The sequence below is a fragment of the Streptomyces sp. DSM 41931 genome, from assembly GCF_050271085.1.
Lineage (GTDB): Bacteria > Actinomycetota > Actinomycetes > Streptomycetales > Streptomycetaceae > Streptomyces > Streptomyces albogriseolus.
On record NZ_CP189903.1, the window covers coordinates 115,343 to 230,685 of the forward strand.

Below are 115,343 nucleotides of genomic sequence, written 5' to 3' on the forward strand. Positions count from 1 at the left end.
TCCCATCGTCCCGGTTTCTACCTTCCGCGGCCACGCTGACGCCCTCCGATCGAGCCGCACCCGCGTGCCGCTGGAGCCGGGCCCTCCGCGCCGCCGCGGTTCCGCGGAGGGCCGGCTCGAGATGCCGTGCGGCCGGGCTCGAGCAGGTCTCGACGGGGTTTCGAGCGTGCGTGCGGAGCGTGAGGACCGTCCGCCGGTCCCGACGGAGGGGACGGCCGGTTCCGAGGAGGAGGACGCCGTGCCGGGCTTCACGTATCCGGAACTGCCCCTGGACGGGCTGCTGCGCGCCGCCGCGGCCCGCGACCCCGACGGCCGCGCCGTCACCACCGCCGCCGGCGCCGTCACCTTCGCGGAGCTCGACGCCGGCGCCGACCGGATCGCGCACGCCCTGCGGCGCACCGTGCGCCGCGGCGCCACCGTCGCGGTGGCCGGCGCCCTGGACGCCGTCTTCCCGGCCGCCTACTACGGCACCGCCCGGGCCGGCTGCACGGTCGCCCTGGTCAACCCCCTGCTGTCCGAGGCCGCGCTGCGGCATGTGTTCACCGCCGCCCGCGTCGAGGCGGCCCTCGTGCCCACCGCGCTCGCCGAACGCCTGACGAAACTGAGCGACCGGCTGCCCGCCCTGCGCACCGTCGTCGTCACCGACGCCGACGACGGCGTGGTCCCCGCCGACGCCGTGCCGCTCGCCGCCGTGCTGCGGCCGGCGCCCGAGGAGCCCTTCGGCCTCGGCGAAGGGAGCGCCGACACCACGGCCGTGGTCTGCCTGCAGTTCACCACCGGCACCACCGGCCGGCCCAAGGGCGTCCGGCTCACCCACCGCAACCTGGTCGCCAACGCCGCCCAGATCGCCCACGCGCACCGGCTCGGCCCCCACGCCGTCACCCTCAACCACCTGCCCCTGTTCCACACCATGCACCTCAACTCGGCGGTGTACGCCGGGGCCCACCAGGTGCTGTGCCAGGACCCCGACCCGGTGGCCTCCCTGGACCTGGCCGCCCGAGCCGGCGCCACCCACCACTACGGGCTGCCCGCCCGGCTGCACCGCCTCGCCGCCGACCCGCGGCTCGACGGCGCCGCCGGACGCCTGCGCGGCGGACCGCTCACCGTCGTGATGTCCGGGGGCAGCGCCCTCGCGCCGAGCGCCGCCCACCGGCTGCGCGACGCCCTCGGCGTCCCCGTGATCCAGGGCTACGGCATGACCGAGCTGTCCCCGCTCGCCCACAACCAGCGGCCCGGCGACCCGGTCGGCCGGGGCGCCGTCGGCAGGGCGCTGCCCGGCACCGAGAGCCGGATCGTCGGCCTGGACGACCGCGAGCCGCTCCCCGCCGGCGCCGTCGGCGAGGTGCAGGTGCGCGGCCCCCAGGTGATGGCCGGGTACCTGCACGACGAGGAGCCCTCACGGATCGACGCCGAGGGCTGGTTCTCCACCGGCGACGTGGGCCGGCTCGACGACGACGGCGTCCTCCACCTCGTGGACCGCCTGGACGACGTCTTCAAGCACGACAACGAACTGGTCTCGCCCGCCGCCGTCGAACGGGTCCTCGCCGATGACCCCCGGGTCGCCGAGTGCGTCGTCGCCGACTGGCCCGACCCCGTGCACGGCGGCGTCGTCTGGGCCGGCGTCGTGCTGCGCCCGTCGGCCGTCCCGCCCGACGGGCCCCCGCACGCCGTGCTCGACGTCCTGGACTCCGTCGCCGAGCGCGCCAACGAACACCTCGCGCCCTTCGAGCGGATCCGGCGCCTGGAGGCCGTCGACGCCGTCCCCCGCACACCCACCGGCAAACCCGCCCGGCGCGAGGTCCGGCGGCGGCTGCACCGCAGCGCCGCCGCCGAGAACGCCGCCTGACCGGTCCCGACACACCGAGGAGACAACCATGGTGACCTTCGTCAACAAGCTGACCGTGCACGGCGACCCGGACGAGTTCGCCGCCGTGCGCGCCCGTCTCACCGCGTACATGGCGGCCCAGCCCGGCTACGCCGGCCACCGCACGCTGCGCCACGCCGGCGACCCCGCCGTCCACCTGGAGATCGCCGAGTGGGAGAGCGCCGCGGCGCACCGCGCCGCCGTCACCAGCGAGGAGTTCCAGCGCCTGGTCGCCGGGCTCAGGCCGCTCGTCACCGCCGAGCCCGGCCTGTACGAGGACGAGGACGCCCGGGCCCCGGAGGCCCTCGGTGCCCGCTGAAGCCGCAGACGTGCTGGTCGTGGGCGCCGGCCCGGTCGGTCTGACCGCCGCCCACGAACTGGCCCGCCGGGGCATGCGGGTGCGCCTGGTCGACGCCGCGCCCGCCCCCGCCCGCACCAGCCGCGCCGTCGCCGTCCACCCGCGCACCCTGGAGACCCTGGACCAGATGGGCACGCTCGGCCCGCTGCTGCGCGAGGGCCGCCCCAACCGGGCCTTCACGATGCACGCCGGCGGCAGGCGGCTGGTCCGCCTCGAGGCCGACTACGCCACCATGCCCACCCGTCACCCCTACTCCCTGATCGTCGAGCAGACCCGCACCGAGGCCGTGCTGCGCGCGGCCGTCGCCCGGCTCGGCGTGGACGTCGAACAGGGCGTGGCCCTCACCGGTTTCGAGCAGGATCCCACCGGCGTACGGGCCGTTCTCCGGCACGGCGACGGCCGCGAGGAGGAGTGCACCGTCCCGTGGCTGATCGGCTGCGACGGCGGCCACAGCACCGTCCGCAAACGGCTCGGCCTGCCCCTGGTGGGCGACAGCCGCGACACGTGGATGCTCGCCGACGCGCAGGTCGACACCGACCTGCCGCAGGACAGCATCCACTGGGTCCACACCGGCGGCCAGGCCCTGATGATGGTGCCCTACGCACGCGAGGGCCACTGGCGGCTGCTGGACACCGCGCCCGGTCCGGACGGCGCGGACGGCGCGGCCGAGCGGCTGTCCGCCCTGCTGTCGGCCGGCCTCGGGCGTCCGGTGCGGGTCGGCGAACCCGAGTGGACCTCGGTGTTCACCTTCCAGCAGCGCATGGTGCCGCGGATGCGCGAGGGGCGGGTGTTCGTCGCGGGCGACGCCGCCCACGTGCACAGCCCCGCCTCCGGGCAGGGGATGAACACCGGCGTCCAGGAGGCGTACAACCTGGCCTGGAAGCTCGCGCTGGTGCACCACGGGCACGCCGCCCCCGCCCTGCTCGACACCTACGGCGAGGAGCGCGTGCCCGTCGGCCGGGCCCTGCTCGGCTCCACCCGCACCGCGACGTTCCTGGTGCAGCTGAAGAACGCGCTGGCCTCCGTCGCGCTGCCGGCCGTGTTCGGCGTCGTCCGCAACGTGCCGCCGCTGCGCCGCGCCGTCCAGCGCAAGGTGCTCGGCGGCATCTCCGGGCTCAGACTGCACTACGCCCGCAGCTCGCTGACCGTGGACGGCGGCCCGCAGCCGGTACCGGTCGCGGCGCCCGTCGACGCCCCCGTCATGGTGCCGCGCCGGCCGGGCGTGCCCGCCCCGGGCGAACGCGCCGCCATGGCGGCCGTCGCGGCGCCCGCCCTCGCCGCCGAACTGCGGGACGTACGCTGCACGCTGCTGTTCGTCCCCGGCGGCCACGGTCCCGGCGCCGGCTGTGTGCGCACGGCCCGGGAGGCCGCCGCCCGGCACGGTGACTGGCTGTCCGTGCGCACCGTCGGCCCCGGCCCGGGCCCCGCCCCGCTCGCCGACCCCGACGGCGCGCTGCCGGCCGCGCTCGGACTGGGCGCGGGAGGCTGGGCGCTGATCCGCCCCGACGGCTATCTCGCCGCCCGGGGGGACCTGCTCTCGCCCGCCTCCCTCGAGGAGGCCCTGCGCGCCCTGCACGTGTCCCCGGCCCGCCCTGCGGCGCTCCTCGAGCGGGACTCGTCCGCACGTCGAGCGGAGCGCGACACCGTCGGAGCAACCGCCGGCGTTCCCGCCGCCACGACCCACCGGAAATCACCGACCTCGGAAATGAGGATGCAGAGAGATGTCCGCTGAGCGAGTGCACCGCACGACGCACGACGTGACCGTTGCCGCGCCCGCGGGCGTGGTCTACGGCCTGATCTCCGATGCCGTCCAGTGGCCGCTGTACTTCCCGCCCAACGTGCACGTCGAGCAGCTCGAGTGCGACGGCGAGCGCGAGCGGCTGCGGATGTGGGCCACCGCCAACGGCGAGGTCAAGTCCTGGACCTCCCGCCGGGTCCTCGACGCCGTGGCACGCCGCGTCGAGTTCCGCCAGGAGCTGCCGGCCCGGCCCGTGCGGTCCATGGGCGGCACCTGGATCGTCGAACCCCTCGGCGCCGACCGGTGCAAGCTGACCCTGCTGCACGACTTCACCGTCGACGGCGACGACCCCGGGGCCGTCGCCTGGGTCGAGCGCGCCACGGACACCAACAGCACCGCCGAGCTGGCCAACATCAAGGCGCTGGCCGAGCGCTGGGCGAACCTCGACGAGCTGGTCCTCACCTTCGAGGACTCCGTCCGCGTCAACGGCCCGGCCGAGCTGGTCTACGACTTCCTCCACCGGGTCGCCGACTGGCCCGAACTGGTCCCGCACGTCTCCCGCCTGGACGTCGTCGAGGACGAGCCGGGCGTGCAGGTCATGTCCATGGACACGCTGACCGCCGACGGCTCCTCGCACACCACCGAGTCCGTGCGGGTGTGCTTCCCCGACGCCGGACGCATCGTCTACAAGCAGACGGCGACGCCGCTGCTGATGTCGGCGCACACCGGCGAGTGGACCGTCGAGCAGGACGAGACCGGTGCGACCGTCGTCTCCCGGCACAGCGTGGTCCTGCGCGAGGAGAACATCGAGCGGGTCCTCGGCGAGGGCGCCACCGTGGCCGCCGCGCGCCGCTACGTCCGGGAGGCGCTGGGCCGCAACAGCACGGCCACCATGAACCTCGCCAAGAGCCACGCGGAGAACGCGGTCACGGTCCTGTGACCACGGGCACGCTTCCCGCGTCCGCCCGCGGGACGCCGGCCGGACCGGGCCCCGCCCCGCCGGGCGGGGCCGAGCGGGCCGACCACTACGAGCGGCTCCTCGGCGACCCGGACGACGCCCGCAACCCGCACGGCCGCGCCGCCCTGCTGGCCGCCGACGACCGCCGCGAGACCCCGGCCGCCACCGAGGCCCTGCTCGCCCGGGCGGGTCTGGCCGCCGAGTTCGTCCCGCGCGAACTGGGCGGCAGGCTCACCCGCCCGGACGTGCTGGCGCGCGTGCTGCGCCCGCTGTTCCGGCGGGACGTGGCGCTCGGGTTCGGCTTCGGGATCACCGCGCTGTTCGGCGCCTCGGCCGTGTGGGCCGCCGGCGACGACGGGCAGCGGGCCGAGGTCGCCGGGCGCCTGCTGCGCGGCGGCGCCGGCCGGGTGACGATCCTGCACCACGAACTCGCCCACGCCAACGCCATCCTGCGCGACGAGTTCAGCGCCCGCTCCGCCCCCGGCGGCGGGTTCGTGGTGGACGGCCGCAAGGACGTGGTGATCAACGCCGGCCGGGCGGACACCTTCGTCATGTACGCCCGCACCGCGACCGCCGCCGGACCGCGCAGCCACTCCGTCCTGCTGCTCGACGCGGCGGAACTCCCCGCCGGCGCGCTGCGCCGGCTGCCCCGCGCCGCCACCACCGGCATGCGCGGCAGCAGCTTCTCCGGCCTGGCCTTCGACGGCTGTCCCGTGCCCGCACGGGCGCTGGTGGGGGAGACCGGTGACGGCGTGTCACTCGCCCTGCGCACCTATCAGGTCAACCGCTGTCTCATCCCGGGCACCGTGGTGGCCGGCGTCGACAGCGTGCTGCGCCTCGCGGTGCGCGCGGCGACCCGGGGCCGGGACGGCGGACTCCCGGCGCGCCGCTGGCACGCGGTGCTGGCCGGGGTCTTCGCGGACCTGCTGGCCTGCGACAGCATGGCGGTCACCGGGCTGCGAGCGCTGAGCCTGCTGCCCGACGACGCCCATCTGATCGCCGCCGCCGCCAAACTGACCGTGCCGGACCTGCTGCGCGAGAACCTGGAGGAGCTGTCCACGGTGCTCGGCGCCCTCGGCCACGACCGGGGGCCGCTGTACGGGGGGTTCCAGAAGCTCGTCCGGGATCTGCCGGTGGCCGGTCTCGGGCACGCGGGCACGGCGGCCTGCCTCGCCGTGCTCGTCCCCCAGCTGCCGGCGCTCGCCCGGCGGTCGTGGCTGCGCACCGACGAGCCTCCGGGCCGCCTGTTCCTCCCCGAGGCGCCCCTCCCGGCGTTCGACTACCGCCGGCTCAGCGTCCTGGGAGGCGAGGACGTCCTCGTCGCGTCCCTGGTGGGCAGCGCCGAACGGATCGGCGCCCTGCGCCCTGCCGGGCCCGCCTGGGCCGCGCTCGCCGACCTCGCGGAGTCCTTCGTCACCGAGGTCCGGGCACTGCGCGCGCAGTGCGCGGCGCTGCCGGAGGCGGCCCGTTCGGCGCTCGTCGACCCGCGCGCCTGCATGCTCGCCGAGCGTCACGGCCTCGTCCTCGCGGCGGCGGCCTGCCTCGGCGTGTGGCTGGGCCAGGACGGCACCGGCTCCTTCCTGGACGACCCGGCCTGGGCGGTGCTCGCCCTGAGCCGGATCGGCCGCCGGCTGGGCGTCCCGGTCCCCGAACTGCCCGACGGCGTCACCGCGACGGTGCTGGGCGAACTGCTCGCCCGCCACCGCGAGGGCCGCAGCTTCGACCTGTACGACGCGCCTCTCGCCGGATGACACGGCAGGCCGGACGGCGGGGGACGGAAGAAGGGAGAGGGACCGTGGACCTGGAGCTCACGGACGGACCGGGCGTCGCCGTCCCGGTGCACGTGCCGCGCGCCACCGGACCGTGGCAGCGCGTGCACGACGACCTCGCGGGCCGGGGACACGCCGTCGTCCACACCACGTGGGGCGAGTGGCTGCCCGCGGCCCTGGCCCAGCCCCGGCTGCGGCGGCTGCTGGGCCGGGACTGGACGCGCTACCGGCGCACCCCCGACCCGACGGTCCGCTACCGCTTCCTCGCCTCGCGGCTGCTGATCAAGTACACGGCGGCGGCGGCGCTGCGCGTCCCGCCCGAGGCCCTGGACCTCGCCTACCGCCTGGGCGGACGGCCGTACCTGCCCGGCTTCGACCAGGTCGACGTCAGCCTCACCCACACCGGGGACCTGCTCGCCGTGGGCCTCAGCCGCCTCGGCCGCATCGGCGTCGACGCCGAACCCGCCGACCGGCGCATGCGGTTCGACCTGCTCAGGGCGCAGATGTGCACCCCGACGGAGGCCGCCGAGCTGGCCCCGCTCCCCGAGGGACGGCAGACCGCGGAAACGCTTCGCCTGTGGACGCTGAAGGAGGCGTACACCAAGGCGCTCGGCCAGGGGATGCGGCTGGGCTTCACCGAGTTCGGCTTCTCCCTGCGCACCGGGCGGCTCCAGGCGCCCGACGGCTCGCCCGCCTCCCGGGGCGAGTGGTCCTTCGCCACCCACCCGGTGCAGGGCCGCTACCTGCTGAGCGTGGCCCGTCACGACGCCGGCCTGGACCCCGCCCACGACACGTCGGCGCGCACGATGCTGGACCCTGGCTTCCTGTCCCTGATGGCCTCGCGCCCGCGATGACCGCCGTCCCCGGCGCGCCCACGGAGCCGCTCCGGTTCCGCTCGCCCCCGCCTCGAGGCCCGCTGGACGCGGCGCTCCGGGCCGGTGCGGCCCGGCTACCTTCGGGAGCGTCCACGAGTGCTGAGGGGGCGTCTGATGACGGAACGGACCACCGGGTTCGCGCGGACCTCCGTGCTGCGGGCGCTGCCGGGCGCGGCGGCAGCCACATGCGGGGTGCGGCTGTTCCTCGTCGGCCCCGACGCCCTCGCACGGGCGGGGATCAGGTCCCTGCTCGACGGGCACGGCGACATCACCGTCGTCGGCGAGGACGAGCCCGGTCCCCGGGCCCTCGCCGCGGTCCGGGCGCACGAGCCCGACGTGCTGCTCGCGCACGGACTGCGCGACGAGGAGGAGACCGGAGCGCTGCTGCGGGCGGTCGGTCCGGACGGCGCCGTGCTCACCGTCGGAGGCGCCGGCCCGCTCTCCCGGCCCGAGCCCGCCCTGCGCGGCCACCTTCCCGTGACGACCAGCGCCGTACAGCTCGCCGCCGCCGTCTCGCTGGCCGCCGCGGGCTACTCCGTGGCCCGCGGCGCGCCCGCCCCGGCCGACCGGCCGGCCCGTGTCCGCACCCCGGGTCCCTCCTCCGTCTCCCCCGTGCCGCCGGACCGGCTCACCGCCCGCGAGTGCCAGATCCTCGACCTCGTCTCGCGCGGTCTGTCCAACACCGAGATAGCCCGTGCGCTGACGCTGTCCGAGCACACCGTCAAGACGCATGTGCAGAACCTGCTGCAGAAGCTGCGCCTGCGCAACCGGGTGCACGTGGCCATCTACGCCTTCGAGTCCGGCCTGCGCTGACGGCGCCGCCGTCGCGCATCAGGCGTCGGTCAGCGGGCTGTCAACCGCGGCGGAGAGGCTGGGCCGGTATCGCGCCGCCTGTGTCGCGGATGGCCCGGACCTTGGGGGAAGTGTGCCCGTTCCCGTTCCCGACGACATGCGTCTGCCGCTGACGGCGGCACAGCTCGGCATCTGGTTCGCGCAGGCGAGGGACCCGCTCAGTCCCGTGTTCAACACCGGCGAGTACGTGGAACTCGCCGGCGACCTCGACCGGGACCGCTTCGAGGAAGCCCTGCGGACCGTGGCCGAGGCGACCGACGCCCTGCGCCTGCGCTTCGGCACGGACCCCGACGGCACGGTCCACCAGCACGTGGGCCCGGCCGAGTTCACGCTGCACCGCGTGGACGTCAGCGCCGCCGAGGACCCCGGCGCCGCGGCCGACGCCTGGATGGACGGCGTCCTCGCCACCCCGCTCGACGTCACCTCCGGCAGGCCCCTGTACACCCAGGCCCTGATCACCCTCGCCCCGGACCGTCACCGCTGGTTCCAGCACGCCCACCACCTGCTGCTGGACGGGTATGCCTTCCGCCTCGTGGCCGGGCAGGTCGCCCGCGCCTACCGGGGGGAACCGCTCGAGGACCTCCCCGGCGTCCGCGCCCTCGTCGACGCCGAACGCGCGTGGCGCGCGTCCGACGCCTACGCGGCCGACCGCGCCCACTGGCTGGCCGCGCCGCCCCCCGCCCCGGTCGCCCTCGCCGGCCGTGGCGCCCCGGCGGGGCCGGCCCCCGTACGCCGCACCGTCCTGCTGCCCGCCGCCGTGCGCGAGGGGCTCACCCGGCTGGCCGCCGCCGCGGACACCGGCTGGCAGGCCGCCTTCCCGGCCGCCGTCGCGGCGTACGCGCAGTGGCTGACCGGACAGCCGGAGGTCACGCTGCGGCTCCCGGTGACGGCCCGCCGCACCGCCGCCGCCCGTCGCGCCGTCGGATGCGTCGCCGGTGTCCTGCCGCTGCACCTCGCCCCGCGTCCCGCCGGCTCGCTCACCGGCCTGGTGGCCGCCGGGCGCGACGCGCTGACGCCCCTGCTGCGCCACCAGCGCTTCCCCTACGAGGAGGTCCGCCGCGCGCTCGGGCGGGTCGGGGAGGACGCCTCCGGCCCCGTGGTGAACGTGGCGGGGCACGACCACACCGCCGACTTCGGCCCGCTGCGGGCCACCGTGCACCCGGTGTCCACCGGCCCCGTCGACGACCTGAAGTTCTCGGTGTACGAGGAGGGCGCCGGGCTGCGCCTGCGTCTCGAGGCCAACCGGGCGCTTTACGACGAGGCCGCCACCGAGGGCCACCTGCGCCGCTTCACCCGCTTCCTGCACCGCCTCGCCTCCGCCGACCCCGCCGCCCCGCTGGCCCGGGTGCACGCCGCCGACGGACCGCCGCCCGCCCGTCCGGCCGCCGCCGGCGCCCCGGCCGGCACCCTGCACGGCCTGATCGCCCGGCGGGCCGCCGCCGCCCCCGACGCCGTGGCCGTCACCCACGGCGCCGAGCGGCTCACGTACGCCGAACTCGACACCCGCGCCAACCGGCTGGCGCACCGGCTCCTCGCGCAGGGCGCCGGTCCGGAACGGACCGTCGCCCTCGCCCTGCCGCGCTCCGCCGACCTGGTCGTGGCCCTCCTCGCGGTGCTGAAGACCGGCGCCGCCTACCTGCCACTCGACCCCGACTACCCCGAGGACCGCCTCGCCTGGATGATCGAGGACGCCCGGCCGGTGGCCGTCGTCGACGCGGCCGCGATGCGCGCGGACGACGGCGGCCCGGCCACCGACCCGGGCGTCGCCGTGGACCCGGCGAGCCCGGCCTACGTCATCTACACCTCCGGCTCCACCGGCCGTCCCAAGGGCGTGGTCGTCCCGCACGCCAACGTGGTGCGGCTGTTCACGGCCACCCGGCCCCTGTTCGGCTTCGGCCCCGACGACGTGTGGACCCTGTTCCACAGCTACGCCTTCGACTTCTCCGTCTGGGAGATCTTCGGCGCGCTGCTGCACGGCGGCCGGCTCGTCGTCGTGCCCTACACGGTCAGCCGCTCGCCCGACGGCCTCCTCGCCCTGCTGGCCCGCGAACGGGTCACCGTGCTCAGCCAGACGCCGAGCGCGTTCTTCCAGCTGGACGCCGCGGACCGGGACGCCGGCGGCCCGCCGCTCGCGCTGAAGCACGTCGTGTTCGGCGGCGAGGCGCTGGAACCCGCCCGGCTCGACGGCTGGTACGCCCGGCGCGGCGAAAGCGTCTCGCTGGTCAACATGTACGGCATCACCGAGACCACGGTGCACGTCACGCACGCCGCTCTCGGCCCCGGCGACACCGCCCCCGGCACCCGCTCCCCGGTCGGCGGCCCCCTGCCGCACCTCGCCGCCCGCGTCCTGGACCCCGCGCTGCGCCCGGTGCCGCCCGGCTTCGCCGGCGAGCTGTACGTCGCCGGCGACGGCCTCGCCCGCGGCTACCTCGGCCGCCCCGACCTGACCGCCGACCGGTTCGTCGCCGACCCCTACGGCCCGCCGGGCTCCCGCATGTACCGCACCGGCGACCTGGTGCGGCTGCTCGACGACGGCACCTTCGCCTACCTCGGGCGCGGCGACCACCAGGTGAAGATCCGGGGCTTCCGGATCGAACTCGGCGAGATCGAGAGCGTGCTGGCCTCCCACCCGGGCGTCGCCCAGGCCGCCGTCACCGTCCGCGAGGACCGGCCGGGCGACCGGCGGCTCGCCGCGTACGCCGTGCCCGCGGCCGGCGCCGCACCCGACCCGGCCGACTGGCGCGCGCTGTGCGCCCGCACCCTGCCCGCCCACAGCGTGCCCGCGTCGGTCACCGTGCTCGACGCGCTGCCGCTGACCGCCAACGGCAAGCTCGACCGCGCCGCGCTGCCCGCCCCTGACGCTCCCGGCGCCCCTGCCGCGGACCGGACCCCGCCCGCCGGCCCGGCCGAGGCGGCCGTGCGCGACGCCTTCGCCTCCGTGCTCGGCGTCGACGAGGTCGGCGGCGACGCCGACTTCTTCGCCCTCGGCGGGCACTCCCTGCTCGCCGGACGGCTCATCGCAGCCGTCCGCGACGCGCTGGGCGCCGAGATCACCGTCCAGGACCTGTTCGAGGCGCCCACCCCGGCCGCCCTGGCCGCCCGGGTCCGCGCCGCCGGCCCGCCCGGCCGGCCCCCGCTCGTGGCCCGCTCCGACGACGGCCCCGCCCCCATGTCGTACGCCCAGCACCGCATGTGGGTGCTGCGCGAGGTGGAGGACGCCGCCCCCACCTACAACATGCCGCTCGCGCTGCGCCTGTCCGGCCCGGTGAACCGCATGGCGCTGCGCGACGCCCTGTACGACGTCGTGGTCCGGCACGAGAGCCTGCGCACCGTGTACCCGCGCGGCGAGCACGGCGTCTCGCCCCGGGTGCTGCCGCCCGAGCAGGCCCGGCCCTGGCTGGTGGAGGCCCGCGTCCGGCCCGGCGACCTGCCCGCCGCGCTCACCCGGGCCGCCCGCACCCCCTTCGACCTCGACTGGCAACTGCCGGTCGTGGCACACCTGTTCACCCTGCCGGACGGGGACAACGTCCTGCTCCTGGTGCTGCACCACGTGGCCTGCGACGGCTGGTCGATGCGTCCGCTGCTCACGGACCTGTCCACCGCGTACGCCGCCCGGGTCACGGGCGAGGAGCCCTGCTTCCCGCCGCTGCCCGTCCGCTACGCCGACTTCGCACGGTGGCAGCGTGACCTCCTCGGCGACGAGGACGACCCGGCGAGCCTGGCCGGACGCCAGCTCGCCCACTGGGAACGCGCCCTGGCCGGCCTCCCCGACCAGCTGGAGCTGCCCGCCGACCGGCCCCGGCCGCCGGTCGCCGAGCACCGCGGCGGCTCCGTGCCGCTGCGCATCGGCCCCGAAGTGCACGCCGCCCTGGACGCGTTCGCCCGGGAGAACGGCGCCACCTGCCACATGGTGCTGCAGGCCGCGCTGGCCGCCCTGCTCACCCGGCTCGGCGCGGGCGCCGACATCCCCCTCGGCTGCCCCACCGCCTCCCGCCCCGACAGCGCCCTGGACGACGTCGTCGGCTTCTTCGTCAACCCGGTCGTGGTGCGCGCCGACACCTCCGGCGATCCCGCCTTCACCGAGCTGCTCGCCCGGGTGCGGGCCACCGCGCTGGAGGCCTACGCCCACCAGGACGTGCCCTTCGACCGGGTCGTCGAACGGCTCCAGCCGGAGCGGTCGGCCGCCCGCCACCCGCTGTTCCAGGTCGTGCTGTCCTACCAGGACTTCGAGGCCCGCCCCGTGCTCAAGGGCCTCGACGTGCGCCGGGAACCGGTCGAACTCGGCGTCGCCAAGTTCGACCTGACGTTCAACCTGGTCGAGCACCGCGACGGCCGGGACGGATGCGCCGGCATCGACGGCGACCTGGAGTACGACGTCGCGCTGTACGACCGGTCCACCGCCGAGTCCCTGGTGCGGCGCCTGCTGACGCTGCTCCGGGCGGCCGTCGCCGCCCCCGCGCTGCCGATCGGCGCCCACGACCTGCTGGACGACACCGAGCGCGCCCGCCTGGCCGCCTGGAACGACACCGCCCGGCCGGTGCCCGGCAGCGGGCTCGCCGAGCAGTTCGCGGCCCAGGCCCGGCGTACCCCCGACGCGGTCGCCGTGACCGGCGCCGACGGCGCCCACCTCACCTACGCCGAACTCGACGCGCGCTCCGGGCGGCTCGCCCGCCGGCTCGCCGACGCCGGCGTCGGACCCGAGAGCGCCGTCGTCGTGCTCCAGGAACGCTCCGCCGACCTGGTCGTCTCCCTGCTGGCGGTCCTGCGGGCCGGCGGCTACTACGTGCCGCTCAACACCCGCTACCCGGCCTCCCGGATGGCCCTGATCACCGAGGACGTCGGCGCCCGCGTCGTCCTCACCGACCGCGCCACCGACGCCGCGCACGCCTGCGCCTCCTGGGCGCCGCACGCCGAGGTCGTCGTCGTGGACGACGGCGGCGACGCGGAGCGCCGGCCGCTGCCCGCCGTGCCCGCCCACCCGCACCAGCTGGCGTACGTGATGTACACCTCCGGCTCCACCGGCCGGCCCAAGGGCGTGGCCATCACCCACGGCGACGTCTCCGCGCTGGCCGCCGACCGGTGCTGGCGCACCGGCAACCAGGAGCGCGTCCTGCTGCACTCCCCGTACTCCTTCGACACCTCCCAGTACGAGCTGTGGGTGCCGCTGGTGTCCGGCGGGGCCGTCGTCGTCGCCCCGCCCGGGGACCTGGACACCCGGGCCCTGGCCCGCGCGGTCGTCGAGGGCCGGGTCACCGGCATGTGGCTCACCTCCGGCCTGTTCAACCTGCTCGCCGAGGAGTCCCCGGAGTGCTTCACCGGCGTACGGGAGGTGTGGACGGGCGGCGACGTCGTCTCGCCCGCCGCGGTCGCCCGGGTCCTGGCCGCCTCGCCCGGCACCCTGGTCGTCGACGGCTACGGCCCGACCGAGACCACCACCTTCGCCACCCACCACTTCATGCGCGCGCCGTGGGAGCAGGAGACCACCGTCCCCATCGGCACCCCGCTGGACAACACCGCCTGCCATGTGCTGGACGACCGGCTGCGGCCCGTCCCGCCCGGCGTGGCCGGCGAGCTGTACATCGGCGGCGCCGGGCTGGCCCGCGGCTACCTCGGACGGCCCGACGCCACGGCCGAACGGTTCGTCGCCGACCCGTACGGCCCCGCGGGCGCCCGCATGTACCGCACCGGCGACCTGGTGCGCAGGCGCGGCGACGGCGTGCTGGAGTTCCTCGGCCGCGTCGACCACCAGGTCAAGATCCGCGGCTTCCGCATCGAACTGGGGGAGATCGAGTCCGTCCTCGGCTCCCACCCGCAGGTCGCCCAGTGCACCGTCCTGGTCCGGGAGGACCGCCCCGGGGACAAACGGCTCGTCGCCTACGTCGTCGCCGCGCCCGGCGCGGACCCCGGCGCCGCCGCGCTGCGCGCCCACGTCGCGGCCGCGCTGCCCGACTACATGGTGCCCGCGGCCTTCGTCGCGCTGCCCGCGCTGCCGCTCACCCCGAACGGCAAGCTCGACCGCCGGGCCCTGCCCGCGCCGGACTTCGGCGCGGCCACGGGCACGCACCGGGCACCCCGCACCCCCCGCGAGGAACTGCTCGCGGTGCTGTTCGCCGAGGTGCTCGGCGTGGAACGCGTCTCGGTCGACGACAGCTTCTTCGACCGCGGCGGCGACAGCATCATGGTCATCCAGCTGGTCGGCCGGGCCCGCCGCGCCGGACTGGTGCTGAACGCGGCACAGGTCTTCGAGCACAAGTCGGTCGCCGCCCTCGCCCAGGTCGCCGAGGGCGCCGCCGACCGGGCGCCCGCCGCGCCGGACGGCCTGACCGCCGAGCCGGCCGGCCCGGTGCCGCTCACCCCCGTCATGCACTGGCTGCGCGAACGCGGCGGCCCGGTCGAGGCGTTCAGCCAGACCATGGCCGTGCCCGTTCCGCCCCGCCTCGGCGAGGAACGCCTCACGGCCGCCCTCCAGACACTCGTCGACCACCACGACGTGCTGCGCGCGGTCCTCACCCGCGAGCCCCGGACGGCGGACGGCGCCACGGGCGAGGGCGCGACGCACGGCGGGGAGGCGGGCTGGACCCTGCGCATCGACCCGCCCGGCGCCGTCCGCGCGGCCGACTGGGTGCGCCGCGTCGACGCCGCAGGGAAGGACGCGGCGGCGCTGGCCGCGCTGACCGCCCGGGAGGCCGCCGCCGCCCGGGACCGGCTCGACCCGTTCACCGGCCGCACCGGCCAGGCCGTCTGGCTCGACGCCGGGGACGGCCACCCCGGAACGCTGCTGCTCACCCTGCACCACCTCGTCGTGGACGGCGTCTCCTGGCGCATCCTGCTGCCGGACCTGAAGGCCGCCTGGGAAGACCCGCACACGCCGCTGCCCCCGGTCGGCACCCCGTTCCGGGCCTGGGCCCTGCACCTGGCCGAACAGGCGCGCACGGAGCGGCGCGGCGGCGAACTCGCCCTGTGGACCAGGACCCTGGCGCACGGCGCCCGGCCGGTCACCGCCGAGCGGCTGGACCCCGCCCGCGACACCGCGGCCACCGCCCGCAGCGTCAGCCTGGACCTGGACCCCCGTACCAGCGCCGCCCTGCTCACCACCGTGCCCGCCGCGTTCCACGGCCGGGTCGACGACGTCCTGCTGACCGCGTTCGCGCTCGCGGTCGCCGACTGGCGCGGACGCCGCGGACTCGGGGACGACGACGCCGTCCTGGTGGACGTCGAGGGCCACGGCCGCGAACCGGGTGACAGCGCCGCCGAACTCTCCCGCACCGTCGGGTGGTTCACCTCCATCCACCCCGTCCTGCTCCGGCCGGGACCGCTCGACCGGCAGGACGCCCTGGCCGGCGGCGCCGCCGCGGGAACAGCCGTCAAGCGGGTCAAGGAACAGCTCAGGGAGATCCCCGACGGCGGCATCGGCCACGGGGTGCTGCGACACCTCGACGCCCGCGCCGCCCGCAGCCTGACCGCCCTCGCCCCGCACGGCACCCCCGACCTGGGCTTCAACTACCTGGGCCGGTTCCCCGCCCCCGACGGCGGCCTGTGGACCGCCGCCCCGGACGCGGACCTGATCGGGGACGGCGCGGGCGAACGGCTGCCGCTCGCCCACGCCCTCGAACTCAACGCCCTCACCCGCGACGGGAACGACGGCCCCCGGCTGACCGCCGTGTGGACCTGGGCGGGACGGCTCCTGGGCGAGGACGCCGTACGCGACCTCGCCGGCGGCTGGTTCCGGGCCCTGACCGCCCTGGCCGCCCACGCCGAACGACCCGAGGCGGGCGGGATCACCCCGTCCGACCTGTCCCTGGTCCAGCTCAGCCAGGACCAGATCGACCAGCTCGAAGCCGCCTGGAAGGTAGCCCGATGACGCAGTCCGGACTCGCCGACGTCCTGCCCCTGACCCCGCTCCAGGAAGGGCTGCTCTTCCAGGTCGCCTACGCGGCGCAGGCCGGCGGCCCGGACGTCTACACCGTCCAGCTGGTGTTCGACCTGCGCGGCCCGCTGGACGAGGAGTCGCTGAGGACGGCGGCCGGCGCCCTGCTGCGCCGCCACCCCAACCTGCGCGCCGGATTCTGGCAGCAGAACGTGGACCGGCCGGTGCAGTTCGTCCCGCGCGACGTGCCGCTGCCCTGGCGGCGCCTGGACCTCACCGGGCTCGCCGACGACGAACAGCGGCTCAGGGCGGACGACTTCGTCGCCGCGGACCGCGCCGAACGCTTCGACCCGGGCGCCCCGCCGCTGCTGCGCTGCGGTCTGCTCGCCTTCGGTCCCGACCACCACAGGCTGGTGCTGACCACCCACCATCTGCTGTTCGACGGCTGGTCCATGCCGCTGCTGGTGCGCGAGCTGTTCACGCTGTACGCGCACCACGGCGACGACTCGGCCCTGGCGCCCGTCACCCCCTACCGGGCCTATCTGGCCTGGCTCGCCGGGCAGGACCGGGACGCGGCCCGCGCCGCCTGGCGCACCGCGCTGGCCGGACTGGAGGAGCCGAGCCTGGTCGCCGCCGGGCGCGGCCGGGGCGCGGACGGCGGAGCCGCGCTGCCCGGACAGATCTGGCACGAGGTGGACGAGACCACCACCGGACGGCTGACCGCCCTCGCCCGCTCCCTCGGCCTGACCCCCAACACCCTGGTGCAGGGCGTCTGGGCACTGCTGCTCGGCAGCGAACTGGGCCGCGACGACGTGGTGTTCGGCGCCACCGTCTCCCACCGCCCGCCCGAGATACCCGGCATCGAGTCCACCATCGGCATGTTCGTCAACACCCTGCCGGTGCGGGTCCGCGTCCGCCCCTGGGAGACGCTCGGCGAGCTGCTGGCCCGTGTGCAGCGGGAGCAGGCCGCGCTCATCGAGCACCGCCACCTGTCCCTGAGCGAGATCCAGTCGGCCGCCGGCGCCGGTGAACTCTTCGACACGGTCGTCGTGTTCGAGAACTACCCGCTGGACCCCGAGGTGCTCCGCGCCGAGGCCCGCGGGCTGCGCCTGGCCTCCTTCGAGGTCGGCGACGCCACCCACTATCCGCTGAGCCTGCTCGCCATCCCCGGCGAGCGGCTCCGCTTCCGCCTCGACCACCGCGCCGACGTGCTGGACACCGCCGGCGCCGAACGGCTGCTGCGCCGCCTGGACGCCCTGCTCGCCCAGGTCGCCGAACACGGAGCCGGCCTGCCCGTCGGCCGCGCCGCGCTGCTGACGGCCGACGAGCGCGCCCACGCCCTCGCCCTCTCCCGCGGACCCTCCTCCGACGCCCCCGCCGGCCGGACCCTGCCCGAGCTGTTCGAGGCGCAGGTGGCGCGTACGCCGGATGCGGTGGCGTTGGTGGTGGGGGGTGAGTCGTGGACGTATGCGGAGGTGAACGCGCGGGCGAACCGGTTGGCGCGGTGGCTGGTGGGCCGGGGTGCGGGCCCTGAGCGCATCGTGGCGTTGCGGTTGCCGCGGTGTGCGGGGCTGTACGTGGCGCTGTTGGCCGTGTTGAAGGCGGGTGCGGCGTATCTGCCGGTGGATGTGGCGTATCCGGAGGAGCGGATCGCGTTGATGCTCCAGGACGCGTCGCCTGCTCTGGTGCTCACGCCGGAGGAGGTGGAGGCGGATCTGTCGAGGTTCGAGGCGGGGGATCTGACGGACGGTGAGCGGCTCGCGCCGCTGCTGCCGCACCACCCGGCGTACGTGATCTACACGTCGGGTTCCACCGGCCGGCCCAAGGCCGTGGTCATGCCGGGATCCGCCCTGGTCAACCTCCTCACCTGGCACCAGCGGGAGATACCCGGCGGCACCGGCACGGTGGTCGCCCAGTTCACCACCATCGGCTTCGACGTCGCCAGCCAGGAGATCCTCTCCGCGCTGCTGCACGGCAAGACCCTCGCCGTGCCCGCCGAGGACGTGCGCCGCAGCGCCGAGCTGCTGACCGCCTGGCTCGACGAACAGCGCGTCACGGAGCTCTACGCGCCGAACCTCGTCGTGGAGGCGGTCGCGGAGGCCGCCGCCGAGCAGGGCCGCACCCTGCCCGCGCTGCGGCACGTGGTGCAGGCGGGCGAGGCGCTCGGACTCGGCGCCGCCGTGCGCGCCTTCACCGGCGCCGTCCCCGGACGGCGGCTGCACAACCACTACGGGCCCGCCGAGACCCATGTGACGACCGGCACCGCCCTGCCCGCCGGCCCCGCGGGCTGGAGCGACCCGGCGCCGGTCGGCCGTCCCGTCGCCGGCACCCGCGTCCTCGTGCTGGACGGTGCGCTGCGTCCGGTGCCGCCGGGTGTCACGGGTGAGCTGTATCTGGCGGGCGCGGGGGTGGCGCGCGGGTATCTGAACCGTCCGGAGCTGACGGCGGAGCGGTTCGTGGCCGATCCCTACGCTCCGCCGGGGTCCCGTATGTACCGCACGGGTGACCTGGGACGGTGGCGGGCGGACGGGGAGCTGGAGTTCGCCGGGCGCGCGGACCACCAGGTGAAGATCCGCGGCTTCCGGATCGAGCCGGGGGAGGTGGAGGCCGCGCTCGCCGCCCTGCCGGGCGTCGCCCACGCCGCCGTCCTCGCCCGCGAGGACCGCCCCGGCGACAAGCGCCTCGTCGGCTACGTCGTCCCGGCCCACGACGCCACCGACCCCGCCGCGCTGCGCACCGCGCTGGCCCGGACCCTGCCCGACCACATGGTGCCCGCCGCGATCGTCGTCCTCGACGCGCTGCCGCTCACCCCCAACGGCAAACTGGACCGGGCCGCGCTCCCCGCGCCCCGGACCACCGCGGCCGCCCGCCGCACCCCGCGCTCCCCGCGGGAGGAGATCCTCTGCGGCCTGTTCGCCGAGGTGCTCGGACTCACCGGCCCCGTCCACATCGACGACGACTTCTTCGCGCTGGGCGGGCACTCGCTGCTCGCCACCCGGCTGATCAGCCGCGTCCGCAGCGTCCTCGGCGCCGAACTGCCGCTGCGCGAGCTGTTCGAGGCCCCCACGGTCGCCCGGCTCGCCGAACGCCTCGACGGCGCCGAGGGCGCCCGTCCCGCGCTGCGGCCGGTCGCCCCGGAGCGGCGCCCGTCCCGGCTGCCGCTGTCCCACGCCCAGCGCCGGCTGTGGTTCCTCGGCCGCCTCGACGGCCCCAACAACACCTACAACATCCCGCTCGCCCTCCGGCTGCGCGGTGACGTCGACCGCGCCGCGCTGCGCGCCGCCCTCGCCGACCTGACCGCCCGGCACGAGACCCTGCGCACCGTCTACCCCGCGGACGCCGGCGAGCCGTACCAGGAGATCCTGCCGCCCGGCGAGGCGGTACCCGGCCTCGAGACCGCCGTCACCGACGAGGAGCACCTCGCCGGCCGGTTGGCCGAGGCGGCCGGCCGGCCCTTCGACCTCACGCGTGACCTGCCGTTGCGGGCGGTGCTGTTCGAGCTGGGCGAGCGGGAGCATGTGCTGCTGTTGCTGCTGCACCACATCGCGGGCGACGGCTGGTCCCTCGCCCCGCTGACGCGGGACCTGGCCACCGCGTACGCCGCCCGCCGCGAGGGCCGCGCCCCCGCGTTCACGCCGCTGCCCGTCAGCTATGCCGACTACACGCTGTGGCAGCGCGACCTGCTCGGCGACGCCGACGACCCGGCGAGCCCGCACGCCGCCCAGCTCGCCCACTGGCGCGACGCCCTGTCCGGGGCCCCCGCCCAGCTCGACCTGCCCACCGACCACGCCCGGCCGGCCGTCGCCTCGCACCGCGGCGCCACCGTCGCGTTCCGGCTCGACGCCGCTCTGCACGACCGGCTCGCCGCGCTCGCCACCGCCTGCGACAGCAGCCTGTTCATGGTGCTCCAGGCCGCCTTCGCCGCCGTGCTCACCCGGCACGGGGCGGGCACCGACATCCCCATCGGCAGCCCCGTCGCCGGCCGCACCGACGACGCGCTCGACCAGCTGGTCGGGTTCTTCGTCAACACCCTGGTGCTGCGCACCGACACCTCCGGCGACCCCGCCTTCCGCGACCTCGTGCGCCGGGTGCGCGAGGTCGACCTGGCCGCCTACACCCACCAGGACCTGCCGTTCGAGAAGCTCGTCGAGGAGCTCAACCCCGAGCGGACGCTCGCCCGCAACCCGCTCTTCCAGGTGGTCCTCGCCCTGCAGTCGATGCCCGCCCCCGACACGGCCCTGCCGGGCCTGGACGTCGCCGTGGAGCCGGTGCGGGTGGGCTTCGCCAAGTTCGACCTCGGTCTCGCCGTCGTCGAGGAGCACACCGCCGACGGCGAGCGGGCCGGGATCCGCGGCGACTGGGAGTACAGCACCGAGCTGTTCGAGCGCGGCACCGTGGAGGCCCTCGGCGAACGTCTGGAACGCTTCCTGCGCGCCGTCGCCGAGGACCCCGGGCGGACCATCGGATCGGTCGACCTGCTCGGCCCGGCCGAACGCCACCGGCTGCTGGTCGACGTCAACGCCCCCGAGGCGGGGACGGTCCGCCCGGCCACGCTGCCCGCCCTGTTCGAGGAGCAGGCCGCCCGCACCCCCGACGCCGTCGCGGTGGTCATGGGCGCGCGGTCGCTCACGTACGCGGAACTGAACGCGCGGGCCAACCGGCTGGCGCGCCGGCTGGCCGAGCGGGGCGCGGGCCCCGAGCACGTCGTGGCGCTCCAGCTGCCGCGCACGGCGGACCTGGTGACGGCCGTCCTCGCGGTCTGGAAGGCCGGCGCCGCCTACCTGCCCGTCGACCCCGGCTACCCGGACGAGCGGATCGCGTTCATGCGGGCCGACGCCCGGCCGTCCCTGGTCCTCACCCCCGACACTCTCGCCGCCGACCTCGAGGCCGCCGCCGGGTACCCCGCCACCGACCTCCGCGACGCCGACCGGGCGGCCCCGCTGCTGCCGAACCACCCCGCCTACGTCATCTACACCTCCGGCTCCACCGGCACCCCCAAGGGGGTCGTGGTCGCGCACGCCTCCGTCACCGCCACGATCCCGCCCCAGGCCGCGCGGTTCGGTCTCGGTCCGCGCAGCAGGGTGCTCCAGTTCGCCTCGATCAGCTTCGACGCCGCCCTGTGGGAGCTGACGGCCGCCCTGCTCACCGGCGCCGGACTGGTCCTCGCCACCGCCGACGAACTGCTGCCAGGACCCGGCCTCGCCGACCTGGTCCGCGAGCAGGGCGTCACGCTGCTCGCCCTGCCGCCCGGCGCCCTGCCCGCCCTGCCCGACGGCGCCCTGCCTCCCGGCACGGACCTCATCGTCGCCGGCGACGCGACCGCCCCCGACCAGGCCGCCCGGTTCGGCCCCGGCCGGCGCCTGGTCAACGCCTACGGTCTGACCGAGAGCACCGTGTGCGCCACCCTGAGCGCCCCCGTCACCGGCGCGGTCTCCCCGCCCATCGGCCGCCCGGTCGGCGCGGCCCGCGTCTACGTCCTCGACGAGCGGCTGCGGCCCGTGCCGCCCGGCGTCACCGGCGAGATCCACATCGCCGGGCCCGGCGTCGCCCGCGGCTACCTCGGCCGCCCCGGGCTGACCGGCGAACGGTTCGTCGCCGACCCCTTCGCGCCGCTGTTCGGCGAGCGCGGCGCCCGGATGTACCGCACCGGCGACCTGGGCCGGTGGCGGGCCGACGGAGAGCTGGAGTTCGCGGGCCGCGCCGACCAGCAGGTCAAGATCCGCGGCTTCCGCATCGAGCCCGGCGAGATCGAGACCGTCCTCACCGGCCACCCGGACGTCACGGCCGGCGCCGTCGTCGCCCGGGAGGCCGGGCCCGGCGACAAGCACCTCGTCGCCTACGTCGTCCGCGAGACCGCCACCGGCGACCCGACGGCCGCGGACGAGGCCGGCGGCGACGGACAGGTCGAGCGATGGCGCGAGACCTACGACTCCCTGTACGAGGCCGAGCCCGGGCACGCCTTCGGCGCCGACTTCTCCGGCTGGAACAGCAGCTACACCGCCGACGCCATCCCCCTCGAGGAGATGACCGAGTGGCGGGCCGCGTCCGTGGAGCGGATCCTCGCCCTGCGCCCGCGCCGGGTCCTGGAGATCGGCTGCGGTACCGGCCTGATCCTCTCCCAGGTCGCCCCGCACGTCGCCGAGTACTGGGGGACCGACCTGTCCGCACCGGTCGTCGACCAGCTCCGCCGGCACCTCGACGCCCGTCCCGAACTGGCCGACAGGTGCACCCTGCTCACCCGTCCCGCGCACGACACCGACGGCCTGCCCGCAGGACACTTCGACACCGTCGTGCTGAACTCCGTCGTCCAGTACTTCCCCGACGCCGGATACCTGGCCGCGGTGGTGCGCCGCGCGGCCGCGCTCCTCGCCCCCGGCGGCACGATCTTCCTCGGCGACATCCGCAACCTGCGCACCCTGCGCGCCTTCCGCACCGCCGTCGAACTGCGCCGCGCCGGCGCCTACGCGGACCCCGCCGCGATACGCCGCTCCGTCGCCCAGTCGATCGCCGCCGAGAAGGAACTGCTGCTCGACCCCGACTACTTCACCGCCCTCGCCGCCGACGACCCGCACCTGGTCCTCGCCGACGTCACCCTGCGCGCGGGAGCCCACCACAACGAGATGAGCCGGCACCGCTACGACGTCCTGCTGCGCCGGGCCGCGGACGGCCCGGCGCCGGACGGGAAACGGCTGCGCTGGGGCACGGACGTCCGCACCGCCGGCGAGCTGCGCCGCGCCCTGAGCGGGGACGGCGCCGTACGGGTCACCGGCATACCCAACGCCCGGCTGGTCCGCGAGCACCGCGCGCTCGCCGCGCTGGAACGCGGCGACGCCGCCGGGGCCGCCGCCCTCCTGGACGCGCCCGCCCCCGACGACGCCGTCGACCCGCACGACGTGCACCGCTGGGGCGCCCGCTGCGCCTGGGGCGCACCGGACGACACCTTCGAGGCGTACGCGGGCCCCGGCGCCGCCCACCGGCCGCGCCCGGCCGCCGCACGCGCCCTGGCCAACGACCCCTCACGCGCCGAGCGCGACGCGCGGGTCGTCGACGAACTGCGCGCCCTGGTGGCCGAACGGCTGCCCGCGCACATGGCGCCCGCCGCGTACGTCGTCCTGGACGCCCTGCCGCTCACCGCCAACGGCAAGCTCGACCGGGACGCGCTGCCCGCACCCGACCTGGGGTCCGCCGCGGCCGGCCAGGCGCCGCGCACCCGGCGGGAGGAGATCCTCGCCGCCCTCTTCGCGGAGGTCCTCGGGCTGCCCGGGGTCGGCGTCGACCGCAGCTTCTTCGACCTGGGCGGGCACTCGCTGCTGGCCACCCGGCTGCTGAGCCGCATCCGCACCGTGCTGGGCGCGGAACTCGCCGTACGCGACCTGTTCCAGGCGCCCACCGTCGCCGAGCTCGCCGAACGCGTCGACGGCGCGGACGAGGCCCGGCCCGCGCTCACCGCACGGCCGCGCCCCGCGGAGGTGCCGCTGTCGTTCGCCCAGTACCGGCTGTGGTTCCTGCACCGCATGGAGGGACCCGGCGCCACCTACAACATCCCGATGAGCCTGCGGCTGACCGGCAGCCTCGACACCGCCGCGCTGCGGGCCGCGCTCGCCGACGTCGTCGCCCGCCACGAGGCGCTGCGCACCGTCTACCCGGAGCGCGGCGGCGTCCCGCGCCAGCAGGTCCTGGACCCGGTGGCGCCCGCCTTCGAGACCGTGCCGACCACGCCCGGACGGCTCGAGGAGGACCTGACCCGCGCCGCCCGCCGCAGCTTCGACCTGGCCGGCGAACTCCCTCTGCGCGCGGTGCTGTTCGAGCTGGGCGAGCGCGAGCACGTGCTGCTGCTGCTCATGCACCACATCGCCGGCGACGGATGGTCCTGGCCGCCACTGGCCCGCGATCTCGGCGACGCGTACGCCGCCCGACGCGAGGGCCGCGCTCCCGGCTTCGCGCCGCTGCCGGTCCAGTACGCCGACTACACGCTGTGGCAGCGTGAGCTGCTCGGCGACGAGCAGGACCCCGACAGCCGCCTCGCGCGCCAGATCGAGCACTGGACGAGGACGCTGGACGGCGTCCCCGAGGAACTCACGCTGCCCACCGACCACCCCCGTCCCGCCGTCGCCTCGCACCGCGGCGACATGGTGCCCTTCACCGTCGACGCGGACCTGCACCGCCGGCTGAACGCCCTGGCCGGCAGCGCGCGGGCCAGCCTGTTCATGGTGGTCCAGGCCGCCTTCGCCGCGTTGCTGACCCGGCACGGGGCGGGCACCGACATCCCCGTCGGCAGCCCCGTCGCCGGGCGCACCGACGAGGCGCTGGACGACCTGGTCGGGTTCTTCGTCAACACGCTGGTGCTGCGCACCGACACCTCCGGCGATCCCACCTTCCGGGAACTGCTGGAACGGGTCCGGGAGGCGGACCTGGCCGCCTACGCCCACCAGGACGTGCCCTTCGAGAAGCTCGTCGAACGGCTGCGCCCCGAGCGCTCACTCTCCCGCCACCCGCTGTTCCAGGTGATGCTGGCGTTCCAGAACAGCGGCGAGGCCCGCCTCGACCTGCCCGGCCTCACCGCCGAGGCGCTTCCGGTCGGCGTCGGCGTCGCCAAGTTCGACCTGCACCTGAGCATGGTCGAGCTGCGCTCCGGCGACGGCGCACCCGGCGGCATCCGCGCCGCCCTGGAGTTCAGCACCGACCTGTTCGAGCGGGGCACCGCGGAGGCGCTCGCCGAACGGCTGCTGCGCCTGCTGCGGGCCGTCGCCGACGACCCCGACACCACGATCGGCCGCCTGGAACTCCTCAGCCCCGACGAGCGCCGCCGGGTCCTCACCGGCTGGAACACCACCGAAGCGCCGCGTCCCGCGCCCGGCACCCGGGTCCCCGAGCTGTTCGAGGCGCAGGTGGCGCGTACGCCGGATGCGGTGGCGTTGGTGGTGGGGGGTGAGTCGTGGACGTATGCGGAGGTGAACGCGCGGGCGAACCGGTTGGCGCGGTGGCTGGTGGGGCGGGGTGCGGGTCCTGAGCGCATCGTGGCCTTGCGGTTGCCGCGGTGTGCGGGGCTGTACGTGGCGGTGCTGGCGGTGCTGAAGGCGGGTGCGGCGTATCTGCCGGTGGATGTGGCGTATCCGGAGGAGCGGATCGCGTTGATGCTTCAGGACGCGTCGCCTGCTCTGGTGCTCACGCCGGAGGAGGTGGAGGCGGATCTGTCGGGGTTGGATGCGGGGGATCTGACGGACGGTGAGCGGCTCGCGCCGCTGCTGCCGCACCATCCGGCGTACGTGATCTACACGTCGGGTTCCACCGGCCGGCCCAAGGCCGTGGTCATGCCCGGCGCCGGACTGGTCAACCTCCTCACCTGGCACGCCCGCCGCTTCCCCGGCGGCCCCGGAACGCGCACCGCGCAGTTCACCGCGATCGGCTTCGACTTCTCCGTGCAGGAGATCCTCTCCCCGCTCGTCATGGGCAAGACCCTCGTGGCGCCCGACGAGCCGACCCGGCACAGCGCCGAACTGCTGGCCGCCTGGCTGGACGAGCAGCGCGTGAACGAGCTGTTCGCACCGAACCTCGTCGTGGAGGCGGTCGCGGAGGCCGCCGCCGAGCAGGGCCGCACCCTGCCCCACCTGACCGACGTCCTCCAGGGCGGCGAGGCCCTCGTGCCCGGCCCCCGGGTGCGCGACTTCGCGTACGCCGTCCCCGGCCGGCGGCTGCACAACGTCTACGGACCCGCCGAGACCCACGCCGTCACCACCCACACCCTGCCCGCCGATCCGGCCGAGTGGCCCGCCGCCGCCCCCATCGGGCGGCCCGTGGACCACGACCGCGTCCTCGTGCTGGACGGTGCGCTGCGTCCGGTGCCGCCGGGTGTCACGGGTGAGCTGTATCTGGCGGGCGAGGGGGTGGCGCGCGGGTACTTGAACCGTCCGGAGCTGACGGCGGAGCGGTTCGTGGCCGATCCCTACGGTCCGCCGGGGTCCCGTATGTACCGCACGGGTGATCTGGGACGGTGGCGGGCGGACGGGGAGCTGGAGTTCGCCGGGCGCGCGGACCACCAGGTGAAGATCCGCGGTTTCCGGGTCGAGCCGGGGGAGGTGGAGGCCGCGCTCGCCGCCCTGCCGGGCGTCGCCCGCGCCGCCGTCCTCGCCCGCGAGGACCGGCTGGTCGCCTACCTCGTCGGCGACGGCCCGGACACCGACGCCGTACGCGCCGCCCTGGGCCGGGTCCTGCCGGACTTCATGGTGCCGTCCGCGTACGTGGTGCTCGACGCGCTGCCGCTGACCCCCAACGGCAAACTGGACCGGGCCGCGCTGCCCGACCCCGCCCCCGCGCCGGGCGCCGGACGCGGCCCGCGCACCCCCGGCGAGGAGATCCTGTGCGGGCTGTTCGCCGAGATCCTCGCGGTGGACCGACCGGTCCGCGCCGACGACGACTTCTTCGCGCTGGGCGGGCACTCGCTGCTCGCCACCCGGCTGATCAGCCGCATCCGCAGCGTCCTCGGCGCGGAGGTCTCGCTGCGGGACCTGTTCGAGCGCCCCACCCCGGCCGGCCTCGCGTCCCTCGCCGCCTCGGCCGGCGACGGACGCCGTCCCGCCCTGGCGCCCGCCGCCGAACGGCCCGACCCGCTCCCGCTGTCGTACGCCCAGCGCCGGCTGTGGTTCCTCGGCCGCCTCACGGACGACGACCCCGGCTACAACATGCCCGTGGGACTGCGTCTGACCGGCGCCCTGGACGCCGAGGCGCTCGCCGCCGCACTGGCCGACCTGACCGAGCGGCACGAGACGCTGCGCACCGTCTTCCCCGAGGGCGAGGACGGCAGCCCCTGCCAGCTGGTGCTCGGGCCCGAGGCGGCCCGGCCGGCGCTCGAGGTGTGCCGGACCACCGAGGACGAGCTTCCCGGCGCACTGGCCCGGGCGGCCCGGCACCGCTTCGACCTCACGCGTGATCTGCCGTTGCGGGCGGTGCTGTTCGAGCTGGGCGAGCGGGAGCATGTGCTGCTGTTGCTGCTGCACCACATCGCGGGCGACGGCTGGTCCCTGGCCCCGCTGACGCGGGACCTGGCCACCGCGTACGCCGCCCGCCGCGAGGGCCGCGCCCCCGCGTTCACGCCGCTGCCCGTCAGCTATGCCGACTACACGCTGTGGCAGCGCGACCTGCTCGGCGACGCCGACGACCCGTCCGGCACCGCCGCCCGGCAGTTCGCCTACTGGCACGAGGCGCTGGCGCAGCTTCCCGAGGAGATCCAGCTGCCCGCCGACCGGCCACGCCCTGCCACCCCCGGCCATCGCGGCGAGGCGGTGTTCCGCACCCTCGACGCCGGTCTGCACCAGACCCTGCTCGACCTCGCCCGCTCCGGCGGCGCCAGCCTGTTCATGGTGTTGCACGCCGCCCTCGCCGCCGTGCTGACCCGGCACGGGGCGGGCACCGACATCCCCGTGGGCAGCCCCGTCGCCGGGCGCACCGACGAGGCGCTGGACGACCTGGTCGGGTTCTTCGTCAACACGCTGGTGCTGCGCACCGACACCTCAGGCGATCCCACCTTCCGGGAACTGCTGGACCGGGTCCGGGAGGCGGACCTGGCCGCCTACGCCCACCAGGACGTGCCCTTCGACCGGCTGGTGGAGGACCTCGGACCGGGCCGGTCCCTGTCCCGGCACCCGCTGTTCCAGGTGCTGCTCGCCCTGCAGAACACGCCCGAGGCCGACCTCGCCCTGCCCGGCCTCACCGTCCGGCCCGAGGTCGTCGCCCTCGGCGCCGCCAAGTTCGACCTCACCTTCAACCTGGCCGAGCGGCACGGCCCCGACGGCACGGCCGGAGGCATCGACGCCGTCCTCGAATACAACACCGACCTGTTCGAGCGCACCACCGCCGAGGCGCTCACCGACCGTCTCGTGGCCTTCCTGCGGGCGGTCGCCGCCGACCCCGACCTGCCGGTCGCCGAGGTGCCGATCCTCGCGAGCGGCGAACGCCACCTCGTCCTGACCGGGTGGAACGACACCTCCTGGGCGCCCGGCCGCACGGCCGCCGACGCGTCGCTGCCGCGGCGCTTCGCCGAACAGGCCGCCCGCACCCCCGACGCGGTCGCCGTCACCGAACCCGACGGCGTCACCTGGACGTACGCCGAACTCGACGCCCGGGCCAACCGGCTGGCCCGCCGGCTCGTCGCCCGGGGCGTCACCCCGGAGACACCCGTCGCCGTGCTCCAGGAACGCTCCGCGCACCTGGTGGCCGCCACCCTCGCGATCCTCAAGGCGGGCGGCGTCTACGTGCCGCTGCACACGGGCTATCCCGAGGAGCGGATGCGGCACGTCCTCGCCGACACCGGGGCGGAACTGCTGCTCACCGACGCCCGCCACGCCGCCGCCGCGTCCCGGCTGGGCGTGACGGCCCTCGCCGCCGACGAGGACACCTCCACGGACGACGCCACCGCGCCGGACGTCACGGTTCCGCCGGACGCGCTCGCCTACATCATGTACACCTCCGGATCCACCGGCGTCCCCAAGGGAATCGGCATCACGCACCGCGACGCCGTCGCGCTCGCCGTCGACCGCTGCTGGGAGACCGGCGCCGCCTCCCGGGTGCTGATGCACTCGCCGTACGCCTTCGACATCTCCACCTACGAACTGTGGAGCCCGTTGCTGGCCGGCGGCCGCATCGTCGTCGCCCCGCCCGGCGAACTGGACGCCGCCGTGCTGCGCCGCGTCCTCGCCGAGCAGGGCGTCACCTCCCTGCTGCTGACCGCGGGTCTGTTCGGCGTCGTCGCGGACGAGGACCCCGGCGTCTTCACGGGCGTGCGCGACGTGTGGACGGGCGGCGACGTCGTCCCGCCCACCGCCGTGCGCCGCGTCCTCGCCGCCTGCCCGGGCACCGTCGTCAAGGTGCTGTACGGGCCCACCGAGATCACCCTCGGCTGCACCTGGCACCGGTTCACCGACCCCGGCCGGGTCCCCGCGTCCGTGCCCATCGGACGCCCGCTGGACGAGACCCGCGCCTACGTGCTCGACGAGCGGCTGCGGCCCGTGCCGCCCGGTGTGCCGGGCGAGCTGTACATCGCGGGCGCCGGCCTGGCCCGCGGCTACTGGGCCCAGCCCGCGCGCACCGCCGAACGGTTCACGGCCGACCCGTTCGCCGGGCTCTTCGGCGACACCGGCGGCCGCATGTACCGCACCGGCGACATCGCGCGCCGCACCACGGGCGGCGTCCTGGAGTTCCTCGGCCGCGCCGACCAGCAGGTCAAGATACGCGGCTTCCGCGTCGAACCCGGCGAGATCGAGACCGCGCTCGCCGCCCACCCCGACGTCACCCGGGCCGTCGTCACCGCGCGCCCCGGACGGGCCGGCGACACCGTCCTCGTCGCCCACCTGGTCCCCGCGCCCGACGCCGGCCCCGGCGCCCTGGAACCGGCGCGGCTGCGCGCCGAACTGGAGCGGTCCCTGCCCGACTACATGGTGCCCGCCGCGTTCGTCACGCTCGACTCCCTGCCGGTCACCCCCAACGGCAAGCTCGACCGGGACGCCCTGCCCGAGCCGGAGTGGGGCGCGGGCGGCGGGCGGCTGCCCCGCAACCCGCGCGAGGAACTGCTCTGCGACCTGTTCGCCGAGGTGCTCGGCGCCGGCCGCGTCGGCATCGACGACAACTTCTTCGAGCTCGGCGGACACTCCATGCTCGCCACCCGCCTCGCCGGCCGGATCAAGACGGTCCTCGGGGCCGACGTCGGCGTGCGCACCCTCTTCGAGGCGCCCACCGTCGCCGCGCTGCTCGCCCGCGTCGACGGAACCGCGGGCGAGGACGGCCCGGACCCCTTCGGCGTGGTGCTGCCGCTGCGCGCGGGGGGCGGGCGGCCCCCGCTGTTCTGCGTCCACCCGGCCGGCGGTTTCGGCTGGGTCTACTCGGCGCTGCTCCGGCACACCGACCGCGACCAGCCGCTGTACACCCTGCAGGCCCGCGGCCTCAGCCACGACGAACCGCTGCCCGGCGACATCCACGCCATGGCCCGCGACTACGCCGAACAGATCCGCAAGACCGCGCCGCGGGGCCCCTACCAGCTGCTCGGCTGGTCCTTCGGCGGACTCGTCGCCCACGCCGTGGCCACCCGGCTGCAGGCCGAGGGCGCCGAGGTGAGCCTGCTGGCCGTGCTCGACGGCTATCCCGACGCCTACGACGGGACCACCCGGCACGACGTCGGCGAGGAACAGGTCCTCGCCCTCCTGCTCAACGCGGCCGGCGCCGACCGCGCCGCCCTCGGCGACGGGCCGCTGGAGCGGACCGCCGTGCTCGGCGCCCTGCGCGCGAGCGGCAGCGCGCTCGCCCACCTCGACGACGCCGCGATCGGCCGGATGACGCGGGTCTTCCTCAACAACACCCGGCTCATCGAGGACTTCACCCCGCACCGCTTCGACGGCGACCTGGTGTTCTTCGCCGCCACCCGCGACCGCACCCGCCCGGACCTCACCCCCGCCTCGTGGGGCCCCCATGTCACGGGCCGTGTCGAGGAGCACTCCCTGGACACCGACCACGCCGGCCTGGCCCGGCCGGACGTTCTCGGCGTCATCGCCCGCACCCTCGCGGACCGCGACGCGCGCAGCACCCGTACCTGACCGATCGGAGACCCACCGTGCGCACACCCACCCTCGCCGACCGCGCCCCGGCCGGCTCGGCGGCGCCGGCCGCACCCGCCGCCGCACCCCGCCCCGTGACCGAACCGCCCGCCGTCACCGGTGACTTCACCACCGACCGGGCGGCGGTCACCGCCTGCCTCGAGGCGGGCGTCGGCCGCATCGCCGACCTCGGGCCCCGCGCCGAACGCAGCGTCGCCGCCCAGCGGCACGCCGCCTCCGCCCACGAGGAACTCCACGACCTGCGCCGCCGGTTCCTGGCCGCCCACGCCGAACGCGTCTACACCGAACTCACCGACGGCCTCACCCGCTCCCTGCGCGTCGAGGACCTCACCGAGCGGGCCTCCCACGCCTTCCCCGGACTGGTGCCGACCCGCGAACAGCTCGCGGAGGAGTCCCGCCGGCTCCAGCGCAACAAGGAGGGCTGGGAGGTCGCCGTCGGCCTGTTCCTCCAGGCCGTGCTGAGCGTCCCGCGCACCGGCGACCATCTGCTGCGCGCCATGCTCCGCCCCACCGACCGCGCGCTGACCGCGCTCACCGACTTCCGGGTCACCGGCCGCGCCGACCTGGGCGTGGCCACCGTCACCCGGCGGGACGGCGTCGCCACCCTCGAACTGTGCAACGACGAGTTCCTCAACGCCGAGGACGACTGCGCGGTCGAGGCCCTGGAGACCGGCACCGACCTGGTGCTGCTGGACCCCGCCAGCCACGTCGGCGTGCTGCGCGGCGCACCCCAGACCCACCCCGCCTACGCGGGCCGCCGCGTGTTCAGCGCCGGCATCAACCTCACCCACCTCTACCACGGCGACATCTCCCTGCTGGGCTTCATGCTGCGCCGCGAGGCCGGCTACCTCGCCAAGTTCGTGCGCGGCCTGTGCCTGGACGACACCCACGGGGACGGCTGGTGGCCGGACGCCGACAAGCCCTGGGTGGGCGCCGTGGACGCCTTCGCCATCGGCGGCGGCATGCAGATCCTGCCCGTGATGGACCGGGTCGTCGCCGCCGAGGACGCCTGGTTCAGCCTGCCCGCCATGGAAGAAGGCCTGGTGCCGGGCCTGGCCAACCTGCGCCTGCTGCACCTGACCGGCTCCCGGTTCTCCCGCCGTCTGATCCTGTGGGGCCGCAAGCTGCGCGCCACCGACCCCGAGGCGGCCCTGATCGTCGACGAGACGGCGCCCGCCGACGCCATGGACACGGCCGTGGAACGCGCCGCCCAGCACCTCGACCACCCGGCCGTGGGGGCCAACCGGCGCATGCTCGCCCTCGCCGAGGAGCCCGCCGATCTCTTCCGGCGCTACCTGGCCCGCTACGCCTACGAGCAGGCGCGGCTGCTGCACAGCCCGGCGCTGATCGACACCCTGGAGCGCACCTGGATCGACCGGCGGAGGAAGGAGGCCGCATGACCGCGGTGCTCGACGCCCCCATGACAGCGCCGGCGCCGGCCGGCCTCCCGCGCGAGACGGCGCTCGCCCTGTACCGGGCCATGGTCCTCGGGCGTGCCTTCGACACCACCGCCACCACCTTCACCCGGCAGGGACGGCTCGCCGTCTACCCGTCCTCCCGCGGCCAGGAGGCGTGCCAGGTGGCGCCCGTCCTCGCCCTGCGCCCCACCGACTGGGTCTTCCCCACCTACCGCGAGAGCGTCGCCCTGCTCACCCGCGGCATCGCCCCCGTCGAGGTGCTCACCCTGTTCCGCGGCGACCGGCACTGCGGCTACGACCCGCGCGCCCACCGCGCCGCCCCGCAGTGCACCCCGCTGGCCACCCAGTGCCTGCACGCGGCCGGCCTCGCCGACGCCGCCCGCACCGCCGGCGACGACCTGGTCGCCCTCGCCTTCGTCGGCGACGGGGCCACCAGCGAAGGGGACTTCCACGAGGCGGTCAACTACGCCGCAGTGCGCCGGGCGCCCGTGGTGTTCCTCGTGCAGAACAACCAGTACGCCATCAGTGTGCCGCTGGCGAAGCAGACCGCGGCCCGCACGCTCGCCGACAAGGCGGCGGGCTACGGCGCGGCCGGGATGCGGGTGGACGGCAACGACGCCCCCGCCGTGCACCGGGCCGTCGCCGAGGCCGCCGAACGGGCCCGCGCCGGCGGCGGCCCCACCCTGGTGGAGGCCGTCACCTACCGCATGGAGGCCCACACCAACGCCGACGACGACACCCGCTACCGCCCGCGGGAGGAGATCGCCTCCTGGGCCCGGAAGGACCCCGTCGCCCGTCTGGAGCGCCTGCTGCTCGCCGACGGCACGCTGGACGAGGCGGCGGCCGCCGCCGTGGCGGACGAGGCCGACGGTCTCAGCCGCACGCTGCGCCGCGACTTCGAGACGCCGCCGACGTGTGATCCGGCGGAGATGTTCCGGCACGTCTACCGTCACCCGCCGCACCGGCTGCGCGCCCAGGCCGCCGCCCTGGCCGGCGAACTCGCCGGCGCAGCGGACGAGGAACGGGCGGACGGGGAACAGGAGGAGGGGTCATGACCGCGGGCACCGTGTCCGCCGCACCCCGGGGCGCGGCCGTCACCCTGGCCGGGGCGCTGAACTCGGCGCTGCGCGACGCCCTGCGCGCCGACGACGACGTCGTCGTCTTCGGCGAGGACGTCGCCGTCCTCGGCGGGGTGTTCCGCGTCACCGACGGCCTGGCCCGGGAGTTCGGCGACGACCGCTGCTTCGACACCCCGCTCGCCGAGTCCGCCATCGTCGGCACCGCGATCGGCATGGCGATGTACGGCCGGCGCCCCGTGATCGAGATGCAGTTCGACGCGTTCGCCTACCCGGCGTTCGAGCAACTCGTCAGCCACGTCGCGAAGTTCCGGGCCCGCACGCGCGGCGCCCTGCCGCTGCCGCTGACCGTGCGCATCCCCTACGGCGGCGGCATCGGGGGAGTGGAGCACCACAGCGACTCCTCCGAGGTGTACTACATGGCCACCCCCGGCCTGACCGTCGTCGCCCCGGCCACCGTCGCCGACGCCTACTCGATGCTCCGCCGCAGCATCGAGTCCGACGACCCGGTGATCTTCCTCGAACCCAAACGCCTCTACTGGCAGAAGGAGTCCGTCGGGCTGCCGGTGGACACCGGCCCCCTCGGCTGGGCCGCCGTACGCCGGAGCGGCACCGACGCCACCCTGATCGCGCACGGCCCCGCGGTGCCCGTCGCGCTCCAGGCCGCCGAGGCGGCGGCCGCCGACGGACTCAGCCTGGAGGTCGTCGACCTGCGCACGCTGGCCCCGTTCGACGAGGAGACGGTCTGCGCCAGCGTCCGCCGCACCGGCCGCGCCGTCGTCGTGCATGAGGCGCACGGCTTCGCCGGCCCCGGCGCCGAGGTGGCCGCGACGGTCACCGAGCGCTGCTTCTACCACCTGGAGGCGCCCGTCCTGCGGGTCACCGGGTACGACGTGCCCTACCCGCCCCCGCTCGTCGAGAGGCACTACCTGCCCGGCGTCGCGCGGATCCTGGACGCGGTCGGCCGGCTGGAGTGGCCGGCCCGCCGGACGGCCGCGGCATGAACGGCCCCTGGTACCGCTGCTTCGCACCCCGCCCCCGGGCCGCCGTCCGGCTGCTGTGCTTCCCCTACGGCGGCGGCTCCGCGAGCGCCTACCGCGACTGGCCCGCCCTGCTGCCCGGCAGCGTCGAGGTGCACGCCGCGCAGTACCCCGGGCACGCCGACCGCATCGCCGAACCCCTCCACACCGGCCTGCACGCGCTGGCCGACGCCGCGGCGGCCGACGCGGCGCCCCTCACCGGCGGCCCGTTCGCCCTCTACGGCCACAGCCTCGGCGCGCTCGTCGCCTACGAGGTGGCGCTCAGGCTCCAGGCGGCAGGCCGCGCCCCCGTCCGGCTCGTCGTCTCCGGCATGCCGCCGCCGCACCGTGTCCGCCCCGGCTCCGTCCACCGCGCCGACGACGCGGGACTGCTCGCCGAGCTGCGCCGCCTCGGCGGCCTGCCCGACGAGGTCCTGGCCCACCCCGACCTCCTCGACCTGGCCCTGCGCACGGCCCGCGCCGACTACGCCCTCGGGGAGACCTACCGGCAGCGGCACGGCCCCCGCCTGGCCGTGCCGGTGACCGTGCACCGGGCCGTCTCCGACCCCGAACTCACCGCAGGGGAGGCGTCCGCCTGGGCCGCCGTCACCGACGGGCCGGTACGCGAACGCACCTTCCCCGGCGGCCACTTCCACCTCCTGGACGACCCGGCCCCGGTGCTGCTCGACCTCGTCACCGACCTCGCCGCGGACGGCCGTCAGCGGCGCGTCAGCCCTCCGGCAGCACCGGTGGCCACAGTGGACCGGGACCGTTCCGCCCCGTCGCCGAACTCCGGGAGACCGACATGACCAACCCCTTCGAGGACCCCGAAGGCACCTACCTCGTCCTGGTCAACGACGAGGGCCAGCACTCGCTGTGGCCGTCCTTCGCCGAGGTGCCGGCCGGGTGGACCGTGGCGCTGCCGGCCACCGACCGGGACACCGCGCTCGCCCACATCACCGAGCACTGGACCGACATGCGGCCGGCGAGCCTGATCGACGCCATGAAGGGCACGGCGGCATGACCCCGGCCGCGGGCCTGCTGGACACGCCGGGCCGGGCCGCGCCCTCCCTTTCCACGGCCGGCCTGCACGCCAGCCTCAGCGACCCCGCGCTCACCTCGATGACCCTGCTCAACGAGATCACCGGCGCCTACCCGGACGCCGTGTCCTTCGCCGCGGGCAGGCCCTACGAGGAGTACTTCGACAGCGAGGCCCTCCACCGCCACCTGCGCCTGTTCACCCGGTACCTCGAGACCGAGCGGGGCATGGACCGGCGTCAGGTACGGCGCACCCTGTTCCAATACGGGGCGACCAAGGGGATCGTGGGCGACCTGATCGTCCGCCACCTCCTCCTCGACGAGGGCATCACCGCCGACGAGGCCGACGTCCTCGTCACCACCGGCTGCCAGGAGGCCATGGTCCTGGTGCTGCGCGCCCTGCGACGCGACGCACGCGACGTCGTCCTGGCGGCTGCGCCCACCTACGTCGGGTTCACCGGCGCGGCCCGGCTCACCGAGACCCGGGTGCTGCCCGTGCCCGAGGGCCCCGCCGGGCTCGACCCCGCCGCCGTGGGCCGCGCCGCCGACGAGGCACGCGCCGCCGGGCTGCGCCCCCGCGCCCTGTACGTCGTGCCCGACTTCTCCAACCCCGGCGGGGCCCGGATGCCCGAGGCGGCCCGCCGGGAGCTGCTGCGCGTCGCCGACGCGCACGACCTGCTGGTCGTCGAGGACAACCCGTACTCGATGTTCCACGACGGCTCGGGCCGGCCGCCGACCCTGAAGTCCCTGGACCGCTCCGGCCGCGTGGTCTACATCGGCTCCTTCGCCAAGACCGCCTACCCGGGCGCGCGGATCGGTTACGTCGTCGCCGGACAGCAGGTGGCCGAGGGCGGCACGCTCACCGACCAGCTCGCCAAGCTCAAGAGCATGCTCACCCTCAACACCTCGAGCGTCGCGCAGGCCGCGATCGGCGGACTCCTGCTGGAGAACGGGTGCAGCATGGAGCGCGCCTGCGCCCGCGAGGCCGCCGTCTACCGCCGCAACCTGCGCGCCGTGCTCGACGGGCTGGCGGCACGCTTCCCGCGCGGCGGCCCGGTCGGCTGGAACGCACCCGAGGGAGGGCTGTTCGCCGTGGTCACCGTGCCGTTCACCGCGGACGAGGCCGCCCTGGAGGAGTCGGCCGAGCGGTTCGGCGTGCTGTGGACGCCGATGTACCACTTCTACGCCGGCTCCGGCGGCCTGAACCAGATCCGGCTCTCCTTCAGCGTCCTGACGGAGACCGACATCGCCGAGGGACTCGACCGTCTCCGGGCCTTCGTCGCCGCCCGCACCCCGTAGCGGGCGCACGAAACCCCACGTCAGCTCCCCGTCAGCACCGCGCCAGAGCAGCCCGGCACGCTCGCCACCGGATGCGCACACCCGGGCAGAGGCCTCGGATCCGACCCAGGAGACCCCCGATGACCAAGCTCCACCCGCCGGGCGAGCAGCCCTCCGCGACCGCCGGACGCGGGACGGACCGGGCACGGCCGCTGCCGCTGACCGAGGACCAGCTGGGACTGCTGCTCCAGCACCGCGCCGACCCCGGAGCCTCGCCCTACAACGTGCCGCTCGCCGTCGACCTCACCGGCCCGCTCGACGCGACCGCCCTGGAGTCCGCCCTCGCCCGGCTCGTCGCCCGCCACCCCCTGCTGTCCGCGCGGGTCGTCGACGACGCGTACGGCGACGGCCTGCCCGCCCTCGACCTCGATCCCGGACGCGCCCCCCGGCTGGAGCGGCGCACCGCGAGCACCGGCCCGGACGGCGTCTGGCCCGCCGAGGCCGTGACCGCCGAGGCCCGCCGGGAGCTGGACCTGGAGCGCGACGGCGTCCTGCGCGCCGTGCTGGTGGCGCACGGCCCCGGCCACCACACCCTCCTGCTCGTCGTGCACCACCTCGCCGTCGACGGCGAGTCCACCGGCATCCTCCTCGCCGACCTGCTCGCCGCCTACGTCCACGGCGAGGTGCCGGGACCCGCCCCCGAGGCGGGCTTCGACGCCTATGCCGCCGACCGCGCCGCCGAGGCCGCCGCCGCCACCGGGACCGCCGAGGCGTACTGGCGGGAGCGGCTCGACGGGGCCGACCTCACCGTCGACTTCCCCCTCGACGTCCCCGGCGGCGACGGCGGCGACGGCGCCCCGCGCGAGGCGGCCGTCCCCCTGGAACTGGACACCGGCGCCTGGGACCGGATCCGCGCCTTCTCCCGCGCCCACCGCGCCGGCGCCGCCGCCGTCCTGCTCGCCGCCTACCTCAAGGCCCTGACCACCTACGGCCGTCAGGACGCCCCCACCGTCGGCGTGCCGCTCGGCGCCCGCACCGACCCCCGCTTCGACCGCACCGTCGGCTACTTCGTCCGCACCCTGCTGGTCCGCGCCCCGCAGCCCGCCCCCGAGCTGACCGCGGCCGGCTACGTCACCGCCGTGCAGCGGGAACTCGCCCGCGCCGTCGACCACTCCGGGCTGCCGTTCCCGAGGATCGCGGCACTCGCGCCCGACGGAGCCGGCCCGTCGGTGTTCAACTGCACCTTCGTACTGCACAGCTGGGCCGAGGCCGGCGCCGCCGCCACCGACGGCGTCGCCCTGCGCGACGGCCTGCGCGCCCACTGGCGCCAGGACGTGCACACCCCCGGCCTCGGCCTGCTCACCCTGGAGCTGTACGAGGGGGAGGGCCGGCTGCACGGCCGGCTCAAGTACGACGCGACCCGCCTGGAGCCGGCGACGGCCGAGGCGTTCACCGAGCACGTCGCCACGCTCGCCGCCCAGCTCGTCGCCGAACCCGAGCGGCCCGTCGGCGCGCTGGACGGCATCGGCCCGCGCGCCCGCGCCACACTGGACTTCCTCAACGCGACCGACCACCCGGTCCCCGACACCGACATCGACACCCTGCTGCGCGAGCGCGCCGCCGACCGCGGCGACGCCACCGCGGTCGAGGCCGACGGCCTGCGCTGGAGCTACCGCGAACTGGACGCCCGGATCGACGCGTTCGCCGCCGGCCTGGAACAGGCGGGCGTACGGCCCGGCGACCGGGTGGGCGTCCTGCTGCCGCGCAGCGCCGACGCGGTCGCCGCGATGCTCGCGGTGCTGCGCACCGGGGCCGCCTACGTCCCGCTGGACGCCGCCCATCCCGAGGCGCGCCGCCGCCACATCGCCGACAGCAGCGGCATGCGGCTCGCCCTGGTCGACCCCGCCACGGCCGACGCCTGCCCGCCCGGACCCCGCCGGGTCCTCCTCGCCGGCCTCGCGGTGCCCGGCGGCCGCGCCGCACTGCCCGGACCGTCCGGCGCCGACGCCCTGCACGTGCTGTACACCTCCGGTTCCACCGGCCTGCCCAAGGGCGTCCAGCTCAGCCACCGCGCCCTGGTCACCGACGTCCTGGCCGCGATCCGGCACTTCGGCCTCGGACCCGAGGACGCCGTGCTGCTCAAGGCGCCCTTCACCTTCGACGTCAGCGCCCACGAGATGCTCGTCGCCCTGGTGTCCGGCGCCCGCCTGGTCGTCGCCCCGCCGGACGCCGAGCGCGACCCCGACCTGCTCGCCGAGACCCTGGACCGGCACGGGGTGACCCTGCTGCACGCCGTGCCGTCCCAGCTGCGGCTGCTGCTGGAGGCCGACACGTTCGGCGCCAACCGCACCCTGCGCACCGTGGTGTCCACCGGGGAGTCGCTGCCCAACGAGCTGCGCGCCGCCTTCGAGGCCGCGCACCCGGCACGGCTGCACAACGCCTACGGACCGACCGAGACGTCGTACTCGACGGTGTTCTCCTGGAGCCGCGGCGACCAGGCCTTCTGGACCCGGCGGGCCGAGGTGCCGATCGGCGTGCCCTTCGACAACATCCGCTGCTACGTCCTCGACGACGAGCTGCGCCCGCTGCCCCCGGGCGCCCCCGGCGAGCTGTGGATCGGCGGCGGCACGGTCTCCGACGGCTACGTCGGGGACCCGGGGCGCACCGCGGAGCGCTACCGCACGCTCCGGCTCGGCGACCGCACGGACACCGTCTACCGCACCGGCGACCTGGTGCGGCTGCTGCCCGGCGGCACGCTCACCCACCTGGGCCGCCTCGACGACCAGGTGAAGGTCAACGGCAACCGCGTGGAACTCGGCGAGGTCAGGGCCGCCCTCGTGGCGCTGCCCGACGTGCGTGACGCCGCCGTCCAGGCGGTCCGGCACGCGCACGGCAGCCTCCAGATCGTCGCCCATGTGGTGACCGGCGCCCCGGCCGCCGCCCTGCGCGCCGCTCTGGCGTCCCGGCTGCCCTCCCACATGATCCCGGCGCACCTCCACCCGGTGCCGCACATCCCTCTGCTGCCCAACGGCAAGACCGACCGCCGCGCCCTGGCGGCCCTCACCTCCGGCGGACAGCCCGACGCGACCGCCCCGGCGGACACGCCCGCGCACGACCGCGACGACGCCGCACCCGCCCCCGCGGAGGAGCCCCCCGCACCCGCCCCCACCCCGCCCTCCGCCGACGCCCTGCGGGCCGTGCGCACCGTGTGGGCCGACCTCCTGGGCGAGGCGGCCGACGACGCCCAGTTCTTCGAGGCGGGCGGCGACTCCATCCTCGCCATGCAGATGGTGTCGCGGCTGCGCCGCGAGGGGTTCTCCCTCGCCCTGCGCGACGTCTACCGCCACCCCGTCCTCGCCGGCCTCGCCACCCGCCTCGGCGGCGGCACGGAGCAGTCCGGACAGGACGACGCCGGGACCGGCCGCACGGCGCCGCCCCCGCCCGCCGGACGGGCCGCCCCGCTCGCCCCGGTCCAGGCCTGGTTCTTCCGGCACATCAGGACCGACCGGCACCAGTGGAACCAGTCGGTGCTGCTGGAGCTGAACCACGCCGTCGACCCCACGACCCTGCGCCTGGCCCTGCAGGCGGTGGTTGCCGCGCACCCGGCGCTGTCCGCGCGGTTCGCCCCCGACCCCGACGGCGACGCCTCCGACCCCTCCGCCCGCCTGATGACCGCCGCCGAACCCTTCGCCGCGTACCCGCCGCAGGAGGTCCTGTGGGAGCGGGACATCGCCGAGGAGGCCGACTTCGACCGCGCCCTGGAGGACGCCGAGCGCAGCCTCGACCCGCTCGAGGGCGTCCATGTGCGCGCCGTGCTGGTGCGCGACCGGCGTGCGCCGTCCGCGCCCGCCCACCTGCTGATCGCCGTGCACCACCTGGTCGTCGACGGCGTCTCCTGGCGCGTCCTGCTCGAGGACCTGGAGCACGCCCTGACCGCCCTGGCCGGCGGCGTCCTGCCCGCGCTGCCCCCCGAGGCCTGCCGGTACGAGGACTGGGTGGGCTCGCTGCCCGCCGTCGCGGCCCGCGAGGGCGAGGCGGACCACTGGCGCGGTGTCGCCGCCGCCCGGGAGTCGGCGCACACCCTGCTGCTCACCGCGCCCGCACCGGACGAGGAGCACATCCGCCGCGTCGAGTTCTCCCTCGACCCCGAGGCCACCGCCCGCCTGATCGGCCCGCTGCCCGCCCGTCTGGGCCTGGAGGTGCACCAGGTCATGACCGGCGCCTTCGCGCAGGCCCTGGCCCGCTGGCGGGGCACCCGCACGGTGACCTTCGACGTGGAGACCCACGGCCGGCACGGCCGCGACGACCTGTTCCGCACCGTCGGCTGGTTCACCTCCATCCACCCGCTGGTGCTCGGCGCCGACCGTGCGCTGCCGCCCGACCGCTACCTGGCCGCGGTGGGCGGCGACCTGACGGCGGTGCCCGACGGCGGGGTCGGCTTCGGCGCCTGCCGCGAGTTCTCCCCGGACGCCTCCCTGCGCACCCTGCTGCGCGAACTGCCGCCGGCCCTCGTCTGCTTCAACTACTACGGGCAGGCCGACCAGCTGAGCCCGTCCGGCGGCTTCACCATGTCCCCGCGCCCCATCCCGCGCGAACACTCCGCCCGCTGCGAGCGGGTGTACGGCGTCGAGGTGTACGGGATCGTCCACGGCGGCCGGCTGCGCATGGGCCTGACCTGGGTGCCGAGCCCGGCCGACGGCGTGGACGAGGCCGGGGTGGACGCGCTCGTGGCCCAGATGGCCTGGGTGCTGGCCACGCTCGCCGGCGCCGACCCGGCGACCGTCGTCCCCGCCGAGATCGGGGCGCCGGGCACCGGCTCCCGGCCCCGCCCCGCCGCCCTCCCCGCCCCGGCGCGGCCCGGCGCGGAGGACGGGCGGCCGGTCACCGTGCCGGTCACCCCGCAACAGCACGGCCTGCTCCTCGACGCGCTCGCCCACCGCGGCACCGGCCGGTACGTGGAGCAGCTGTTCTGGCGCTGGCACGGGCCCCTGGACACCGACCGGTTCACGGCCGCCTGGCAGTCGGTCTTCGACCGGGAGACCGTGCTGCGCGCGGCCTTCGACTGGGAGGCCGAGCCCTGCCTGGTCCTGCACGAGCACGTCCGCGCCGAGGTGGTGCGGCACCCGGCCGGCTCGGTGGACTTCGAGGAACTGCGGGAACGGGACCGGCTGCGCGGCTTCGACCTGCGCGGCCCCGGCCTGCTGCGGGTCAACGTGCTCGACGAGGCGGACCCCGGGGACGGCGGCCCGGAGCGCGCGCGGATCCTCCTCACCTTCCACCACGTGCTGCTGGACGGCTGGAGCGTGTCCGTGCTGCTCCAGGAGTTCTACCGCGCCTACCTCGCCGGCGGTCTGCTGCCGGGCGGCGAACGGCGCCCCGACGTCCGAGACTACGCGCGCTGGCTGGCCGGGCAGGACACCGCGCCGGCCCGGGAGTTCTGGTCCTCCGCCGTCCCCGACGCCACCCCGCTGGTGCGCCCCGCCGTCCCCGGCCCGCCGACCGGTCTGGCGGGGTCCGGCCGCGCGGAGGTGCGCATCGCCGCCGCACAGGCCGACCGGCTGCGGTCCTGGGCGGCGTCCTCCGCGGCCACCGAGTCCACCGCGCTCCAGGCGGTGTGGGCGCTGCTGCTCTACCGGGCGGGCGTCACCTCCGGGTCCGCCCCGGTCGGCTTCGGCGTCACCGTCTCGGGCCGCGGCATCCCCCTGGACTCCGTGGAGCGGCTGCCCGGGCTGCTGATGAACTCGCTGCCCATGACCGTCCGGGTCGACCCGGACGCGGCCGTGACCCGGCTGCTGACCGAACTGCGCGACCACGCCCTCGACATGGCCGCCTACGAGTGGGTGTCCACCGGGCAGATCCACCAGTGGAGCGGACGCCGCCCCGACGAGAAGCTCGTCGAGAGCCTCATCGTCTTCGAGAACTACCCCCGCGGCTCCGACGACCTGCGCACCGCCCTGGCCGCGCAGGGCATCAAGGTCGAACTGCCCGACGCGGCCGGCTCGCAGACCGCGTTCCCGGTCACACTGCTCGCCTACCGGGACGTCGACGGCAGCCTGGTCCTGGCCGCGGTCCACGACCGCGCCCGCCTCGCCGACGAGGAGGCGGCACGGCTGGTCGGCCAGTGCGCCCGGCTGCTGCGCGAACTGCCCGATCTGGCCGGCGGTGCGGCGACCGTGACCGACGTGCTGGCCGCCCTCGACGACGACCCGCCGGTGCGGATGGCCGACGCGCCCCGGCCGGACGGCGCCGGCGACGACGCCCCCGCCTGGCCCGACGGCCCCGAGGCCGGCCTGGTCAAGGAGGCCTGGCAGACGGTGTTCGGCACCGCCGACGTCGCCCCCGGCACCCACTTCTTCGACGCCGGCGGGCACTCCCTGCTCGCCGTGCGCCTGCTGCGCGAGCTGGCCCGGCGCACCGGGCGGACCCTGCGCCTGGACGACCTGCTCGCCCACCCCCGCGCCGCCCAGCTGGCCGCGCTGCTGGCCGGACCGGCGCCCGAGGACGGCACGGACGGAGCCGCCTCCGTCCTCGTCCCGCTGCGCCCGGCCGGCCACCCCGGCGCCGGCACGCTCTACCTCGTCCACCCGCCCGGCGGCCAGGTCGCCTGCTACGCGCAGCTCGCCCGCGAGTACACCGGCCCGCACGCCCTCGTCGGCATCCGCGACCCCCGGACCGAGGACCCCGAGCCGGAGTACCGGTCCGTGGAGCAGCTCGCCGAACGGTACGTGGAGGCGCTGCGCCCCGCCCTGGAGCGGGGGGAGCGCATCGTGCTGGGCGGCTTCTCGGGCGGCGGCGTCCTCGCCTACGAGATGGCCCGCCTGATCGGCGCCGCCGGCGGCAGACCGCCGCTGGTGGTGATGGTCGACGCGGGCGCCCCCGACGGCGACCTCACCGACGCCGACGCCGAGGGCTCCTTCGCCCGGCAGCTCAGGGAGGTCGCCGAAGGACGGACAGCGGCCTCCGCCGGCCCGGAGCCCTCCAACCCCGCCGCCGAACCCGACGGCGCCGCCGGCTACCTCGCCGAACTCGCGCAGATCGCCGACTGGATGCGCGGCGACGGCGGCGGCGACCCGGTGGAGCTGATGCGCGTCAGCGTCGAGGCCGTCCAGCGCTACCGCCCCCGCCCCGCCCCGGGCCCGGTCGTGGTGCTCCGGGCCGGCGACACCGGCTTCGGCAAGGGCGCCTCCTACGACGAGAGCGACCGCTTCCACCACCGCCCCGGCCTCGGCTGGGAGGACCACGTCGACGACCTCGTCATCCGCGTCGTCCCCGGCAACCACGTGACCATGCTGACCGGCGACAACGTCCGCGGCCTCGCCCGGATCCTGGCGTCCGCGCTCACGAACTGACCCGAGGAGAGCACCCACCATGACCACCCCGCGCCGGCGCCGCATCACCCTGGCCGGCATCATCGACGGGCCGGGCGGCCATGTGGCGGCCTGGCGTCATCCGGCCACCCAGGCGGACGCCCAGCTCGACCTCGCCTTCCACCGTCGCAACGCCCGGACCCTCGAACGCGGGCTGTTCGACGCGGTGTTCATCGCCGACATCGTCGCCGTGTGGGGCACCCGCCTGGACTCCCTGTGCCGCACCTCGCGCACCGAGCACTTCGAGCCGCTGACCCTGCTCGCCGCGTACGCCGCCGCCACCGAGCACATCGGACTGTGCGCCACGGCCACCACCACCTACAACGAACCCGCCCACGTCGCCCGCCGGTTCGCCTCCCTGGACCACCTCAGCGGCGGCCGGGCCGGCTGGAACGTCGTCACCTCGGCCGCACCCTGGGAGTCCGTCAACTTCGGCTTCCCGGAGCACCTGGAGCACGGCCTGCGCTACGCCCGCGCCGAGGAGTTCATCGACGTCGTCCAGCGGCTGTGGGACTCGGGGGAGCGCTTCACCGGCCACCGCGGCGAGCACTTCGACGTCTCCCGCCCGCTGGGGCTGGAACGCCCGCCGCAGGGCCGTCCGGTGATCATCCAGGCCGGCTCCTCCCCGGTGGGGCGCGAGTTCGCGGCCCGCCACGCCGAGGTGATCTTCACGCGGCACAACACCCTGTCCGACGCCCAGGACTTCTACGCCGACCTCAAGAAGCGCGCCGCCGGGCACGGCCGGGACCCGGAGAAGATCCTGGTCTGGCCGACCCTGGCGCCCATCGTCGCGGCCACCGAGACCGAGGCCCGGCAGCGTCTCGCGGAACTGCAGGACCTCACCCACGACCACGTGGCCCTGCGCACCCTGCAGGACTTCCTCGGCGACGTCGACCTGAGCGCGTACCCGATCGACGGGCCCGTCCCCGACATCCCGTACACCAACCAGTCCCAGTCGACGACCGAACGCCTCGTCGGCCTGGCCCGGCGCGAGAACCTGAGCATCCGGCAGCTCGCGCTGCGCCTGATGGGCGACATCGTCGCCGGCACGCCGGAGCAGATCGCCGACCACATGGAGAGCTGGTTCACCGGGCGCGGCGCGGACGGCTTCAACATTGACTTCCCCTATCTGCCGGGATCCGCCGACGACTTCGTCGACCACGTGATCCCCGAGCTGCAGCGCCGGGGCCTGTACCGCACCTCCTACGAGGGCGGCACGCTGCGCGAGAACCTCGGCACCGAACCGTCCACGACGACCACCGAGGCAGGTGCCGCCGCATGACCGCCCCGCTCCTGATCGGCCGGACAGCCGCCCACAGCCGCACCGCCCCGCCCACGCTCGGGGACGTGCTGCGACGCGTACGGGCCGCGGAGACCGCCGGGTTCGACGCCGTCGTCCTCGACGACGGGGCCGCCGCCGACGGCACCCGGGCCCGCTTCGAGGCGACCACCCTGGCCGCCGCGGTCGCCGCCGCCACCGACCGGATCGGCCTGATCGTCGCCCCGCTCCCCGCCGACCAGGCCCCGTACCACGTGGCCCGCATCACCGCCTCCCTTGACCACCTCGCCCGCGGGCGCACCGGCTGGCTGGCGGGACCCGCCGACGCGGACGGCCGCACCGCCGAACTGATCGAGGTCGCCCGCGGGCTGTGGGACAGCTTCGACGACGACGCGTTCGTGCACGACCGTGCCGACGGCCTGTACTGGCGGCCGGACGGCATCCACCGCCTCGACCACAAGGGCCGCCACTTCGACGTGGCGGGCCCGCTGAACGTCGCCCGCCCGCCCCAGGGCCACCCGGTCGTGGCCGTCACCGACCCCGCGCTGGCCGGCCACGCCGACCTGGTGCTGCTGGGCGCAGGACACGACGCCGGCACCGTCCAGGACGTGCGGCGCCGAGCCCCCGGCGTCAAGGCGCTGTGCGCGCTGCCGCCCGGCGCCGACCCGCACGCCCTGCTCGCCGGCAGCGGGGCCGACGGCCTCGTCGTGGACATCACCGCCCCCGACGACCCCTCGCTGGCGCTGCCCCGCGACCTGGGCGTCTCCGGCCGCGCCGCCGCCGAGGGCGCCACCCTGCGCGCCCGGCTCGGCCTGGCCCGCCCGGCGAGCCGCCACGCCCGCACCGCCGCAGCCTGACCGCCCGGCCCCGAGCCCCGGCCCCGAGCCCCCAGCCCCGAGCCCTCAGCCCCTGGAGAGTCATGTCCCGTCGCCTGTTCACCTCGGAGTCCGTCACCGAGGGCCACCCCGACAAGATCGCCGACCGGATCAGCGACACCGTCCTCGACGCGCTGCTGCGCGAGGACCCCGCCTCCCGCGTCGCCGTCGAAACCCTGATCACCACCGGCCAGGTGCACGTGGCCGGCGAGGTCACCACCACGGCGTACGCGGACATCGCGACGCTGGTGCGCGAGACGATCCTGGAGATCGGCTACGACTCCTCCGCCAAGGGCTTCGACGGCGCCTCCTGCGGCGTGTCGGTGTCCATCGGCGCGCAGTCCCCGGACATCGCCCAGGGCGTCGACACGGCCTACGAGACCCGGGTCGAGGGCGACGACGACGAGCTGGACCGGCAGGGCGCCGGCGACCAGGGCATCATGTTCGGCTACGCGACCGACGAGACGCCGACGCTGATGCCGCTGCCGATCGACCTGGCGCACCGCCTGTCGCGGCGTCTCACCGAGGTCCGCAGGGACGGCACCGTGCCGTACCTGCGGCCCGACGGGAAGACCCAGGTCACCGTCGAGTACCTGGGCAGCCGTCCCGTCCGTCTGGACACGGTCGTCGTCTCCACGCAGCACGCGAGCGACATCGACCTCGAGGGTCTCCTGACGCCCGACATCCGCGAGCACGTCGTCGAGCAGGTCCTCGCCCGCCTCGCCGACGACGGCATCAAGCTGGAGACGGACGACTACCGGCTGCTGGTCAACCCCACCGGACGGTTCGAGATCGGCGGCCCCATGGGCGACGCCGGCCTCACCGGCCGGAAGATCATCATCGACACCTACGGCGGCATGGCCCGCCACGGCGGCGGCGCGTTCTCCGGCAAGGACCCCTCCAAGGTGGACCGTTCCGCCGCGTACGCGATGCGCTGGGTCGCCAAGAACGTCGTCGCCGCGGGTCTGGCCTCCCGGTGCGAGGTGCAGGTCGCCTACGCGATCGGCAAGGCCGAGCCGGTGGGCCTGTTCGTGGAGACCTTCGGCACCGCCAAGGTCGCCCAGGAACGCATCGAGCAGGCCATCGACGAGGTCTTCGACCTGCGCCCGGCCGCCATCGTCCGGGATCTCGACCTGCTGCGGCCGGTCTACGCCCAGACCGCCGCCTACGGCCACTTCGGCCGCGAACTGCCGGACTTCACCTGGGAGCGCACCGACCGCGCCGCCCAGCTCAAGGCCGCGGCCGGACTCTGAGCCGGACCGCCGAGCTCGACGGGAGTGCCCACGTGCGCATCGCGGTGACCGGATCCGTCGCCACCGACCATCTGACGGTCTTCCCCGGCCGGTTCACGGATCAGCTGATCCCCGGCCAACTGGCCCACGTCTCGCTGTCCTTCCTCGTGGACCGGCTCGACATACGCAGGGGAGGGGTGGCCGCCAACATCGCCTACGGCCTCGGCCGTCTCGGTCTGCGTCCCCTGCTGGTCGGCGCGGTCGGCGGCGACTTCGCCGAGTACGAGGTGTGGCTCAAGGAGCACGGCGTGGACACCACCGGAGTCCTCGTGTCCGCCGAGCGTCACACCGCTCGCTTCATGTGCACCACGGACGCCGACGGCAACCAGATCGCCGCCTTCCACGCGGGCGCCATGTCCGAGGCCGCCGGCATCGACCTCACCCGGCTGCCCGTCCGCCCGGACGAGCTGGGTCTGGTCGTCGTCGGCGCCAACGACCCGGCGGCGATGGTGCGTCACACCCGCCAGTGCCGTGAGCGGGGCATCCCGTTCGCCGCCGACCCGTCCCAGCAACTGGCCCGCCTCGACGGCGCGGACACCCGCGCACTGGTCGACGGCGCCCGCTGGCTGTTCGGCAACGAGTACGAGGCCGCGCTGCTCCAGGAGCGCACCGGGTGGAGCGACGCCGAGGTGCTGCGCCGGGTCGGAGCCTGGGTCACCACGCTCGGGGCGGGCGGCGTGCGCATCCGCCGGGCCGCCGACGGCCTGGACATGACCGTGCCCGCGGTCCCCGCCGTCCCCGTGACCGACCCCACGGGGGTGGGCGACGCCTTCCGCGCGGGCTTCCTCGCCTCCGCCGAGTGGGGCCTGCCGCTGATCCCGGCCGCCCGCCTGGGCTGCGCGCTCGCCGCGCTGTCCCTGGCGGCGGTCGGCCCGCAGACCTACGGACCCGGCCGGCGGATCCTGCTGGACCATCTCGCCCGCGCCTACGGCGCCGAGGCGGCCCGTGAGCTCGCCCCGTACCTGGAGGATGTCCGATGACCGCCGCCCGGGCCGCCGCCCTGCGGGAGGCCCTGGCCACCCGTGTGGTGGTGGCCGACGGAGCCATGGGCACGATGCTCCAGGCCCAGGACCCGACCCTCGAGGATTTCCAGCAGCTGGAGGGCTGCAACGAGGTCCTGAACGTCACCCGCCCCGACATCGTCCGTTCGGTCCATGCCGAGTACTTCGACGCGGGCGTCGACTGCGTCGAGACGAACACCTTCGGCGCCAACCTCACCGCGTTGGGCGAATACGACATCCCCGAGCGGATCTTCGAACTGTCCGAGGCGGGCGCCCGCATCGCCCGGGAGACGGCGGACGAGTTCACCGGCCGCGACGGCCGGCCGCGCTGGGTGCTGGGCTCCATGGGCCCGGGCACCAAGCTGCCCACCCTCGGCCACATCGGCTACGCCTCTCTGCGGGACGGCTTCGCGCGCAACGCCGAAGGGCTCGTCACGGGCGGCGCGGACGCCCTGCTGGTGGAGACCACGCAGGACCTGCTGCAGACGAAGGCGGCCGTCGTGGGCGCCCGCCGCGCCATGGACGCCCTCGGAGTCCGGCTGCCGCTGATCTGCTCCCTCGCCTTCGAGACGACGGGCACGATGCTGCTCGGCTCGGAGATCGGTGCGGCCCTGACCGCGCTGGAGCCGCTCGGGATCGACATGATCGGCCTCAACTGTTCCACGGGCCCGGGGGAGATGACCGAGCACCTGCGTCATCTCGCCCGCCAGGCGCGTATCCCCCTGATGTGCATGCCGAACGCCGGCCTGCCCGTCCTGACCGCGGACGGCGCGTACTTCCCTCTCTCCCCGCCGGAACTGGCGGATGCGCAGGAGACGTTCGTGCGGGAGTACGGGCTGTCGCTGGTGGGCGGCTGCTGCGGGACTACGCCGGAGCATCTGCGGCGGCTGGTGGAGCGGGTGCGGGACCTGGCGCCGGTGGAGCGTGAGCCGCGTCCGGAGCCGGGTGCGGCGTCCCTTTACCAGAGCGTGCCGTTCCGGCAGGACACCTCGTATCTGGCGATCGGTGAGCGCACGAACGCCAACGGGTCGAAGAAGTTCCGTGAGGCGATGCTGGAGGGCCGCTGGGACGACTGCGTGGAGATGGCGCGGGAGCAGATCCGCGAGGGCGCGCACATGCTGGACCTGTGCGTCGACTACGTGGGCCGTGACGGTGCGGCGGACATGCGGGAGCTGGCGGGCCGGTTCGCGACCGCCTCGACGCTGCCGATCGTGCTGGACTCCACCGAGGTCGACGTGATCCGCGCCGGGCTGGAGAAGCTCGGCGGCCGCGCGGTGATCAACTCGGTGAACTACGAGGACGGCGACGGCCCCGAGTCGCGCTTCGCCCGGGTGACGGAGCTGGCGCGGGAGCACGGTGCGGCGCTGATCGCGCTGACCATCGACGAGGAGGGGCAGGCGCGCACGGCCCAGAAGAAGGTCGAGATCGCCGAGCGCCTGATCGCGGATCTGACCGGGAACTGGGGCATCCGCGAGGAGGACATCCTCGTGGACTGTCTGACGTTCACGATCTGCACCGGCCAGGAGGAGTCCCGCAAGGACGGCCTGGCCACGATCGAGGGCATCCGTGAGCTGAAGCGCCGCCATCCGGACGTGCAGACCACCCTGGGCCTGTCGAACATCTCCTTCGGCCTGAACCCGGCGGCCCGCATCCTGCTGAACAGTGTCTTCCTGGACGAGTGCGTGAAGGCGGGCCTGGACTCGGCGATCGTCCACGCGAGCAAGATCCTTCCGATCGCGCGGTTCAGCGAGGAGGAAGTGACCACCGCCCTGGACCTGATCTACGACCGCCGCTCGGAGGGCTACGACCCGCTGCAGAAGCTCATGCAGCTGTTCGAGGGGGCGACGGCGAAGTCGCTGAAGGCGGGCAAGGCGGAGGAGCTGGCCGCGCTGCCGCTGGAGGAGCGCCTCAAGCGCCGCATCATCGACGGCGAGAAGAACGGCCTGGAGGCCGACCTGGACGAGGCGCTTGAGACGCGCAGGGCGCTGGACATCGTCAACGACACCTTGCTGGACGGGATGAAGGTGGTCGGTGAGCTGTTCGGGTCGGGGCAGATGCAGCTGCCGTTCGTGCTGCAGTCGGCCGAGGTGATGAAGAGCGCGGTGGCTCATCTGGAGCCGCACATGGAGAAGACCGACGAGGCCGGCAAGGGCACGATCGTGCTGGCCACGGTGCGCGGGGACGTGCACGACATCGGCAAGAACCTGGTCGACATCATCCTGTCGAACAACGGCTACAACGTGGTCAACCTCGGCATCAAGCAGCCGGTGTCGGCGATCCTGGAGGCCGCGGACGAGCACAAGGCCGACGTGATCGGCATGTCGGGTCTGCTGGTGAAGTCCACGGTGATCATGAAGGAGAACCTGGAGGAGCTCAACCAGCGCGGCCTGGCCGCCGACTACCCGGTCATCCTCGGCGGCGCCGCCCTCACCCGCGCCTACGTCGAACAGGACCTGCACGAGATCTACCAGGGCGAGGTCCGCTACGCCCGCGACGCGTTCGAGGGCCTGCGCCTGATGGACGCCCTCATCGGCATCAAGCGCGGCGTCCCCGGCGCCACGCTGCCCGAGCTGAAGCAGCGCCGGGTCCGCGCGGCGACCGTGGAGATCGAGGAGCGCCCGCAGGAGGGCAGCGTCCGCTCCGACGTGGCCACCGACAACCCGGTCCCCACCCCGCCCTTCCGGGGCACCCGCGTCGTCAAGGGCATCCAGCTCAAGGAGTACGCCTCCTGGCTCGACGAGACCGCCCTCTTCCGCGGTCAGTGGGGTCTGACCAAGGAACTGATCGAGACCGAGGGCAGACCCAGGCTGCGCGCCCTGCTGGACCGGCTGCGCACGGACAACGTCCTCGAAGCCGGCGTCGTCCACGGCTACTTCCCGTGCGTCTCCAAAGGCGACGACCTGATCATCCTGGACGAGGACGGCAACGAGCGCACCCGCTTCACCTTCCCGCGCCAGCGCCACGGCCGCCGACTGTGCCTGGCCGACTTCTTCCGGCCGGAGGAGTCCAGCGAGACGGACGTCGTCGGGCTTCAGGTCGTCACCGTCGGCTCCCGCATCGGCGAGGAGACCGCCCGGCTCTTCGAGGCCGACGCCTACCGTGAGTACCTCGAACTGCACGGCCTGTCCGTCCAGCTCGCCGAGGCCCTCGCCGAGTACTGGCACGCCCGCGTGCGCTCCGAGCTCGGCATCCACCGCGGCGACCCGGACGGGCTCGACGGCATGCTCCGCACCGAGTACCAGGGCTGCCGCTACTCCCTGGGCTACCCGGCCTGCCCGGACCTGGAGGACCGCGCGAAGATCGCGGACCTGCTCCAGCCGGAACGCATCGGCGTCCGCCTCTCCGAGGAGTTCCAGCTCCACCCCGAGCAGTCGACGGACGCGATCGTCGTCCACCACCCGGAGGCCGGCTACTTCAACACGGGAGTCAGGCGATGACGACCTTCTCCTTCGAGTTCTTCCCGCCCAAGACGGACCAGGGCGAACGCGCCCTGTGGGACGCGATCCGCCGGGTGGAGGCGCTGCGCCCCGACTTCGTGTCCGTCACCTACGGGGCCGGCGGCTCCTCCCGGGACCGTACCGTCGCCGTCACCCGGCGCATCGCCGCCGAGACCACACTGCGCCCCGTCGCCCACCTCACCGCCGTCGGCCACTCCACGGCCGAACTGCGCCGCATCATCGGCCAGTACGCCGACGCCGGCATCCGTGACGTGCTCGCCCTGCGCGGCGACCCGCCCGGCGACCCCAACGGGCCCTGGATCCCCCACCCCGAAGGCTTCACCCACGCCCGGGAACTGGTCGAACTCGTGCGCTCCCTGGGCGACTTCACCATCGGCGTGGCGGCGTTCCCGGAGCGCCATCCGCGCTCGCCCGACTGGGACAGCGACATCCGGCACTTCGTCGCCAAGTGCAAGGCCGGCGCCGACTACGCCATCACGCAGATGTTCTTCCACGTCGAGGACTACCTTCGGCTGCGCGACCGGGTGGCGGCCGCGGGCTGCGACACCCCGGTCATCCCGGAGATCATGCCCGCCACCGACGTCCGCCAGATCCGCCGCTTCGCCGAACTCTCCGGGGCCGCCTTCCCCGAAGACCTCGCCCACCGCCTCGAACGCGCCCGCGACAACCCGGCCGCCGGACACCGCATCGGCGTCGACCACGCCACCGCCATGGCCGAACGGCTGCTGGCCGAAGGGGCCCCCGGGCTGCACTACATCACCCTCAACCGGTCCACCGCCGCCCTCGACATCCACCGCAACGTCCAGACCCTGGGGAGCCTCAGTGCCCACTGACCGCAGCGACTTCACGGACTTCAAGGTCGCCGACCTCTCCCTGGCCGAGTTCGGCCGCAAGGAGATCACCCTCGCCGAGCACGAGATGCCCGGCCTGATGGCGATCCGCGAGGAGTACGCCGGGGCGCAGCCCCTCAAGGGCGCCCGCATCACCGGCTCCCTGCACATGACCGTGCAGACCGCCGTCCTCATCGAGACCCTGGTCGCGCTCGGCGCGCGGGTCCGCTGGGCGTCCTGCAACATCTACTCCACCCAGGACCACGCGGCCGCCGCCATCGCCGCCGCCGGCATCCCGGTGTTCGCCTGGAAGGGCGAGACGCTGGAGGAGTACTGGTGGTGCACCGAACAGGCGCTGACCTGGCCCGGCCACGCGGGTCCGAACATGATCCTCGACGACGGCGGCGACGCCACGCTCCTCGTCCACAAGGGCGTCACCTACCGCAAGACCGGCGAGCTGCCCGAGGCGACGGGCGAGGAACTCGCCGCCGTACGCGCCCTGCTGGAGGCGAGCCCCCTCGACTGGACCGCCCTCGCCTCCGAGATCCGCGGGGTGACGGAGGAGACCACGACGGGTGTGCACCGTCTGTACGAGATGCGGCGTGACGGCACCCTGCTGTTCCCGGCGATCAACGTGAACGACGCCGTGACGAAGTCGAAGTTCGACAACAAGTACGGCTGCCGGCACTCCCTGGTGGACGGCATCAACCGCGCCACGGACACGCTGATCGGCGGCAAGACCGCCGTGGTCTGCGGGTACGGGGATGTGGGCAAGGGCTGTGCGGAGTCGCTGCGCGGCCAGGGCGCCCGGGTGATCGTCACCGAGATCGACCCGATCTGCGCGCTGCAGGCGGCGATGGACGGCTACCAGGTCACCACGCTCGACGAGGTCGTCGAGACGGCCGACATCTTCATCACCACGACCGGCAACAAGGACATCATCATGGCCTCGGACATGGCCAGGATGAAGCACCAGGCGATCGTCGGGAACATCGGCCACTTCGACAACGAGATCGACATGGCCGGCCTCGCCAGGGTCCCGGGCATCGTCAAGGACGAGATCAAGCCGCAGGTCCACACCTGGACCTTCCCCGACGGCAAGAAGATCATCGTGCTGTCGGAGGGCCGCCTGCTGAACCTGGGCAACGCCACCGGCCACCCCTCGTTCGTGATGTCCAACTCCTTCGCGGACCAGACCCTGGCCCAGATCGAGCTGTTCACCAAACCCGACGAGTACCCCACCGGCGTCTACGTGCTGCCCAAGCACCTCGACGAGAAGGTCGCCCGCCTCCACCTGGACGCACTCGGCGTCAAGCTCACCACCCTGCGCCCGGACCAGGCCGACTACATCGGCGTGAAGGCCGAAGGCCCCTACAAGCCCGACCACTACCGCTACTGACCCGACCCGCCGCCCTCCCCGGTCCCCCCGCCCCTGGCCGATTCGAGTCGTGCTCCAGGCACGTCCGCGAGGCTCGGACGCAGCCGATGCGCTCCCACCCACGGCGGCCGAGGAGGTGCGACACACCATGCGGGACGGCACGCCGGTCACGCTCTACTGCTTCGCGCACGCCGGGGCGGGCGTCTCAGGGTTCGCGCACTGGCGCGACCTCACCGGCCCCGGCGTCGTCACGGCGCCCCTGCTGCTGCCCGGCCGCGAGAGCCGGCGCCGCGAACCGCGGGCCACCACCCGCGACGAACTGCTCGCCGCGCTCCTCGGACCGCTGGCCGACGAGGTGGCCGACGGCCGCCCGTACGCGTTCTACGGGCACAGCCTGGGCGGCGTCGTCGCCCACACCCTCGCCCGCGCGCTCGTCGACCGGGGACTGCCGGCCCCCCACCTCCTCGCCGTCGGCGCCAGCCCGGCGCCGCACACCGTGCCGGTCCGCCAGGACGACGACATCACCGACGAACGGCTGCTGCGGTTCGTCGCCGACCTGGGCGCGGCGCCCGGCGGCGCGCTCGCCGACCCCGGCAGCGTCTGGCACCGCTCCGTCCTGCCCGTGCTCCGGGACGACCTCGTACTCGCCGCCGCCCTGCGCACCGCCGCGCTCACCGATCCCGCGCCCGGCCCGCTGCCGGTGCCCGTCCTGGCCGTCGGCGGCCGCGACGACCCCGTCGTCCACGCCGCCGCGCTGGACGGCTGGGCACGCTGGACCACCGGCCGGTTCGTCCGGCGCACCGTCCCCGGCGACCACTTCTTCGTCCGCGGTCCGCACGCACCACGACTGATCGGGCGCGCCTGCCGCGTGGTGCGGCGCACCCGGCTCGTACCTGGGCTCATATCTGGAGGACAACTGTGAGGGACAACCGATGAGACGGGTCGTCATCACCGGCATCGGGGTCGTCGCCCCGGGCGGCGTCGGGACCCGGGCGTTCTGGGACACCCTGACGGCGGGCCGCACCGCCACACGCGGCATCACGCTGTTCGACGCGTCCGCCTTCCGCTCGCGCATCGCCGCCGAGGCCGATTTCGACCCGGCCGCCCACGGCATCGCGCCGCAGCAGGCGGCCCGCCTCGACCGCGCCGCCCAGTTCGCCCTCGTCAGCGCCCGGGAGGCGGTCGAGGACAGCGGACTGGCCGGCGTCCTCGACCCGCTGCGCACCGGCGTCACCCTGGGCAGCGCCGTCGGCTGCACCACCGGCCTGGACACCGAGTACGGCGTGGTCAGCGAGAACGGCAGCACCTGGGAGGTCGACCACACCCGCGCGGTCGCCCACCTCTTCGACTACTTCGTGCCCAGCTCCATGGCCGCCGAAGTGGCCGGCGCCGTCGGCGCCCAGGGCCCGGTGTCACTGGTGTCCACCGGCTGCACCTCCGGCCTGGACTCCGTCGGGCACGCCGTCGACCTGATCCGCGAGGGCAGCGCCGACGTGATGGTGACCGGAGCCACCGAGGCGCCGATCTCCCCGATCACCGTGGCCTGCTTCGACGCCATCAAGGCGACCAGCCCGCGCAACGACGAGCCGGAGACCGCCTCACGGCCCTTCGACCGCTCCCGCAACGGCTTCGTCCTCGGCGAAGGGTCGGCCGTGCTGGTCCTCGAGGAGTTCGGGCACGCCCGCCGGCGCGGCGCCCACATCTACGCCGAGATCGCCGGCTTCGCCGGACGCAGCAACGCCTACCACATGACCGGACTGAAGTCCGACGGCGTGGAGATGGCCGAGGCGATCCGCGCGGCCCTCGACGAGGCCCGCCTCGACCCCACCGCCGTCGACTACGTCAACGCCCACGGCTCGGGCACCAAGCAGAACGACCGGCACGAGACCGCCGCGTTCAAGCGCAGCCTCGGCGACCACGCCTACCGGGTGCCCGTCAGCTCCATCAAGTCCATGATCGGCCACTCGCTCGGCGCGATCGGCTCGCTGGAGGTCGCCGCCAGCGCCCTGGCCATCGAGCACGACACCGTGCCGCCGACCGCCAACCTGCACGAGGCCGACCCGGCCTGCGACCTCGACTACACCCCGCTCACCGCGCGGGAACAGCGCACCGACACCGTGCTCAGCGTCGGCAGCGGCTTCGGCGGCTTCCAGAGCGCCATCGTCCTGACCCGGCCGCGACTCCAGGAGGCGGCATGACCACCGCGACACAGGCCCGCCCCGCCGCCCCCGCGGACACGCCCGCCGTCACCGGGTCCGTCGTCACCGGCATCGGCGTCGCCGCCCCCAACGGGCTCGGCACCGAGGCCTGGTGGGCGGCGACCCTGCGCGGCGAGAGCGGCATCCGCCCGGTGACCCGCTTCGACGCCTCCCGCTATCCGGTGCGCCTGGCCGGCGAGGTCCCCGGCTTCGTGGACGCCGCACACCTGCCCAGCCGGCTGCTGCCCCAGACCGACCGGGTCACCCGGCTGTCGCTGACCGCCGCCAAGGAGGCCCTCGACGACAGCGGCACCGACCCCGACGCACTGCCCGACTACGGCGCCGGCGTGGTCACCGCCTCCTCCGCGGGCGGCTTCGAGTTCGGACAGCGCGAACTGCAGGCCCTGTGGTCCAAGGGCGGCAGCCACGTCAGCGCCTACCAGTCCTTCGCCTGGTTCTACGCGGTGAACACCGGCCAGATCTCCATCCGGCACGGGCTGCGCGGCTCCAGCGGCGTCGTCGTCGCCGAGCAGGCCGGCGGCCTGGACGCCCTCGCCCACGCCCGCCGGCAGATCCGCAAGGGCGCCGCGCTGATGGTCACCGGCGGCGTCGACTCGGCGCTGTGCCCGTGGGGCTGGGCCGCCCACCTCGCCGCGGACGAGCTGAGCCGCGTCACCGACCCCGCCCGCGCCTACCTGCCGTTCGACGCCGCCGCGAGCGGCCACGTCGTCGGCGAGGGCGGCGCCCTCTTCGTCCTGGAGAGCGCCACCGCCGCCCGCGAGCGCGGCGCCCGCGCGTACGGCGCGTTCACCGGCTACGCGGCCACCTTCGACGGCCCCGGCGCACCGCGCCTCGCGGACGCCGCCCGGCTCGCCCTCGCCGACGCCGGGCTGCACCCCGAGGACGTGGACGTGGTCTTCGCCGACGCCGCCGGCGCCCGCGCCGCCGACCGCGCCGAGGCCGAGGCGATCGCCGCCCTGTTCGGCCCCCGGGGCGTGCCGGTCACCGCACCCAAGTCGATGACCGGCCGGCTGCTGGCCGGCGGCGCCTCCCTCGACGTCGCCGCGGCCCTGCTGTCCCTGCGCGACCAGGTGATCCCGCCGACCACCGGCACCGCCGCGCCCGCCGCCGACTGCCCCGTCGACCTCGTCACCGCGCCCCGCCGGACCGCCCTCCGCCACGCCCTCGTCCTGGCCCGCGGCCGGGGCGGATTCAACTCCGCGGCCGTCCTCGGCGCGGTCTGACCCCGCCCGGGCCGGTCCGCCGCGGGCCCGAGCCACCGAGAAAGGTGAACGATGACCGTTCCCAGCCGCCGCCGCTTCGTCGCCGGCTCCCTCACCGCGGGCGCCGCCGCCGGCCTGACCGCCGCCGGCGTCGCGCCCGCCGTCGCCCAGGACACCCCGGCGTCCCTGGGCGACGCCGCCACCGTCACCCCCGGCGACCCGCGCTACGCCGAACTGTCCACCCGCGGCAGCAACAAACGCTTCACCGCCCACCCGGAGGCGTTCCGGCTCGCCGCCACCACCGCCGACGTCGTCGCCGCCGTCGACGACGCCGTACGCGCCGGCAAGCGGATCGCCGTGCGCAGCGGCGGCCACTGCTTCGAGAACGTCGTCGGCGACCCCGCCGTCCGCGTCGTCCTCGACCTCGCCGCGATGGACGCCGTCACCTACGACCCGCGGCGGCGCGCCTTCATGGTGGAGGCCGGGGCCCGCCTGATGGACGTGTACCGCAAGCTCTACTACGGATGGGGCGTCACCCTGCCCGGCGGCGCCAGCGCCACCGTCGGCCTCGGCGGACACGTCACCGGCGGCGGCTACGGCGCGCTCTCCCGCGCCTTCGGCCTCGCCGCCGACCACCTGTACGCCGTCGAGGTCGTGGTCGTCGACGCCCGCGGACACGCCCGCGCCGTCGTCGCCACCCGCGACGACCAGGGCCCCCTGGGCGAGCTGTGGTGGGCCCACACCGGCGGTGGCGGCGGCAACTTCGGCATCGTCACCCGCTACTGGTTCCGCTCGCCCGGCGCCCCGCGCGGCTGTGACGAACCGTCCCGGCTGCTGCCCCGCCCGCCCGGCACCGTCCTGTCCGGCATGGTGTACGTCCCCCGCGAGGGCCTGGACCGGGCCTCCTTCCGCCGGCTGGTGCGCAACCACGGTCTGTGGCACGAGCGCAACAGCGACGCAGGCTCCCCCTACGCCGGGCTCTTCGGCGGCCTGGTGATGTACGGACGGCCCGCGTCCCCCGACGCCGAACCCACCCCGGCCGCCGTCAGCTTCGCGCACATGGACGGCACCCGCCCGGACGCGGAACGACTGCTGCGCGCCTACGCCGAGGCCGTCGCCGACGGTGTGGGCGGCTCTCCGCAGATCTCCGAGATCACCGCACAGCCCTGGCTCACCGCCACACAGGACCTCGCCGCCTCCCAGGACTACGAGGTGGGCCGGCAGAAGATCAAGTCGGCGTATCTGCGCCGCGGCTGGCGCGAGGACCAGGCCGACGTGCTGTACACGTACCTCAACAGCACCGGCCACCGGCACGACGCCGCCTCCGTCTCCCTGCAGTCCTTCGGCGGCCGCGTCAACACCGTGCCGGAACACGCGACCGCCTCCACCCACCGCGACTCCGTCCTCAAGGCCCTGTTCATGAACACCTGGCAGGACCCCGACGCCGACGGCGAGTCCGTCGACTGGCTGCGCCGGCTCTACCGGGACGTGTACGGCGCCACCGGAGGCGTCCCCGTCCCCGGCCGCGACAGCGACGGCTGCTACATCAACTACCCCGACATCGACACCGCCGACGCCCGCTGGAACACCTCCGGCGTGCCCTGGCACCGCCTCTACTACAAGGACGCCTACCCCAGACTCCAGCGCGCCAAGGCCCTCTGGGACCCGCGCGACGTCTTCCGGCACACCCTGTCCGTCCGCCCGCCCCACGGACGGTGAGCGCGATGAAGGTCCTGTTCGTCTCCTTCCCGCACCACACCCACTACTTCTCGATGGTGCCGCTCGCCTCCGCGCTGCGCACCGCCGGGCACGAGGTGCGCGTCGCCTCCCACCCCGACCTCACCGAGCAGATCACCGGCGCCGGACTCACCGCCGTACCCGTCGGCACACCCGACTGGTACTTCAACGACCCGCACGCCCCCGAACTGCTCGGCCAGATCCTCGAGGACGGCTCCGCCCACGTCCAGGGATTCGACTTCACCCGCGACGACCCCGGGCAGTGGACCCACGAGTCCCTGCTCGCCCTGGAGAACATCGCCGTCGCCTCCCTGTACGCGTCGGTCAGCAACGACACGATGCTCGACGACCTCGTCGCCTACGCCCGGCACTGGCGCCCCGACCTGGTGATCTGGGAGCAGCACACCTTCGCGGGCGCCGTCGCCGCCCGCGCCGTCGGAGCCGCGCACGCCCGGCTGCTGCACGGCGTGGACATCACCGTCCGGGCCCGCCAGGAATTCCTCCGCCTGACCGCGGCCCTCCCCGCACCCGCGCAGGACCCCACCGCCGAGTGGCTCGGCCGGGCCGTGCGGCGCTACGCACCCCACCTCGGCTTCACCGAGGACATGGTCACCGGCCAGTGGACGGTCGACATCACCCCGCCCGGCTCCCGCCTCGACCTCGGCCTGCGCACCGTCGGCGTACGCCACGTACCGCACAACGGGCCCTCCGTCGTCCCCGACTGGCTGCGGGAACCGGCGGACCGGCCACGGATCTGCCTGACGCTGGGCCTGTCCGGCGAACTCGACCACGCGCCGTTCTCCTTCGGCGCGCTGCTCGACGGCCTCGCCGGCCTCGACGCGGAGATCGTCGCCACGCTCGGCGCCGACGCCCGCGACCAGCTCGGCCCGATACCGCACAACGTACGGCTGGTGGAGTTCGTCCCGCTGAACGACCTGCTGCCGACCTGCGCGGCCGTCGTCCACCACGGCGGCATCGGCACCCGCGCCACCGCCGAACTGCACGGCGTGCCCCAACTGCTGCTGCCCTACGGCTGGGACACGGTCGCCAAGGCCCGGCGCGTGGCCGAACTCGGCCACGGACTGTACCTGCCGGCCGACGGCCTCACCGTCGACGCCCTGCGCACGGCGGTCGAGCGACTCCTCACCGAGGAGTCCTTCACCAAGGCCGCCGACCGGGTGCGCGCCGAGATCCTCGCCGAGCCGACACCCAACGAGGCGGTGCGCGAACTGGAACGGCTCACCGCCGAACACACCGGTCAGACCACCGACGCACCGCCGTCCACGGTCACCACCGCGCCGTTCGCATAGGCGCCCTCGGGCCGGGCCAGCCGGACGACCCACCACGCGACGTCCTCCGGCCGGCCCACCCGCCCCGACGGCGTGCGCGCGGCGGCCTCCGCCTGGTAACGGGCGATGTCCGCCGCACTCCAGCCCATCCGCTCACCGATCCCCGTGTCCGTCTCGCCGGGCGCCACCCCCACCGCGCGGACACCCCACGGCGCCAGCTCCACCGCCCAGGTGCGCACCAGGAAGTCCAGCGCCGTCTTGGTCGCGCCGTACAGCGACATCCCGGCGAAGGCGCGACGCCCCTGCACCGCCGCCGTGCCCACCGCCACCACCGTGCCCCGCGCCGCGGCGAGCGCGGGCAGCGCGGCACGGGTCAGCAGCACCGGCGCGAGCAGATTGGTCTCCACCTGGAGCCGGGCGTGCTCCCGCGTCACGGCGCCGAACGGCTCGGGCAGCACGACCGCCGCGTTGTGCACCAGCACGTCCAGCCGGCCGAAGGCCTCCAGCGCCGCCGACGTGATCCGCTCCGGAGCGTCCTCGTCCGTCAGATCCGCCACCAGCGTCCGCACGCCCTGCTGACCGGCGGCCGTCCGCTCCAGCGTCGCGGCCGTACGGCCCACCACCAGCACCCGCGCCCCGTCCGCCGCCAGCGCCCTCGCCGTCGCACGCCCGATGCCCGTGCCGCCGCCGGTGACCACGGCCACCCGCCCCTGTCCCGTCTCGTCCTGACGTCGCGTCATACGGCGGACGTTAGCCACCGTGGCTCGAAGACGGCTCTAGCGGCCGTTGGGACCGTGTCCGGGCGCCGTGCACATGCCGTGGACCGTCAGAGCCGGGATCCACGGCCGTCGGGCGCCACCGCAACCGGCACGTCCCGTCCGCCCACGTCCCCTGGAGGCACGGCATGTCCGCGCACGTCACCGAACCACCGGCGCTCGGCACGGCGCCGCCAAAACCGGCCCCCGCGGCCCGCGCCGGACTCGCGCTCGGCCTCCTGGCCACCTGCAACGCGATGATCATGATCGACGAGTCGATGGTGAACATCGCCCTGCCCGGCATGGGACAGGACCTCGGGCTCGGCCCGGTCGGCCTGGGCTGGGTCCTCAACGCCTACCTGCTGACCTTCGGCGGGCTGCTGCTGCTCGGCGGACGCACCGGCGACCTGCTGGGCCGCCGGCGGGTGTTCCTCGCCGGCGTCGCCCTGTTCACCGCCGCCGCCGCGCTGCGCGGCCTCGCGCCCTCCGGGGAGTTCCTCATCGCCGTGCGAGCCGTCCAGGGCATCGGCGCGGCCTTCGCCGCACCCAGCGCGCTCGCCCTCGTGCTGAGCCTGTTCCCCGAGGGCGCGGGACGCAAGAAGGCCATCGCGGTGTGCACCGCCGTGGGCGCGCTCAGCACCGCCGGCGGACTGCTGCTGTCCGGCGCGCTGACCTCCCTCAGCTCCTGGCGCTGGGTGCTCCTGCTCAACGTGCCCATCGGCGTGGCCATCCTGCTCCTCGCCCCGCTCGTCATCGCCGAAACCCCCCGCAGCCGCGGCCGGTTCGACCTCGCCGGCGCGGTGCTGTCCACCGCCGGCGCCGCCGCCCTCGTGTTCGGTCTCGCCCGCGTCGCGGAACACCCGTGGAGCGACCCGCTGGTGGTCGGCACCCTCACCGCCGGCGTCCTGCTGCTCGTGACCTTCTGGTTCGTCGAACGGCGCGCCGAACAGCCCGTCGTGGTGCTGCGCCTCTTCGCCGACCGCGACCGGCTGACCGCCTACACCGGCACCTTCGCCGTGCAGGGCGCCCTCATCGGCACCATGTTCTTCCTCATCCAGTACTTCCAGTACGTCGCCGGCCACGACCCGCTGACCTCGGCGCTGGCGCTGACCCCGGTGGCGGTCGCCATGATCACCATGTCCGGCGCTGCCGTCCGCATCGAGCGGGCCGTCGGCCCCAAGCGGCTGATGCTCACCGGCGCCGCCCTGCTCGTCGTCGCCAACCTGTGGCTGTCACGGCTGGAAGCCGGCTCCGGCTACTGGAACACCGCCCTGCCCGCCCTGCTCGTGTTCGGCACCGGCATGGCCTTTTGCGTCCTGCCCACCACCATCCTGGGCACCTCCGGCCTGCGCCACGACGAGGCAGGCGCCGCCTCCAGCGTGCACAACGCGCTGCAGACCGTCGGCGCCTCACTCGGACTGGCCGTCCTGGTCACCGTCGCCGCCCGCGCGGGCAGCGCCGCCGCCGAGAACCCGCCGGCCGGCCTGCCCGAAGAGGCGGTCCAGGGCCATGTGTTTCTGGAAAGCATGTCCGCCAGCTTCACCGCGGGCGCCTGCTTCGCCGTGGCCGCGTTCGCCGTCGCGCTCTTCATCCGACCGGCCGGTGCCACGCGCACCTCGGGCCGCTGAGACACGGGAGGAAACGCCATGCGTTTCGACTCCGCGGCGCGCTTCGCCGCCGTCGCCCTCATGTGGGGCTCCAGCTACTTCTGGATCAAAATCGTCTTCGGCGGGCTGAACTCCGCCCAGTTCAGCTTCTTCCGCATCCTCGTCGGCGCCGTCGCGATGCTCGGCATCCTCGCGCTCGGCCGCGAGCGACTGCCCCGCGGGGCGGGCGTGTGGGCCCGCCTCGTGCTGATCGCCTTCCTCGCCAACGCCCTGCCGGTGCTGCTGGTCGAACTGGTCGACGACGCCGTCGGCGCCGACGCGGACATGGTGTCGGTCTTCAACGCCAGCGTGCCGCTGTGCGTGGTCCTGCTCTGCCTGGCCGCCCGGCGCGCCGACCGCGTCCCGGCCCGGGTGGCCGCGGGCCTCGTCGTCGGCTTCGCCGGCGTACTCGTGCTGTACGCGCCCTGGGGCGCCGAATGGCTGTCGGCCGGCGCGGCCGTGAACGCCGCCGCCGCCATTGCCTACGGCTGGTCCATGCTGCTCATGGAGAAGCTCATGGGCGCCGAGGAGGGCGGTGGCCGGGCCATGACGCCGCTGGTCCTCGCCACCACCCAGGCCGTCATCGGCGTCGGCTGGGCCGGCATCAACATGCCCAACGGCGGCTTCGACTCCACCCCGCACTTCTCCGCCTCGATCATCGGCGCCCTGCTGGTGCTCGGCGTCCTCAACACCGGCCTGGTCTACATGTGCTTCGCCTGGCTGATCCGCGAGGAGGGCGCAGCCAAGGCGTCCGGCGTGCTGTACGCGGTGCCGGTGGTGCTCACCCTCGGCATGGTGCTGCTGGAGGACCACGTGCTGGGCACCCGCGAGATCCTCGGCATGGCCGTCATCGTGGCCGGCCTGATCCTGACCCGCCTGCCGCAGCGCACGGCCCCCGCCGGCCGCACACGGTCCGCCGACCGGGCGACCCCGGCCGCCAAGTCCCCCGCCGCGGTGCGCTGAGGGCCCCGGGCCTCAGCGCACTGGAAAGGAACCCCCGTGATCGTCTTCGTCAACCGCTTCACCGTCACCGGCCCACAGGCCGACTTCGAATCGGCCTTCGCCGCGACATCGGAGTTCTTCCGCACCCAGCCCGGCTTCCTCCGCCACCGCCTCCTCAAGCACGCGGACGAGCCGGGCGCGTACGTCAACGTGGCGGAGTGGGAGGACCGGGCGTCCTTCGAACGGGCTCTGGCCCAGCCGGAGTTCGCCGCGCACCGCGCGGCGCTGAGGGCGCTGGGCACGGGGGAGCCCAATCTCTATACGGTCGCGCAGGAACGCGCGGCCTGAGTGAGCCTGCCAGAAGTCGGACAAGCGGTGCATGACTGTCCGGGCCCCGTACATGGAAGGCTGGAGCGTCCGCCAGCCCCTCGCGCCCGGCCCTGACACCAGGGCCGGGCGCGCCCGCGCCTCACTCCCGGAGACCCCGTTGCGTCGCACCACACTCACCGCTGCCGCCCTGGCCACACTGTTCCTCGCGGGAGGCTGCTCCGACGAGCCCGAGGCGAAGCGGCCGAGCCCCACCGCTGCGACCGCTTCCGCCGGCAAGCCCGCACAAACACCCGCCACACAGCCGCCCAGCCTCGACCTGCCCAAGGACGCGCGGACCCTGGTGGCCGAGACCACCGGCAACAGGAACCAGGAACTGCCCGAGTTCACCCCGCAGGAAGGCGCGTACACCCTCTACGCGACGTGCGAGGGCAAGGGGAAGGTCTCGATCGTGGACCGGGACAGCGGTAACCCCCACCCGGTCACGTGCAACGGGGTCCACACCGTGGGCGTCGTCCACGACGACGCCAAGCCCCAGCACCTCACCGTCCAGGTGACCGGCGGACCTTCCATCTGGAAGGTCGCGGTGGTCTCCGGAAACCACCAGCCCTGACACGGCCATCACCGGGACTTACGACGGCCCGGGCACGGCCCCAACGGACACTGCCCAGGGGGCGGGTGTCCGCCTCGTAAACCCACGGACCTAAACGTGGGCCCTACAAGCTTGGGCGCGACCGCAGCCGCGCCGAACGCGACGATCTCGCTGATGGGATACCCCTAGCTCTTCAGCCGCCCTCAGGCCTGCTCGACCTTGGTTCGGTGTCTCCCAGCGTGTCATCCTGAATGACATGGCCGAGTACTTCGAGAGCAAGCAGCGCCAGCTCGCGCTCTCGATGAGTGCCTCCAATGTCCGTTCCGGGTCCCCGCAGCCGGCGTTCGAGGGCAAGCGGATCTGCGATTCACCGGAGGGCATCAGCGGGGTCGTGGCAGGGCCGGACAGCGACGGCGACTTCCACCAGGGCGACAAGAACACGCAGCTCTGCTGGTGGCTCACCGGGGAGACCTGCCTGAGCCGTGAGAGCTACCACCCGAACCAGACCGGAACGAGCGCCTACGCACAGGCGTTCATGACAGCCCACCCCCTGTCGGCTGCCACCCGACACGGCCGGTGAACACGGACATGTCCCATAACGGCACCGTGGCGCGGCAGAGCCGTGTCACGGTGCAATCCCCAGGGTGTCTCGCCGCCATCATGGTGCCCATCGTCGCGGTCCTTATCGCGGCCTCGGTTCTCATGGTCATGTTCCACCGCCAGGAACACGCGAACGAGCGGAACGAGACAGAAGCCTTGGACCGGACAGCGGCCCTGGCCCGCTCCTACGCGCGCGAGGTGACGGCAGCCCCGAACGGCTTCCCCGGCCAAGAAGCCGTTCGCGGTGTCGCCGAGCGACACGACGGCAGGCTTCTCTCTTACGCGCGGTCGGAGGACTCGCTGACCACCACCGTCCGCTTCTTCGGAGAGTACGAGGACACGAGCATGTTCGGCGTTTCGCGCTCCCGGGCCTACCAGTGCTACTCCGTCGTGCTCCGGAAGGGGACCGAGGGCGTGCCACAGGTGAGGACGTCTCCGCTTGAAAGGTGCGACGTCATCTGATCCGCGTACTGCCAAGCGCACCGAAGACGCGCACAGTTGAGTACGCTCCACGACGTTCCTCAGGCGGGAATCGGCACACAATGTGTGGTCAGCTGTGCCAGTGCTCGGACCGACCGTGCCTGTGACCCCAGCAGCCGGCCGAGCGGCCGGGTGGTGGTATATCTACCTCTCCGGCTGCCTCACGGTCGTCCGGCGCGGCCACCAGCTCTACCTCGCGCTGGCCGGCACCACCGCGTCCACCACCCGGTACACGGCCCTGCCGTGGGAGTGGCTGGGCGCCGAGCTGCGCCAGCGCCCGCCGGGCCTGACCACCGTGCTGCTGGACGCCGCAGCCGACAAACGCGCTTGGCCCCTGCTGCAGGAGTACGGCTCCCTGCCCGCCCCCGGCTCCGTCGAGGTGTACGGCACGGTCGCCCCGCCCGGTTTCACCGGCAGCGAGAGCAACGTCAGCACCTACACCCGGGTCTGGATCGAGCAGCTGCGCCGCAATCCGCAGCGGCCCACCAACTCCCGGCTGCACGCGCTGACCGTAGGCGCCGCCGCCCTGCCGCCCGGCACGCTCATCGTGCCCACCGTCCCGGAGCTGGCCGCCCCGGAGATCGCCACACGGCACGCCGCCCAGCAGGCCGCGACACGGCCACCCCAGACCGCCGTCCAGCGGATCCTCGCCGGAGACACGGACTTCATCGAGGAGCTGCGCGAGCGCCGCGCACCCGCTCCAGCGCCTGCCCCTCAGCCGCAGGCCCCGGTGCCCCCACCGCGCCGGCCCCGGCCGCGCCGGCGACCGCGTCCCTGCAGTTCCCGCCGCCGACCGCCCCGGCCCCGCAGTCAGCCCCGGTGCCGCAGCAACGGCAGCACGCCGGCCCCGAACCGCAGCCGGTCCGAGCCGGCCACCCCGACACGCAGCAGCCCGCCGTGGCGCCTCACGTACCGGCCCAGGCCCCGCCGCCGGTCCAGCAGGCCCAGGTGCCGGTCCAGCAGGCCCCGGCACCGATCCAGCAGCCGGTCGTCCACCAGCAGCCCGCACCGGCCCAGGACCCGCGCCCGTACGTCTACGCCCTCGCGCAGCAGCGGAAGTTCAACGAGGCCGCGCACCTCGCCCAGGCGTGGGAGACCCACGCGCTGCAGACGTACGGCATCGACTCGCCCCAGGCCACCCAGTGGGCCGAGATCCGGGCCGACCTCGCCAAGCAACACGGCAACTTCGTGCTGGCGACGCAGCTGTGGATCAGCGCGGGACGGACCCGGCTCGCACACCAGTCGCCCGACGCCCCCGAGGTCCTCGCCACCGCCAAGTGCGCCCACTACTGCTGGACGCAGATCCGCGACCCGCGCCAGGCCCGCTTGTGCGGTCCCGAGCTGATCAGCCTGCTGCGCGCCCTGCCGTCGCTCGACCGCCGGCACCTGTCAGTGGCGCAGCAGCGCCTGGAGTTCCTGCACAACGCGCCCAGCGGAAGCTGAGCACCACCACGAGGGGAGGAGCCCATGGACGAGGAGAAGCCGGACAGCGAGCCGCTGTGGGCGGGAGAGTGGGAGGACATGACCGTCCCCGTGCCGCTGGCCGCATCCCTGCTCTGCCTGAGCCCGCACACCGTCGGGCAGCTCATCGATGGCCGGGCACCTGGTCGCCAAGCATCACGGGAACTACCGCTTCGTCACCCTGGTCAGCCTGTTCGCCTACCGCCGCCGCCACTGGACACCCGAGCAGGCCGAGCGCTACAACGCCACGCTCGATGACGCCACGGCGCTGGACCAGGCCGCCGAGCATCTGGCCGGATGACCGACGCTGATCTGCGCCGTTCCTGGCGCTCTTATAGAAACGGGCCCTCAACTGAGGGCCCTTACTCGCCCGCGCTCGCCGGTTGTCCGTACGATCAGCGCTCATGAGCACCGCACGCCGGCCGCTGGGCCACGGCCCGCAGCCCCAGGCCCCCACCGCGTTCCCGCCCGGGGCCGAGGCCACCCGCCGGGTCCGCGCCGCCGAGGCCGACGCCGAGCCCGCCCCGCTCCACCGGCCGGGCGGGCTCAAGCACGTCGCCAAACTGCGCGAGCGTGGCGTGCTCGGTCCTCCAACGCCGCCCACCTGAGCCGGCACGTTCCTGCGGCTGCTGGTCGTCATGGTCGACGGTGGCCTCGACCTGGTCGACGACGTCGCTTAGACCAGTCAGAAGCCCCTTATCTGCTGATAACAAGCCCATAGGCCCGGGACGGCATTTAGGGGGCGCTTCCGACCAGCCGGAGAGCTGGCCGGTCCTCCTCGGCGCCGAGCATCCGACGGACCTGGGGCACGCTCCAGGCCAGTTCACGTGCAAGCTCTGTGATCGTCAGCCCATGATCACAGGCAAGCGCGAACGCCTGCGAGAGCAACGCGGGCTGCTCGCCGGGGTAGCCAGCCAGCGGGTCAGGAGCGAAGCCGGGCTGCCCCTTAAGGCCGTGCAGGCGCTGATAGGCGCGGCTTGCCGCAGAGTCCGACAGGAGACCGAGTTCTCGACAGCGGTACAGCAGGGAGTGCACCGACACCCCCCACACGTCGCGCAGCTGCGACAGCTTGTGCAGGTCGGCTCGGGCGGGCAGTTCGGACAGGATCGACTCGCGGGGGGTGAGGAACTCCGCCGCGAAGGTGTCGGCTTCACGCTCCTGGGCGACGTCGCCAGGGCTGGCGTCGCCGTGCAGGACCAAATGGCCCAGCTCGTGGGCCGCGCTGAAGCGGTGCCGGTAGACGTCGTCGGTCCTGTTCGGAGTCAACACGATCAGCGGCCGGGGAAGTCGCGATGTGGAGAAGGCGTCGACGGACCGCAGATCCTCGTCACGCCGGGGGGTGATCACCACGATTCCGCGTGCTTCCAATCGTCGGATCAGGTGGGTGACCGGGCCGGCACCTAGGCCCCACTCGATACGCAGCGCTCGGGCAGCAGCAGCCGGGTCGCTGGGCAGTTCGGTGCCCGAGAGGACCTCCCCACCGGCGAAGCCGGGCAGGTCGACCAGCGGGAGCCGGACACGCTTCTCCAGTGCGTAAGTCAGCTCCCAGACCTGTTCGGTGAACGCGATGGCTTTGGCGCGCTGGTAGGACCGCGTGCTGCGCAGGCTGCGGAAATGCGCGGCCGAGGGGTCCAGCCGTGCGTGGGGGCGCCCTGACAGGAAGTACGCCAACGGCACCTCCAGAACTTCTGCCAGCCGCGGGAGGAGTTCGGGGCGGGGCCGGTTGGTCCCCATCTCGTACTGACTCACTGCGGCCGGGGTTACTCCCAGTTCGTCGGCCAGACGCCTCTTCGTCATCCCTAGCAGGCAGCGCGCCTGGGCCAGCCGGGCGGGATCGAATACCTCGTGCACTGCGGCAGGGGAGGGCTGTTCCAACCCGGCGCGGCCTTTGCGAGCGCTGCGGTTGCCGGGCGCGGTGAACAGCGAGGGCTGGGTTTCTTTACTCATTGCCGTCTTCGGTCTCGGGGGTTGTCGGTTCCTGTTCGGCGGACGGGTCCTTGACGGGCTCGAAGCGCGGCGCGACATCCAGTGAAGGCACCTCGCCCCCGGCCCAGCCCTGCGTGGGAATGACGGCGCTCGAATCGTGCAGATCGCGGCGAGAGCCACTGGAGTCCTGCGCGGTGGCGATGCTCATGTCGAGCCGCTCGGGCTCCCACAGCATGGTGCCGTCGTCTTCGAGCGAGTGGGGCGTGCCCCACCAGGCGGCCAGAATCTCGTCGCTGTCGGCGTTGGCCACATACGCGACGTAGATCACTGTCAGCTTCTCCGCGTTGGCCGCTGCGGCGGCTTCGGCCACCGTCGGGTCCGTCTCCGCGCCGGCAGTCTCGGGGGTGTCGAACAGGGTCGGAGTGGGGTCGACGCCGTTGTCACGGGACACCTGATGAGGGATCTTCGTGCTCAGCTTGGCCCGGGAGATCGGCTCCGTCAGCGAGGTTGCATGCCGGAAGGGGATCAGTACCCGTCCGTCGACCACCGCCAGGCTGTACGAGGCCCCTTTAGGCTTGTGGGGCTTGTAGCCGGGCAGCGATGCCAAGTCGAACTGCTCGACGACGAGGTGGTAGCGCGTGGCCCACATGCTGCCGTAAGGACGCTTGTCTGTGGCCCCAGCGCCTTCCGCCGCCACCTGAACCAGACGTGCCGCCTTCTGGCCACGGGCCAAACCCGTGACCACATGCCGCATCACTTCTGCGGCATGCTCACCGAATTGCTCGACGGCCCACCGCGACGGCGTGACCTCACCAGCCATGCTTCCCCCAAGGGGCTAGGCGCTTACCGAACGACCGCTAATGTAGCACCCTTGCTTAATTTTTGAGCGTCAAACTCCCGCAGGCGTCAGGGAGAAGCGCTTACGCGGCAGTCCGCTGGCGCTGCGCCTCCACCGCGCGCCGCAGCTGCTCCAGCTTGAGGGGCAGCAGTTGGCGCAGCCCGTCGTACCGCAGGCGGCCGACCCGGTACGAGGTGATCAGACCGTTCTCCTCCAGCGGCATCCCGGGCGGGCGGATCACTGTGTTGCCCTGGTCATCGAGGACGCCGTCGTGGTTCATCCAGAGCGACACCCACAGCTTCGAGGTGCCGTGGGCGCGCTGCACCAGGTCCTTGCGCACGTCCAGCCAGCGCTCCAGCGCGGCCCGGGTCAGTGCCGAGGTCTCGACCCACTCCCCCTCGCCAGCACCGCCGCCCTGGGGACGCCGCTCGACGTACACCGCGCCGTTGCCCTCGCCCAGGTCTGTGGTGCGCAGCTCGACCAACTCGCCACTGCGCGCCGCGGTGTCCAGCTCGACGGCGAGCAGAGCCGTCAGCCGGGTCTGCGCCGGGGACATCGCACCGCCCAGGTACCGGTCGAGCTGACGGGCCAGCGCGGACAGCGTGGCCGCCTCCGGCGCGGGCTGCAGCGGGATCTCCCCGCCGCCCAGGCGCAGCGCAGGCATCCCCAGCGCCTCGCGCAACAGGTCGATGCACTTACGGCGGATCTCGTTGGTCGCCTCCGACGTGGGCGGGAAGCCGCCGTCCACCCGTCGGTGCCGAAGGGCCCCGGACTCCGCGATCCGCACGTACGGGCGCAGCGCCTCTTCTTCCAGCAGCCGCTGCAGGCTGCGCCGGGCCGGGACCGGCAGTGCGCCCCGGTCCAGCGCCCGCTCCAACTCCCCGCGCACCATGTCCAGCTGACGCCGACGAGCCGCGCCGGCGCTCAGGCCGTCGAGGAGCTGGTCGAGCGCGCACACCGAGGGGAACTGCGACGTCTGCACGCCGCGATTGTCGCGCACCAGGCCCGGCCCGGTCGGGGAGACGGCCGGGTTTCCGGACTTTCTAAACCCCCCTTCATTCGCGCACGCGTACGCGCGAGTGCCGCCGGGCCGAGGCGATCGTGGGAGAGACTGGACCGCCCGGCAGTGCGCCCTGCGTCCGGCCGATGCTGCCGCCGCCGCCGGGCACCGGTCAGCGGCCGATCTGCTGCCGCAGGAAGCGCCGCTCCTTGTGCCGGCGCAGCAGCTGCCACCGCTTCGCGGCGTACGACAGTTCCTCTCGGCAGGCGTCGAGGAATGCGCCCTGGGCGGCGACGACCGCCTCAGCCTGCTGCTGGAAGCGCTCGCCGTTCTTCTCGTTCAGCTCCAGGTCGCTGGTCGCGGCGACCAGCTCCTCCGCCGCGGCGATGACCGGCACCGTGCCGCACAGCCGTACTCCGTGCAGCGCGCTCATGAGTTCGCTGGTGATCTCCCACATCTGGGGCAGCTGGCCCAGCAGTACCTTGTTCGCCGCCCGTCCAGCCTCGCGCCGCAGGTGGGCGAACTGGTAGGCGTAGCCGAACGAGCGGGTGGAGGCATCCAGCAGCCGCCGGTACGCCTCCGCCCGGTCTTCCTTGCTGCCCAGCCGGGGAACGCCTGTGGGCCGGTAGCGCCCGATCAGTGCGGAGGTGACGCTGCCCGTGGCCTTGATGCCGGCAGCGGCGACACCCGACGTTATGAAGGTCATGCCCGGTTCTACCACCCGGCGGGCGCGGCGCCGGCCGGGCTGGCGCAGCAGCTGCACCAGGCTGGCCACGGCGGAGACGGTACGGGCCAGGTCGCCCAGCAGGGCCGGGGCGCCGCCGTCGGGCACGGCGCGGACCGCCTGGTCGAGCAGGGCGTGGAGCAGGTCGAGGGACACGGGAGCCTCCGGGGTTCGGCAGGGAGCTTTCGCCCCTTGCCGATCCCGGGGGCCGCTCAGACAGCAGCGGCGCCCGACGTGTTCCGAGTGATGCGGGGGCGTCTTGTCTTTCAGAGTGCACCGCGACCCATCCAGAGTGTTAATGCTGGCCGGTGTGCCGAGCTGCTGTGTGCTACCCGCTCGCATTTCCGGGCGGGTAGTCAGGCACCGTGACCTCCTACATCTCGCGCTCGATGGTCCGGTCAGGGGGGCGTCGGTCCGTTGCCGCCGGAGTCGGAGCCCATCAGCAGATAGAGCAGAGTCACAACCCCGACGGCGACGAGCAGGGCGACGCCGACGGCCGGGTGCGCGTACGCGATGTACCCGACGATGACGCCCGCCAGCAGAAGGACGAGGACGCGCAGATCGAGAGGACCGTTCACCGGGGCACCGCCGAGCTGACGGAGGGGACCACGATGACGCCGGCTGCCGCGAGCTTGCGGGCACGGCCCCGGACCCGGCTCAGACGACGCTCGACCGACTTCCGCGTGGTTCCGAGCTTCTGTGCTATCTCCTCTTGCGTGGCCCCGCTCAGCATCGCCTCGCAGGCTGCCTGCTCCTCCAGAGACGCCTCCGCCAGGATGATGCTGAGGGTCTCCCGCAGCACGGTCTGGTGCTCGGGTCCGGGCACGGGGACTCGCTCCCATACGTCCCCTCCGGGGTACCGGAACGCTTCGGGACCGAGGATCTCGCGCATCCGCTGCCGGTGGCCGCTGGCCCACCGGCGGTAGGCGTCCCGGTAGTGGTACAGGGCGTACTGCAGGAAGAAGCTGGTCAGGTTTCGCCCGCCCTCCGGGTTCCACCCCTCCATCGGGCCACCCTCGGCCATGAAGGCGGGGACAGCCCTGCCCAGGCAGTCGATGGCGAGGTCCTCGCGGACGTCGGCCCGGCGCATCAGCTCCTCGACCTCGGTGTACGGCGCCGGGAAGTAGATCCGCTTCTCCCGGCACCGTTCGATGATCGTCCCCTCCCGCATCCAAGAGCGCAGCACGTTCCACCCGTAGATCCAGAGCCGCTCCTGGAGGAGGCCGAAGCGGGCGCCCTTGAACCCCTCCCGCTGCAGCTGCGCGAACAGCTCCCGGTCGGCAGTCCGCTGCTCGGCGTGCCGGTCCGGAGGGGGGACCGTGGGCGGGGTAGACGCCGGGGTGGCTTCGGTGAGCACAGTCAAGTCTCCATCTCGCACTGGGAAGTCGTAGCCCAGCCTTATGAAGCGAAGCCGAAGTCGTCCCCCGCGAAATCACGAATCAAATTTGTGGACCTACGAATCGGCACGTGAGCGGCGGTGATCGCCTGATGGCAGCTGTCAGCGGCCCCGCCGGGAGGTGTGGGAAAGTCCCAGCTCGCCGTCGAGTACGCGTACCGCTTCCAGCTCGACTACGAGGTGGTGTGTGGGGTCCCCGCTGACGCACCCGGCGCGCGACGTCCATCGGGTCATGGGATCGGGATAACCTCACATATGCTGCACCAGATGCGACAAAGCGCGGTACGGAATAAGCGAACTGACGGACGATCGGAAGAGAACGTTACGGACCTGGACACACCCCGCGTAGTGACGCCCTCGCTGGTCCTCCCGGCCGCCGCCGGCGTCTCGCCCGTGCCCGGCGCCGAGTTCACCCCCGACGTGCTCGCCAAGCTCCAGGAGCTGGAAGAGCGCTCCAAGGAGCACGAGCAGGCCCTGCGCCCGAAGAACACCACCGACGGGTACGCCGCCGACTGGAAGCAGTGGGAGCAGTTCTGTGCACTGCTCGAACTCCCCGTCACCGCCATCACGCCCGGATCGCTGACCGCGTTCGTCGAGTGGCTGTGGTGGCAGCCCGGTTGGAAGAAGGGCACCTACACGGCGCCCTCGACCATCGACCGCCGCCTGTCCGGGGTCGTCGTCACCGGCCGCACTGACCACGGGCTGCAGCTGGACCGCAAGGTCGCCTCCCGCGCCCGGTACGTGCTCAAGGCCAAGGTGAAGGAGATGGAGAAGACCGAGGAAACCCGCGGACGCGGCCCGGCCTCCGCCCTGCTCGTGCCCCAGCTGCGCGCCGCCGTCCAGGCCGTCCCCGAGAACCGGCTGGGCATCCGCAACCGGGCCATCGTGCTGCTGCACTCGCCCTCACCGCCCGCGAGCACGAGGTCGCCTACCTCCGGCTGCGCCACATCACGGAGGTCGAGCACGGCCTGGAGGTCGACATCCGGGTCTCCAAGATCAAGCCCCGCAAGGTCAAGGTGCCCTACGGGTCCAGGCCCTCGACCTGCCCCGTGCGCGCGTGGCGCACCTGGAAGGCTGCCGCCAACCTGACCGACCCCGACGACTTCGCCTTCAAGCCCCTGCACAACCGCTGGCACACCCCGCTGCCCGGCGGACTCGACCCCGAGACCATCGGCACCATCACCACCGAGCTGACCGCCCGCGCCGAGCTGATGCAGCGCTACACCGGACACTCCCCCCGCCGCGGCGCCGCCGAGGAGTCCCGCCGCGCCGGCAACGACCGCAAGGTCATCGCCAAGCAGGGCGGATGGGTGGAGAACTCCGCCGCCATGGAGGGCTACTTCGAGGCCGGCGAGGGCTGGGAGGAGAACGCCATGATCGGCGTGCTGTGAGGCGAGGAGCGCGCAGGACCCCAGGCGGTCGACCACCCTAGGGGCCCTGCGCCGCCCGTCACGCACGCTGGTCGGGGCCCGGAGGCTGGTCGGTGCTCCCGCCGGCGGTGAATCACAGGGTGCGGACCATCTCCGCCGCCGCCCGGCGCCGAGCGGGCTTCTTCCCGTACACCGCGGTGAGCGACAGCAGGACGATCAGCAGCAGGTAGAGCGACAAGACCGCGAGCAGGGCCCAGACCAGCAGGGAACTCGGGCGAGGAACGGCAGAAGCGCCGCCACGGCAACCCCCATCAAGTGCTACAGCTCTCCGCACTGACGGGGCGGCTTACCGCAGCACACGCAACCGACCGTCCAACATTCGACGATCGGCTACGAAACAGAGCCGGACCGCGTCAGCGGTTGGCTCTGGCCTCCCATGAAGCAGTGAAGAGGCATGCTGCGTACTCTCCGGCGGTCGTGAGCCACCAGCCGGGCGGTCCCGGTCGAGAGCGGTCTCCAGAGTGCCACATCGCCAGCACCGCTCCGAACCCGTCCTGCCCGTCACGCGGCAACTCGCGGATTGATCCCTGCGACCCGGCGCCCTCCCGCTACAACAGATAGACACGGACTACGGGAGGGACCGCAGGTGACCAACAGCCTGACGCACGAACCCGGCCAGCCTCATCAGGGATGGGTCTTCAAGGCTGGTAAGTGGATCCGGGCAGAAGACCCGGTCATGAACCGGCCGGAGGGCGAGATCGACGATGCGATCAAGGCCGCCGGGTACCGAAGCTGGACAGGAGCGGGCAAGGGGGCGCGCGAGTTCGACCTGGGCCCGCTAATGCTCACGGTGTATGCGCGGTCTGAGCAGCCCTCGTTCCTGTTCGACCTGGAAGGGCCGGAGCACTCGGAGTGGGTGTACGCCGAGACCCTGCCCGACGCCCTCGCTCTGCTGACTCAGCTGGCCCCGACGCTGCAGGCGCTCACCCTCACCGACCAGATCGCGCGGGCCGAGCCGAAGACCGAGTCCGTCCTCGCCGACATCCTGGACAAGCTGCACGACCGCCACCGCGACCAAGGCGGTCGCATCATCAGCGGCTGACGCACCGCGCAGTGCCGGCAGGGCCCAGACCGGGGCCCTGCCGTGACTCAGCTGGGCACCGCGCTCGACCGGTGCGGCACGGGCATCGCGCCGCCCCTCCCCGGCTCACGGGAGGCAGGGGACGCGCTGCGATGCGCGACCCACAGCGCCTGCTGCGGCCACCAGTACGCCCGCGTCACCATCGCGGCCGAGCCGTCGAGATCCACCAGCACCTGATAGGCGACCCGGCCGTCCGCCCAGTTCTGCCGGGCCCGGACCGTGGCCCACCGCCACCGGCCCCGCGACCTCAGCCACAGCACCGGCGGATCCGCCAGCGGCCAGGTCCACACGATCGGGGCCGGCCCATCCTCCGGGCGCCACGGCCGCGCCTCGACCGGCTCCGGAATTTCATCGTTTACATGTTCTATTTTAGGCCGGTGTCGCGCGGCTTCTTCTTGGGCTGGCTCTGCTGACGCCGCAGCTCACGGATGTGGTCCTGCTCCGCAAACAGCCTGCGGTTCTCCTCCTTGAGCGAGAGCCGCTTCGGGTTGGCCGCCCGCTCCTTCTGCTTGGCTGCCCGGCGCTCCGCTACGAGCGCCTGGGCCTTCTTCTCGCACTCCGGGTGCACCGGCTTGCCCCGGGCAGGTCCCTGCTCCCGGCTCACCCACACCTTGCCCTCGATCGGTCCGCCGCACATCGCGCACACGGCCGTCGGCAAGTCCGACTCCATCGACGCCTACGCCGCTGCCCGCGCCGCCCTGTCCGGACGGGCCTCCAGTGCCCCCAAGGACGCCACCGTTGCCGGCATACGCGCCCTGCACAACGCCGCCCGCTCCGCCATCAAGGCCCGCACCGCGGCCCTGAACCAGATCACCCACCTCCTCTTCACCGCGCCCGAGACCATCCGCGCCAGATACGGGCAGCTCAAAGGGGCGGACCGCACCGACACTCTGGCCCGGCTGCGACCGACCGGGGACGCCGTCCACGTCGCGGTCCTCACCGCACTGAAGAGTCTCGCCCGGCGCGTCAAGGAGCTGACCGCGGAGCACGAAGAGCCGATCAAGACCCTGGATGGCGAGGTCACCGCCCACAATCCCGGCCTGCGAGCCGCCTACGGAGTCGGCCCCGACACTGCCGCCCAGCTCTTGGTCACAGCCGGAGGAAACCCCGACCGCATGCGAACCGAGGCTTCCTTCGCCGCCCTGTGCGGAGCCGCACCGGTCCCCGCCTCCAGCGGCAGAACCAACCGGCACCGCCTCTCACGCGGCGGTGACCGGGCAGCCAACGCCGCCCTCTACCGCATTGCCCTCGTCCGCATGTCCAGCGACCCCCGCACCCGCGACTACGTTGCCCGGCAGACCGCAGCCGGACGAACCAAGAAGGAGATCATCCGGCTGTTGAAGCGGGCCATCGCCCGGGAGATGTTCCGCTGCCTGACCACCACGGTCACCGTCCCCGGCATCGCCGACCTGCGGCCCCTGCGCCAAGCCAAGAACATCACCCTCACCGCCGCGGCCCGCCACTTCGGAGTCTGGCTGGCCACCGTCTCCACCCTCGAACGAGGAATCCGCCGCGACGACACCCTCGCCCACACCTACCGGGACTGGCTCAACGCCGCTTGATCACGCGCCAGGTCATACAACGTCCCGCACATCAGGCCACGGCCGACCGTCGGCGGAGACACCAGAGGGCCGACCGGCGCGAACGAAGTCGCCGTACTCGTCCTGGACAACGTTCTCGTTGACCCACCGGTCCCGCACGGCTCCAGTGCGCTCTTCGGCAACGACCAACGCGGCCAGCGGGTCCTCAGCCATGCCCAGAAGCTGGCCGAACTCGCCGGCCTCATCATCAGGATCGAACGGCGGGAACTCACCCAGGTCCAGGAAGCCCTCGCTGCCGACGTCCTCAACCGCGTGGAGATAGACCTCAAGGTGGCCCTTCGCCGCACGAACCTCGACATAGCGCACGCCAGGCCGCTCTGCCGAGCCGCACGGCCCAAGGAACTGCTCGACCGAACGGCCCCGCCGCAAGGCCCCAAGAATGAACGACTCCGCCAAGTACCGCACCCGGCCAAGATACGGCGCCCACCCCACCCCCAGGGCTTGACGATCAATAGGAGCATCAGCGCGGGACCATGCCCGCGGGTGCGGGGATGGTCCCCAGTCAGTCTACGACTGCCTGCGGAAATGGCTCCGCGGGTGGGAAATCCGCCACCGCATCGCCCGCAAGGGCATCAAGCCCACACAGCGACTGGGTCGACGTCGACGGGTGGTGGAACGAACCGTGTCCTGGCTGGCAGGCTGCCGATGGCTCAACCGACGCTACGAACGCAAAACCGAGCAATTCCTCGCCTTCGTTGGCATTTCAGCAGCCCTGCTCAGCCACCCTCGCCTCATGCAGTGTGACGACGCGTAATACGCCTATGTTCTCTGCATGTTCGAGACGATCCGGTGGCGTTGCCACGTACGCACCAACGACAGTCGCGGGGCCGAGCGCGTAGTCGGCCAGCTCACAGCTCGACTGGACAGGACCATGCAGATCGAGACCTACGAGCGGTACTGGAAGTACCCCGAGCTTGCCGAACTGCACCTGATTTCACCACTTGAGTCGGTCAGCCCGGATGCCGCGCTCCTCGCCGTCCTTCAAAGCGCGTGGCGGATCGCGACGCCCTGGGCTGTTGGAGCCCCAGGGACGGATGGTGAGTTCGACGGAGTCGCCTCGGTGGACATCGGCTCACGCTTCACCGTCCCAGGAGTCGAGTGGATGGAGTTCTACGTCACCGACCGACGGTGATGCGTCACCCATCAGCTCTACTGAGCCGCTCCCCGCACCCGCGGGGATGGCCCCACCGTCTGACAACGGAGCACCGCCCGCCGGGAGTTCAGCGGGCGGCGTTCCACTCTCGGTCGAGGATGGCGTGCACGACGGAGTCACGCCACTTCCCGGCCTTGAACACGTGCTCCCGGATGGTCCCCTCCTCGACCATCCCCGCGGCCTCCATCGTGCGGGCGGAGGCCGTGTTGAGAGGGGACCGTGCACCCCAGACGCGGTGAAGGTCCAGATCGTCGAACGCGACGCCGAGGAGCAGCTTCACCGTCTCCAGCCCGTATCCGACGCCCCAGGAAGCCGGGCGCAGCGCGAAGCCCATGGTGGCGCCGCGCTGCTGGTGCGGGTCGACGGCCAGGCGGCCGAACCCGATCAGCTCCCCCGTCTCCCGCTCGATGACGGCAAGGGCGTACTCGGTGCGGGGTGTCGCCGTGGCCGCGGCGATGGACCGCGTCACGATCTGTTCGACCTGGTCGCGGCTGCGCGGCTCGAAACTCAGGTGCTCCGTCGCCTCGGCGCTGCCGTAGACGGCGAACACGGCGTCCACATCATCAGGAGCGAGTTCCCGCAGCTCAAGGCGCGCACTGAAACGTTCTACCGGGTGCATGTCCGGACTTTACCTGTGCGGCAGAGCGGGTCGGCTGGTGGGGAACGCCTCGATCTCCGCACGCAGATCCCGTGCGACGACGGCCTCGCGGGCGGGGCCGCTCATCACCGCGTGCCGGACACGCATCGCCGACATGACGATGCCGTTGTTGCGGTGCGAGGCGGGCAGGTCGAGCACCGGGCGGATGGCTGCGGCCGCACCGTCCAGGTCCCCTCCGTAGAGGCGGACGAGCGCCAGGTCGCACTGGGAGCCGGCGAGGTCGCCGAAGGCCCAGTTCGGGGCGGTGGGGTCGCTGAACCCCTGTACGGCCTGCTCCGCCTGTTGCGCGAGCCGGGCGCCGCCGTGACCGAGGAGAGTTTCGGCCTCCACGGTGTAGTAGAGCTGCTTCTCCGGGGCGTAGGTGAACAGTCCGCCGAGGGCGTCCAGGTCGTCGTGGACGACGCGCTCCCGCTGGTCGGCGGCCTGCTGGCTGGCGGCGCGCACCGTCTCCTCGTCGCCGAGCACCGCAGCGGCACGCGCCTGCAGACCAAGGAGCCACAAGCCCACGGTGCCGCGCTGGTGCTCGGCCACCGCTGCGCCCCGGCTGGCGTAGTGGTAGGCGTCGGCGGGCTTGTCCGCCCAGTAGGCGATGAGGGACTTGAGGCCTTCGGTGGCGGCGATCAGGCCGGCGTGCTCCGCGTCGCGGGCGCACGCGGCCGCGACGCGGGTCATGGTGAGGGCCTGGTGGGGGACCTCCATGTCGTTGAAGCCCTTGGCGACCATGAACGACAGGACAGCGCCCTTGACGTTCAGGTCACGCAGCTGCGACGGCCGGACCCGTCCGCCTTCCAGCAGGCGGAAGACCTGTTCCTGGGTTTCCAGCAGGTCGTCCCAGATCACCGAAAGCGGTTCACGCGGGTATGCGACGACGAGCCGCTGCACCTCGTCGTCGAGCAGCCCGAGCGTGTCCTCGCCGACCCGCTCGCGGTCGGCTCCCAGGAGGAAGTCCTTCGCTCGTCGCACAGCCATCGCGCCCGTCCTTTTCATGTCGTCCAGGCCCACGCCGGAGCCTGTGGGGGAGGTACTGGGTGACGCGTCCGTGAGCGGAAGGAACTCGGGCGTCGCGGCGTCGGGCGCCTCCGTCCATAACGTCTCGATGCTGTAGCCGAGCATCTCGACGATGACCGGCCGGAACACCCGTTGGGGCTTGCGGCCCTCGTAGATCCAGCCCTCGACGGTCTTGGGCGCCGGTTCGTCCGCGTTCTGCAGCCCAAGCCGTGCGGCGGCTTCCCTGTACTGCGTCAGGAAGTCGTCGGGGTGGCGGATACCGCGGGCTTCGCAGGTGCGCCGGAAGAACAACACGGTCTCTCCCATCCTTCTGCCGAACGCGTCACTGCCCGACGGTAGAACGCTGTCCACGGCAAGTTGCCCTGTTCCGACGCTACTCAGCGGTTCCGGGGTGGAGCCGGGGAACTTCCGAGGAACGGGGTCAACCTCGCGCCAGATCCCGAGGTCGGTTTGGGGGTGGAGCCGTCCGGGGCTGATTGCCACGCTTCTGGAGAAGTCACTCAGAGTGCCCAGGCGTGCACCCACGCGAACCAGGGAGTTGGGTCCTATGGCCCCCAGAATCGCTGAACCCGTCAGCGTGTCAGAGGTGCCCTTAGCTGAGGTCAGGGTGCCCGCTTGCCCCTCCTTCGAGATCGTGGTCCCCTCGGTCCCGTCCAGCGTGCAGGTCGTGCGGCGGGTCGTCCGGGCGTGGACTCGCTGTCACTGCCGGATGCCCAGCGACCAGGCGGACATCGTGCTGGTCGTGATGTCGGAGCTGTGCACGAACGCGGTACTGCACGGGAGCCGCGATGCCTTCGACGTGCGGGGCTGGGTGTCGGCCGCGGGCGAACTGCGGTTCGAGGTTGACGACAGGACGCCGTCGGTGCCTCCGGCCCCGGGCAGCCCGGGCGCCGATGCGGAGAGCGGGCGAGGCCTGCTCCTGGTGGACGCCCTGGTCCGCGAGTTGGGCGGCACGTGGGGGTTCAGCGACGACGGCGCACGCGCCTGGTGCGCGCTGCCTCTGCCCGGGGACCAGCGGTGACCGCCACCGCACAGCGTTGGACGCGCCCTGTGCCGGCGTGGACCCCGCCCCTCGACAGCGGCGCGCTGCATGACCTGTTGGAGCGGGTCCGCAACTGGCAACCGTTCGACGGCGGCGCACTCCTGGACGACGTCGCCGCCGCCCTGGACGACGTCCCCCCAGCCGAAGGGGACACCGCCCCGCTCGCCCAGCGGCTCCGCGGGCACCTCGCCCGGCTGGTCACCATCGCCGTGGCGAGCGAGGCCGACCAGGACACGACGGCCGCGCAGCTCGCCTTACAGGCCCGCACGCTGCAGACCGAACCCTGGCCCCGCGAGCGCCGGGCGGCGACAGCGCACCTGCGCCGACTGGGGTGGACCGCCAACGAACTCCACGACCGGCTCACCGCCCTCCGCTGCCTCAAGGCGGCCGCGTGACCACCGCCCGCACCACGAGAAAGACCACCGTGCGCCCCGACTCGCCCCTGATCCCGTTCGTCATCCAGCGTGAGGGCGAGGAAGCCGCCCCGGACAACCTGCGGCTCACCCCGCTCGGGTCGGGCCGTTACCGACTGAGCTACGCCGACGAGGACCCCCGCGACCGCGACCTGCGGGGCGTGCTGTGGGCCCGCTGCGGACTCGGCCCGATCGATGACCAGGGACGGCCGACGGGACGGCCGCAGTGGCGGATGATGCACCCCCTGCGTCAGCGCGGCTGCATGCAGATGCTGCGCTGCCAGGTGTGCGCCGGGCCGACGCGGACCCCGCTCGGCTGGATTTTCCTCGCGGGCCCGGGCACCGTGGACCCGAGCGACGAGTTGGTGCTCACCAACCAACCACCCGTGTGCCCGAAGCACGCCCGCACCGCCGCCGAGCTGTGCCCGCACCTCACCGCCGAGCCGATGGTGTTCCTCGCCCGCAGCGCCCCGCTGTACGGGGTGAACGGCGTCGGCTATGGCGTCCGCGAGGGGAACGTGCAGGTCGTGGAGCGCCCTGCCGGGCCGATCCCGTACGGCCATCCGCTGATGTCGACCGTGCTGGCCTCGCAGATGGTGCGCAGGCTCGGCGCGTTCCGGCTGCTCACTCTCGGCGAGCTCTTCGCCGCGCTGGAGGACGCCCCGTAGAGCTCCTGCCCGGCGGCCCGAACGTCCCCCCTGGCTGGGCCGCCAGTGCAGGTCCAATTCCCGGCGCGGGGACGACAACCAGTCCGTGTTCCCCCACGGCCACGTCGCCGCCCCGCGCCGGGTCCGCAGGTAAGTCAACCGATCAACGAGGAGACGCACCATGACGATTGCACCCGAGGCGCCCGCCCGTCCGGCTGTGCCGGAGTTCCTGGAGCTGGAGATCACCGGCCGGTGCCAGTTCACCTGCCCGTCCCTGTGCTACGCCAAGGCCGGTCCGACGCAGGACCACGGCAGTATGAGTGGCGCCGACTGGAAGCGGCTCATCGGTGAGGCCGCCGAGATCGGCGTGAAGAAGGTGCAGTTCATCGGTGGGGAGCCGACCATGCACCCTCACTTCGACGCCCTGGTGCACCACGCCTTGGCCGTCGGTCTCGGCGTGCAGGTGTACAGCAACCTGTACCGCGTGAGGCTGGACCACTGGGCACTGTTCGAGCAGCCGAGGGTGTCCCTGGCGACGTCGTACTACAGCGACGTGGCCGAGGAACACGAGCGGGTGACCGGCCGGAAAGGTTCCCACGCGGCGACCCGCGCAAACATCGTGCAGGCCGTCCAGCGCCGGATCCCACTGCAGGTCGGCATCGTGGAGGTGTTCGAGGGACAGCGCATCGCCGAGGCCCGCCAGGAACTCCTCGACCTGGGCGTGCGCATGGTGAACGTCGACCGTGTCCGCAGCGTCGGCCGCGGAGAGGTGCACGTGCCCAGTACGAAAGACCTGTGCGGGCGCTGCGCCGACGGCCGGGCGGCGATCATGACCGACGGCACGGTCACCCCGTGCGTCCTGGGCCGCTTCCTGAACACCGGTAACGCCAAGACCAGCGGCCTCGCCGCTGTGTTCTCCGGGCAGCAGTGGACGGACACCGCGGCGAGCATCCCCCGACGGCCCGTGCCGACGGCCGGCTGCACCCCGGCCGACTCCAACGACTGCGACCCGGCGAACACCGAAGCCTGCTTCCCCGCCTACTAGAACCGGAGGACACTGAACCGATGCGATGGCTACCGCAGGCCCGGCGCCTGGCACACGAGGTGGTACGGCCCGAATCCCGCTGGCACTCGGCCGTGGCCACCGTGCCCCGCCACCACTTCGTCCCCCGCTGGTGGGACTCCGTCGAGGGTGTGTGGGCCCTCCGCGGAGGCGCCGACGACCCCGACGCGTGGCTGGAAGCGGCGTACAGCGACCGGACACTCGTGACCCGGGTCGACGCCTGCCACGCCGACAACGCCAGCCCCGGCGACGTCCGGGACTGCGGTACGCCCACCTCGTCGTCGACATTGCCCAGCCTCGTCGTCCGCATGTACCGGCACGCGATGATCGCCGACGACAGCCACGTGCTGGTCACCACCGGCTCCGGCTACGGCACCGCCCTGGCCTGTGCGCGGCTCGGTGACGCGCAGGTGACGAGCATCGACGTCGACAAACACCTGGTGCAGCTCGCCGAGGAACGCCTCGCCGCGCTCGGCGAACGCCCGTCCATGCAGGTGCGCGACATCACCGGGCCCCTGCCCGGGGAGTACGACCGGATCGTGTCCACGGTGTCCGTACGGCCCGTGCCGGCCACCTGGCTGTCCGCGCTGCGGCCGGGTGGCAGGCTCGTGACGACGATCGCCGGCACGGGGCTGATCCTCAGCGCGGACAAGACTGCGGACGGCGGAGCCGTCGGCCGTATCGAGTGGGACCGTGCGGGGTTCATGCGCACCCGGCACGGTGCCACCTACGACCGGCCCGTCGAGGCCACTTGGGACGGCGCCGCACGGGAGGACGGTGAGGAGGTGTCCACGAGCCGGTATCCGCTGCTGTACCCGCCGGACGCGTGGGACGTCATGTCGATGCTGGAGCTGGAGTTCCCCGGCATTGAGTACCGGAAGAAAGAAGAAGGCGGCACCCGCACGGTGTGGCTGCTGCACCCTGACGGGTCATGGGCCCGCGCCGGCGTGAGCGGGTTCCTCGACTCTCCCACTGTCCACCAGAGCGGCCCGCGCCGTCTGTGGACCGAGCTGGACCGCATCCGCAACCGCCTCAACCGCGAGGGAGGCCTGCCCGTCTACGGCGCCCGCGTCACCATCACCCCGGACGGCACGACCACCCTCACCCGCGGAGCCTGGGAGACCACCCTGTAAACGATGCAGCAGCACGAACGGTGACCCGCCCCAGGGCACCCTTCGCCCCCTTTGGGCCGAACGGCCACGCGACGACCGGGAGCCCGGCCGTCCGCCCGGCCCCCGTCGGCGCGTGCGCGCCCCTACCCCGCCACCCGCGCCGGAATCCGCTCCAGCCCCCACGTCACCGGAGAGCGCCGCAGCCGCACCACCCCGCCCGCCACCGCCGGCACGTCACCCGCCGCCAGCAGACCCCCCGCCCCGGCCACCGCCGCCAGCACCGCCTCCGCCTGCCCGCGCGCGAAGGACCCCACAGCCACCCCGTGCGGCGCGGGCACCAGAGGCTCCGGAACGCCGGCCGTGGCATAGCGGTCCGGGACGAACCGGTCGGGCGCGGTGAACGCCTCCGGGTCGCGGTTGGCGGCCGCCACCAGTACCGCCACCTGCTCACCGGCCGCGACCCGCTCCCCGGCCGCCTCCACGTCCTCCGCGAGGGAGAACGCGTGCAGCTTCACCGGCGGGTCGTGCCGCAGCGTCTCGGTCACCAGCAGCGCCGGGTCCTCCCGCACCGCCGCACCGGCCGGCCCCGGATCGCGGAGCAGCGCGTGCAGCACCCCGGCGATCAGCTCCCGCGCCGCGCGCACGCCCACCACCGCGGCCCGCGCCGCCTCGTCCCCGAGCAGGTCCCTCAGCGCGCCGACCGCGTCGAGCAGCCGCACGGCGTCGTCGTACGCGGGAGGCGCGAGCGCCGCGTCCAGGGCGCCCGCCGCCCCCGCGCAGGCCTCGGCCAGCCGGACGCGGTCGGCCCCGGTCAGCCCGTGCACGTCGGCGAGCACCTCCACCGGCACCCGCGCGGCCACGGAGGCCACCAGGTCCACCTCGCCCCGCAGTCCGGCCAGGGCCTGCCCGGCGGCCCGCGCGGCCGGCTCCCTCACCTGGTCGGCGCCGGGCAGTTCCCCGGCATCCGGCAGTCCTTCGTCCCAGGCGAGCGCCGACTGCGGCTGCGCGACATGCCGATCGGCGGTGCGCGCCGCGAGCAGCCGGCGGGCCGGCGCGTACCCGGTGCACACCCGGACGCCCAGCCTGCTGCGCCACAACGGGCCCGCGGCGCGCGCCCGTTCATAGGCGGGGTGGGGTTCGCTTCCGTACCCCCGCAGCAGGGCCGCGTACGCGTCGCCCTGTGCCCCGTACAGCCAGTGGATCCCCTGGACGAGCTGAAGCCGTCGCCCCAGCTCCCTCTCCGCCGTGACCAACGCCATGGACGGCACCTCTCTGCTCGTGGCCTGCGTGGCAGGCGCAGGCTAGGCCGCGACGGCGGAGCCCCGGTCGAGCCGTCCGTAGGCGCGTCCGGGGCGCCCCCACCCCCGCACCCCGCCGGTCCGCCCACGCTCCACTGCCGCTCCACCCGCCCCCGCGACCATCGGCCCCACAAGCCCCATGCCGTTGACCGGCTGCCCGAGCTGCGGAGGTGACCGAAGGCCGTGCCGACCTCGAACACACCGGAGGAAGCGGTGGCGGATCCGGCCGCCCTGCTCCGGGACATGGTGCGCATCCGCTGCGTCGAGGAGGAACTCGCCGACCTGTACCGCGACGAGCAGGAGATGCGCACCCCCGTGCACTTCTCCGTCGGCCAGGAGGCCGCCGCCGTCGGGGTGTGCGCCGCGCTGCGCGAGGACGACCTCGTCTACACCGGCCACCGCAGCCACGCCGCCTATCTCGCCAAGGGCGGCGACCTGCCCGCGATGGTCGCCGAGCTGTACGGCAAGGAGACCGGCTGCGCCCGCGGACGCGGCGGCTCCGTGCATCTGACCGACCGGGCCGCGGGCTTCGCCGGGTCCGCCGCGATCCTCGGCGAGATGATCTCGGTGGCGACCGGCGCCGCCTGGGCGCTGCGCCGGCAGGGCTCCCGGCAGGTCGTCGTGACGTTCTTCGGGGACGGCGCCGCCGAGGAGGGCGTCTTCCACGAGTCGCTGAACTTCGCCGCCGTGCACCGCGCCCCGGTCGTCTACGTCTGCGAGAACAACGCCTACTCGATCTCCTCGCCGATCGCCGCCCGCCAGCCGGCGGACGGCTCCGTCACCGCCCGCGCCCGCGCGTTCGGCATCACCGCCGAGCGGGTCGACGGCAACGACGTCGCCGCGGTGCACGCCTCCGCCCGCCGGGCCGTCGCGGCCTGCCGCGCCGGACAGGGGCCCGCCTTCCTGGAGCTGGACACCTACCGCTGGCGCGAGCATGTGGGACCCGGCCACGACACCGGCGTCGACCGCCCCCGCGAGGAGGTCGAGAGCTGGCTGGAGCGCTGCCCGGTGCGCCGGGCCGCGGACGCCCTGCGCCCCGGTGCGCCCGACGTCGAGGAGCGGCTCGCGGCCTGGGACGAGGAGTTCCGCGACGAGACGCGCCTCGCGGTCGCCGCGGCCAAGGCCGCGCCCTTCCCCGCCGTCGACCGCCTCACCGACGGCGCCTACGGCAGCCCCGTCCACGCGAGCTGACCACGCGAGAGCTGACAGGAGAACACCCGATGGGACGGACGCTCACGTACTGGCAGGCGATCGCCGAGGCCACCGTGCAGTGCATGGAGGCGGACCCTGCCGTCGTCGTCGTGGGACAGAACGTCGACGACGCCAAGGGCTCCTACGGCACCACCCGCGCGGCCTACGAGCGTTTCGGCGCCGCCCGGGTCGTCGACACCCCCAACAGCGAGAACGCCGTGGCCGGGATCTGCATCGGCGCCGCCGACCAGGGACTGCGGCCGCTGGTGGTGCACACCCGCGCCGACTTCATGTTCCTGGCCATGGACGCGCTGATCAACCTGGGGTCCAAGTGGCGCTACATGTACGGCGACCAGGGCGGGGTGCCCGTCGTCATGCGCGGCGTCGTCGGCCGCGGCTGGGGCCAGGGCGCCACCCACTCGCAGAGCCTGCACTCCGTGTTCGGCCACTTCCCCGGCCTGTACGTGGCCGCGCCCGCCTCGCCCGCGGACGCCAAGGGCCTGCTGATCTCCGCCCTGCGCGCCGACACGCCCGTGGTGCTGATGGAGAACCGGTCGCTGTACGCCACCGAGGGCGAGGTCCCCGAGGAGCCGTACACGGTGCCGTTCGGCAAGGGCCGCGTCGCGCGCCCCGGCGCCGACGTCACCGTGGTGGCCGCCTCGCTCATGGTCCACGAGGCGCTGCGGGCCGCCGAGCTGCTGGCCGGCCAGGGCGTCGACGTGGAGGTGGTCGACGTGCGCAGCGTCCGGCCGCTCGACGAGGACGTCATCTGCTCCTCCGCCGCCCGCACCGGCCGGGTCGTGATCGCCGACACCAGCTGGGCCCGCTACGGCTTCTCCGCCGAGGTCGCCGCCGTCATCGCCGAGCACGTCCCTCATGCGCTGCGCGCCCCGGTCCGCCGGGTGACGCCCCCGGACTGCCCGGCGCCGGTGTCCTGGCCGCTGGAGGAGGCGTTCCACCCCGGCGCGCAGAAGATCGCCGACGCCTGTCTGGAGCTGGTCGGCGGCGACCGGTCCGCCGTGCCCGCCCTGGCCGGTGTGGACGCCGGGTTCATCGGGCCCTACTGAACCGGGCCGCCCGGCGGCCGGTTGTCCCACGACGAAAGGAAGACACGTGGAATCGAGCAAGTCGGCCGTGGTCGCCGAAGGGCTCCGCAAACGCTACGGGAAGGCCACCGTGCTCGACGGACTCGACCTCGTCGTGCCCGAGGGCTCGGTGTGCGGCCTGCTCGGACCCAACGGCGCCGGCAAGACCACCACCGTGGGCATCCTGTCCACCCTGCTGCGCGCCGACGGCGGCCGGGCCGAGGTCGCCGGCTTCGACGTCGCCCGCCAGGCCGCGCAGGTCCGCTACCGGATCGGGCTCGTCGGCCAGCACGCCGCCGTCGACGAGGTCCTCAGCGGGCGGCAGAACCTGGTCATGTTCGGCAGGCTCTACCACCTGTCCCCGGCCGCGGCCCGGCGCCGCGCGGACGAACTGCTGGAGCGGTTCCGGCTGACCGACACCGGCAGCAAGCCGGTCAAGGCGTACTCCGGGGGCATGCGCCGCCGTCTGGACCTCGCGGCCGGCATGGTGCTCGCGCCGCCGGTGCTCTTCCTGGACGAGCCGACCACCGGTCTGGACCCGCGCAGCCGCAACGAGGTCTGGGACGCCGTCCGCGCCCTCGTCGACGGCGGCACCACCGTGCTGCTCACCACGCAGTACCTCGAGGAGGCCGACCAGCTCGCCGACCGGATCTCCGTCATCGACACCGGCCGGGTCATCGCCGAGGGAACCCCCGACGAGCTGAAGCGCCGAATCGGCGGCGACCGGGTGGACGTGGTGGTGCGCCGCGCCGGCGATCTGAGGGCGGCCGGCGGGGTGCTCGCCCCGGTCGCCGCCGGGGAGGTCGTCACCGACGAGGACACCCGGCAGATCTCCGTGCCGGTGCGCGACCGGGCCGCCGCCCTCGCCGACGTGGTCCGCGTCCTGGACACCGCGGGCATCGCGGCCGAGGACATCGCGCTGCGCCGGCCCACCCTCGACGAGGTCTTCCTGCACCTGACCGGTTCCGCCGCGGGAGCCTCGGCGGAACACCCCGAACCGCACACCAGCGACGAGAAGAAGACGGAGGGCGCAGCGGCATGAGCGTCGCGATCCCCGACCTGCCCCGCGGCCCCTTCGGGCGGCTGCGCTGGGCGCTGGCCGACGGCTGGACCGTCACCCTGCGCGGCCTGACGCACTGGTCCCGCGAACCCGGCACGGTCATCGGCGGACTGCTGTTCCCCGTGATGATGGTGCTGATGTTCGGCTACTTCTTCGGCGGCGCCATGGAGGTGCCCGGAGGGGGCAACTACCGGGAGTTCCTCATCCCGGGCATGTTCGTGATGACCATGGTGTTCGGCATGGGCGAGACCGTCACCGCCGTCTCCGCCGACAAGAACCGCGGCGTCACCTCCCGCTTCCGCTCCATGCCGATGGCGCCCTCCGCCGTGCTGGTCGGCCGGTGCGTCACCGACATGCTCAACTCGGTCCTCGCCCTGGCCGTGCTCTTCGCCGTCGGTCTCGCCGTCGGCTGGGAGGCCCACGGCAGCGTCGCCGACACCGTGTTCGCCGTCGGCCTGCTCCTGCTGCTGCGGTTCGCGCTGACCTGGATGGGCATCTACTTCGGCCTGCTGATGAAGGGACCGGAGGGCATCACCCTGGTGCAGACCCTGGAGTTCCCGGTCGGCTTCCTCACCAGCGCCTTCGTCGCCCCGTCCACGATGCCGGGCTGGCTGGGGACCATCGCCGAGTGGAACCCGCTGTCCTCGACCGTCGCCGCGAGCAGGGAACTGTTCGGCAACCCCGGCTGGGGCGGCGACTCCTGGATCGCGCAGCACGCCACCCTCATGGCCGTGGTGTGGCCGGCCGTCATCTTCGCCGTCTTCTTCCCGCTGTCCGTACGCCGGTTCCGCACCCTGACCGGCTGACCCCCCTCCCACCCCCCACCTGCGGAGACGACCCCATGCCTCTGCGCCTTCGAGCCAGGCTGACCACCGTGGCCTCAGCGGCCGCGCTCGCGCTGACCACCCTTCCCGCAGCGGCGGCGGAGGGCCCCCGCGCCCCCGCCCCCGTCCGCTGCGCGCCCTTCTCCGCCCAGATCCCCCTCGGCCCGGACGCCCACGGCACGCAGCGCATCGCGGGCACCCTGTGCGAACCGCTCGGGCGGCGCGCCAGAACCGCCCAGCTCCTGCTGCACGGCGGCACCTACGACCACACGTACTGGACGATCCGGTCGGACGCCCGCAGTCCCTCCTACGCCGAGGCCGCCGCCCGCGCCGGCCACGCCGCCCTGGCCGTGGACCGGCTGGGCACCGGCCGCAGTTCGGCCCCGCACAGCTCCCGCTTCACCGACGACACCCACGAGAAGGTCGTGCTGCACCTGACCCGGGTGCTGCGCGAACGCGGCCACCGCAAGGTGGTCCTGACCGGCAACTCCTTCGGCGCCACCGTGGCCCGGATGGTGGCCGCCCGGTACCCCGGCGCGGTCCAGGGACTGATCCTGACCGGTGAGGGGGCGCCGCCCGACGAGGGCGCCTTCGAGCAGATGGGCGCGCTCTACCGGACCGCCTCCGGGCATCCGCTGCTCGCCCGGCGCGGGCTGGACGACGGCTATGTGGCGCTCGCGCCGGGCGGGAAGGCGGCCTGGTTCTACGACCACAGCACGGCCGACCCTCGCGTGGTGCTGCACGACGAGCTGCATCCCGAGCCGGACGTGTACCCGGCCGACCCCGGCTACGGGGATGTTGCGCTCAACCGGCGCATCACCGTCCCCGTGCTGGTCGTCGTCGGCCAGAACGACCGGCTCATCTGCGGCGGGACGGGCAGCGACTGCTCCAGCTCCGCGGCGCTGCGGGCCTCCGCGGCCCCGCTGTACGGGCCGAAGGCCCGGCTGGAGGCCATCGCCGTGCCGCGCACCGGCCATGTGCTCAACCTGCACCGCACCACCTCCCAGTGGTACGACCGCGCCCAGGAATGGGTCGAGCGCCGCGTGGACGGCGCCGGCTGAGACCACCCGACCCCCCTCCCAGGTGCCGTGGACACATCCCCCCTGTGTCCACGGCACCGCCCTGTCCGGGCCCGGCCCGCCGCCTGCACCGCGGCTCGAACGCCGCTCCAGGGGCCGGCCCGAGCATCGAGGCGGACGACGCCTCCCGCACCGGGCGGGACGAGGCGTGACCCGGCGACGACGACGGCAGGGGGCAGCGCATGAGCGCCACGCTGGTGGACGGCTTCCTGGCACAGGCCCGGCGCCGGCCGGACGCCGTGGCACTGACCGGGGACTGCGAGGAGGTCACCTACGGGACGCTCCTCGCCCGCGCCACCGCCCAGCGCGGGCGCGTCGCGGACCTCGGCCTCGCCCCCGGCGAACCCGTCGGCGTCCTCGCCGTCAAGTCGCCCGCCACCGTCGCCCTGGTGCTCGCCTGCCTGCTGGAACGCCGGCCGGTGCTGCTGCCCTCGCCCACCCTCGGGCAGGACGTCCGCGCCCGGCTCACCGACGCGGCCGGCGTCCCCGTGCTGCTGACCGCGCGGGACGACGACACCGCCACCGCGGAGCCCCGCGCCCCCGCCCGTGACGACCGCCGGGACGGCACCGCCTTCATCCTGACGACGTCCGGTTCCACCGGCGTGCCCAAGGCGGTCCCGCTGCCCGCGGCGGCGGTCGACCGCTTCACCGGCTGGGCGGCGGACGCCTTCGGCATCACCGAGGACACCCCCGTCCTCAACCACGCGCCCCTCAACTTCGACCTGTGCCTGCTGGACGTGTGGACCACGCTCGCCCGCGGCGGCCGGGTGGTGCTCGCCGACCCCGGCCGGGCGGCGCGCGGCGCCCATCTCTTCGACCTGCTCCACCGGCACCGGGTGGAGGTCGTCCAGGCGGTGCCCCTGTTCTACCGGCTGCTCGCGGACGCCGCCGCCGGACGCGCGCTGCCCGCCGTGCGGCACGCCCTCACCACCGGCGACGCCCTTCCCTCGCCCGTGCTGGCCGCGCTGCCCCCGCTGCTGCCCGCGGCCCGCCTGCACAACGTCTACGGCTGCACCGAGACCAACGACAGCTTCCTGCACGAGATCGACCCGGACCGGGACGCCGGCCCCGGCCCGCTGCCCATCGGCCGGCCGCTGCCCGGGGTGCACGCCCTGGTCGTCGCCGAGGACGGCTCCGTCGTCGAGGGTGAGGGCCGCGGCGAGCTGTACGTCTCCACCCCGTTCCAGAGCGAGGGCTACCTCGGCGCCTCCGCCGGCACGGCCTTCGCCCCCCACCCGCGGGGCCTGCCCGGCCGGCGCTACTTCCGCAGCGGCGACCTGGTGCACCGCGCCGCCGACGGCACCTGCACCCTCCGGGGCCGCACCGACTTCCAGGTCAAGGTGCGCGGCGTACGCGTCAACCCGCAGGAGGTCGAGGCGGTCCTGCTCACCCACCCCCTGGTGCGCGAGGCGGCCGTGCTGGCCCTGCCCGACCCGCTGGCCGGGAAGCTGCTGCACGCCGTGGTCCGCGGCGCCGACGGCCTCGACGGGCTGGCGCTGCGCGGCCATCTGGCGCGCGGACTGCCCCGCGCCGCGATCCCCTCCACGGTGCGCGTCACCGGGCACCCCCTGCCCAGGACCAGCACGGGCAAGGTCGACCGCGAACGGGTCGCCCGCACGCTCCTGCCGGGGTGACGGACCGGCACGGAGCCCGGCCACGCCCCCGCCCGACGACCCGTCAGCCCGCCCCCAGCCGCCCACCGTCCGCCAGGAGGAGCCCCATGCCCCACGCCGAGCCCCCGGCGGGCCCTGCCGCCGTCGTGCCCCCGACGCCGGGCTTCTTCCCCCGGCGCGACGACGCACGGCCGGGCCTCGCCCTCTTCCTCAACGCCGGTGACCCGCCCCTGGACCGGCTGGCCGACGTGGCCGCCGCGCTCGACGACAGCGGGGTGGAGTGCCTCGAACTCGCCGTGCCCTTCCCGGACTCGGTCACCGACGGACCGGTCGTGCGCCGCTCGGCCCGCCGCGCCCTGGACGCCGGCGTCACCGCCGCCGCCGTCCTCGACGCGGTCGCGGCCGTGCGGCCGCGCCTGCGCCGGCTGCGCATCGCGCTGCTCGCCGACTTCGGGCACACCGTCAAGGGCCCTGGGCTCGCCGCCTTCACCGCCCGGGCCGCCGACGCCGGCTGCGACGGCCTGCTGCTGCACGGTCTGCCGCCACGGCTGCGCGAGCCCTACCTGGACACCGCCGCGCGGGCCGGCCTGCCGGTCGTGGCCACCTGCTACGCCGTCTCCAGGCCCGAGGCCGTCGCCCGCGCCGCCGCCGACGCCTCCGCCTACCTCTACCTGGTCGCGCACTACGGCCGCAGCGGCACCACCGCACCCCCCGACCAGGACGCGCTGGCCCGGACCCTCGCCGCGCTGCGCCCGGCCGCGCGGGTGCCCGTCGCCGTCGGTTTCGGCGTGCGCACTGCCGCGGACGTCGAGCGGCTGGGACGGCTCGGCGCCGACGCCGCCGTCGTCGGCAGCGCGGCCGTCGCCCGGGTCGAGCAGGCCCTCGAGGCGGGTGACGACCCCGTGGCACGGCTCGCCGCGTTCGCCGGCGGTCTGCGTCCGGACACCCCCACCCCGACGGAAGGATCCTCCGCCGTGACCGCCCCCACCTCCGAGCCGGCGACCGCCGGGACCGGGACGGTGTGACATGCGTTTCAGCGACGACGACGAAGCACTGCGCCAGGGCCTGCGGCCGTGGCTGGACAAGCTGAACGACGGCCACGCCGAACGCGACGCCGACGCCGTCTTCTCCCGGGACGCCTGGGAACTGGTCCGGCGCACCGGCATCCTCGGCCTGCCCTTCGAGGAGCGCTTCGGCGGCCTCGGACGGTCCCTGCCCACCACGATGCACGTGCTGGAAGGACTGGGGGAGGGGTGCCGCGACGCGGGGCTCAGCTTCTCGGTGTGCACCAGCATGGTCAGCACCGGCGTACCGCTGCAGCGGTACGGCTCCGCCGCGCTCAAGGAGCGCTACCTGCCCGGCGTCTGCTCCGGGGAACTGATCGGCGCCCACGCCATCAGCGAACCCGACAGCGGCTCGGACGCCCTGGCGATGCGCACCCGCGCCGAACGCGACGGCGACTCCTTCGTCCTCACCGGGGGCAAGGCGTTCGTCAGCAACGGACCCGTCGCCGACGTGTTCGTGGTGTACGCCAGGACCGATCCGCGCGGCGGCCCGCTGGGCATCACCGCGTTCCTCGTCGACCGGGACACCCCCGGCCTCGGCGTCGGCCGCCCCGTGTCCAAGATGGGCCTGCGGTCCTCGCCGCTGGGCGAGCTGTTCCTCGACGGCTGCCGGATCCCCGCCGACCGGGTCCTCGGCCGCGTCGGCGGCGGCTTCCTGGTCCTGGACCATGTGATGAAGTGGGAGATCCTGTGCTCCTTCGCCGTCACCGCCGGAGAGATGAGCCACCGCCTGGCGCGCTGCGTCGAACACGCCCGCACCCGCAGCCAGTTCGGCCGGACCATCGGCTCCTTCCAGGCCGTCTCCCACCGCATCGTCGACATGCGGATCGGCGTGGAGACCGCCCGCCGCTGGCTGTACGGCACCGCGGAGAAACTCGTGGCAGGGGAGAACGTCACCGAGGACGTGGCGATCGCCAAGCTGGTCACCAGCGAGGCCAACGTCGCCTCCGCGCTCTCCGCGGTCCAGATCTTCGGCGGCAACGGCTACATGACCGAATACGGCATCGAACGACAGCTGCGCGACTCGGTGGCCGGGACCATCTACTCGGGCAGCTCCGAGATCCAGCGCAACCGCATCGCCACCATGCTCGGCCTGTGAGCGGGCACGCGCCCCGAGGCCGCCGAGGACCCGAAGGACACCCGATGACCGAAGCCGCCCTGCGCGCCACCGAGTTCCTCGACCACACCTCCCCGGAGGTGACCGGGTTCGTCCGCACGGCGCTCGCGGACACCGCCCCCGACGCGACTCCCACGGAGCGCGCCGTGGCGCTCTACCACGCCGTGCGCGACGGCATCCGCTACGAGGTCTACGGCGCCGACCTCAGCCGCGAGGGCCTGAGGGCCAGAAACGTGCTGCGCACCGGCTCCGGCATGTGCCTGCACAAGTCCGTCGTCTACGCGGCGGCGCTGCGCTCCGTCGGCGTCCCCGCCCGGCTGGTCCTCACCGACGTGCGCAACCACCTGGCCTCGCCGCGCCTGATCCGGCTGCTCGGCGGCGACGTGTTCCACCAGCACTGCCTGACGTCGGTGTTCCTGAACGGCCGCTGGGTGAAGGCCACGCCCGTGTTCAACCGCACCCTGTGCCGGCTGTACCGCATGGCGCCCCTCGACTTCGACGGGACCGCCGACAGCGTCCACCACCCCTACGACGCCGAGGGCCGCCGCCAGATGGAATTCCTCCGCCACCACGGGGAGTTCGACGACCTGCCCTACGAGTTCGTCCTCGCCGACCTGCGCGCCGCGCACCCCGGTCTCTTCCGCGGGGACGGCACCCGTCTCGCCGCCGGCTCCCTGGCCGGCGAGGCGCGGGACGGGAGCGCCGCGTGACGCTGGTGAAGTTCTGCGGGGCCGTCACCCGGCGCGAGGTGCGGGAACTGGCCGGGGCAGGCGCCGACCTGGTCGGCCTGTGGCACGGCGTGCCCGGCGGCCGGGCGGAGCTGCCGCGGGACCGGCTCGCCGTCCTGGCCGCCACGGCGCGCGACAGCGGCCTGACCCCGGTGCTGGTCACCCTCTCCGCCGACCGCGACGAGCTGACCGCCGTCCTCGGGGCCACCGGGATCCGCTGGGTCCAGCTGCACGGTCACCAGCCACCGGCGCTGGTCCGCGCCCTCAAACGGCACGGACCGCCGGACCTGACGGTCGTCAAGGTGCTGCACCTGCGCGGAGGCGGCTGCCTGGAGTCGGGCCTGCTGAGCGCCTACGAACGCACCGGCGCCGACGTGTTCCTGCTGGACAGCGCCACCGCGGACGGCGCCCTGGGCTCCACCGGGCGGCCCCTCGACCCTGCGGCCGCCGCCGCCCTCGCCGGCCGGCTCACCCGGCCCTTCCTCCTGGCCGGCGGGCTGGACGCGGAGAACGCCCCGGCCTACGCGTCCCTCACCGCCCATCCCCGTTTCCTCGGCGTGGACGTCGACTCCGCAGCCCGCGGCGCCTCGGGACGGCTCGACGGGGCCCGGGCCCGCGCCGTGCGCGAGGCGTGGACCGCGGCGTCCCTCAGCCCCGCGCCCGCACGAACAGAATGACCACCACGGCCGTCCCCGCCACCCCGGACGCCCCGATGACCAGCCCGGGGGCGACCACGGTGCCGGCCGCGCCGGACAGTGCGATCGCCGCGCCCTGCACCGTCATCATCCCGCTGGTCTGCACGGTGAACAGGCGTCCGCGGTAGGCCGGTTCGGTCGCCGCAAGGATCAGCGGGTCGATTCCCTGGTTGCAGGCGAAGCCGGCCCCGGAGAGAGCCAGCAGCGCCACCGCCGCCGGCACGGGCGGCCCCAGGAGGAACGCGGCCAGCGGGGCCTGGGAGCAGACCAGCAGCGGGACGACCAGCCGCCGCCTGCGTGCCGGTGCGAGCCGGGCCACCGCGGTCTCGCCGAGCACCGTCCCGGCGGCGTACCCGGTGAAGAGGGCGCCCGCGGCGGTGGCCGGGGCGCCGGCCTGGGCGGTGTAGGCGACGGCCAGACCGTCGCCCACCGCGGAGAACCCGGGCACGGCCCAGGTCAGCAGGACGAGCCGGCGGACCTTGCGGTCGGCGAACAGGCGCCGCAGGCCGTCGGCGGAGTCCGCGAGGACGCCGGCGGGGGAGCGGCGGCCGTCCGGGGCGAGCGCCGGCGTCGCGGGGGTGCACAGACCGGCCAGGGCGGCGGACACCAGCAGGCTCACGGCGTCGGCGGCGAGCGTCCGGGACGGGCCGACCGCGGCGACCAGGACCCCGCCCAGGGCGAAGCCGGTGACGACGGCGGTCTGGCTGATGGTCCGCAGCAGCGACCGGCCGACCGGGAACAGGCCGTCGTCCAGCAGCTGGGTCAGGATCGCGGCGCGGGCCCCCTGCGCGACGGGCGCGACCAGCCCGGTGCCCAGCAGCAGGAGCAGCAGCGCGGCCACGGGCAGACCGGGCAGGAGCATGGCGGCGACGCAGACGGCGGCCAGCAGGTCGCAGCCGGCCAGGACCCGGCGGGGCGGGTAGCGGTCGGCGAGCGCGGACAGGGCGGTGCCGCCGACGGCGTGCGGCGCGAAGGCGCAGACCAGCACGAGCGACGACAGCAGCGGGGAGCCGGTGCGCTGGTGGACGAGGATCGACAGGGCCACCTCGGCGGCCAGCTTCCCGGCCATCGAGACGGCGTGGGCGGCGAACACGGCCCGCATGCCCGGGGCGCGCAGCACCGCCCGGTAGCCGGGTGCCGGTGCCGCGGGGGCCGGCGCCGGCTCCGTTCCGGTCCGTGCCACAGGCGGTCCCCTCGCTCGTGCGTCGTCCGGTCCTTCGACGCCACGGGCCCGCCGGGTACGGGGCGTCCCGTTGTACCCGGCGGACCACGTGCTCGGCTCAGTCCCACGTGTGGGGGACTCGTCCCGCGTGGCGGGGCATTCAGTGGATGTGACGCATCGCTGTCACCTCCCGGAGGTCTCGGCGGCAGGGGGCTCGTTCCGGCGGCGCCCGCTGGGGCGCGTCAGAACGAAACTCGGAGGGAGTACATCCCGTGTTCGGTCACGTTGGGCCGCGGCACCGGCTCGGCCAGCAGCCGGGCCTGGGGGAACCGGCGGCCGACGGTGCCGAGGACCTGGCGGGCGACCTCCACGGCGACCTGGGCGCCGAGGCAGGCGTGCGGGCCCCGGCCGAAGCCCAGATGGCGGTTGGGTGTGCGGTCCCACACGAGCCGGTCGGGCTCGGGGAAGACGGAGGCGTCCCGGTTGGCGGCGCCGAGGAAGCAGGAGACGATCTGGCCCCTGCGGATGCGCCGCCCGCCCAGCACGGTGTCGCGGACGCAGGCGCGGCTCTCCACATGCACGGGACCGGAGTGGCGGACCAGTTCGTGGACGGCCTTGTCGGTGTCGACCACGACGCGCTCGTCCGGGGGGATGCGCAGCAGGGTCAGCAGTCCGGTGGCGAGGAACCTGCTGGCCGTCTGGAACCCGGCCTGCAGCACCACCCGCAGCGAGTTGAGCACGACCTCGCGGTCCACGCCGGCGTCCGGCGCCGTCGCCAGCACATGCCGGGCGAACCCGTCCGGCAGCGGTTCCCCGGCCCAGCGGCTCACCAGCCGTGACAGCTCGGCGCGCGCCGCCACCCCGGGTTCGTAAGCCTCGGGGCGCAGGCTCGCGTCCATGCCGTCCACGATCGTGTCGGACAGCGGCACGAACCAGTCCCGGTCCGGCTGCGGCACGCCCAGGAGCGCGGTGACGGCCCGCAGGGCGACGGGTTCGGCGACCAGCCGTACGAAGTCGAAGCCGTCGTCCTCCTTCTCCGCCAGCGCCAGTCGTTCGTCGAGCACGGTGCGGACCGCCTCGGCCGGCCGGCCCGGACCGGCCGCCTTGAAGCCGTCGAGCATCAGCTTCCGTATCCGGGTGTGCTCCGGCGGGTCCAGGGTCTGGAGGCTCAGCAGGGCGGGCGGGGTGTCGACGCCGACCCGCCGCCAGTCCTGGCAGAAGGTCTCGGCGTCGCGCAGGGTGGTGAACGCCTCCTCGTACCCCGTGACGAGCCAGGCCTCGATGCCGGAGTCCCAGAGGACGGGGCCCTGTTGCCGCCATTCCCGGTAGAGGGGATGCGGGTCGGCCAGCGCACTCGGTTCGAGCAGACGCAGGATCCCGGTGTCCGTCACGTGCTCTCACACTCCCTCGTGCGTCGCCGTTGTCGCAGAAACAGAGGGGGCGGGGGGAGCCCTGGATACATCCGGCGGGCGGTCAGGGCGTCCGGGCGGCGTCGGCCTCCGCCGCGCTCACTCCTGCCCGACGAGCTCGCCGTGCAGCTTGGCGAGGATGCGGCGCCGGGTGGGGCCTATGGACCCGCGGGCGATGCCCAGGGTCTGCGAGATGTGGTCGTAGCTGAGGGGCGGCTCGGCGAAGAGCAGCCCCAGCAACTCCCGCTGCTGGTCGGGCAGGTCCTCCAGCACCGCCTGGAGCCGCTCCCCGTCGGCGCGGGCGAGCACACGCTCCTCCGGCGCGGGCATCGCATGCTCGGGATCCGCGGCCCGCACCAGGTCGGCGGGTTCCGGGACGCTCACCACCCGCCGGGACTGCCGGGCCCGGGCGAGCGCCTCCCGCTTGGCCACCGTGACCAGCCAGGCCGCTATCCGCCCCGGCTGCTTCAGCGTGTGGATGTGCTCCACCAGCCGCTGCCAGGTCAGCTGATAAGCGTCCTCGCAGTCGGCGTGGCCGAGACCGTGCGAGCGCACCACGGTCCACACGGCCGGACTGTAGAGCCGGATCAGCCTCTCCCACGCCTTGACGTCACCCGCCCGGCACTGCTGGATCAGCTGTTCCAGCCCGACGGCGGGCCCGCGTTCGGGGCGCCGCCTCTCACGGTCGGGCTTGTTTCTTCGGTCGACAGGACGTATCACCACAGGCCGCCATTCCTTTCCGGAAGGGTCGTGCGTGTTCCTGAGCCAGGGCGGCGACATTAGGGTTCGCGCCACACACCCGGCAAAGAAGCGACCTGTCCGAAAAGCGACGAAGGCTTTCCTGCGGCTCGCATTCCCGCGGTGCGCAACTCGGTTGCCTGCGGTTTCCCCCCGCACAAAACGGAACTGACAGAAGACCGTCAGCTTTCGGGACGATCGTCAGCGGATTGTCAGCCGGCCATTTTCGGGCTTCGTTCGGCAGGCCGTTCCGGAAAAGGAATCGGAACCGGTCGGCCGGTTTCCGTCCGGACTCCAGCGGCGCCTGTGACCCTCGGCCCCGTCGACCCCCCCCACCGACACGAAGGGAACGTGAGGTCATCGTGTCCACCCCCGCACTGGACCGGCCGGCGCCCCGGCCGCCACAGCGTCAGGAGCAACCCCGGCCCGAGGAGAGGCCGGACGGCGGGAAGCGGAGACGGCGCGGACGGCGAGAGGAGTTCCGCCTCGGCGCGCGGGGGCGGAAGCTGACGCTCGCCCTGCACATCGCGTCGTCGGTCGGCTGGATGGGCCTGTCGATGTCGATGGCCACCCTCGCCCTGATCGGCTACCTCACCTCCGACCCGGGCGTCGCCGAGGGCGCGTACTACGCGATGTACGTCTTCGACGAGACAACGGTGTCGCTCGTCAGCCTCGTCAGTGGAGTCACCGGCGTCCTGCTGGGCTGCGGCACCCCCTGGGGGCTGCTGCGCCACTGGTGGGTGCTGGTCAAATGGGTGCTCGCCCTGTCCGTCGCGGTGTTCGCCTGGGTCTACACCCACCCCCTGGTGCTGACCGCCGCGGAGCGCGCCGGGGAGACCCGCGGCGACACCTACCGGCCCGGGACCGAGGCGGCCGTGCTGGCCTGGACGGTCCCCCCGGTGTTCGCCCTGCTGGTGTTCCTGTCCCTGCTGTCGGTGTACAAGCCGTGGGGCCGCACCCCGCGCGGCCGGCGCCACGCGGAGGCCAGTGCCCGGCGCAGGGCGTCCACGGCGGGCGCCCCCGCGGACACGCCGGTGACCGTGGCGGCCGTCGACCGCCTCGCCGACGGCGTCGTCGGCCTGCGGCTCGAACCCGCGGCGGGCGGGCCGGTCGCCCCGTGGACGGCCGGCGCGCACATCGACCTGGTGCTGCCCTCCGGACGGATCCGGCAGTACTCCCTCCACGGCGACCCGGACGACCGCTCCTGCTACCGGGTGGCGGTGCTGAAGGAGCCCGAGGGCCGCGGCGGATCGCTGGAGGCGCACCGGCTCGCCGCCGGCGACCGCATCGCCGTGCGCGGACCGCGCAACCACTTCCCGCTGGCCGACGCGGAGCGGTACCTGTTCGTCGCCGGAGGCATCGGCGTGGTGCCGTTCCTGCCGATGATCGAGGAGGCCGAACGGCGCGGCGCCGACTGGCGGCTGGTCTACGTCGGCCGCAGCAGGGCCGGCATGGCGTTCCTGACGGAGCTGGAGCGGTACGGGCCCGACCGGGTGCTCGTCCACGCCCGCGACGAGTCGGAGCGCCCCGACCTCGCGGCCCTGCTCGCCGCCTCCCCGGCCGGCACCGCGGTCCACTGCTGCGGCCCGGACGGCATGATGCGCGCCGTGGAGGAGCTCATGGACCGCGCCTGCCCGCAGGGCACCCTGCACCTGGAACGGTTCACCCCGAGCGCCCGGCCGGCCTCGCCCGAGGGCGACCGGCCCTTCGACATCGAGCTGAGCAGCACCGGCGAGGTCGTCCACGTGCCCGCCGGCCGGTCGGCCCTGGAGGCGCTGCGCGAGTGCGCGCCGCAGCTCGCCGCCTCCTGCGAGGACGGCCTGTGCGGCTCCTGCGAACTGCGCGTCCTCGCGGGGACCCCCGACCACCGCGACGACGTGCTCCCCGCCACGGAGCGCGGGCGCACCGACATCGTCTACCCGTGCGTGTCCCGGGCCCGCGGCGCACGCCTGGTCGTCGACCTGTGACCCGGGCGGCGGTCCACGGGCGCGCCCCGTCGCCCGGCGGACCGCCGCCGTCCCGCCCGCCGGCCCCCGCTCACGCCGTCCAGTCCGCCGACGCCCGCACCCGGACCGGCCAGTGGGAGAACAGCCGGCCCTCCTCGTGCAGTCCGCTCAGGACCCCCGCCACCCGGTCGACCACGGCCGCGTCCGTCACCGTCTCCGTCGGACGGAACTGACGCCACACCCGCTCCAGGCACAGCAGCAGCACCGCCGGATCGGGGAAGCCCTCGCCCAGCGCGCCCTGCGAGCGCACCGCGAGGTGGATCGCCGCCGCGCCCGCGTGCAGGGCGCAGTACTGCTCGGCCAGGCGGAACTGCTCGGCGGTCGCGGCGTACCCGCGTCCCACGTCCTCCTTCAGCCGGGCCGTCTCGCCCAGCAGCCGGTCGAACTCCTTCAGCAGCCGGTCACCCGTCTCCGCCGCACGGTGGAACAACGCCCGGTCCCGCCCGTCGCGCTGACGCTCCGCCAGGTCCCGCAGCCGCTCCAGCGAGTCGGGCAGGGCCAGCAGGACGTCGTCCCGGCCCCGGCTGACCAGCAGCTGCCGCTCCGGACGCCACACCGGCAGCTCGGCGTCCAGGCCGAACATGACGCCGACGCGCTCCACCGCCTCCGCCCGCAGGCCGTCGCCGGCGTCCCGCGCCGTGCCCAGCAGCCCGTCGAGCTGCGCCGCGATGTTCTTCAGGTTCACCACGGTGTTGCCGTCGACGAACGAGACCGCCGCCAGGTCCCGCAGCATCTTCTGGTAGACGCCGAAGTGCGGATGGTCCCGCAGGTACAGCCGCGCCCCGAGCAGCACCGACAGCTGCCCCATGGTGCGCTCCAGCAGCGTCGGCACGAAGTACTTGACCACCGAGGAGCACACGCTGGCCTGCGCCGGGTTGCTCTGCAGCGCGCGCACCGCGCCGCCGCACACCGCGTCCGCCACCATCAGGTCGGCGAAGCACTCGGCCAGCTGGCGCCGGGAGTAGGGGATGTCGGCGACCCGCTGCCCGAAGATCTCCCGCCGCGCGGCGAAGTCCATCGTCAGCCGCAGCGCGGTGTCCACCGCCCCCAGGGCGATGCTGCCGATGACCACCCGGGCCACCTGGGCGCTCTTCAGGGCCAGTTCCAGACCCTGCCCCTCGGCCCCGACCAGGGCGTCCTCCGGCACGAACACGCCGTCGACCCGGATGCCGCTCATGTCCAGCGCCCGCAGCCCGTGCAGGCGCTCGTTGGGCAGGGCCGCGACCGTGCCGGCCGGGCACCGCCGCCGGTCCAGCGCGAACACCGACCAGCCGCCCGGCCCCCCGCGCTCGGCCGTGCGCGCCTGGACGCTCACCACGTCGGCGATCGTGGCGTTGCCGATCAGGTACTTCTCGCCGGTGAGCCGCCAGCCGCCGGGCACCCGCTCGGCCCGCATCTCGTTGGCCAGCACGTCGCTGCCGTGCCGCCGTTCGGACAGCCCCCAGGACATCCGGACGCCGTGCCGGATGCCGTGCACGGCGGCCCGGCCCTGCTCGTCGCCGGCGGCGATCCAGTGCGGCATGAACGCCACGTTGGTGATCATCAGCGCGGTCGCGGTGGTCGGGTCCCGGCGGGCCACAAGACGCACCAGGTTGAACCCCACCTCCACGTCACCGGCCCGCCCGCCCCACCGTTCGGGCAGGCAGTACTCGTGCACGCCCCAGGCCTGGAGCAGATCGGTGAGCTCGTAGGGGAACTCCTCCCGCTCGTCGAAGGCCAGCACCTTCGAGAACGGCATACGGGCCCCGGCGTCGTGCGGGTCCCCGAGGTGGTCCTCCAGCCCCTCCGCCAGGGCGACGAGGTCGTCGACTGTCACGGTGCGGTTCCTTCCCTGCGCGGTGCGCGCGGTCGGTTCAGGCCAGATGGGGGGCGGCGCAGGAGAACATGCGGTTCTCCTCGTACAAGGGGGTGACGACGTCCATGAGCCGGCGCGCCTCCGCGTCGGGCAGCGGGGCGACGCGCCCGCCCGCACGGTCCAGCACGGCCGTCAGCACCGGGCTCAGCCACCCCGCGTCGCCGGGCGGCAGCCCGAACAGCGAGCGGTCGCGGCAGGCCCACCACAGGTGCACACAGCTCGCCGCGGTGTGCAGCAGACACAGCCGCTCCGCCAGGTGGCCCAGCTCCGGCGGGCCGCCGTCCTGGTCCTTGCCGCCGCCCAGCCGCCAGGACACGTCGTGCAGCAGTCCGCCCACCGCGCACTCCAGCTCCCGGGTGCGGGCGACGATCCGGGCGGCGTCGGCGACCGGCGCCGCGGCCCCCTCGGTCACCGCGTGCCGCACCGCCGCCGCCACCGCCGGCAGCCGGGACAGCACCGGATCCCCGCCCCGGCCCGACAGCCGCAGCCGGTCCCAGTCCGCCTCGGGAAGCGCGGCCCCCAGGTCGAAGACCCGGCCCAGCGCGTCCTGCGCCCCGTCCCCGTCGTCCGCGCTGCCGGCCGCCCCGGCGAGCCGGGCCAGCTGCGCCGCCACCAGCCGGGTGTTCGCCACCGGGCTGGTGTCGATGTACCGCACCACGGCGTTGTCCCGGCGGACGGTGTCGAACGCCGCGTACGGGCCGTCCCGCAGCAGGCTCCGGGTGCCCAGGACGTCCGCGCAGCGGGCGAGGGCCTCGTCCGCGAAGTCGGTGGCCGTCTTCTTCGCCACACTCGACCACAGGGACTGCGCCTCCGGCAGCGCATGCGCGCCCCGCGCGGCCGTCAGCGCCGCCACGTCGGCGGCCAGCACCAGCGCGGCCGCCGTCGCCAGCTCCCGCCGCGGATACGGCAGTCCGTCCGCGCCGCGCCCGCCCACCCGCCGCTCGCGGGCGAAGTCCCACGCCAGCCGCAGCCCGGTGTCCGCGCAGGCCAGACTGCACCCGGTGCTCATGGTCCGCACCACCTGCATGGCCTTCATCGCGATCTCCAGGCCGTGCCCGGGCTGCCCGACCAGCGCGTCCGCGCGCACCGGCAGCCCCTCGAAGCGGAACCCGGCGAAGTCGACGCCGCGCATCCCGGCCGGCCGCTGCCGGATCCCCGAGCGCGCCTTGTCCACCTCGCTGCCCTCCAGCAGCAGCGCCGAGAAGGCGCCCGGCCCGCGGCGTCCGGTGCGCGCCACCACCAGCAGCGCCTGGCAGCGCTCGCCGAGCCCCACCAGCCACTTCTCGCCGTCCAGCACATAGCCCCCGCCGTCCTCGCCCGAAGCGGGCGCGGCGGTGCAGGAGTTGGCCAGCAGATCGCCGCCGTGCTCCGCCTCCGACAGGGCGAAACCGACCGATCCGCCCTCGCGCAGCAGCCGTACCACCCGCTCGCGCTGCCCGGCCGACCCCGCGGCGAGCACGCAGACCGCCGCGGTGATGCTGAACATCGTCGCCGGCATCACCGCCGGGTCCCGGCGGGCCGCCGCCCGCACCAGCATCAGCGTGTGGTCCAGGGAGACCAGGTCGCCGCCCTGGCCGGCCGGCACGAACGCCGTCCGCAGCCAGGGCCCGACCCGCTCGGCCAACTCCCGCGGGAAGGCCTCGCCGGCGTCCCGGCGGGCCATGGCCGCGAACCCGTACGGGCTGCCCGGGTCCCGCGGGTCGCCCAGCGCCAGGTCGAGTTCCGTCACGGCCGCGTACGGCGCGGCCGCCGAAGCCGCCGCCCTCATCGGGCCTCCCCGGGCGGGACGGGCACGTACTCGGTGCACGCGGCCGGCAGCCGGACCCCGTTCCAGGCGAGCTGCTGCACCCGCGCGGTGAACGCGGCCCCGCGCATCAGGTGATGGGCGACGTCGGCGGCCCTGCGGTTCTCCAGCGCGGCGAGATAGCTGCCGCGCACCCACTCGTTGAAGCCGCCCATCGCCGGCCCGCACCACACCTGGTAGTCGGCGGTCCGCTCGCCCTCACCGGTCACCGCCCACCGCGACGCCATGCCCAGGTACCAGCGGAAGACCAGCGCCATGCGCCGCCGCGGCGACTGCCGGGCGCGGAGCAGCTGGTCCGGGTCTCGGCGGGTGAAGTACTCCTCCACGTCCGCCCACACGTCGTCGAGCGGCCGCCGGAACACCTGCCGCTCCAGCTGCCCGCGCGCCTCCTCGGGCAGCGCCTCCACACCGTCGTACGCCTTGTACAGCTCGTAGAGCTTCTTGGCGCGCATCGGGAACAAGGTGCCCTTCTTCAGCACCTGCAGTTCCACGCCGAGTTCGAACATGTCGGCCGCCGGCGCCATCTCGAAGTCCGCGAGTCCCGCCCCCGCCAGCAGCCGGCGCGCCGCGTCCGACGTGCCCGACTCCAGGCAGGACTGGTGGACGGAGCCGACGACGACGTAGTCGGCGCCCAGCGCGAACGCGGCGGCCGCGGCACGCGGCGTGCCGATGCCTCCCGCGGCGCCCAGACCGATCCGCTGCCCGTACCCCAGCTCACGCTGGACGGTGTCGCGCACCCGGAGCAGCCCCGGGAACAGGGCGGTCAGCGGACGCCGGTCGGTGTGGCCGCCGGAGTCGGCCTCGGCGGTGACGTCGTCGGCCATCGGCACCCGCCGCGCCAGTTCCGCCTGTTCGGCGGTGATCAGCCCGCGTGCCACCAGGTCCGCGGTGATCGCCTCGGGCGCCGGGCGCATGAACCGCTCGGCGACCTCGGCGCGCGAGACCTTCGCGACGATCCGGTGGCCCACGTGCACCCGGCCGTCGGGGGTGCGGCTCAGCCCGGCGGCGCGGTAGCGCACCACGTGCGGGGTGAGGTCCATGAACGCGGAGGCCTCCACGCACCGCACCCGGTGCCGCAGCAGCAGCTCCACGCCCTCGCGTTCCAGGGCGTCCTCGCTCGGGCTGTGGATCAGGTTGACCGCGTACGGCAGGGCGGGGATCTCCGCGGCGAAGCGGGTCAGCGCCCGGTCGATCCGCCCGGGCAGCAGCCCGGCCGCCCCGAAGGACGCCAGCACCCCGGCCCGGGCCAGCGCGATCACCAGCTCCTCGGAGGCGATGCCGCCGGCCATCGCGCCGGCCATGTACGCGTGTCCGACGCCGTGGCGGGCGCGGAAGGCGGAGCAGCCGAGCCGCTCGGGCGGCAGCGGCCCGACGGCCGCCACGATCCGGCCGCCGGGGCCGGGCGCGGCGTTCGCGGCGCCGACGCCCTGTCCGGTGTCGACGATGTAGCAGGGCTGTTCCAGGGCGCCGAGCACCCGGTGGATCCCGGCGGGATCCGTGTGCACGGGCGGGGTGGTGGTCCGGGCGGGGGCGGTGGTCACTGGTCCTCCTCGGCGGACTCGTCGGGAACGACGTCCACGGCGATGTCGGTCAGTTCGTAGATGCGCAGACCCGGCTTCCACACGCTGGCGTCGGCGACGACGGTCAGCCGGCCGTCGGTGCGGCGGACCTCCTTGATGTGCGCGTCGAAGGTCATCTCGCGGTCCTCGCGCAGGATCTGCCCGCGGTACTTCCAGCCCATCGGCACGTCCCGCGGCACGGCGAACCGCACCGGGCCCATGCCGTCGGCCAGTCCGGACTCGATCACCAGGGCCTGGAGCCCCTGGAGCACGGCCTCGACACCGAGCGAGCCGGGCATCACCGGGTCGCGGTGGAAGTGGCAGGAGAAGTACCAGTCGTCGGGGTCGATACGGCGGTGCCCGTGCACATAGCCCTTGCCGTGCTCACCGCCCCCGTCGACCAGCGTCACCTCGTCGACCAGCCGCAGATGACCGTCGCCGAGGCGCAGGCCGCTGCCCGCGGCCGGGGTGAACCAGCGGTCGTCCGAGCGCACCGGCAGCCGGCGCACCGCGGACTCCTCGAGCCGCTCGCGGGCCGACTCCAGCCACGGCGGCACGTACTGCCCGGAGTCCAGTCCGACCTGGTTGGACAGCGCCTGCTCGGTGAAGTAGCCGAACAGCGACTCGCCCTCGTAGAACACCTCGTCGTCGGCGAGCAGCCGGTAGCGGAAGTTCTGCAGGGTGGCCCCCGGCACCGCCTGGCTGGACAGCAGCTCCGACTCGTGCCGGATCGTCCTCCCGCGCAGGTCCAGGTCCTTGACGAAGGTGGCCCGGCCGTCGAGGTTGCGGATGGACAGCTCCTCCTCGGGCTTGGCCAGGGTCGCGCCCAGGTAGTAGCCGAGCAGGATCGCCGCCTGCAGCGAGGTCTCCATCACGACGCAGTTGGGCATGCCCGCCGGGCCGTTGTCCGCGTAGTACCAGGCCTCCGGCGGCGAGTCGTACTCGGTGGCCATCGTGGAACCGGGCGACAGGTCGCCGCGGGTCCCGTCGAGCCGCATGATGCGGTCCACGAACCGGAAGTCCCCGTTGGGGATGTACGGCGCGCGCCGGCCGGCGTAGATCTCGAACTCGGTGCCCATCGCCGTGCCCAGGTCGCCCTTGGCAGCGTGGGCCAGGTGCAGTTCGTTGATGAAGGCCGCCTCGCCGCGCTCGTTGCGGCGGCCGAGGAAGGCGGGGAGCCCGCCGGTCTCGGGCCGGTACGGCGTGCCCGGCTTCTCCTGGACGCGGACGCCGAAGTTGCGCATCGACACGATCGGCTTGTCCCCGTCGTACACGGTGATGTCCGCGATCACCGTGGGCCGCGGCAGCATCGTCAGCTCGATCACGTCCACCTCGTAGCGGACCTGCCGCATGTCCGGGGTGATCTGCCCGCGCACCTTCACCTCGGTCTCCAGCCCCGGCACCGACTGGAACTCCCCGTCGGGCAGCACCAGGTGCATGCCCAGGTACATCGCGTACACCTGGAGCAGCTGCACACCGCCCTCGGCGATGAGCGAACCGGCCAGCACCGGGTCGCCGGTGAAGTGGCAGCGGAAGTACCAGCCGTCCGGGTCGAGCCGCTTGACCGCCGACAGACGTCCCAGGCCGCGCGGTCCGCCCAGGCGGTCCACCGACGTGATCTCGTCGATCATGCGGAGCATCTCGCCGGGCAGCCGCAGCGAACGGTTCGCACCGTCCGCCCGCTGGTCCCAGCGCGGCCCGAACACCTCACCCGGCCGGCCCTCGGCGAGCAGCGCCAGATCGGCCCCGCTCAGCGACGTGACGTCGGTGCGGGCCAGCGGCTTGAACCAGGCCGGCGTCATCGCCGCGCGGCGCGCCCGGTCGGCGGCCGTCTCCACCACGCCGAGGGAGTCCTCCAGCTCGGCGGGGGTGAAGAACCCGGCGCACGCGTCGAGCAGTTCGAGGATCAGCTCGCCGTCCGCGTAGCAGCGGTAGTTGAAGAAGAACAGCAGGCTGTCGCCGTTCCACACGAACCGGTCGATGCGGATGTCGTAGCGCAGCGTCTGCCCCTCGCGCGGCAGCGGGCCGTGGAAGACCAGCCGGCTGTCCAGCAGCCGGTAGACGCGCTCGCCCCGGGTGCGGAAGTCGATGCCCAGGTAGCTGATCAGCAGCATGTCGCACTGGCCGGCCTCGATGGTGACCGCGCACGGCACCAGACCGTCGACGCTGTACCAGGCGCCCACCGGCACGTCGTACTCGGTGGTGATCTCCGACGGTTCGAACACCCCGGTCTCGCCCTTGACATGGGTGACCCGGCTGACGAAGTGGTACGGCGGCTCCGGCAGCCGGCAGCGCCGCGGGTAGGTGTCGACCTCGGCGAACGCCGGCCCGAACACCGGGGCCACGCGGCCCTGTGCGAACTCCAGCAGATCCCGCTCGTCCCAGACCACGGGCCTGCCGCCGTCACCGCCCGGCTCCGGCGTGGGCGCCTGCGGCTCCGGCGTCCGCGGCCCCGGCGGGCCGGCCGGCGGCAGGGACGGTGCGGGCCGGCCCGGATACGCCGGCCCGGACGGCGTCAGCGTCCGCAGCGAGGCGTCCAGCACGGCGTGCTGGGCCCGCAGCGCGGCCCGGTGGGCGTGCGCCACGCTCGCCGCGATCGCCTGGAGCGGCGACACCGGCCCCGGCAGGGACGCCCGGGCGGCCGGAACGGCCGGCGCCGCCCGGTGCTCCCCGGCGCCCGCGAGAGCGGGCACATGAGCCGGTTCCGGCAGATGGACGAAGGGAGTTCCCTCGACGACGATCCCCTCGGACACCGGGACGGGCCCGGCCGCCGCCTCCTGGGGCGGGACGGCACTCGGCGGGGGAGCGGGGCTCATGACGGCGGTCACCTCGGGGGAGTCGGCGGAAGCGGTCGGGGCGAGCAGCGGGGCCGCCGCGCGGGCCACCCGCTCCACGGTCGCCTCGCCCCCGCAGGCCACCCTCAGGACGGGCCCGGGCGCGGCGGCGGTGCGGGGGGCGGGGAAGAGCACGCCCAGGTCCACGTCCAGACCGTGGGCGACCAGCCGGGCCAGGGCCTGCGCGAGGGCGGCCGCGCCGGCGGCGCCGCGCCGGTCCACCGACACCGCCAGATGCGCGCGCCCGCCGAGCGTCTCGGTGATCCAGCGGGTGCAGGTGGCGCCGGGGCCGACCTCGACGAAGTAGCGGTAGCCGCGGTCGTGCGCGGTCCGCGCCAGCCGCGCGAAGTCGATCGTGGAGCGCAGGGTGTGCGCGATCCGCCCGGCCAGCTCCGCCCGGTCGGTGACCGGGACGGTGTCGTAGTCGTAGGCGGACAGCAGCTCGAGCGACGGGACGTCGCCGGCGAGCGGGTAGTCGTTCAGCGCGGCCAGGCCGGGCAGTGCGGGGTCGACGACGGGGCAGTGCATCACATGGTTGGCGGGCGCCTTGGCCGCCTGGCACCCCACCCGCTCGACAAGCTCGCGGACCTGCCCGGGATCGCCCGCGACCACCGTCTCCCGCGGGGTGTTGACATGCGTGAGGAACACCCGGTCCAGACCGGTCATGGCGTCGCGCACGCGGTCGGCGCCCGCCAGCAGCACCCGCGTCGTCCACACCCCCGCGTCCGGGGTGTCCGCCGGCAGCGACCACGCCTCGCGCACCTGCTCCTTGCGTCCGCGCAGCCGGTCGCGGAACAGCGGCGTCGCGGCCAGGGCGGCGTCGTCGCGCGCCGCCTCGGCCCACACCCCGGTCGCGAACAGCATGCTGGACTCGCCCAGGCTGTAGCCGAACGCGCCGTCCGGGGCCACGCCCAGGACGTCCCGCAGCAACCGGGTCTGCAGCACCGCGAAGTTGGTGCCCGCGGCCAGCATCACCGGGATGTCCTCGATCAGCTCCGCCTCGTGCCGCATCATCGCGCGCCGGTCGACCGGCCCCCGCGCCCGCGGGAACAGCGAGCGGTGCTTGAGCCGCTCGGCCGGCCGGTCCGCCTCCCGCTCGAAGGCGGCCCGCAGCCCCGGGAACAGCCGGAACAGATCACGTCCGGCGCCCGGGTAGGTGGCGAAGGCGCCCGGATAGACGAACGCGACCCGGCCCTCGGGGCCGACCGGCCGGGCGGTGCAGAAGCTGCCGGACGGCGTGCTCCACTCCCCGCCGCCGTCGGCGACCGACGGCAGGTCCCGTTCGGCCGCGGCCAGTTCGGCGTCCAGCCGGGCCTCGTCGGCCGCGACCACCACCGCCGTCAGCCGGCCGGTCCTGGGCAGGTGCGCGGCCTCCCGCACCACCGCCTCGGCGCCCCGGCCCGCGATCTCCGCGCGCAGGGCCGCCGCGGCGGAGGCGAGCGCCGGACCGTCCTCGGCGGAGAACGGCAGGATCCACACGCCCGGACCGTCCGTCCAGGACGCCGCCGGCGCCCCGGCGGCGTCCGGCGCCGCGCCGCGCACCACGAGGTGGGCGGCGGTCGCTCCGTGCGGGCCGTCGTCGCCGAGCACGCTCACCGCGGCCGTCCGCCGCCCGCCGCGCCGCTCGGGCAGCCACGGCTGGGGATCGCCGAGCAGCGTGAACCGCGACCCCTCGAGCCCGGGCGCGGACGCGTCCAGCAGACCCTCCGGCGCGGGCGGGAACTCCGCGTGGTGCACCGCGAGGACGGCCGAGACCAGCGACGCCAGCGGCGCCGCCCGCCCGGTGTCCCCGACCAGCGCGGTGGTGCCGCCCAGCGCGCACCCGTACGGGTCGTCGCCCTCGCCGGCCCGGTACACCGCGGCCAGCGCGGCGGCCTCCTCCCGGCGGGCGTCCGCGACGGCCCCCGACAGCTCCAGGTAGGCCACGTCCGCCGGGCCGGCCTCCGCGGCCGACAGGGCCTGCCGGGCCGCCCCGGCCACCGCGTCCGCGCGGTCCGGCGCACAGTGCACGGCCAGCGCGTCGACCGTGGCGTACACGCGCCGCCCCCGCACGGCGTCCTCACGGGTGACGACCACGGCGGCGGCCCCGTCGCCCAGCACCGGCATCTCCTCGCCGCGCGCGGTGGCGATCCGGGCCCTGGCCCGGGTGTTCTCCGCGCCGGCGGCCAGGTCCACCGCGCCCACCAGCACGGCGTCCACGGTGGGGTCGAGCAGCAGCAGACGGGCCACCTCCAGGGCCCGCACCGCGGCGGTGCCGTCGGCCGCCAGGGTGAACGACGGGCCGGTCAGGTTGCGGGAGGAGGAGATCCGGCTCGCCATCACGTTGCCGATGTAGCTGAGGACCTCGTTGGCGCCGATCGGGTCGTGCACGGCGCCGCGCACCGCCTCCTCCAGACGGTCCAGCCGCTCCGCGTCCAGCGTCACCCCGGCCCGCGCGCACTCGGCGCGGACATGGGCGCCGATGTCGAACCGCGCGCGGTGGGTGTGGGTGCGCGGCTCCATCTCCATGGCGACCACCACGCCGACCCGGGACCCGGGCAGCTCGTCCGCCTTGACCCCGGGCGGCGGGGCGTCGAGACCGGCGTCCGCCAACGCCTGCTCCGCCGCCTCGAACAGCGCCAGGTGCTGCGGGTTGGCCTGGGCCAGCTCGTTCGGCGGGATGCGGTAGGTACGCGGACGCACGTCCACGGCGTCGACGTAACCGCCGGCCGGGTCGGCGCCCTCGGCCACGGTCCCGGCCAGCGGACCGCCCGGCACCTGCTCGGCGCCGTACCAGCGGTTCGCGGGCCGCCCGGTCAGCGCCGGCCGTCCCGACCGCGCCGCGCGCGCCAGCTCACCGGTGCCGGTGAGCGGCCCGAGCCGCGTCCCCAGCCCCACCACCGCGAGCCGCGGCTGCCGCACCGGCCGCGCACCGGCGGCACCGGACTCCTCGCCGGGCTTCGGCCCCACGGCGGAGGAGGAGCCGGTCAGCGCCCGGGGCCCGGTCAGCACCGCGTGCGCGTTGGTGCCGCCGAAGCCGAACGCGGACACCGCGGCACGCCGCGGACCGTCCCGCTCCGGCCACGGGCGGGACTCCAGCACCAGCCGGTCCGCGACCGCCTCGGCGCCCTCCGGCCGCAGCGGCGAGAGCACCCCGGGCGTGGCGGGGACGACGCCGTGCCGCAGCGCCAGCACCGTCTTGAGCACACTGGTGAAGCCGGCGACCGTCAGCAGATGGCCGACGTTGCCCTTCACCGACCCCAGCAGCGGCACCTCGGCGCCCACCGAGCCGAAGTACTCGGCCAGACCGCGCAGTTCCGTCGCGTCCCCCAGCGGGGTCCCCGTCGCGTGGCACTCGATGTAGTCCACCGACGCCGGGTCCACGTGCGTGTACGCCTGCCGGTAGGCGCCCAGCTGACCGCGCACGTTCGGGCTCAGCAGGTGCCGGCCCGCCCCGTCGTTGGTCAGCCCGACCGACTCCAGCACCGCGTGCACCCGGTCGCCGTCCCGCAGCGCGTCCGAGAGCCGCTTGAGCACCAGCACGCCCGCGCCCTGCCCGGTGACGATGCCGGAGGACCGGCCGTCGAAGGGCTGGCTGACCCCGTTGTCCGGGTAGGCGTGCAGATCCGAGAAGGACAGGTGGATCAGCAGCGGGTCGGGCGCGCACACCGCTCCGGCCACCATCACGTCGGCCGCGCCGGTGGCCAGGTAGTCCCGGGCCAGCGCCATCGCGTACAGCGCCGAGGAGCACGCCGCGTCCAGCGCCAGCCGGGGCCCGCCCAGACCGAGCGCCCGCGCGGTCACCGTCGCCGGCTGCCCGAACGGCCACAGGTTCTCCGCCGCGGGCTCCGGCTCACCCGCCGCGGCGGGCGGCACGGACAGCCCGGCACGCGCCAGGCCCTCGGTGACCGCCCGCCGCACGGGCGGGGTGCACAGACCCACCGACGCCTCGGTGGGGAACGAGTAGTTGCCCAGCACCAGCCCGGTGCGCGCCAGCCCGTCCGGCCCGTCCAGGCCCGCGTCGGCGAGCGCCTGGCGGACCGTGTGCAGCGACCACAGCACCACCCGGTCCAGGGCGGCGAGTTCACCGGCGGGCACGTTCAGGCCGGTCAGGTCGATCGGCGGTTCATGGACGAATCCGCCGCGCGTGGCGGTGACACGGTGGTCCGCGTCACCCCACCCGCCGGGCACGGCCGGGTCGGTCCCGAAGACCTCCCGGCCGCCCTCCGTGCGGTGGTCCTCCCCGGCGAGCAGCGCCTCCCAGAACTCGTCGGGGGTGTGCGCACCGGGAAGGAGGCAGGCCATACCCACGATGGCCACCGGCTCGTCGCGGCGACCGGCGCCGCGGAGTGTGCTGGACATGGTTTCCCAGTTCTCCCACTCGACTCGTCAGGACCCGGACGCCGCGGCGAACTTCTCCGCCAGCCCCGGGCTCGGCACTGCCTCGACCTCGCGCATCCGCTGCAGCACCCGCCCGTCGGGCGTGCACGCCGTGACCGTGCAGCGGATACCGCTCGCCGTCTCGGACACCGCGTCGACGACCAGCCGGAAGGGCTCGTCCTCGGGCAGCGGCGCGAGCAGTTCGACCTCGCCCACCGCGGTCGGCAGCACGGCCTCGCCGCGGTGCAGACGCGCCCACACCAGCACCGCCTGCAGCAGCAGGTCGGACAGCACGGGGCTGTAGCCGGGCGCCTGCCACGCGCCCCGGGCGATGCCGGGGTCGGCCAGCCGGGCGGCCAGCACCAGCCGGCGGCCCGCGTCGAGGACGCCGGTGATGCCGCGCAGGGCCGGGCCGTGGAACAGCGTCCCGTCCTCGTAGTACGGCGCCGGGGCCCCGTCCCCGCCCCGCGGCAGACCCGTCACCCGCGCGGCCGCCGGCGCCGGACCGGCCGCCAGCAGCGCCCGGTAGCGGGGCCGCCCGGAGCCGTCCCGCACCGACACCTCGTACTCCGGTGCGCCGTCCGCCTGGCGCACCGTCGTCTCCAGCACGTCCGGACGCCCGTCGTCGAAGACGACGCCCTTGTGCACCTGGAACCCGCGCACCGAGGTGACGCGCGTCCCGGGCGCCGCCCGGTGCACCGCGCCCAGCAGACCTCCCACGGCCGCGGTGGCCGGCAGCACCGGCACCCCGCCGATCGCGTGGTCCGCGATCACCGCGTCGGACGCCGTGGCCGCCATGGCGCGGCGCAGCACCAGCCCGCCGGCCGGCAGCGGAGCCGGCTCGCGCGCGGACAGCGGGCTCCTCGGCCCGACCACGCACACCGTGTCGGCGGCCCGCTCCGCGGAGAACTGCTCCACGAAGTACCGCACGCCCTCCTCGACCGGGATCAGCGTCACGCCCCGCTCGGCGAACATCTTCTCCAGCGCCGGGGTGACCATGCCGCCTGCCCACGCGCCCCAGTTCACCGAGGTGACCCGGGTCCGCGGGGCAGCCGCGCGCAGGGCGCAGGCCCACCGGTTGAGCGCCTCGTTGGCCATCGCGTAGTCGGACTGGCCGCGGTTGCCGAAGAAACCGGCGACCGAGGAGAACAGCACCACGTGCCGCACCCGCGCGCCGTCCAGCGCCCCGAGCACGTTGCGCAGCCCGGTCAGCTTGGTGGCCAGCACCCGGTCCACGTCGCCGGCCTTCTTGTCCCGCACCAGGCCGTCGGCCAGCACACCGGCGCCGTGCACCACCCCGGTGACCCGGGCACGGTGCGGGGCGAGCGCCT

79 protein-coding genes and 1 pseudogene (1 of these 80 cut by a window edge) are annotated in these 115,343 nt (G+C 74.4%); 59 read left to right on the forward strand and 21 right to left on the reverse strand.

What is annotated here, in order from left to right; translation table 11 throughout:
- Positions 1-166: 166 nt before the first annotated feature.
- The 28 genes from ACP7TJ_RS32525 (at position 167) to ACP7TJ_RS32660 (ending at position 60,658) form a co-directional block, all read left to right on the forward strand.
- Positions 167-1,846: a class I adenylate-forming enzyme family protein gene (locus ACP7TJ_RS32525; RefSeq protein ID WP_427767669.1), complete on the forward strand. Its 1,680-nt coding sequence runs from the start codon at positions 167-169 to the stop codon at positions 1,844-1,846.
- A gap of 28 nt (positions 1,847-1,874) precedes the next feature.
- Complete coding sequence (locus ACP7TJ_RS32530) at positions 1,875-2,183, forward strand: antibiotic biosynthesis monooxygenase family protein (RefSeq protein WP_167743302.1); 309 nt, start codon at positions 1,875-1,877, stop codon at positions 2,181-2,183.
- Positions 2,173-3,954, forward strand: coding sequence for an FAD-dependent oxidoreductase (locus ACP7TJ_RS32535; protein ID WP_246532192.1), 1,782 nt, complete (start codon positions 2,173-2,175; stop codon positions 3,952-3,954). The genes ACP7TJ_RS32530 and ACP7TJ_RS32535 overlap by 11 nt, the downstream gene beginning before the upstream one ends.
- Positions 3,944-4,900 carry an aromatase/cyclase gene (locus ACP7TJ_RS32540; protein ID WP_427767673.1) on the forward strand — a complete coding sequence of 319 codons (957 nt, stop codon included), beginning with the start codon at positions 3,944-3,946 and terminating at the stop codon, positions 4,898-4,900. Before ACP7TJ_RS32535 ends, ACP7TJ_RS32540 begins: the two co-directional genes overlap by 11 nt.
- Positions 4,897-6,669 (forward strand): acyl-CoA dehydrogenase, encoded by a 1,773-nt coding sequence (locus tag ACP7TJ_RS32545; RefSeq protein WP_208840481.1) that lies wholly within the window; start codon positions 4,897-4,899, stop codon positions 6,667-6,669. Before ACP7TJ_RS32540 ends, ACP7TJ_RS32545 begins: the two co-directional genes overlap by 4 nt.
- 50 nt (positions 6,670-6,719) lie before the next feature.
- On the forward strand, positions 6,720-7,541 hold the full coding sequence (locus ACP7TJ_RS32550; protein WP_244353828.1) for a 4'-phosphopantetheinyl transferase family protein: 822 nt from the start codon (positions 6,720-6,722) through the stop codon (positions 7,539-7,541).
- Positions 7,542-7,676: 135 nt separating this feature from the next.
- Positions 7,677-8,375, forward strand: a complete 699-nt coding sequence (locus ACP7TJ_RS32555) for a response regulator transcription factor (protein ID WP_228916380.1) — start codon at positions 7,677-7,679, stop codon at positions 8,373-8,375.
- 136 nt (positions 8,376-8,511) lie between these two features.
- The gene (locus ACP7TJ_RS32560) at positions 8,512-16,275 is read left to right on the forward strand and encodes an amino acid adenylation domain-containing protein (RefSeq protein ID WP_427767678.1); all 7,764 of its coding nucleotides are present in this window, start codon (positions 8,512-8,514) and stop codon (positions 16,273-16,275) included.
- Entirely contained in the window at positions 16,272-30,860 is a 14,589-nt protein-coding gene (locus tag ACP7TJ_RS32565; RefSeq protein ID WP_427767681.1) for an amino acid adenylation domain-containing protein, read from the forward strand. The genes ACP7TJ_RS32560 and ACP7TJ_RS32565 overlap by 4 nt, the downstream gene beginning before the upstream one ends.
- A 17-nt stretch (positions 30,861-30,877) precedes the next feature.
- Positions 30,878-32,281 (forward strand): enoyl-CoA hydratase/isomerase family protein, encoded by a 1,404-nt coding sequence (locus ACP7TJ_RS32570; protein WP_427767684.1) that lies wholly within the window; start codon positions 30,878-30,880, stop codon positions 32,279-32,281.
- A complete protein-coding gene (locus tag ACP7TJ_RS32575; protein WP_427767687.1) occupies positions 32,278-33,354 on the forward strand; it encodes a thiamine pyrophosphate-dependent enzyme in 1,077 nt (358 codons plus the stop codon). Before ACP7TJ_RS32570 ends, ACP7TJ_RS32575 begins: the two co-directional genes overlap by 4 nt.
- Complete coding sequence (locus tag ACP7TJ_RS32580; RefSeq protein ID WP_167743307.1) at positions 33,351-34,379, forward strand: alpha-ketoacid dehydrogenase subunit beta; 1,029 nt, start codon at positions 33,351-33,353, stop codon at positions 34,377-34,379. Before ACP7TJ_RS32575 ends, ACP7TJ_RS32580 begins: the two co-directional genes overlap by 4 nt.
- On the forward strand, positions 34,376-35,203 hold the full coding sequence (locus tag ACP7TJ_RS32585; protein ID WP_167743308.1) for a thioesterase II family protein: 828 nt from the start codon (positions 34,376-34,378) through the stop codon (positions 35,201-35,203). The genes ACP7TJ_RS32580 and ACP7TJ_RS32585 overlap by 4 nt, the downstream gene beginning before the upstream one ends.
- Positions 35,200-35,418, forward strand: a complete 219-nt coding sequence (locus tag ACP7TJ_RS32590) for an MbtH family protein (RefSeq protein WP_093769431.1) — start codon at positions 35,200-35,202, stop codon at positions 35,416-35,418. The genes ACP7TJ_RS32585 and ACP7TJ_RS32590 overlap by 4 nt, the downstream gene beginning before the upstream one ends.
- Entirely contained in the window at positions 35,415-36,731 is a 1,317-nt protein-coding gene (locus tag ACP7TJ_RS32595; protein WP_189912808.1) for a PLP-dependent aminotransferase family protein, read from the forward strand. Before ACP7TJ_RS32590 ends, ACP7TJ_RS32595 begins: the two co-directional genes overlap by 4 nt.
- A gap of 119 nt (positions 36,732-36,850) precedes the next feature.
- A complete protein-coding gene (locus ACP7TJ_RS32600) occupies positions 36,851-44,059 on the forward strand; it encodes an amino acid adenylation domain-containing protein (protein WP_427767692.1) in 7,209 nt (2,402 codons plus the stop codon).
- Between the two features lie 19 nt (positions 44,060-44,078).
- A complete protein-coding gene (locus tag ACP7TJ_RS32605; RefSeq protein WP_228916366.1) occupies positions 44,079-45,359 on the forward strand; it encodes an LLM class flavin-dependent oxidoreductase in 1,281 nt (426 codons plus the stop codon).
- Positions 45,356-46,213, forward strand: a complete 858-nt coding sequence (locus ACP7TJ_RS32610) for an LLM class flavin-dependent oxidoreductase (protein WP_401409126.1) — start codon at positions 45,356-45,358, stop codon at positions 46,211-46,213. Before ACP7TJ_RS32605 ends, ACP7TJ_RS32610 begins: the two co-directional genes overlap by 4 nt.
- A 62-nt stretch (positions 46,214-46,275) precedes the next feature.
- Positions 46,276-47,484 carry a methionine adenosyltransferase gene (gene metK, locus ACP7TJ_RS32615; protein WP_093769053.1) on the forward strand — a complete coding sequence of 403 codons (1,209 nt, stop codon included), beginning with the start codon at positions 46,276-46,278 and terminating at the stop codon, positions 47,482-47,484.
- A gap of 32 nt (positions 47,485-47,516) precedes the next feature.
- Positions 47,517-48,503, forward strand: a complete 987-nt coding sequence (locus ACP7TJ_RS32620; protein WP_370161968.1) for a carbohydrate kinase family protein — start codon at positions 47,517-47,519, stop codon at positions 48,501-48,503.
- On the forward strand, positions 48,500-51,961 hold the full coding sequence (gene metH, locus ACP7TJ_RS32625; protein WP_427767697.1) for a methionine synthase: 3,462 nt from the start codon (positions 48,500-48,502) through the stop codon (positions 51,959-51,961). Before ACP7TJ_RS32620 ends, metH begins: the two co-directional genes overlap by 4 nt.
- Positions 51,958-52,815, forward strand: coding sequence for a methylenetetrahydrofolate reductase [NAD(P)H] (gene metF, locus ACP7TJ_RS32630; RefSeq protein ID WP_093768499.1), 858 nt, complete (start codon positions 51,958-51,960; stop codon positions 52,813-52,815). The genes metH and metF overlap by 4 nt, the downstream gene beginning before the upstream one ends.
- On the forward strand, positions 52,805-54,211 hold the full coding sequence (ahcY, locus tag ACP7TJ_RS32635) for an adenosylhomocysteinase (protein ID WP_427767700.1): 1,407 nt from the start codon (positions 52,805-52,807) through the stop codon (positions 54,209-54,211). Before metF ends, ahcY begins: the two co-directional genes overlap by 11 nt.
- Positions 54,212-54,338: 127 nt before the next feature.
- Positions 54,339-55,112 carry a thioesterase II family protein gene (locus ACP7TJ_RS32640; protein WP_093764050.1) on the forward strand — a complete coding sequence of 258 codons (774 nt, stop codon included), beginning with the start codon at positions 54,339-54,341 and terminating at the stop codon, positions 55,110-55,112.
- A gap of 10 nt (positions 55,113-55,122) precedes the next feature.
- Positions 55,123-56,388, forward strand: coding sequence for a beta-ketoacyl-[acyl-carrier-protein] synthase family protein (locus ACP7TJ_RS32645; protein ID WP_093764049.1), 1,266 nt, complete (start codon positions 55,123-55,125; stop codon positions 56,386-56,388).
- Positions 56,385-57,632 carry a ketosynthase chain-length factor gene (locus ACP7TJ_RS32650; protein ID WP_189912588.1) on the forward strand — a complete coding sequence of 416 codons (1,248 nt, stop codon included), beginning with the start codon at positions 56,385-56,387 and terminating at the stop codon, positions 57,630-57,632. Before ACP7TJ_RS32645 ends, ACP7TJ_RS32650 begins: the two co-directional genes overlap by 4 nt.
- 51 nt (positions 57,633-57,683) lie before the next feature.
- On the forward strand, positions 57,684-59,330 hold the full coding sequence (locus tag ACP7TJ_RS32655; RefSeq protein WP_427767705.1) for an FAD-binding protein: 1,647 nt from the start codon (positions 57,684-57,686) through the stop codon (positions 59,328-59,330).
- 5 nt (positions 59,331-59,335) lie between these two features.
- On the forward strand, positions 59,336-60,658 hold the full coding sequence (locus tag ACP7TJ_RS32660) for an activator-dependent family glycosyltransferase (RefSeq protein WP_367475019.1): 1,323 nt from the start codon (positions 59,336-59,338) through the stop codon (positions 60,656-60,658).
- Here the strand turns inward: ACP7TJ_RS32660 and ACP7TJ_RS32665 are convergent.
- The gene (locus ACP7TJ_RS32665) at positions 60,607-61,377 is read right to left on the reverse strand and encodes an SDR family NAD(P)-dependent oxidoreductase (RefSeq protein ID WP_193460554.1); all 771 of its coding nucleotides are present in this window, start codon (positions 61,375-61,377) and stop codon (positions 60,607-60,609) included. The two genes, ACP7TJ_RS32660 and ACP7TJ_RS32665, sit on opposite strands and share 52 nt — an antisense overlap.
- 164 nt (positions 61,378-61,541) lie before the next feature.
- On the opposite strand from ACP7TJ_RS32665, the gene ACP7TJ_RS32670 reads away from it, so the two are divergent.
- The 9 genes from ACP7TJ_RS32670 (at position 61,542) to ACP7TJ_RS32710 (ending at position 68,048) form a co-directional block, all read left to right on the forward strand.
- The gene (locus tag ACP7TJ_RS32670) at positions 61,542-63,020 is read left to right on the forward strand and encodes an MFS transporter (RefSeq protein WP_189912591.1); all 1,479 of its coding nucleotides are present in this window, start codon (positions 61,542-61,544) and stop codon (positions 63,018-63,020) included.
- Positions 63,021-63,038: 18 nt separating this feature from the next.
- Positions 63,039-64,001 carry a DMT family transporter gene (locus ACP7TJ_RS32675; protein WP_387792506.1) on the forward strand — a complete coding sequence of 321 codons (963 nt, stop codon included), beginning with the start codon at positions 63,039-63,041 and terminating at the stop codon, positions 63,999-64,001.
- Positions 64,002-64,037: 36 nt separating this feature from the next.
- The gene (locus tag ACP7TJ_RS32680) at positions 64,038-64,328 is read left to right on the forward strand and encodes an antibiotic biosynthesis monooxygenase family protein (RefSeq protein WP_167744086.1); all 291 of its coding nucleotides are present in this window, start codon (positions 64,038-64,040) and stop codon (positions 64,326-64,328) included.
- 139 nt (positions 64,329-64,467) lie between these two features.
- A complete protein-coding gene (locus tag ACP7TJ_RS32685) occupies positions 64,468-64,920 on the forward strand; it encodes a hypothetical protein (RefSeq protein WP_427767711.1) in 453 nt (150 codons plus the stop codon).
- 235 nt (positions 64,921-65,155) lie between these two features.
- Positions 65,156-65,479, forward strand: a complete 324-nt coding sequence (locus tag ACP7TJ_RS32690) for a hypothetical protein (protein WP_367548778.1) — start codon at positions 65,156-65,158, stop codon at positions 65,477-65,479.
- Positions 65,480-65,559: 80 nt separating this feature from the next.
- Positions 65,560-65,961, forward strand: coding sequence for a hypothetical protein (locus tag ACP7TJ_RS32695; RefSeq protein WP_367548777.1), 402 nt, complete (start codon positions 65,560-65,562; stop codon positions 65,959-65,961).
- Positions 65,962-66,798: 837 nt separating this feature from the next.
- Positions 66,799-67,422, forward strand: a complete 624-nt coding sequence (locus ACP7TJ_RS32700; RefSeq protein ID WP_427767714.1) for a hypothetical protein — start codon at positions 66,799-66,801, stop codon at positions 67,420-67,422.
- 148 nt (positions 67,423-67,570) lie between these two features.
- Positions 67,571-67,741, forward strand: coding sequence for a hypothetical protein (locus ACP7TJ_RS32705; protein WP_427767717.1), 171 nt, complete (start codon positions 67,571-67,573; stop codon positions 67,739-67,741).
- 103 nt (positions 67,742-67,844) lie between these two features.
- The gene (locus ACP7TJ_RS32710; RefSeq protein ID WP_367548774.1) at positions 67,845-68,048 is read left to right on the forward strand and encodes a hypothetical protein; all 204 of its coding nucleotides are present in this window, start codon (positions 67,845-67,847) and stop codon (positions 68,046-68,048) included.
- 127 nt (positions 68,049-68,175) lie between these two features.
- Here the strand turns inward: ACP7TJ_RS32710 and ACP7TJ_RS32715 are convergent, their stop codons facing one another.
- The 6 genes from ACP7TJ_RS32715 to ACP7TJ_RS32740 all read right to left on the reverse strand — a co-directional run bounded on the left by ACP7TJ_RS32715 (position 68,176) and on the right by ACP7TJ_RS32740 (position 73,285).
- A complete protein-coding gene (locus ACP7TJ_RS32715) occupies positions 68,176-69,291 on the reverse strand; it encodes a helix-turn-helix domain-containing protein (RefSeq protein ID WP_427767876.1) in 1,116 nt (371 codons plus the stop codon).
- 88 nt (positions 69,292-69,379) lie between these two features.
- Entirely contained in the window at positions 69,380-70,186 is an 807-nt protein-coding gene (locus ACP7TJ_RS32720) for a hypothetical protein (RefSeq protein WP_367548772.1), read from the reverse strand.
- Between the two features lie 100 nt (positions 70,187-70,286).
- Positions 70,287-71,186, reverse strand: a complete 900-nt coding sequence (locus tag ACP7TJ_RS32725) for a hypothetical protein (RefSeq protein WP_367548771.1) — start codon at positions 71,184-71,186, stop codon at positions 70,287-70,289.
- Positions 71,187-71,376: 190 nt separating this feature from the next.
- The gene (locus ACP7TJ_RS32730; protein ID WP_367548770.1) at positions 71,377-72,084 is read right to left on the reverse strand and encodes a hypothetical protein; all 708 of its coding nucleotides are present in this window, start codon (positions 72,082-72,084) and stop codon (positions 71,377-71,379) included.
- Between the two features lie 242 nt (positions 72,085-72,326).
- The gene (locus tag ACP7TJ_RS32735; RefSeq protein WP_367548769.1) at positions 72,327-72,506 is read right to left on the reverse strand and encodes a hypothetical protein; all 180 of its coding nucleotides are present in this window, start codon (positions 72,504-72,506) and stop codon (positions 72,327-72,329) included.
- Complete coding sequence (locus tag ACP7TJ_RS32740) at positions 72,503-73,285, reverse strand: hypothetical protein (protein ID WP_367548768.1); 783 nt, start codon at positions 73,283-73,285, stop codon at positions 72,503-72,505. The genes ACP7TJ_RS32735 and ACP7TJ_RS32740 overlap by 4 nt, the downstream gene beginning before the upstream one ends.
- A 387-nt stretch (positions 73,286-73,672) precedes the next feature.
- On the opposite strand from ACP7TJ_RS32740, the gene ACP7TJ_RS32745 reads away from it, so the two are divergent.
- From ACP7TJ_RS32745 to ACP7TJ_RS32755, 3 genes are all read left to right on the forward strand, one after another.
- On the forward strand, positions 73,673-74,413 hold the full coding sequence (locus ACP7TJ_RS32745; RefSeq protein ID WP_427767723.1) for a hypothetical protein: 741 nt from the start codon (positions 73,673-73,675) through the stop codon (positions 74,411-74,413).
- Positions 74,374-74,715, forward strand: coding sequence for a hypothetical protein (locus ACP7TJ_RS32750; protein WP_427767726.1), 342 nt, complete (start codon positions 74,374-74,376; stop codon positions 74,713-74,715). The genes ACP7TJ_RS32745 and ACP7TJ_RS32750 overlap by 40 nt, the downstream gene beginning before the upstream one ends.
- 625 nt (positions 74,716-75,340) lie before the next feature.
- Positions 75,341-75,796, forward strand: coding sequence for a hypothetical protein (locus tag ACP7TJ_RS32755; protein ID WP_367548765.1), 456 nt, complete (start codon positions 75,341-75,343; stop codon positions 75,794-75,796).
- 47 nt (positions 75,797-75,843) lie between these two features.
- On the opposite strand, the gene ACP7TJ_RS32760 is transcribed toward ACP7TJ_RS32755, so the two are convergent.
- Both ACP7TJ_RS32760 and ACP7TJ_RS32765 read right to left on the reverse strand, forming a co-directional pair.
- Positions 75,844-76,125, reverse strand: coding sequence for a hypothetical protein (locus ACP7TJ_RS32760; protein WP_367548764.1), 282 nt, complete (start codon positions 76,123-76,125; stop codon positions 75,844-75,846).
- Between the two features lie 74 nt (positions 76,126-76,199).
- Positions 76,200-76,472 carry a hypothetical protein gene (locus tag ACP7TJ_RS32765; RefSeq protein WP_367548763.1) on the reverse strand — a complete coding sequence of 91 codons (273 nt, stop codon included), beginning with the start codon at positions 76,470-76,472 and terminating at the stop codon, positions 76,200-76,202.
- Here ACP7TJ_RS32765 and ACP7TJ_RS32770 point away from each other — a divergent pair.
- Complete coding sequence (locus ACP7TJ_RS32770) at positions 76,447-77,397, forward strand: transposase (RefSeq protein WP_427767731.1); 951 nt, start codon at positions 76,447-76,449, stop codon at positions 77,395-77,397. The genes ACP7TJ_RS32765 and ACP7TJ_RS32770 overlap by 26 nt on opposite strands.
- Before the next feature lie 12 nt (positions 77,398-77,409).
- Here ACP7TJ_RS32770 and ACP7TJ_RS32775 read toward each other — a convergent pair whose 3' ends face one another.
- On the reverse strand, positions 77,410-77,841 hold the full coding sequence (locus ACP7TJ_RS32775; protein WP_246532218.1) for a hypothetical protein: 432 nt from the start codon (positions 77,839-77,841) through the stop codon (positions 77,410-77,412).
- A gap of 103 nt (positions 77,842-77,944) precedes the next feature.
- On the opposite strand from ACP7TJ_RS32775, the pseudogene ACP7TJ_RS32780 reads away from it, so the two are divergent.
- A pseudogene (locus tag ACP7TJ_RS32780) lies at positions 77,945-78,190 on the forward strand (IS5/IS1182 family transposase); the annotation flags it as partial.
- Positions 78,191-78,208: 18 nt separating this feature from the next.
- A complete protein-coding gene (locus ACP7TJ_RS32785) occupies positions 78,209-78,568 on the forward strand; it encodes a hypothetical protein (RefSeq protein ID WP_367548761.1) in 360 nt (119 codons plus the stop codon).
- Positions 78,569-78,656: 88 nt separating this feature from the next.
- Here the strand turns inward: ACP7TJ_RS32785 and ACP7TJ_RS32790 are convergent, their stop codons facing one another.
- Both ACP7TJ_RS32790 and ACP7TJ_RS32795 read right to left on the reverse strand, forming a co-directional pair.
- Positions 78,657-79,208: a GNAT family N-acetyltransferase gene (locus ACP7TJ_RS32790; RefSeq protein WP_266552908.1), complete on the reverse strand. Its 552-nt coding sequence runs from the start codon at positions 79,206-79,208 to the stop codon at positions 78,657-78,659.
- A gap of 9 nt (positions 79,209-79,217) precedes the next feature.
- On the reverse strand, positions 79,218-80,549 hold the full coding sequence (locus tag ACP7TJ_RS32795) for a hypothetical protein (protein WP_266552905.1): 1,332 nt from the start codon (positions 80,547-80,549) through the stop codon (positions 79,218-79,220).
- 253 nt (positions 80,550-80,802) lie between these two features.
- Here ACP7TJ_RS32795 and ACP7TJ_RS32800 point away from each other — a divergent pair, with 253 nt between their 5' ends.
- The 5 genes from ACP7TJ_RS32800 to ACP7TJ_RS32820 all read left to right on the forward strand — a co-directional run bounded on the left by ACP7TJ_RS32800 (position 80,803) and on the right by ACP7TJ_RS32820 (position 84,553).
- On the forward strand, positions 80,803-81,276 hold the full coding sequence (locus tag ACP7TJ_RS32800; protein WP_390924086.1) for an ATP-binding protein: 474 nt from the start codon (positions 80,803-80,805) through the stop codon (positions 81,274-81,276).
- The gene (locus ACP7TJ_RS32805; RefSeq protein WP_390924085.1) at positions 81,273-81,692 is read left to right on the forward strand and encodes a DUF6415 family natural product biosynthesis protein; all 420 of its coding nucleotides are present in this window, start codon (positions 81,273-81,275) and stop codon (positions 81,690-81,692) included. Before ACP7TJ_RS32800 ends, ACP7TJ_RS32805 begins: the two co-directional genes overlap by 4 nt.
- The gene (locus ACP7TJ_RS32810; RefSeq protein ID WP_427767737.1) at positions 81,689-82,378 is read left to right on the forward strand and encodes a hypothetical protein; all 690 of its coding nucleotides are present in this window, start codon (positions 81,689-81,691) and stop codon (positions 82,376-82,378) included. Before ACP7TJ_RS32805 ends, ACP7TJ_RS32810 begins: the two co-directional genes overlap by 4 nt.
- A gap of 160 nt (positions 82,379-82,538) precedes the next feature.
- Positions 82,539-83,402, forward strand: coding sequence for a radical SAM protein (locus ACP7TJ_RS32815; protein ID WP_427767740.1), 864 nt, complete (start codon positions 82,539-82,541; stop codon positions 83,400-83,402).
- 20 nt (positions 83,403-83,422) lie between these two features.
- Positions 83,423-84,553 carry a protein-L-isoaspartate(D-aspartate) O-methyltransferase gene (locus ACP7TJ_RS32820; RefSeq protein WP_427767743.1) on the forward strand — a complete coding sequence of 377 codons (1,131 nt, stop codon included), beginning with the start codon at positions 83,423-83,425 and terminating at the stop codon, positions 84,551-84,553.
- A gap of 122 nt (positions 84,554-84,675) precedes the next feature.
- Here the strand turns inward: ACP7TJ_RS32820 and ACP7TJ_RS32825 are convergent, their stop codons facing one another.
- Positions 84,676-85,791, reverse strand: a complete 1,116-nt coding sequence (locus ACP7TJ_RS32825) for a cytochrome P450 (protein WP_427767746.1) — start codon at positions 85,789-85,791, stop codon at positions 84,676-84,678.
- A gap of 222 nt (positions 85,792-86,013) precedes the next feature.
- Between ACP7TJ_RS32825 and ACP7TJ_RS32830 the strand changes: the two genes are divergently transcribed.
- The 10 genes from ACP7TJ_RS32830 (at position 86,014) to ACP7TJ_RS32875 (ending at position 96,268) form a co-directional block, all read left to right on the forward strand.
- The gene (locus ACP7TJ_RS32830; RefSeq protein WP_246532235.1) at positions 86,014-87,021 is read left to right on the forward strand and encodes a thiamine pyrophosphate-dependent dehydrogenase E1 component subunit alpha; all 1,008 of its coding nucleotides are present in this window, start codon (positions 86,014-86,016) and stop codon (positions 87,019-87,021) included.
- Positions 87,022-87,050: 29 nt separating this feature from the next.
- Positions 87,051-88,088 carry an alpha-ketoacid dehydrogenase subunit beta gene (locus tag ACP7TJ_RS32835; RefSeq protein ID WP_093764034.1) on the forward strand — a complete coding sequence of 346 codons (1,038 nt, stop codon included), beginning with the start codon at positions 87,051-87,053 and terminating at the stop codon, positions 88,086-88,088.
- 46 nt (positions 88,089-88,134) lie between these two features.
- The gene (locus ACP7TJ_RS32840) at positions 88,135-89,148 is read left to right on the forward strand and encodes an ATP-binding cassette domain-containing protein (RefSeq protein ID WP_093764033.1); all 1,014 of its coding nucleotides are present in this window, start codon (positions 88,135-88,137) and stop codon (positions 89,146-89,148) included.
- A complete protein-coding gene (locus ACP7TJ_RS32845; protein WP_093764032.1) occupies positions 89,145-89,972 on the forward strand; it encodes an ABC transporter permease in 828 nt (275 codons plus the stop codon). The genes ACP7TJ_RS32840 and ACP7TJ_RS32845 overlap by 4 nt, the downstream gene beginning before the upstream one ends.
- A 68-nt stretch (positions 89,973-90,040) precedes the next feature.
- Positions 90,041-91,051, forward strand: coding sequence for an alpha/beta fold hydrolase (locus ACP7TJ_RS32850; RefSeq protein ID WP_367490284.1), 1,011 nt, complete (start codon positions 90,041-90,043; stop codon positions 91,049-91,051).
- A 200-nt stretch (positions 91,052-91,251) separates the two neighbouring features.
- On the forward strand, positions 91,252-92,703 hold the full coding sequence (locus tag ACP7TJ_RS32855) for an AMP-binding protein (protein ID WP_093764030.1): 1,452 nt from the start codon (positions 91,252-91,254) through the stop codon (positions 92,701-92,703).
- Positions 92,704-92,789: 86 nt separating this feature from the next.
- Positions 92,790-93,707 (forward strand): tryptophan synthase subunit alpha, encoded by a 918-nt coding sequence (trpA, locus tag ACP7TJ_RS32860; RefSeq protein ID WP_427767753.1) that lies wholly within the window; start codon positions 92,790-92,792, stop codon positions 93,705-93,707.
- 1 nt (position 93,708) lies between these two features.
- Complete coding sequence (locus ACP7TJ_RS32865; protein ID WP_167744106.1) at positions 93,709-94,845, forward strand: acyl-CoA dehydrogenase family protein; 1,137 nt, start codon at positions 93,709-93,711, stop codon at positions 94,843-94,845.
- 44 nt (positions 94,846-94,889) lie between these two features.
- Complete coding sequence (locus ACP7TJ_RS32870) at positions 94,890-95,573, forward strand: transglutaminase-like domain-containing protein (RefSeq protein ID WP_427767757.1); 684 nt, start codon at positions 94,890-94,892, stop codon at positions 95,571-95,573.
- Entirely contained in the window at positions 95,570-96,268 is a 699-nt protein-coding gene (locus ACP7TJ_RS32875) for a phosphoribosylanthranilate isomerase (RefSeq protein WP_367496105.1), read from the forward strand. The genes ACP7TJ_RS32870 and ACP7TJ_RS32875 overlap by 4 nt, the downstream gene beginning before the upstream one ends.
- On the opposite strand, the gene ACP7TJ_RS32880 is transcribed toward ACP7TJ_RS32875, so the two are convergent.
- From ACP7TJ_RS32880 to ACP7TJ_RS32890, 3 genes are all read right to left on the reverse strand, one after another.
- A complete protein-coding gene (locus ACP7TJ_RS32880) occupies positions 96,240-97,469 on the reverse strand; it encodes an MFS transporter (protein WP_427767760.1) in 1,230 nt (409 codons plus the stop codon). The genes ACP7TJ_RS32875 and ACP7TJ_RS32880 overlap by 29 nt on opposite strands.
- A gap of 221 nt (positions 97,470-97,690) precedes the next feature.
- Positions 97,691-98,839: a cytochrome P450 gene (locus tag ACP7TJ_RS32885; RefSeq protein ID WP_093764026.1), complete on the reverse strand. Its 1,149-nt coding sequence runs from the start codon at positions 98,837-98,839 to the stop codon at positions 97,691-97,693.
- A 117-nt stretch (positions 98,840-98,956) separates the two neighbouring features.
- Positions 98,957-99,580: an RNA polymerase sigma factor gene (locus ACP7TJ_RS32890; protein WP_167744108.1), complete on the reverse strand. Its 624-nt coding sequence runs from the start codon at positions 99,578-99,580 to the stop codon at positions 98,957-98,959.
- Between the two features lie 377 nt (positions 99,581-99,957).
- Between ACP7TJ_RS32890 and ACP7TJ_RS32895 the strand changes: the two genes are divergently transcribed.
- A complete protein-coding gene (locus ACP7TJ_RS32895; RefSeq protein ID WP_427767765.1) occupies positions 99,958-101,562 on the forward strand; it encodes a PDR/VanB family oxidoreductase in 1,605 nt (534 codons plus the stop codon).
- A 70-nt stretch (positions 101,563-101,632) separates the two neighbouring features.
- Here ACP7TJ_RS32895 and ACP7TJ_RS32900 read toward each other — a convergent pair whose 3' ends face one another.
- The 5 genes in view from ACP7TJ_RS32900 to ACP7TJ_RS32920 are tightly spaced (at most 37 nt apart) and all read right to left on the reverse strand, a layout consistent with a single transcriptional unit that may run on beyond the window.
- Positions 101,633-103,417 carry an acyl-CoA dehydrogenase gene (locus ACP7TJ_RS32900; RefSeq protein ID WP_427767768.1) on the reverse strand — a complete coding sequence of 595 codons (1,785 nt, stop codon included), beginning with the start codon at positions 103,415-103,417 and terminating at the stop codon, positions 101,633-101,635.
- Between the two features lie 37 nt (positions 103,418-103,454).
- Complete coding sequence (locus ACP7TJ_RS32905) at positions 103,455-105,224, reverse strand: acyl-CoA dehydrogenase (RefSeq protein ID WP_403163642.1); 1,770 nt, start codon at positions 105,222-105,224, stop codon at positions 103,455-103,457.
- Positions 105,221-106,801 carry a PfaD family polyunsaturated fatty acid/polyketide biosynthesis protein gene (locus tag ACP7TJ_RS32910; RefSeq protein ID WP_167744111.1) on the reverse strand — a complete coding sequence of 527 codons (1,581 nt, stop codon included), beginning with the start codon at positions 106,799-106,801 and terminating at the stop codon, positions 105,221-105,223. Before ACP7TJ_RS32910 ends, ACP7TJ_RS32905 begins: the two co-directional genes overlap by 4 nt.
- Complete coding sequence (locus ACP7TJ_RS32915; protein WP_427767772.1) at positions 106,798-113,994, reverse strand: beta-ketoacyl synthase N-terminal-like domain-containing protein; 7,197 nt, start codon at positions 113,992-113,994, stop codon at positions 106,798-106,800. The genes ACP7TJ_RS32910 and ACP7TJ_RS32915 overlap by 4 nt, the downstream gene beginning before the upstream one ends.
- Before the next feature lie 27 nt (positions 113,995-114,021).
- Positions 114,022-115,343 carry the 3' portion of an SDR family NAD(P)-dependent oxidoreductase gene (locus ACP7TJ_RS32920; RefSeq protein WP_427767775.1) on the reverse strand. Its footprint extends 904 nt past the window's final position, so 1,322 of the gene's 2,226 nt are visible here — the last part of the coding sequence; the start codon falls outside the window, past its right edge; the stop codon is at positions 114,022-114,024.

What these genes read in the sequence shown, in the direction of transcription:
- ACP7TJ_RS32785 (WP_367548761.1), top strand. Translation starts at nt 78,209, where the DNA reads ATGTTCGAGACGATCCGGTGGCGTTGCCACGTACGCACCAACGACAGT.
- ACP7TJ_RS32815 (WP_427767740.1), top strand. Translation starts at nt 82,539, where the DNA reads ATGACGATTGCACCCGAGGCGCCCGCCCGTCCGGCTGTGCCGGAGTTC.
- ACP7TJ_RS32765 (WP_367548763.1), bottom strand. Translation starts at nt 76,472, where the DNA reads ATGTGCGGCGGACCGATCGAGGGCAAGGTGTGGGTGAGCCGGGAGCAG.
- ACP7TJ_RS32640 (WP_093764050.1), top strand. Translation starts at nt 54,339, where the DNA reads ATGCGGGACGGCACGCCGGTCACGCTCTACTGCTTCGCGCACGCCGGG.
- ACP7TJ_RS32845 (WP_093764032.1), top strand. Translation starts at nt 89,145, where the DNA reads ATGAGCGTCGCGATCCCCGACCTGCCCCGCGGCCCCTTCGGGCGGCTG.
- ACP7TJ_RS32600 (WP_427767692.1), top strand. Translation starts at nt 36,851, where the DNA reads ATGACCAAGCTCCACCCGCCGGGCGAGCAGCCCTCCGCGACCGCCGGA.
- ACP7TJ_RS32605 (WP_228916366.1), top strand. Translation starts at nt 44,079, where the DNA reads ATGACCACCCCGCGCCGGCGCCGCATCACCCTGGCCGGCATCATCGAC.
- ACP7TJ_RS32855 (WP_093764030.1), top strand. Translation starts at nt 91,252, where the DNA reads ATGAGCGCCACGCTGGTGGACGGCTTCCTGGCACAGGCCCGGCGCCGG.
- ACP7TJ_RS32610 (WP_401409126.1), top strand. Translation starts at nt 45,356, where the DNA reads ATGACCGCCCCGCTCCTGATCGGCCGGACAGCCGCCCACAGCCGCACC.
- metH (WP_427767697.1), top strand. Translation starts at nt 48,500, where the DNA reads ATGACCGCCGCCCGGGCCGCCGCCCTGCGGGAGGCCCTGGCCACCCGT.
- ACP7TJ_RS32540 (WP_427767673.1), top strand. Translation starts at nt 3,944, where the DNA reads ATGTCCGCTGAGCGAGTGCACCGCACGACGCACGACGTGACCGTTGCC.
- ACP7TJ_RS32710 (WP_367548774.1), top strand. Translation starts at nt 67,845, where the DNA reads ATGAGCACCGCACGCCGGCCGCTGGGCCACGGCCCGCAGCCCCAGGCC.
- ACP7TJ_RS32590 (WP_093769431.1), top strand. Translation starts at nt 35,200, where the DNA reads ATGACCAACCCCTTCGAGGACCCCGAAGGCACCTACCTCGTCCTGGTC.
- ACP7TJ_RS32705 (WP_427767717.1), top strand. Translation starts at nt 67,571, where the DNA reads ATGGCCGGGCACCTGGTCGCCAAGCATCACGGGAACTACCGCTTCGTC.
- ACP7TJ_RS32580 (WP_167743307.1), top strand. Translation starts at nt 33,351, where the DNA reads ATGACCGCGGGCACCGTGTCCGCCGCACCCCGGGGCGCGGCCGTCACC.
- ACP7TJ_RS32565 (WP_427767681.1), top strand. Translation starts at nt 16,272, where the DNA reads ATGACGCAGTCCGGACTCGCCGACGTCCTGCCCCTGACCCCGCTCCAG.
- ACP7TJ_RS32800 (WP_390924086.1), top strand. Translation starts at nt 80,803, where the DNA reads ATGGCCCCCAGAATCGCTGAACCCGTCAGCGTGTCAGAGGTGCCCTTA.
- ACP7TJ_RS32665 (WP_193460554.1), bottom strand. Translation starts at nt 61,377, where the DNA reads ATGACGCGACGTCAGGACGAGACGGGACAGGGGCGGGTGGCCGTGGTC.
- ACP7TJ_RS32660 (WP_367475019.1), top strand. Translation starts at nt 59,336, where the DNA reads ATGAAGGTCCTGTTCGTCTCCTTCCCGCACCACACCCACTACTTCTCG.
- ACP7TJ_RS32695 (WP_367548777.1), top strand. Translation starts at nt 65,560, where the DNA reads ATGGTGCCCATCGTCGCGGTCCTTATCGCGGCCTCGGTTCTCATGGTC.
- ACP7TJ_RS32865 (WP_167744106.1), top strand. Translation starts at nt 93,709, where the DNA reads ATGCGTTTCAGCGACGACGACGAAGCACTGCGCCAGGGCCTGCGGCCG.
- ACP7TJ_RS32690 (WP_367548778.1), top strand. Translation starts at nt 65,156, where the DNA reads ATGGCCGAGTACTTCGAGAGCAAGCAGCGCCAGCTCGCGCTCTCGATG.
- ACP7TJ_RS32585 (WP_167743308.1), top strand. Translation starts at nt 34,376, where the DNA reads ATGAACGGCCCCTGGTACCGCTGCTTCGCACCCCGCCCCCGGGCCGCC.
- ACP7TJ_RS32560 (WP_427767678.1), top strand. Translation starts at nt 8,512, where the DNA reads ATGCGTCTGCCGCTGACGGCGGCACAGCTCGGCATCTGGTTCGCGCAG.
- ACP7TJ_RS32575 (WP_427767687.1), top strand. Translation starts at nt 32,278, where the DNA reads ATGACCGCGGTGCTCGACGCCCCCATGACAGCGCCGGCGCCGGCCGGC.
- ACP7TJ_RS32905 (WP_403163642.1), bottom strand. Translation starts at nt 105,224, where the DNA reads ATGAGGGCGGCGGCTTCGGCGGCCGCGCCGTACGCGGCCGTGACGGAA.
- ACP7TJ_RS32670 (WP_189912591.1), top strand. Translation starts at nt 61,542, where the DNA reads ATGTCCGCGCACGTCACCGAACCACCGGCGCTCGGCACGGCGCCGCCA.
- metF (WP_093768499.1), top strand. Translation starts at nt 51,958, where the DNA reads ATGACGACCTTCTCCTTCGAGTTCTTCCCGCCCAAGACGGACCAGGGC.
- ACP7TJ_RS32650 (WP_189912588.1), top strand. Translation starts at nt 56,385, where the DNA reads ATGACCACCGCGACACAGGCCCGCCCCGCCGCCCCCGCGGACACGCCC.
- trpA (WP_427767753.1), top strand. Translation starts at nt 92,790, where the DNA reads ATGCCCCACGCCGAGCCCCCGGCGGGCCCTGCCGCCGTCGTGCCCCCG.
- ACP7TJ_RS32555 (WP_228916380.1), top strand. Translation starts at nt 7,677, where the DNA reads ATGACGGAACGGACCACCGGGTTCGCGCGGACCTCCGTGCTGCGGGCG.
- ACP7TJ_RS32655 (WP_427767705.1), top strand. Translation starts at nt 57,684, where the DNA reads ATGACCGTTCCCAGCCGCCGCCGCTTCGTCGCCGGCTCCCTCACCGCG.
- ACP7TJ_RS32820 (WP_427767743.1), top strand. Translation starts at nt 83,423, where the DNA reads ATGCGATGGCTACCGCAGGCCCGGCGCCTGGCACACGAGGTGGTACGG.
- ACP7TJ_RS32645 (WP_093764049.1), top strand. Translation starts at nt 55,123, where the DNA reads ATGAGACGGGTCGTCATCACCGGCATCGGGGTCGTCGCCCCGGGCGGC.
- ACP7TJ_RS32595 (WP_189912808.1), top strand. Translation starts at nt 35,415, where the DNA reads ATGACCCCGGCCGCGGGCCTGCTGGACACGCCGGGCCGGGCCGCGCCC.
- ACP7TJ_RS32825 (WP_427767746.1), bottom strand. Translation starts at nt 85,791, where the DNA reads ATGGCGTTGGTCACGGCGGAGAGGGAGCTGGGGCGACGGCTTCAGCTC.
- ACP7TJ_RS32530 (WP_167743302.1), top strand. Translation starts at nt 1,875, where the DNA reads ATGGTGACCTTCGTCAACAAGCTGACCGTGCACGGCGACCCGGACGAG.
- ACP7TJ_RS32915 (WP_427767772.1), bottom strand. Translation starts at nt 113,994, where the DNA reads ATGTCCAGCACACTCCGCGGCGCCGGTCGCCGCGACGAGCCGGTGGCC.
- ACP7TJ_RS32675 (WP_387792506.1), top strand. Translation starts at nt 63,039, where the DNA reads ATGCGTTTCGACTCCGCGGCGCGCTTCGCCGCCGTCGCCCTCATGTGG.
- ACP7TJ_RS32835 (WP_093764034.1), top strand. Translation starts at nt 87,051, where the DNA reads ATGGGACGGACGCTCACGTACTGGCAGGCGATCGCCGAGGCCACCGTG.
- ACP7TJ_RS32720 (WP_367548772.1), bottom strand. Translation starts at nt 70,186, where the DNA reads ATGGCTGGTGAGGTCACGCCGTCGCGGTGGGCCGTCGAGCAATTCGGT.
- ACP7TJ_RS32870 (WP_427767757.1), top strand. Translation starts at nt 94,890, where the DNA reads ATGACCGAAGCCGCCCTGCGCGCCACCGAGTTCCTCGACCACACCTCC.
- metK (WP_093769053.1), top strand. Translation starts at nt 46,276, where the DNA reads ATGTCCCGTCGCCTGTTCACCTCGGAGTCCGTCACCGAGGGCCACCCC.
- ACP7TJ_RS32790 (WP_266552908.1), bottom strand. Translation starts at nt 79,208, where the DNA reads ATGCACCCGGTAGAACGTTTCAGTGCGCGCCTTGAGCTGCGGGAACTC.